Source organism: Pedobacter agri (assembly GCF_032678665.1).
Lineage (GTDB): Bacteria > Bacteroidota > Bacteroidia > Sphingobacteriales > Sphingobacteriaceae > Pedobacter > Pedobacter agri_A.
On sequence record NZ_JAVTSH010000002.1, the window covers coordinates 1 to 115,343 of the forward strand.

The window sequence follows — 115,343 nt, forward strand, 5'->3', positions numbered from 1 at the left end:
AATATTTACTGAACCATATAGGGAAATAGATATATAGTTGGTTTTGTTCCTATATGGTATTAGAAAACAACATATTTGTTGAACCATATAGGCACATAGTTATATAGTTTTGATTGGTTTAAGATCTAATATTTATCAGCTCGGTATTCGCTACCAATGGTGGCCACCTAAACCTGATGGTACGGAAATCCTTTTTGGGGGTAGAAACCTTCGGACATTAGCAAACCATCCCCAAAAAGATTGGAGGGACAGCAGGACTGAAACCGACATTGGAACACTGTATTTGCTTTACAAATACTTATTGTTATAAGAGAAGGGTGTTTTTAAATCAATTTTGAAACTGATTCTCTTCAAAAGTGTTAATAACATGAGGTTTGCCATAATATTTGGTTATCTTTGGCATAACAATATATAAATACAAATAATGAGTTTTTTCGCAGATAAAAGAAGGGAAGTAATGGTGCATATTGAAAAATATATGCTGGAGATGATGGATACCTATCTTAAACCGATTGATACTAACTGGCAACCATCGGATTTTTTGCCTGATTCTACAAGTGAAAACTTTTATCAAGATATTAGAATTTTAAGAGAAAATGCAAAAGATCTTTCTTATGATTTAGTTGCAGTTTTAATTGGTGATACGATTACTGAAGAGGCGCTTCCAACTTATGAATCGTGGTTAGCTATGGTTCAGGGACCAAGTATGAAAGAAGATGGTGGATGGATGAAATGGAACCGCCACTGGACGGCTGAAGAGAATCGTCATGGTGATTTATTGAACAAATATTTGTACTTATCTGGTCGTGTTGATATGCGCCAAATGGAGATTTCGACGCAGTATTTAATTGCGGACGGCTTCGACATTGGAACCGGACATGATCCTTACCGGAATTTTATTTATACATCTTTTCAAGAACTTGCTACAAATATTTCTCATAGAAGGGTAGCTTCTCTTGCTAAAAGAGATGGCGATACATTATTATCAAGAATGTGTGGAACGATTGCATCTGATGAAGCTAGGCATGCAAAAGCTTATAAAGATTTCATGAATCGCATTTTTGAAGTAGATCCAAACGAGGCTATGATTGCCTTCGAGGACATGATGCGCAAGAAAATTGTAATGCCAGCGCATTTCTTACGTGAAGTAGGATTAAAAATCGGGCAGACTTTTGGACATTTTACAGATGCGGCGCAACGTTTAGGTGTTTATACTGCGGTTGATTATGTAGAAATTATGCAATCGTTAATTGAGGATTGGAAAATTGAAGGGATGCGTGATTTGAATGAAGCTGGAGAAAAAGCCCGTGATTATATTATGGCTTTACCTGCTCGTTTGTTGCGTGTTGCTGAAAGAATGAAAAACCCAACAATGGATTATAAATTTACCTGGATTGCAGGATAGAATATAAAATTGCTTAAACAAAAAAGGGTTCTTTTCGACTTGAAAAGAACCTTTTTTTGTTTTGAACCGTCTAAGTAATTACATGTTTCTCCTGTATTGACCACCAACTTCGTAAAGCGCATTACTAATTTGCCCAAGTGAGCAAACTTTACAAACTTCCATCAACTGTTCGAAAATATTATCGCCTGCTATAGCCGACTTCTGCAGTTGTTTTAGTAAATCAGCAGATTTATCACTGTTTCTATCCTGAAACTTTTTTAAAGCAGAAATTTGATATTGTTTTTCCTCTTCAGTTGCCCTGATCACTTCTCCAGGAACAATTGTTGGAGAGCCATTTTTGTTTAAAAAAGTATTTACACCAACAATGGGATATTCGCCTGTATGTTTTAAAGTTTCATAGTACAGGCTTTCTTCCTGAATCTTTCCGCGTTGGTACATGGTTTCCATTGCGCCGAGTACGCCACCACGATCATTAATTCTTTTAAATTCTTGCAGCACTGCATCTTCAACCAGGTCTGTCAGTTCTTCGATAATAAAAGCACCTTGTAGCGGGTTTTCATTTTTCGCCAGGCCCAATTCCCGGTTGATGATCAATTGAATAGCCATTGCTCTCCTTACCGATTCTTCGGTAGGTGTAGTAATGGCCTCATCGTAAGCGTTGGTATGAAGGGAATTACAGTTGTCGTAGATTGCGTACAAAGCTTGTAGCGTGGTACGAATATCGTTAAAATCAATTTCCTGCGCATGCAATGATCTTCCTGAAGTTTGAATGTGGTACTTTAATTTTTGTGAACGATCATTGCCTTTGTATTTGTTTTTGATTGCTTTCGCCCAGATTCTCCTAGCAACCCGACCAATTACGGCATATTCAGGATCTATTCCATTAGAGAAGAAGAAGGAAAGGTTGGGTGCAAAGTCGTCAATATGCATGCCTCTACTCAAATAGTACTCTACAAAGGTAAATCCGTTACTTAGGGTAAATGCCAGTTGTGAAATTGGATTTGCCCCAGCCTCGGCAATGTGATAACCTGAAATAGATACAGAATAGAAATTCCGGACTTTTTCATCAATAAAATATTTTTGAATATCGCCCATCATTCTCAAAGCAAATTCGGTAGAAAAGATACAGGTATTTTGCGCCTGGTCTTCTTTTAAGATATCTGCCTGAACGGTACCTCTAACTGAGCTGATTGCTTTTGCTTTAATTTGAGCATAGATATCAGGTGGTAAAACTTCGTTGCCAGTAACCCCTAAAAGCATTAAGCCCAAACCATTATTTCCTTCAGGAAGATTTCCGTCATAAGATGGTCTTTCTATGTTTTTTGCTTTGTAGATGGATTCTATCTTTCTGTTTGTTTCATCTTCTAAACCATTCTCAATAATATATTTTTCACATTGCTGATCAATTGCAGCATTCATGAAAAAACCTAAAAGCATTGGAGCGGGGCCATTGATGGTCATGGAAACCGATGTTGAAGGCGCACATAAATCAAAACCTGAATAAAGTTTTTTTGCATCATCTAATGTTGCAATGCTTACACCAGAATTACCAATTTTACCATAAATATCAGGGCGGATGTGCGGATCTTCACCATAAAGTGTTACCGAATCGAAAGCTGTAGACAATCTGTGTGCCGGTTGTCCTAAAGATACATAGTGAAAACGTTTATTGGTTCTTTCTGGACCGCCCTCTCCGGCAAACATTCGTGTCGGATCTTCACCATCACGTTTAAGCGGAAAAACACCTGCGGCATATGGAAATTCTCCAGGCAGGTTTTCGGTAAGCAGCCACCGTAAAATATCTCCCCAGTCTTCGTAACGTGGCAGTGAAACTTTTGGAATATTCAATTTTGAGAGTGATTCGTAAAAAAGCGGCTGTTTAATTTCCTTATCTCGAACTTTGTAGATAAAAAATTCTTCTTTATATGCTTTTTTGGTATCAGGCCATTGACGAAGTAGGCGTTTGCATTCTCCATCTAATTGTTCTTCAAAAAATGTATAAGCTTCTACCAGTCCAGAACCGATTTCCAGATTTTTATTTTCGTTAGCCAAATCTATTACACCTTTCAACTGATACATTTTTCTTGCTGTTGAAGTTTGTTTATCAACCCATTCATTATAAGTTTGACTGGATTCAGCAATCTCTGCGAGGTAACGAATTCGATCTGGTGGAATGATGTAAATCTTCTCCGATTGATCGGAGGTCAATTCCATTTTAGCTTTAAAATCCGTTCCGGTTTTGGATTTTATTTGTTCCATCAAAGCCACAAATAAATTGTTCATTCCCGGATCATTAAATTGCGATGCCATTGTTCCGTAAACCGGAATTTCATCATCTTTGGCATCGAAAATATTGTGATTGCGCTTATATTGTTTTCTGACATCACGAAGCGCATCCAAAGCTCCTCTTTTATCAAATTTATTTATCGCTACCAGATCTGCAAAATCGAGCATGTCGATTTTTTCCAGTTGTGTAGCTGCACCAAATTCCGGAGTCATTACATAAAGCGAAACATCACAATGTTCTGTTATTTCAGTATCCGACTGACCAATTCCGGAAGTTTCGACAATAATCAAGTCGTAGCCAGCTGCCTTACAGATATCGATACTTTCCTGAACATTTTTTGACAAGGCCAAATTAGCCTGACGGGTAGCGAGCGAACGCATATATACCCTTGGATTGTTGATGGCGTTCATTCTAATCCTGTCGCCCAACAGCGCTCCTCCTGTTTTCCTTTTTGAAGGATCGACGGAAATGATGGCAAGTGTTTTATCTTTAACTTCTACCAAAAATCTGCGCACCAATTCATCAACCAGCGATGATTTTCCAGCTCCTCCAGTTCCTGTAATTCCTAAAATAGGTGCCTGATTGTTTTGCGATAATTTTTTCAATTCATTTACAAAAGCCTGAGCACCTTCAGGATCATTTTCTGCCACAGTTATTGCTCCAGCGATTGCTTTTACTTCTTTATTAGGGATGGTTTGTAATTCGTTGGTGATTTCGGTTTTGGTTACAAAATCTGTTTTAATTAACATATCGTTAATCATTCCTTGCAAACCCATCTTACGGCCGTCATCTGGAGAATAAATTTTGGAAATGCCATAAGCTTCCAATTCATCAATTTCCGTTGGAAGAATTACACCACCGCCGCCTGCGAAAATTTTAATGTGTCCGGAACCACGTTCCTGCAAAAGATCGAACATATATTTAAAATATTCGATGTGACCACCTTGATAGGAGGTCATGGCAATGCCCTGCACATCTTCTTGTATGGCACAATTTACCACCTCATCAACTGAGCGGTTATGGCCAAGGTGAATTACCTCTGCACCTGAAGATTGCAGAATGCGACGCATGATATTAATGGTTGCATCATGTCCATCAAACAACGCTGCCGCAGTGACAAAACGAATTTTATTTTTTGGCTTATATATTTCTACTTGTTGCATACTATAGGAGTTATGACCTTACAGAATGAAATTCTGTAAGGCTTGTTCCGAATATATTTGGTTCAACAAATGTAGCAAATACTTATAATTTGAGGGTTTTATTATGGTATTGATACTGTTTATAAACAAGAAAGCCACCTTTTTGAGGTGGCTTAATTTTATTTGTTAGTGATTTCAGTGATGGGCTCGCCAACAGTACCATTTGGCATTTGAATATGTAATAATGCAGCCAGGGTTGGCGCAATGTCGGTCATGTAATGTGTTTTATTTGTAGCGCCAGGTTTGATTCCCCAACCCATAAACACCAATGGAATATGTGCATCATATGGATTCCAGTTGCCGTGTGTTGTACCTGTACTGCTTCCATTAAACCAGTTTGGATTTAGAATATAGTACAAATCGCCGCTTCTACGGGCGTTGTAACCATTGGTGATCATCCTTTTTTGCACTTCAGGCAGGGTAGCTAAAGACACGCGAGAAACGTCAACTACATTTGCGAATCCATCTAGTCTTTTCAAAAACTCAATTGAAGCCGCTTTAATCACGTCGAAACTTACGTTCAAGTTATCAGTTTTATCATGATCAAAATGAATTTGGTTATTCATCGATTTTAGAACCACATTGTTAACCTTGAATTTTTCATTTAAAAAAGCATTCAATTTGAAAACTATATCTCTATCGCTTACAATACCAGCCGGAAGTTTATTTTCCTTCATAAAACCGGGAACATGGGCAACCGCATGATCTGCACTTAAAAATATTGTGTAATTCCCTTTACCTACCTTCTTATCCAAATAATTGAAGAAATCTTCGAAATCTTTGTCTAAACGCAAATAGGTATCTTCAAGTTCTACTGAATTTGGTCCGTAAGCATGGCCAACGTAATCTGTTGATGAACAACTTACGGCAAGAAAATCGGTGATGTTATCCTGTCCTAAATCTTCTGATAAAATTGCAAGTTTTGCTAAATCTAAGGTAAGGGTGTTACCATAAGGCGTGCTTCGGATGGCATCGAAATTTTTATCAATGTTTTGCGCTAAGAGGTGAGGGAAAGTACTGTTCTTACCTTCATAAGCTTTTTCATCAGCTGTGCTGCTGGTGTAGGTATTAATTGGATACAATGTTTCCCAATTCTTAGCATAGAACTTGTTTGCAAGCTTCATTTTATTGTAATCAGCAATCCACATTGGGACTTCATTCATATAATAGCTGCTCGTAATCCAGTTACCAGTGCTTCCCTGGTACCAATAGGCAGCATTTGCAGCATGGCCGGCAGGAAGGATAGAGCCTCTATCTTTTAACGAAATACCAATAACTTTTCCTTTAAAATTTGTCGCTAACCTTAATTCATCAGTAATGGTTGTGGTCAGCATGTTTTTTGGCGACATGTTACCTTCTGGAGATGGGCTGCTTCCAACGGTTACCACTGTAGAATCTTCTGTACAGTAAACATTTTTTTTAGTTTCTGAATCGTACCAATCATTACCGATAATGCCATGAACAGCAGGAACTGAACCTGTGTAAATGGTGGTATGGCCAACAGCAGTATAAGTTGGCGTGTATGGAATCAGCGTATTTTCTACAGAGAAGCCTTCGTTTATTAATCTTTTGAAGCCACCGTTGCCATAACGATTGTAAAAGCGGTAAAGGTAATCCCAACGCATCTGATCGACAACAAGACCCACCACCAATTTCGGGCGAGCTACTTCAGCTGGAAAGGCTTTTACCGGAGCCGTGGTTTTTTTAGTTTGGGCGTTTGCAAAAGAGATGGAAAATAAAGATAGGGAAAAGAGTAAATAAGGTATTTTCTTCATTCTGTTTTTAGTTAAAGGCCTAAAGTAACAATTTTTAAATGAAGATATTTTGAAGATTATGTAAAGATTTTATATCGCTTCTGCTACAACAAATGTGCTGCCACCAATGAAAATCAGGTCACTTGTGTTTGCTGATTTAATGGCAACTTCTTTCGCCTCAGCAACTGAAGCGTAAGATTTTCCCATCAACTGGAAAGTTTTAGCTTGTGCTTTTAAATCACGTGCATCAAGCGCTCTTTCTAAATCTGGTTTGCAAAAATAGTAGGTTGCATTTTTTGGCATCATGGAAAGGACCTTCGAGATATCTTTGTCCTTTACCATCCCAAATACAATGTGAAGTTTTTCGAATGGTGTTTGTGCAATGTTTTTAATCACTTCAGCAATGCCAGCTTCATTATGACCAGTATCACAAATTACTAAAGGGTTTTTGCTCAATGTTTGCCAGCGTCCCTGCAAGCCGGTTAATTTTTTCACCTGTTTCAGGCCTGTATAAATGCTATCTTCAGAGACATGAAATGTTGTTGTTTTATTTAATACTGCTATTGATTGCAATACCGTTAAAATATTTTTGTGTTGATACGTGCCGGTGAGATCGCAAATCAGATTTTCATATTTTATTTGATCATCCTGGTAAACTGCCAAAGAAAGCTTTGTATTTCTGATTTTAAAATCTTTCGCAGTTAGTATTGCATCAGCAAATAGGATAGGTGCATTCATATCTTTAGCTTTCGCGAGAAAAACAGGAGCCGATTTTTCCTGCGTTTCACCAATCACTACCGGAATGTTGTTTTTAATGATGCCTGCTTTTTCGCCCGCAATTTCTTCCAGGGTGTTGCCCAGCATATTGGTATGATCCATGCTGATATTTGTAATCACCGAAAGCTCCGGCTGAATGATATTTGTAGAATCCAGTCGGCCGCCTAAGCCAACCTCAATAATGGCAATGTCTACCTGATGTTTGGCAAAATGATCAAAAGCCAGTGCAACCGTAACTTCGAAAAATGAAGGCTCAACCTCGTTGATTAGTTTTTGTTGATTTTGAACGAATGAAACGACTTCCGTTTTACTGATCATTTTTCCATTAATGCGAATGCGTTCGCGAAAATCTTTTAAGTGTGGCGAAGTGTATAAACCTGTTTTGTAGCCTTGCGCTTGTAAAATAGCGGCAAGCATGTGTGATGTAGAACCTTTTCCATTTGTGCCAGCCACATGGATGCTCTTAAATTTTTGTTGAGGATTATCTAAGGCTTCACAAAATATGATCGTATTGGTTAAATCTTTTTTAAAAGCTGAAGCGCCAACCCTGGTAAACATGGGCAGTTTGCTGTATAAATAATCAAGCGTTTGCTGGTAGTTCATCATTATAAGCCAAATATAAGCTGAATTTGCGATTACGAAATGAACTTAGGGAAGATTTTAATCATGTTAAATGTTGTTGGTATTGATATTATATAGAAAACAAAAAAGCACAGGTGGTTAGCCTGTGCTTTAATTATACTTTTAAATACTTAAATTAATTTCTTCTAAAATTAAATACTACTACTCCAGTTTGACTATCATTTGCAACATCAGATTGATTTAAAGTTGAATTCATCACAGCTTCTATACATTTGTTGACTAATATCGTATTTGTTGTTGTTGAACCTTTTAGTTCTTGTTTAGCGCTTGTGATTTTTCCAGCCTTATTAAAAGAAATTCTGATTGCTACTCTACCTTCTTCCTGACCATCATCTTTTGGAACAACTAAATTGGAAAAGCGTCTCAAAGGAATCGGCTTGTTACCAAATCCAGAACCACCTTCACCGTAGTTGTTAGCCAAAGGATCTCCGTTAATTGAACCTTGATTTCCAGGCGTATTCCCTGTTCCATCACCCTGACCCTGACCAGTATTCTTTTTACCCTTGTAGAGTGCATTCTGATTGATCACCGGTTTTGAAGGTTTATCTTCGGTTGCAGGCGTAGGTGCAGTTGTAGTTGCCTTTGTTGGTTTTGTATTTACCGCAATAGCCTCTTCCGTGTTTTGCGTTAGCACTTCTTTATCACTGTTTTCACTCGTGGTAGTAGGCGTAACTTTTTCCTCCGGCGTTACCTTGTCGGGCGCTTTTCCATTTGCATTCGGATCAGCAGAAGGTTCTTCAATACTGGTATAATCATCACCCATCCCTTCGGCTGAGGTTCCATAGTTTACTACCATACCACCCATACCTACTTCTTCAGGTGGCTGGAAAGAACCAATTACAATAAAAAAGCTAATTAACAACAGAAAACCCATTATCCCTGTAGAAATAGCGATAGCCTTCGGATAATTGTTTTCTTCGTTATTTATATTTTGTGCTTTGTAGTTCATTATTTTTTAGGCTCAACGGCTACAACAAGTTTCAGTTTTAACTTATTTGCGATATCATTTACCACAAATCCATCCTGATAAGTTACATTACGTGATACATATAACAGGATAGTCATGTCTGGTGCTAGTTTCTGATAAGCCTCTAAAGTTGGCTGTAATTCTTCAATGGTCACCGGTTTTTTATCAACGGAATATTTTAAATTTTCGTCTATCGTAACGGTAACTGCTTTTTTTGCGGTAGATTGTTGTCCGCTAGATGATTGGGGCAATAAAAGCTTAACCACAGTAGGGTTAACTACTGCCGATGCCAATAGAAAAAATAGCATCAGGAAGAACATAATATCGTTCAACGCTGAAGTATGTACTTCTACTGACCCTTTTGTTCTTTTGCGTAAGTTCATTATTTACCTGGTTCCTCTAATAAATCAATAAAATCAATTGCATCTGTCTCCATTTTAAGGATGATTTTTTCTACCATGATATTTAGGATATGGTAAAGTACATATGCAATAATACCAATAATTAATCCTGTAGCTGATGTGATCATTTTGGTATATAAACCACCAGAAATGGTTCCGATTTCAATCGCACCTTTAATAGATACCTGGTGGAAGATCGTAATTACCCCAACAATTGTACCTACGAAACCCAGCATTGGCGCAATACCGGCAACAATTCCTAAAATACTAATGTTTTTCTCTAATTTAGAAACCTCCAGTTTACCAACATTTTCTATAGCGCCCTCAATCTCTTTAATCGGGCGGCCAATGCGTTTTAAACCTTTTTGCAACATGCGGCTCAACGGAGAATTGTTGTTTCTTAACTGAGACATTGCCCCATCTAAATTTCCCGATTGAATATACGATCTGATTTGCCCCATTAAGTTAGACTCATCTTTAGTGGCCTTTTTGATAGTTAGATAACGCTCAACGAAAATAATTAATGCTAAAAAGGCTAAGAAAGCCAACGGAATCATTACCCATCCGCCTTTAAAAAGTAAATCGATGAAATGCAGTTCCGGCTCTGGCTGAGTTAATGCTTGGTTAACCGCATTTGCTGTGTCTTGAAGTGCTTGTGTGGTGTCCTGAATTAATAAAGTTATCATTATGGTTGTGTGTTGTTTTTTATTTCTTTAACGTAAAATCCTTCGCCCTTCAATCTCTTTTGAAGGATATCTTTTTGTTTGGTGGCTTCATCTTTAGTAGGGAAGCTGGCAATACTTACTTTTTTTCTTTTGCCTTCCATTTTCGCAATGGTTGCATTAAGGCCAATCTTTTTCACCTTAGCAATGTATCGTTGTGCAGCAGCTTCTGTTTCATAAGAAACGGCGATAACGTGAAACATCGTTTTCTCTGGTGAAACCACAGGCGTTTGCTTAGTATTAACGCTGGTTTTGGCTTTTGCAGTATCTGTTTTCATTACACCAACCTGATTTGCCTTCAATATGCTATCAGTTTTGGCGATAGAATCCTGTTTTATTTTGGTGGTATCAATTTCATTTTTAGGTGAATCAACCACAGGAACCGGAACAGATGGGGTAGTTGCTGTTTGGCGACTGAACAAATCAGGCTTGATAAAATAGATGATTACACCAATCAGCAGCAGTGCGAAAATTGCAATAAGAATCTTCGGCCAAAGCGATTTCTCTTCCACTTGGTCAGTTTGGTTAATTATTGGGTCGTGACCAAAACGGTTAGGATGTTCTGCATGTTGCTCCTTAATAAAAGTTGGTGCTTCGATAACAGTTTCTTCTTTTGGCGTTTCTTCTTCGAGGTTGATATAAGTTTTAGGTACTTCTGATTCAGGCGTATGACCAAACCTTTCTGGATTTTCCTCATGTTGCTCAACCAATGCTTCAGGCACCGGAACGTGCTCATTCTGCAAAGCCTTTACAGCTTCTTCATCTTCCGGAGTGTGGCCAAAACGGTTAGGATGCGTAGCATGCTGTTCTTTTATAAATTCAGGAACATCATGTTCTTCAGCCGGCTTTTCTGTATGTTTTAGTGTATTTTTTAAATCATCGTTAACTTCATCCAATTCAATATTTTCAATAATGGGATGAATGTGAGCTGTTGCCTTTGGTTCAGTTGGTACTGAAGGTGCTTCGGCAATCTCCTCATAAATTTCATCATCATCATTTTTTGGCGCTGGTTCGCTTTCTTCAACAGATGCTTCAGCTAATGGAGGAAGACCATAAAATTCGGAACCATAATTGATGTTTTTAGCTGCTTCGAAACTTAAACCCTCATGTTCAGTAAAGAATAACCTGCCAAGATTTTCCAGATCAGCCTCGTGCTCTTCTTCAAGCTTTTGCTTTACTTCATCAACAAATTGTGAAATGTAGTAATCGGCACTTTCTACAGAAATGTTTCTCTGAGCTGAAATGTAATCTGCCAGTGATTGATCAGGCTTTACATCCGAAGAAAAGTTTAAGGTATAGCTCGGTGGCAAAAATGATTGTTTTTCCTTATCATAACGGCCAGGCGATTTCTTTTTATAGAAAGTCCCTAAGCCGGAAATACCAACTTCCTTACGTTGTTGCAAGAGTTCTAAAAGGTATGATAAGATGTTCATCCGGTAAAATTAAGCGTTTAAAGTTAAAAAAATATATTCTACCGTTAAATAGTGTTTAGAGCAGCAATTAAGCATTTCGGCTTTAAGGGGGATGTTATAATGAGATTTGGTTGTTTTTTTAATCATGCAAATTATATTGTTTGGAAAGATATTTTGCTCATCCTTTCAAAGATAACGGTTACAAAGATAGAAATGGTATGTTATGAAGCAAATGGCAATATTTTATGTTGACTGAATTGTAGGTAATCAGGCTTAGCATGGAAATAATATACAGTAAACCAATGGTTACCAATTTAAACCTTTTAATGCGAGCTCATAGTTTTCTTTATCGAATTTATACAGGTGTGGCGCTTTGTGCGCACCGCCTTTTCGTGGCTCATCAAGTTTAATTAGAATATTGTATCGCATTATTTTGCGGTAGAAATTACCACGATTTAATTTTTGGCCCAATATTGTTTCATATAATGATTGAAGTTCTGGCATCGTAAAATGTTCTGGCAGCAAGTTGTAGCCGATGGGTTTATAACTGATGTGTTCCCGCAGAGCAGTCAATGCCTTCATAATAATTGATTGATGATCCATTGCCATTTTTGGTAATTGATTTACAGAAACCCATTCACAGCTGTCAGAAAATATATCGATAACAGGCGTTACGTCACTTTGATTAACCAGGGCGTAATAGCCAATGGTAATGAACCGTTGTTTGTGCCACAAATGATCAGGATAATCTTTAAAATAATCTTCCGATCGGTTTAAATCACCAAAGACACCAAAGTTATTCAGGAAAATTTTATCAGCTCCGCTGCGTTCAAACAGGATCCTTTGCGCAGCATCGTCGATAGATTCATTCTTATTGATGTAGCCGCCGGGTAAAATCCAGTGTTCATCATTTTTTATTTTTAACAACAGTACATTTAAACTGGCATTTTTAAAACCAAATACAACACTATCTATTGACACATGTGGCAATGATAAGTTCCACAATTCGGCACTTGCATCTTGAATCTCTTGAATGATCATTGGCGCTTCGTAAGTTTTTGAGAATACTAAATTAACGATTTGTTTTACTTAGCTAAATTCTCGCTTTTCTATTTCAATTATCGAACAGTTTTAAATCAAAAAAAATGCCTTCGAATTTTGAAGGCATTTTGGTTTAAATATTATTTTGGTGGAGTTTGCCGTTTAAAACGAGTAAGTTAATCCTCCAAAAATGTTAAACCCATTAACCTGATAATATAAATATCTGCTGTAGTTCGAGTTTAAGATATTGTTTGCCTTTGCAAATACCGAAAATTTATTGTTGATTCTATAATCTGCACCAAGGCCTAAATCAACAAAACCTTTAACCGTAACGATAGATTCGATACCTGGATTTGGAATTAAATATTGCAATGGATTTACAGGTTGCTGAACATTTACCTTTGCTTTAACATCATCCTGAATGACAACGCCGGCGTTAAAACTCAATTTTTTATTGTAGGTATAGACGAAATTCGAATTCACTTTCAATCCAGGTTTAAACCAGGAGTATGTTTCAGATGCAGGTTTCCAGTCATCAATGTTTAGTTTACCTGTCCATTTTAATGCATCGCTCACCTGAATCGAAATTTCGCCTTCTAAACCTGTTAACTTTGTTTTACCGAAATCGTAAATTACATCGAACTTATTGAAATCATCGAAATTGTTAATGAACAAAGGCATATCATCAAACTGTTTCATATAAAAACGAGCTTTGTAACCAAAACCTGGTCCGCCGGTACCTTTAATACCTGCACTGATGCTTAGTTTTTCAACTGTATTTTTTACCAGTATGTTGCTGTTTAACCAAGGATTCTCATCCGTAAAACTCTTCATCGAGTTTCTGTTCACATCTCCCTTCACTTCTCCAAAAACCTGTAAATAATCAGGAACCAAAGTAAAATCTGCTGTTACCGATGGGAATAATTTTGAGCTGCTATAAGCGCCAAATTCCTGAACGAAGTTAATTCCTGCGGTAACTTTTGCACCTTTAACCTGTAAACGGATGTAAGGATTTAAACGTAATAAATTATTGCCCACACTGGTTAGCGCATCTTTCGTGTTGCCAAATTCAGTTGAGGCCGCCAACCCTAAATTAAATGAACTAATGCGTTTGTTTAAATAACCGTTTAAGCTTAAATAACTTTCTTTGGCGCTAAATTTATCGTTCCAAAGGTATCCGTTTGCTTTAACCGCATAACTCAATGCATCTTCATCTTCGGTAAAATTCTTAACCAGTTCTCCCTCAAGTTCGATAAGTGAAAATGCCTGTTTCTGAGGATCAGGGTTTAAAGCCGGATTAGCATTGTCAATTCCGTAAAAATAGGTTCCATTGCGTTCCAGATTGATGCGTCCGCTAACGGTGTTTTCTTCTAAAATACTTCTGCCAAAAACACTTAACTGTTGGTTGCTGCTGTTTTGTTTGTTCAGCTTTCCTTCCTGACTAAAGTGTTTAATGTAACCACCAAGCTGAAGACCTTCATCTTTTCCGGTGTTGAAATAAGCTTCGCCCAATAAAGTGGATAACGAACCAAATGCACCTTTTACATAATTATTAACTAAGATACTTGCTTTCTCTTCTGCTAAAGCCTGTGCCTGCAATTTCTGAATATCGCTGTTCAGCTCCAGTTTCCTATCGGTTATGCTATAATTTAATTTTGCTTTATAGGTTTTAACATCATCCAAATTCGGACTTCTTCTCAGTTTTACGGCTTCTGCTAAAATCGGTTTGTAAGGACGTACAACTTCAATTTCCTCGTTTACTACCGTTTTCTCTTCTGGCTTTTTATCCTGCGCCTGAGCAGTCATTAATCCAGCAGCTAAAAAAAACAGTGAACTATATATATATTTAATCGACTTCATAATTCTACTTCTTCTGGTTTAGTTTTTCTAGTTTCTCTTTGGCTGTCGGGATGATATCATCCTTGCCTTCGTAATTATCAATTATACTTAGAAGTGTACTTTTGGCCTGTAAATTATCTTTTAAGGCAACATAATTGTCTGATAAAAGAATAAACGCTTTTGCCACCCAGTAATCGTGAGAGGCCATATTGTTTACAATATCAAAGCATGTTTTGGTTGATGTTTTGAAATCACCCTTGTTGTACTCAACTAAAGCCAGATTGTATTTGGCCTCGGCAGCAGCAGCAGTTTTGGTTTTAGCCACAACATTTTTAAATTCCTTAACCGCTGTTGTCGTATCGCCTTTTAACAAGTAAGCTTTACCCGCAAATAAACCTGAACTGTTTTTTTCTTCTTCAGATGCTTTTTCTGATTCTTTAGTTAACTGCGCATATTTCAACATGTCGTCAGGCATGTTAAGCGCCGTATAAGCCTTTAATAAATTATTGATGGCGAAACTATAGTGCGATTTATAATCGGTAGTAGTTTCCAAACGCTTCAAATAAACAATTGCCTCGTTGTATTTTTTCTGGTTAAGGAATAACTGCGATATACTCACCAATGAACGTTCTGTGTAATCGCTTGTCCAGTCATTTAAAATGAACTCATAATCAGGAATGGCCTCATCAGGGCGACCAAGTTTTACCAATGATTCTGCTCTGATAAATTTCGCTTCTTTTTCATGGTTTGCTTTCGGGAATTTATCGAAGTAAGCATTTACAGCCTGAAAAGCGCCATTTGCATCACCTTTTAAATACAAATTGTTTGCAGCTGAGAAAACGATGTTATCTTGCTCACTACCTGAATAATTTCCAAGCGGCGTCGTATTAGCATAGGCGATAAAACCATTGGCATCACCTCTGTCTACATAAATATTTTTGATGGATTCCATCGCCTGTTTAGCTTCATCAGCCGTTGGATAATCGCGGATTACTTTTTTAAACGACTCCAAAGCCGCATCATCCTGATCCTGATTATATTGAACCAAACCAATGGTAACTAAAGCTTTCGGTACATAACTACTGCGTGGATATTTCGCAACCAAATCCACTAAATCGGATTTAGATTTATCGAAATCACCTTTGTTGAAGTAAGTGTAAGCCGTTTCGAAACCTGCATCATCCGCATAATTCGAGTTAGGGAATGCCTTAAGTAAACTTTGCATCGTCGCAATTTTTGCGTCGTATTGCGTTTCTAAACCCTGAATCATACCTTTCTGAAAAGTTGCATAGTCTTCAGAAGTGGTATGTCTGGCGATGATTTTGTTGTAATTGGCCATCGCATTTCCGTAAGTTTTATTTACGAAATACGAATCGGCTAAACGGATGGTGGCATCATCGATTGTTTTTTGATCTTTATCATTTCCGTTTAAAAACTTCTCGAAGTAATTTGCTGCCTTGCTGTATTTTTCATCCTCAAATGCCGCATAAGCTAAAGCGTAGTTGGCGAAATTATAAACGCCGGTTTTATCTGCGTCAGGCATTTTGAGGAATTTTTCGAAAGTAGCCACTGCTTCACCATATTTACGTAATTCATACATTGCTTCCCCTTTCCAGTAGGTGTTTAATGCATGTATCTCATTGTCTTCCGGGAATTTATCTGAGCGTAAAAACATCGATAAAGCATTTGGAAAGGCTCTTTCGTTGTAAAACTCAAGGCCACGGAAGTAAGTCACTTTCTGATAAGCTTCTCTTGCTTCTAATGTTTTATCAGGGATAGGCTCCAAAATATCAACTGCTGCCTGATAATTTTTGGTGGTCAAAAGTACTTCGCCCAGTAAAGTTTTAGCTTCATTAATTTTACGTGATTTTGGGAAAGCTTTCAAAAATCCTTGAGTAGCTTCTAAAGCCTGTTGGTGGAAATCCAATTCATAACTCAATTTAGCATAACTTAACCATGCTTCTTCCTGAATGGCTTTATCAAAATCTAAACGCGAAGCCCTAAAAAATGCACTCTGCGCTTTTTGTTTGTTACCTAATTGAATAAATGCTTTACCCAGGGTGTGCATACCGTTTTGCAGGTAAACATCATCATTGTTCAACTTTTCTAAAACGGTAACAGATTCTTTGTATTTTTTATTTTGAAACAAAGAGTAACCGTATTGATAAATAAATAAGTTGTTTTTGGTTTCACTTTTATCTTTTGCATAAAACTCAGCGAAATATTTTTCTGCGTTTTTAAATTCTGATTTTGCAAAGTAAGAAGCCGCAACTAAACTTAACATTTCCGGCTCAAACTGTTGTTTCGTTTTTTGTATGGATGCTAAAGCGTAGCTGATTACATCATCGTAACGTTCATCTAAATAATACATCGAAGTGATGTAGTATGGATAACTTGCCTCGTAGGTAGGAGAACCTTTTAATTTTTCAAAATTGGCAAGCGCTGTTTTGTATTCTTTATTCAGGTAGTTGATGTATGCAAAATAATAGGTTGCGCTTTCCTGAAAATCACCTTCTTCTTTTTTTACTTTTTCAAATAAAGGTTCTGCCTTTTCATAATCTTGCATTTCAAAGTAAGCATATCCCTGTTTAAATTGATACTCATTACGTTGTTTGCCAGAAAGGGTAGAAGGATCTGTTTTTTCAAACCACTCTAAGGCTTTTTTATAGTTTTTCTGATTGAAATACGTTTTTCCAACATAGAAATAAGCCAGTTTGGTATTCGGATTTAAAGGATAATCGCGGATGAATGCCTGAAACAAACTTTCTGCATCGCTATTGGTAAGTTCCAATGCACAAACAGCTGCATAAAATTTGGCATTCTCTTTTAATAGGGATAACTCTGCATTACTTTCAGTTTGTGTAGAAGGTTTGTAACGCAGTTGCTCAACAAGTTTGAATTGTTGTGCTGCCGCGGTATATTTTTCTTTATCTAATAATTCTAAACCCGTTTGATAGTTTTTATTGAGGTTTTGCACTGCACTAACTTGTGCATAAGTGCTAAAACTTCCTGCCAAAAGTAGCGGAATTAAAAAGTATTTTTTCTTCATTATGATATCTTTTTTCAATGGCAATGAAAGCCATCTTGTTCTAAACATTTTAAGTTTTAGAGCAATGATGGTTTGCATCGGTTTCAAATATGGTTGGTACTAAATTATAAATAGTATCAGGGTTTATCAACAGAAGTAATTAACATCTGTTAATAACACAAATAAACGAAGGGTTTATTAAATTGGTATTGGAGAAGTTAGAATGTGGAAAAAAACAGGTATGGGTGGTTTATTGGTTTACTAGTTCAATTATTCAGTAGTTCACTAGTTCATTTGTTCAGTAGTTCATTTGTTTATTAGCTCAATTGTTCAGTAGTTGAAAAGCAAAGGATTAGAATTGGCAGTTCTCAATTGGCAGTTTATAGTTACCAATGAACCAATCACCAATGAACCAAATGTCTATCCCTGGCTTGCTAGCAAATAAAGTACAGCCATTCTAACGGCTACGCCGTTTTCAACTTGTTCTAAAATGATCGATTGTTTACTGTCTGCTACATCGCTGGTAATCTCTACACCACGATTAATCGGGCCTGGATGCATCACGATGATTTCCTTATCAAGATTATCAAGGATTTGTTTATTTAGGCCATACATCATGGCGTATTCCCTTAAAGAAGGAAAGTATTTAATATCCTGACGCTCCAACTGGATTCGGAGCATGTTGGCTACGTCGCACCAGTTTAGGGCTTTAATTAGATTATGTTCTACTTTGACGCCCAATTGGTGGATGTGTTTCGGAATCAGGGTTGTGGGGCCACAAACCATCACTTCCGCACCTAAACGTTGTAAGCAAAGGATGTTTGAAATGGCTACCCTCGAGTGCAAAATATCACCTACGATCACTACTTTCTTTCCGGCTACATCGCCCAGTTTCTGACGAATCGAAAAAGCATCAAGCAAAGCCTGCGTTGGGTGTTCGTGTGCGCCATCGCCTGCATTTACGATTTGCGCTTTTACGTGTTTACCCAAAAACTGACCAGCACCTGCATACGGATGACGCATTACCACCATATCTACCTTCATAGATAAGATGTTGTTTACCGTATCAATTAAAGTTTCGCCTTTACTTACTGACGATGAAGATGCAGCAAAATTAACCACGTCGGCAGAAAGCCGTTTTTCTGCTAACTCAAAAGAAAGTTTGGTTCTGGTAGAGTTCTCGAAAAAGATATTGGCAATGGTAATATCCCGAAGTGAAGGAACCTTTTTTATCGGGCGGTTAATTACTTCTTTAAAATTATCTGCAGTTTCGAAAATCAATTCGATATCATTCCGGTTAATATCTTTAATGCCTAAAAGATGTCGGGTTGATAGTTTGTCTGCTGCCATTTTTATATTATAATTTTTCGGATAATAAAATCACTTTGTCTTCACTTCCTTCACTTGCCCAGGTAACTTTTACCTGTTGTGAATTTAAACTATCTACCTGATGACCAATATAATCGGGTTCAATTGGTAAATGTCTGCTAAATCTACGGTCAATTAATACCAACAACTCAACTTTCTCTGGTCGGCCATAAGCTAACAAGGCGTCAAGCGCTGCTCTGATGGTTCTTCCTGTCCAGAGTACATCGTCTATTAAGATTACTTTTTTGCCTTCGATGATGAAATCGATAGAATTGCTACTTGCGGTAACCAGGCCATCCTTGCGTCGAAAATCGTCCCTAAAAAAAGTAATATCAAGGTTTCCCTTTAAAATTTTCTTGTTTTTTAAGATGGTTTCGAGTTCCTGATGAATACGATCGGCCAGAAATATACCTCTTGGTTGGATGCCAATTAAAACGGTATTTGCGAAATCGTCGTGGTTTTCAATTAATTGATGGCAAAGCCTCTTAATTGTAATCTGAATTTTTTGTCCGTCAAGAAGTGTTTTCTTTTGCATTGAAGAAGGATTGGGCAAATATAGAAAAATGTTTTAAGCTAGGAAACCAGAATTTGAAATTAGATGCCTGTTAAAGCCAGATCTCATTTTCGGCAGTAAGAATCATTGGTTTATCTCCGGTTACCAAAATGGTGTGCTCATGTTGTGCTACGAAACCACCTTTGTTACCCGTTAAAGTCCAGCCATCGTTTTCAGTTTCTGCAATATTCGATGCTGTAGAAATAAAGGTTTCAATGGCTACTGTTGTGTTTTTTTTAAATCTGTCGTGATTCCATCGATCATGGTAATTGGCAATGTCGTGTGGCGCTTCATGTAAACTTCTTCCAACGCCATGTCCGGTTAGGTTTTTAATTACCCGAAAGCCCGATTTTCGTGCCTCGGTTTCGATGAGCCGGCCAATTTCTGAGATTCGAATGCCTCCTGTAATATTGTTTATGGCCTTCCTTAATATATTTTTCGATGCATTAACCAGCACATTGTGGTTGTACAAATCGTTTCCTAATACAAAAGAGCCGCCGTTATCAGACCAATAGCCATTTAACTCAGCAGAAACATCTATGTTAACTAAATCTCCTTCCGCTAAAATTTTCTTGGGGTGCGGAATGCCATGCGCAATTTCTTGATTTACGCTAATGCATGTCCAGCCAGGAAAGTTATACGTTAGGCGTGGCGCCGATTTAGCGCCGAAATCTTTTAAAATTTCCCCGCCAAAATCATCAAGCTGTTTCGTAGACATCCCAGGCTTAGCAAAATTTCGCATTTCCTTTAACGTGTATGCCACAGCTTTACTAATCCTCTGCATTCCTAATAACTCATCTTCCGTTGTAATAGACATAGATTTATTTTTTTACTAAAGTAGAGTTTTTGAATATCAAAGTAATAAATTCAATAGCTTTGTGACGATGACTGTAGAAAAACCAGTAATTTTCTTTGATGGTGTTTGTAATCTGTGCAATGCATCAGTTCAGTTTGCTATAAAACACGATAAAAACGATGTTTTTAAATTTACAGCTCTGCAAGGAAATTATGCAAAGACTATTTTACCGAAATTTGATATCAATCTGGAGCGGATTAATTCAATTATCCTGGTAGAGAATAATCAACTTTATACTAAATCTTCGGCTGCGTTAAGGATTGCAAGAAAATTAAACGGATTGTGGCCAATGCTTTATGCTTTCATGATTATCCCGAAATTTATTCGGGATTGGTTTTATGATATTATTGCCAAAAACCGCTATAAATGGTGGGGTAGGCAGGAGAGTTGCTGGGTGCCGACACCCGAGTTAAAGCAGAGATTTTACGATTAATTTTGCTCTTGCTGATTTTGGTTGTTCCTCGGTTTCCACAGCCAAAGTGTTAAGATGATTAAAGGGATAGCAATGCTTAACGCTATCACAATAAAAATACTGCGTTGCTTTACAATATCAGCTTCATCGGTAATGAAGATATTCACTGTTTCCTTTAATACAAACAGGGTGATGATGGTGCAAATAACTGCAAATATTTTACGCATGATTTAAATTTGAAACAAAGATTGGATAAATTTTTTAAATGAATTGAAAAAAGAGCTGATTGATTAAAAAGTGACTCCGCTGAAACGTCAATTTTCCAGATACCTTTTAGAATAAGTGAGTCCCATTAAATCATAACGTTTAAATTGTGTTTTCAATCGTTTTTGAAAATCAGGGTAGTTTCGCTTCTCTTTGGGGCTCCATAAAATTTCACTCAACGCATCTAATCTTGGAAAAAGCTGGTATTGAACTTTGGCGGGATTGGTAATGTACTCACTCCACAAGCAACCTTGTCCACCCCAAATGTATTTCGCCTGTTCGGTATTTAATTCAGCCGGGATTGGCTCGTACTTGTAAACATCAGCTAACAAGGAGGGTTTTCCTGCGGTTAAACTGTCTTCCTTTGCAAATTGGGCATGGTTGAAATAAACTTTATCTTCTGGCGTCATGATGGCTTTATGATTTTGTTTTGCCGCTTCAATTCCACCTTTTTCACCTTGCCAACTCATTACTACCGCATTTGGAGCCAGGCCGCCTTGCAAAATCTCATTCCAGCCGATGATGGTTTTACCTTTGCCATTTACAAATTTCTCGATTCTTCTGATGAAATAACTTTGTAGCTCGCTTTCTGTTTTCAAGCCGTTTGCTTTCATGATTTGTTGCGAAACGGCTGATTGTTTCCACCAAACTTTAGAAGCTTCGTCGCCGCCAATATGAATGTATTGGGATGGAAATAGCGCCATAACTTCGCTTAATACATTTTCCAGAAACTTGAATGTGGTATCTGAAGCTTGCAAAACATTATTGTATTTATTCATCATGCCCCAGGTTTCGGCAACAGCATATTTTTTATTGGGCTCTGTCCCTAATTCGGGATAGGCAGCAAGAACAGCCATGCTGTGGGCTGGCATTTCAATTTCAGGAATGATGGTAACATACCGTTTGGCAGCATATTCCACTACGTCTTTAATCTGTTCTTGGGTATAAAATCCGCCATGTTTAATGCCGTCTGTTTTAATTACAGCGTTTTTCGGAGTAATGTTAATCGCTGTTGGCAAAACCTGATATTTTATATTCTCATTGCCTTTTCCAGGCCACAAACCAATAATGCTGCCATTTCGCCAGGCGCCAATTTCTGTAAGTTTTGGGTATTTTTTAATTTCGATTCTCCATCCATGGTCATCTGTTAAGTGCCAATGAAAATAGTTCATTTTATGTAGTGCTAAGTAATCTATGTATTGCTTTACAAAGTCTACATCAAAAAAATGTCTGCTCACATCGAGGTGCATTCCGCGGTAATCGAAACGTGGATAATCTGTTATGGAAACTGATGGAAGACTAAGTTGATTGATATTTTGAGTTGGAATTAATTGTATAAGTGATTGAATACCATAAAACACCCCGGGTTCTGATGTTCCGGAAATAATAATTCCTTTATCTGAAGTGTTTAATATATAAGCATTGCTGAATTCGCTAATGCTAGTGTCTGATACTAAACTAATAAAGTTCTTATTTGGCGTAACATTAGTTATGTTAAGTTTTAGTTTATAATATTTTTGAAGATAACCGTTGAGGAAATCAGCAGAGCTTAATAATGAAGAATCGACAACTATGATTTGTGTTGCTGCATTTATTGTGAAGGTTTTTTTGGCGGATTCTACCTTTAAGTACGCAGGCTGCGGGATAATACTGACTTCCTGGGCTGAAAGCTTAAAGCTAAAAACTGCCAATAAGATTACAAATAGAAGATTTTTCATAGTTATTCAATTTCCTTTTCAAAAGTAGTCATTCTTAGCTGATGAAAGGAAAAGGTTTGGTAAAACGAAATACTGATGTTACCTAAACCCGATGGTAGGAAAATACTTTTTGGTTTGTAGCAACCCTAAATTATTTGTCATGCTGAGGCACGAAGCATCTGCAACCGATTACACAGATGCTTCGTGCGTCAGCATGACAGGAGTTAAAAAAAGATTGAACGAACAGCGGGGCAGGAGTAACCGATTATTGCTTGCTTGCGTTTTCAAAACCTCTCCCTATTAAAGAAAGTGGTTCAACGCGGTTACAATTCATCCCTCTCCTTGAAGAGAGGGAAATCAATGCTCAGTAAGAAAAACATAAATTTCAGGTTAAAAGTACTTCCTTTGTTCCCTCTCTTTAAGGAGAGGGACAGCAGTAAAGAACACATACTTCTAACTTTCAAAGGGTGAGGTAAAATGAGATTGCTTCCCCGAAGTGTCGGGGCAAGCTATCGGCTGAAAAATTCTGTTCGCACTGATGACCTTGCGAAGTTTCGTGTATGCTGTATCTCCGTGGCCAAAAAAAAATAGGCAAAAAAAAATCCCGATAACTTTCGCTATCGGGATTAATATGTTCAGTTAAAAAGAACTAGCCTTTTTTAGCTTTGCTTTCTTCGCCTTCTAATTGCGATTTCAATTGAGCCAATACGTCTAAATCTCCTAAAGTAGATTTCTCTACAGAATCTTTAACTTTTTTAACTGCAGTTACAGCAGCTTTAGCTTCTTTTTTCTTAGCATTTCTTTCTTCTGCTACAGCTTCAGCTTTAACTTCTTCCCAAATACGAGCGTGAGAAACAACGATGCGTTTAGCTTCTTTGTTAAACTCGATGATTTTGAAGTCGTTAGTTTCTTCAGCTTTAACCGAAGTACCATCTTCTTTAACCATGTGTTTAGTTGGCACGAAACCTTCTACACCGTATGGTAAAGCAATAACAGCACCTTTATCAGTTACTTTAACAACTGTACCTTGGTGAACTGAATCTAAAGTGAAGATCGTTTCGAAAGTATCCCAAGGGTTTTCTTCCAATTGTTTGTGACCTAAACTTAATTTACGGTTATCAACGTCTAATTCTAAAACAACTACGTCTAATACATCACCAACTTTAGTGAATTCGTTAGGGTGGTTTACTTTTTTAGACCAAGATAAATCAGAGATGTGGATTAAACCATCAATACCTTCTTCGATTTCAACAAAAACACCGAAGTTAGTCATGTTTTTAACAGTTGCTTTGTGCTTGCTTCCAACTGGGAATTTAGCAGCAACTTCTTGCCATGGATCGTTAGATAATTGTTTAATACCTAAGCTCATTTTGCGCTCGTCTCTATCTAAAGTTAAAACTTCAGCTTCGATCTCATCACCAACTTTTAAGAATTCTTGTGGATTTCTTAAGTTTTGTGACCAGCTCATTTCAGACACGTGGATTAAACCTTCAACACCTGGGATGATTTCTAAGAAAGCACCGTAATCTGCAACAGTTACGATTTTTCCTTTAACTTTAGAACCAACCTGAATGTCAGTGCTTAAGTTCTCCCAAGGGTGTGGAGTTAATTGTTTTAAGCCTAAAGCGATACGTTTTTTCTCATCATCGAAATCTAAAACAACCACGTTGATTTTTTCATCTAATGATAATACTTCTTTCGGATGCTCTATGCGGCCCCAAGAAATATCAGTAATATGAAGTAAACCATCAACACCGCCTAAATCGATGAACACACCGAAATCAGTAATATTTTTAACAGTACCTTCTAATACCTGTCCTTTTTCTAATTTAGAAACGATTTCTACTTTTTGTGATTCTAAATCGTCTTCAATTAACACTTTATGAGAAACTACAACGTTTTTAAACTCATGGTTAATTTTAACAACTTTGAATTCCATTGTTTTACCAACGTAAACATCGTAGTCACGGATAGGTTTAATATCAATTTGAGAACCTGGTAAGAAAGCCTCAACGCCCATGATATCAACAATTAAACCACCTTTAGTACGGCTCTTAACGAAACCATTGATGATTCTATCATTTTCAAGCGCCTCGTTAATAGCTTCCCAAGATCTTTGAGTTTTTGCTCTTTTGCGAGAAAGGATCAATTGACCGTTAGCATCTTCTGGTGCTTCAACGAATACGTCAACTGAATCGCCGATTTTTAAATCTGGTGTATCACGGAATTCTGAAGTAGAAACTAAACCGTCTGATTTAAAACCAACGTTCAATACTACATCTTTGTTGTTGATTGAAACAACGATACCGCTAATGATTTCACCTTTAGTGATTTGATTGAATGTTCCAGCATACATATCTTCAAACTTTTTGCGGTCTGCGTCATTGTAATTACCGAAAACTTTTTCATCCGCATCCCAATCGAAATCTTCCGTTGGTGTTGCTAATGATGATTTGATCGATTCGATCGAAACTGAATCAGCTTCTGATTCAATAGTTTCTTTTTCAGTTAGGCGTCCGCCTTCTCCCTGAAGCTCAGCTGTTTTTGCTGCTAATTCTTTTTCTGCTACTTGTTTTTTAGCCATTAATTAATTATCTCCTTTTTTCCCTATTTAGGGACTGCAAAGGTAAAAATATTTTAATTAATAGAAAAGATTTTTTTAATAAATGTTGCTGATTTTAAGGTTATTAGAATTCTGTCAATCGTCATGCTGAATTTATTTCAGCATCTAAATCGTAAAATCAAATAATATTTAAATGAATTTTGCTATTAATTTGAAAATCAACGTACAGTAATTCTTCGTTTACAGCAGCCCCGTTATCGCTTATAGTCCTCGCGTCGTTGCACTTCGCTCCGGGCTATTCCGCTCTACCGGGTTTAGATTGAAAGAATCAGCAAAAAAACCAGTAGTTTTTCCTATGGTCTGAAGAATAGTAAGTTTATTCCTTAACTTCGCTTAAAAGTTCAATAAGCTCTTTGTTGGTTATATTATCCTTTTCAGATTTATCATAGATAGACAGTAAATAAACAGTTGAATCGGTAATGATGAAATGGGTGATGATTCTGGCTCCTCCAGATTTTCCCTTGCCTTTCGAAGAAATAGCTATTCGAATTTTATAACAACTTTTGCCTATTGGGTTCCGATCTCTGGATCGATTTTTATTTTTTGAACCAATGTTAAAAGTTCTCCCTTCAGCGAAGGATATCTTTTGAAGAGCCTTTTTGTTTGCTTTTCAAAAGATGATATGGTTTTTACCTTATAGACCATTTAGAAAGGCTTCAGCGTCGTTACCCTTTAACTTTCCCTGTTTTATTAAATTTAATTCTTCTACGGCTTCTTTTATCTCAGCCTTTAATTGCTCCTTAGGTTCAATAATTTTCTTTGTCTTCACGTAGGGAATACTGTTTAATACATCCATTAGTGAAGAAGCCTTATTATCAGGTATTTCAAGTAATACTTTCATAAGATCAAATATACAGATTATAGCTTATTTCTTCGTAAATATCCCTCTGGTAAATCCTTCTCCAACCAAGGTGTTTTCATCCCTGATCAACAATAAAATCATGTTCTGTTGATCATACAATTTAATCATGTCGCCTTCAATTACATATTTCGCTGTGAAGGTAGAATCAGTGTAAGTATCCTTTACAATTACCGAATCATTGGTGTTAAAATCAAAGGTTTTATATTGCGTTTCACTATCGCTTACAAAAGTTCCTGAAACGGTCTTCGCCTGAATGAATGTAACAAAGCAAAAGTAAATTACCACAAGAACGATAATAGCAGATATGCCGATTAAAATTTTATTTTGATTAGAGTATTTAAAGATAAAATAAAGAATGGTACCCATTACCAAGGCCACTACAGCGAAAAAGATAATATTCGAATAATCATTGTCAATTGATGGAACCTCGACAGATATAGCTGGTTTTTGTACGGCTTTAACCGGCGATACCCGGACTAGAAATTCTTTACTTACCCAACCTTCGCCATTGGTTACTTTAATTTTAAAATAACTGGCATCGGCAGAATCAATAACGGCAACGTTTTCATTTTCTGGAAGATACCCAATCACCTTGCTTTTAGGATCGGCCTTTTGCCTAACCCTTAAATTATCAGTAGTTACGCGGTAAATTACATCAGTAGCAGGAGCCGCTGTTGTAGCACTTTGTGTTGCAGGATTAGTTTGGGCTGTATTGGGTTGTGGGGTAGGAGCTGATATCTTCTGAACGAAATCTTTACTCACCCAACCTTCGCCATTTTTAAGTTTAATTTTATAAAATTTATCGTTGCTGGCATCTAAAACCGTTAACTTTTCATTTTGCGAAATATTAGCTATCACCTTACTTTTAGGATCACTACTTGCTCTCACCCGTAACTGATCAGCAGTTACTTTGTAGGTATCTTGGGCATGAATGCCGCTTGAGAAGATTGAAAGAGCAATTAATAGGAATAAAATTCTAGTCATAGTTTTAAGATTGCTGCAAAGCAGTTTGATAAAATTAGCAACGACGCAAAGAGCAAACATCGTGCTATAAGTGCCAAAATTAGGAAATACTTTTAATTACCGCAGAAATGATTCTGTTAATTAAATTTCTACCAACTGCCACCGGTGCCGCCGCCGCTGCTTCTTCCGCCGCCCCAACTGCTCGATGAAGAAGATGAACTACTTCTCGAAGAAGATGAACCGGAAGAAGATTTAGATTCAACCAACATGGCCAATGTAATCCATTTAATAAATTCGACGTTTTTGCAACAACTACATTCGTTTATTAGTTTTGCCTGGCCTTCACGACTATAAGTTGCTGCAGTAACGGTAACTTGTTTGTTCAGCTTATAGGTTCTGAAACTGCATTTCGGACATTCAGTGTAGCTGTTGTATTCTTCAGCAGGCCACTGTTTAATTATGTGTTCTTTATGGTCAGCGCTTTCCCAAATATCATAATCGTAGGTTTTCGCAACTTCTTCAGCTCTTTGGCCACCACTTAAAAATGGTTTGCCTTCAACGTTAACATCCCGGTCTAAACGAATCATTTCCTGATTTTTACTATCAAGAATAGGCTTAAATCGATCAATATTCTTGCCTCTCTTGAAAAGGTAATTAATCAGGGTAATTAATATCAGCGGAGAAAAGATGATCAGCCAGAAATTTTTCTTATTAAAATCCGTAACAGCGTTGAAGAAATTTTTATCGTCGTTATGTGTTTTTCGTAACGTGGAAATATGGAATAAATAACGAAAGAATAGGCCAGTCCCTAAAATCCCATATACAATGAAAGGGGTATGCACAAGTTTTACTCTATCAAATAAACCAAACCCGTTAAAAAATACCATGGCAAAAATACTAACGAAAATGAACATGAGTAATCCGGCACAGCCGCTGATAATCGTTTTCTCATAATCAGTATTGCCCTTAGCTTTTAGGTTTACTGTTTTTTTTGCTTGTTTATTTACGATTTTGAAAATCCCGAAGAAAGCTAAAGCAATTACAAAAACAGGTATCCAAACCCTTTCCAAATCGCTATTGTCATTTTGTTGCGTAAAAAACTGATTGAGCTCCGATTTATTTTCCGGATTTAAGATAATTACTCCAATGGCATTAATCGTATTTATAATGCCAGTTCCGAAATCATTTTGTCTAAAGGCCGGTAAAAGATTTTGCTCGGCAATATGTTTGAGTTTCACGTCAGGTAAAATGCCTTCGGTGCCTGTTCCGGTAATGAAACGATATTTTCTCCGATCTTTGGCAATAAAAAGCAGTAAGCCGTTATTGCTCGTTTTTTGCCCAATTCCCCAGGTATTAAAAAGTTCGTAGGCAAAATCGAAATCTTCCTTGTCCTGATCGAAATTGTTCACAATAACTACTGCCACCTGAACATTGGTTTTGCTTTCAAAATCCGAAATGGTGCTGTTAATCTGCGAAACATCATCTGCACCTAAAATTCCATCGGGGTTACTTACCCAGCCGCCTCCATTTTTTTTTGGATCAGGGATTTCGGAGATGGTATAGGCTTTCTGTGCCAATGCCAGGTTAGAAACCAGTAGAAAGATAACAAAAAAGAAAATCTTGATTGAATGAGTTTTGAGCATCGGATAATTTAATTTGATTGGAAATCGCGTTTACATCATTCTTAACAATAGGAAAGTGTTGTTGTTTACTCCTTTAAAATCCTGGCTATAACCTTATTTAGTTTAGTTTCATCTTTTTCGTATGGCGCAAGGTCAAAAAGCTTAACCGTCTTAAATTCTATAGGGTGGCTTTCGCTCTGAAGTGAAATATAACCCGATTTTAAAGGTGTACCATCAATCTTTATCTTAGGATCATAATTGGTTACACTACCTCCGCCAATTTGTGGTTTTGTGTATTCTAAAACAACTTCGCCGGCAATAATGTGTTTAATAACGGAATCGCCAAGTACCAAAAATTCTGCAGTAACCCATTGGTCGCCATGATAAGTTTTCGATTTAGAATCTAAACAATGTGTGGTAAATAGTTCTCCTTTATAATTGATTAATGTTCCTGGTGTACAAACATTGCTGGTATGACGAACGTGTTCTCCATCGCCACCAAGAATTTGTGCTTCCACGGAGATTGGAAAATCCTGGTCTTTCAACATCGTTGCAGGATCCTGGCCATGTAACATGGCGCCACTGTTTCGAGTTGCCCAACCTTCACCGCCTTTAGCTTGCTCGCCTACAAAACGATAGGTAACCTTTAATAAATAATAGGAAAACGGTTTTTTGTAAAAGAGGTGGCCATACTGTTTGTCGAACGCTGTATAACCATCGTAACTCACTTTCATTACACCATTTTCTACCCTGAAAGTATTGGCATAATTATCTTTATAATCGTGTTTGGAAATTTTAACATTCCAATCTTTCAAATCTTTCCCGTTGAAAAGATTGATCCAGCCTTTTTGTGCCTGGGCTGTAAAAGAAAATAGTAAGAGAAATAAAATAGGTGCTGATTTCAATTTCATAGTAGCATAATGGTTATCAGCTAAAAATAGGAAATTAAACCAACCCGATAAAATTAAAATTATTTAGCTAGAAATGGTTCCGCTCTTTCTAAAGCAAAAGCCAATTGTTCTTCGGGTGTTAAATTGGTATTGTCTAACACAATCGCATCAGCAGCTCTCACCAGTGGACTTTCTTTTCGGGTGGTATCAGCATAATCGCGGTGTGCCAAATTTTCGAAAACTTCTTCTAGTGTGGTGGTATTATTGCCTTTACTTTCCAATTCTCTAAATCTTCTTTCTGCTCTAATTTTCGGATCGGCAGTCATAAATAATTTCAGTGGTGCATCTGGAAAAACCGTAGTGCCAATATCACGACCATCCATTACTATGTTTTTTGATTTTCCCATGCGTTGTTGCTGCTTTACCATTTCGTGGCGTACAATTTTATGGGCAGAAACTTCACTTACATTTTCTGAAACGGGCATTAAACGGATTTCATCAGAAACCTCTTCGCCATTTAAAGTGATGTGTGATTCGTAATCACGTGAATGAAAGTTTAGTTCGATGTGTTGAAGTGCATCAGCAACTTTCTCATCATCAGAAATATCAATATTATTTCTTAAAAAATATAGGGTTACAGCACGATACATCGCCCCGCTATCTACATAAATAAAACCTAATTTTTTAGCTAATGCTTTCGCTAAAGTACTTTTTCCGCAAGATGAATAGCCATCAATAGCTATAACTAAATTCTTCTTCATTCTGCGACAAAGGTAGAAAAACGTATGGATTTACCCGCTTTTTTTACCTGACTATTCTTCATACTTTTGCATCATGTTACCCGCAAAAGAAGATATTTTAAAGTTTGCAACCTTCAAAACCTCCAGAAGCGGAGGAAAGGGCGGACAGAATGTAAATAAGGTTTCGAGTAAAGTAGAGTTGATTTTTGATTTAGAGAATGCCTCATTCTTTAATACAGAGGAAAAAGCCCTGTTAAAATTAAGACTCGAAAATCGTTTGGATACAGATGGGTTATTGCATATTGTTTCGCAAGAGGATAGGAGCCAACTTTTAAATAAAGAAAAAGCAATTGCTAAGTTGATTGATTTGCTGAAACGGTCGCTTCAGGTAAAAAAAGTAAGAAAACCTACAAAAATGCCGAAAGCTGTTATTCAAAATAGATTGAAAAACAAAGCTGTAAACGCCGATAAAAAAGCATCCAGGAAAAAGCCAAGTTTAGATTAACTAAATTTTTCCAAGCCGGTAATATAAACTTAGGCCACCATAATTTTGTGCTTTGGCTATACTTTTTACTTCTTTGGTTTTGAATATAATGTTAAAATCTGCGGTGAATCTTCTTGAACTGTAGTTTACGCCAAATTGCTGTTCAAAAACAATTGGTTTTACGCCGAAGGTCAGCGGGCTATCGTCATTAAACAAACTTCCCTGAATCGTTGCATCATAAGCTACTACGTTTAGCTGCGGTTTGGCATAAAAGAAGAATTCAGATTTATTTAAACTTGATGTTTTGGAATTCCCGATCACAGCATTATGGTATGCACTGTTGAATAGCTGGTTCAATCTCCCTGCTCTAAATAACACAGATGCCCCCAAGCCAGAAAAAGTTGTTCCTAAATTCGCATAACCCTGTCCGCTTAAATCAACTACCTGATCATTGGAACGAATAAGCAATTTGCTGTATTGGGCAGCCAAATTTATTGCTAGCTCGTTTTTAATCTGATAATCCCATCCGGCAGGTGTGTAAAAACCAACAGTTTTGTGCAGAAACTTTTGTGCATCCTGCGCCAGGGAATTTGGTCCGACAGTGCCAATTTCTACGCTTGTTTTTAGAACGCTTTCATTTTTATAGAATATTGAATAAGCACCGCCAGCATAAAGATATCCCGCAAAGGGCCTATCCTGGTCTTCCTTTTTTGCTACCTGACCCCAGTAAGGCGTGTACATTTTTTGCCCAACTGAAATTTCGTAAGTTTTCTTTTCTATTTTATCTGAAAATTGAGCAGAATCAATCGCTCTGCGGAAGTAGATAAATAAACCATTGGTATAATACCGATCGTTCAACGTCGCCAAATAAGCATCGTTTTCAGTTTTAAACCCAAATTCGTTTTTAAAAGATTGGGCAAATCCAGCGAAAGTAGAAAGAAATAGTATCGTGGTGAATAAAAATGATCTCATAAAAAATAGCTCCGATTTTTAATCGGAGCTATAAAAGTATTTATTGTTATCGGATTTTTAACTGCTAACCTAAAAGATTACAATTTAGTTGACAATTGGCGCAAGTTTGATTGTTAAATCCAAAGGTTTTTTAACCTTATTTTTTGTTAATGCCAATTCGATCACCTCACTCATTTCAGTAACATAATGGAAAGTAAGATCCTTGATGTAACTTTCTTTAATCTCTAAAATATCTTTTCGGTTGCTTTTGCAAAGGATAATTTCTTTAATGTTTGCTCTTTTAGCAGCAAGAATTTTTTCCTTAATTCCACCAACCGGAAGTACCTTTCCACGCAAGGTAATTTCGCCAGTCATGGCTAAATGTTGTTTTACTTTACGTTGTGTAAATGCCGAAGTTAATGCGGTAAGCATGGTTACTCCGGCTGATGGGCCGTCTTTTGGAGTTGCGCCTGCAGGAACGTGAACGTGAACATCCCAGTTGTCGAATAGGGTGTAGTCAATGCCGAATTCTGCAGCATGTGCTCTTAAATAAGCTAAAGCAATTACGGCAGATTCTTTCATCACATCGCCTAAATTACCTGTTAGCGTCAGCTTTCCTTTTCCCGGGCTCAAGCTCGATTCGATAAACAAAATATCTCCACCTACACTTGTCCATGCTAATCCGGTTACCACTCCCGCAACTTCATTTCCTTCGTAAAGGTCTTTATCATAAATTGGCGCACCTAAAATGCGTTCGATATCTTCGTTATCCAATGTTACGTTATATTCCTCTTTCATGGCAAGTTTAGTGGCCACACCACGCACCAGTGAACCAATTTTCTTTTCCAAACCACGCACACCCGATTCACGTGTGTAATCTTCAATCACTTTTTCGATTAGCGCAGGTTTAAGATTGATATCTTTATTCTGTAAGCCGTGATTTTCTTTTTGTTTTGGCAGAAGATATTTCTTCGCAATTTCGATTTTCTCTTCGATGGTATAGCCATTTACTTCGATAATCTCCATCCGATCAAGCAAGGCCGGCTGAATGGTGCTTAACGAATTTGCAGTTGCGATGAACAAAATATTAGATAGGTCGTAGTCTACTTCTACATAGTGATCATAGAAAGCGTTATTTTGTTCCGGATCCAGCACTTCCAGCAAAGCTGATGAAGGGTCGCCACGATGATCGGTACCAACTTTATCAATCTCATCCAAAACGAAAACAGGATTATCTGCTCCAGCTTTTTTAATTGATGAAATAATTCGGCCTGGCATTGCGCCAATATAGGTTTTACGGTGACCACGAATTTCGGCCTCATCGCGAATGCCACCTAAAGCCATCCGTACATATTTACGTCCCAAAGCTTTGGCGATAGACTTTCCTAAAGATGTTTTACCAACTCCCGGAGGACCTACCAAACACAAGATGGGCGCTTTCATATCGCGTTTTAACTTTAAAACAGCAAGATATTCTACAATACGCTGCTTAACTTTTTCTAAGCCAAAATGGTCTTTATCAAGAATACGTTGGGCACGTTTTAAATCAAAATTATCTTTTGTAAACTCGCTCCAGGGTAAATCAAGAAGCAATTCAAGGTAATTTAGCTGAACAGAATAATCTGGCGCCGCCGGGTTCATTCTACCTAACTTATCTAATTCTTTATCAAAATGATCGGCAACAGCTTGTGACCATTTTTTCTTTTTTGCTTTTTCCTGAAGGGCATCAAATTCTAAATCGGCCGAATTTCCACCCAGTTCTTCCTGAATGGTTTTAAGTTGCTGATTTAAGAAATAATCACGTTGCTGCTTATCAAGGTCGGTACGTACTTTAGATTGAATTTGATTCCTCAACTCCAGCATCTGCAATTCAACCATCAAAAGCTCCATCACCTTTTGTGCTCTTTCCTGCAATTTACCCATTTCGAGGATTTTCTGCTTATCGGCCATTTCGGCATTCATGTTCGACGAAATAAAATTGATCAAAAATGAATTGCTTTCGATGTTTTTTAATGCAATACTCGCTTCACTTGGAATGTTTGGCGACAATTGAATAATTTGCGCCGACATTTCGCGAATAGAAGCGATAAGTGTTTTAAACTCCTTATCTGCTTTATGTTTCTGTTCTTCAAATTTCTTCACAACAGCCTTGATGTAAGGCTCATTTTGTACTTCCTCAATCAGGCTAAAACGTTGTTTGCCCTGAATAATAACCGTGGTATTTCCATCAGGCATTTGCAACAACTTAATGATGTTTGCAACCGTACCAACCGTATTTAACTGCTCAAATGTAGGGTCTTCAATGGAAACATCTTTTTGAGATACTACCCCAATAATTTTATTTCCTTTGTAAGCTTCTTTAATCAGTTTAATTGATTTATCTCTGCCAACGGTAATTGGAATTACCACTCCAGGAAATAAAACGGTGTTTCGCAACGGCAAAATCGCCAATGTTTCAGGCGTTTCCTCATTGTTCATTTCCTCTTCGTCTTGTTGCGACATTAAAGGGAAAAATTCGGTATCCTCGTTAATTATTGGCATAGCAGAATGGAAATCAAATATATCTTGTTTACTCATTATCACATTTTCCTCTCACGACAAACTGGCAGTTGATCGTATTCACTTCGTTTATTTATGTTGTTAAGGTAGCAATTTCAACTCTTGTGCCAAAGTGAAAATAATATTAATCTTATGTTAAAAAGGCAGAGCAACTTTTAATATTCCGCCATTATCATATAAATTGTTTTTTAGCGTTAAGCTAATGTTTGGGGTATTTAACGCTTATTCACAAAAATTAAAAACTTTTAAATTATCAGAATAGGATTATATTGCAACAAATTTCGTCTTTTTAGACGGTAGATTTACGAAAAAAACATATTATTCATTACATGAACTATTTTAAGCAAGTTATTTTAGGTTTAATTATTTTATCATCAACCAGCAGTTTTGCACAAAACAACTACGAAAGAAGCATGCAGGCAATGATTAAGGGTGATTATAAAACCGCTGTTACGCAACTGGAAAAAGCGGATACAAAAACGCCTGATAACGCTAAAATTCTACAAATGCTGGGTTATTCTTACTTTCAAAATGGACAATATGAGAAATGTATCGAAACTTATAGTCGCCTCATTACTGTTAAACCAACAGAAGTATCTGCGTATTACTATCGTGGCAAAGCGAGACTAAATATTGCAAACGATCCTAAAGAATCATTAAATAGTATGCGGGAAAATTTTTACACCGCCTCAATTAAAGATTTTACTAAGGCAATTGAAATAAATGGGGAGGAAGATACCCAAATGTTTCAAAACCGTGGATTAGCTTACAAAGATTACGCAATTTTTAGATCATACAAGGCAAAGAAGAAGGATGAGAAAACAGCTTGTGTGGCATTGTTTAATAATTCCATTTCTGATTTCCAAAAAGTATTAACCATGCAGCCATTGCGTAAAGATATTATTGATTGGGTTGCTTACGATAAAGCACAGATTGCAAGTTTAAAGTAAGATCTGAATCTAAATAGAAAACGGGCTGTTGAATTTTCAAAGCCCGTTTTTTTGTTATTTAAACTTTCCGGAGATGGTATATTTTTTCTCCTTTAGCAATCGTATTTTTTGCTGTTTTTTTATGAGGTATAAACTATCAGGATAGTAACTCAGTGTATCATTTGATTGAAACAGGATATTTTTATTGGCAATGATAATTTCTATCTTCTGAATTTCAGAACCTCTCTTGGCAACATAAACCCATTTCACAGGGATTTTTTTACTGTCAGAGCTGTATACATCAGCTAAACCAACTTTTTTATTTGTGAAGCTACCCTGCCATGAGGCTTTATTAATATCTGCATTGGCAAAAATAGCAAGTTCTTTTTTCCAATCCGCTACCTTAACGTTGTTACTTTCGTTGATGCCATTCACACTAACCGTTTTGCTTACTGTTGGATTCAGTCTTTGTAGTCGGGCTATCTCTTTTTCGAAATAGCCCTGTAAGTCAAAGTAGGCATTTCCGCTATCTATTTTTGAATCTTTTCCCTGATTACAGGAAATCAATGTTAAAACAAAAAGTAGGATATAGGTATTTTTGGTCATTATACTAAAACGTTTCCTGTCATTTCTGCCGGAATGGCTACTCTTAGTATTTTTAAAACGGTTGGTGCAATGTCGCCTAATTTTCCATCGGCTAAAGTTTTGTAATCCTTATCAATTAAAATACAAGGGACAAGATTGGTAGTGTGTGCTGTATTTACAGATCCATCGCCGTTTACCATATATTCAGAATTGCCATGATCGGCTAATAGAATAAAAGAGTAACCATTTTCTAAACCTTTATTAACTACAATTTCTGCACATTTATCTGCAGTTTCTACGGCTTTTACCACTGCATCGAAAACGCCTGTATGTCCAACCATATCCGGATTGGCAAAGTTTAAACAAATAAAGTCGGCCCAACCGGTTTCCATTTCTGCAGTAATGGCCGCGGTAATTCCAGCCGCACTCATTTCTGGTTGCAAATCATAGGTGGCCACTTTAGGTGAAGGAATTAAGATTCTTTTTTCGTTTGGAAACTCTGATTCTCTACCACCAGAGAAGAAGAAGGTAACGTGTGGATATTTTTCTGTCTCGGCAATACGAATTTGATTTTTATTATTTTCTGCTAAAACTTCTCCAATCGTTTTTGTTAGATCATCTTTCGTGAAAATAACATTTACTTTCTCAAAGCTTTCGTCATAAGATGTCATTGTAACATAATACAACGGCAGTTTATGCATTTGTTGTTCCGGAAAATCTTTTTGCGTTAGCGCCGTAGTAATTTCTCTTCCGCGGTCTGTACGGAAATTGAAGCAGATTACTACATCGTCATTCTGGATGGTTGCAACGGGCAAACCATTATCTTGCGTTAACACAACCGGCTTTAAAAACTCATCTGTAATACCTTCTTCATAAGATCTTCTGATCACAGCAAGTGCATCTTGAGTTTTCTCTCCAATGCCATTCACCATTACATCGTAAGCTTGCTTTACGCGTTCCCAACGGTTATCGCGATCCATTGCGTAGTAACGCCCCACCATTGTAGCCAACTTAGCCGAAGTGTTTTCAATGTGGTTTTGAAGGTCGGTAATAAAACCTAATCCTGAATTTGGATCAGTGTCGCGGCCATCTAAGAAAGCATGGACAAATGTTCTTTCAACATTGGCCTGGTTTGCTGCATCACATAATGCTTTTAAATGCTCAATGTGGGCATGAACGCCGCCGTTTGAAACCAGCCCAATGAAATGAACGGCCTTGTTATTTTGTTTGGCATAATCAAAAGCAGCAAGCAAAACCGGATGAACATGTAATTCTCTATCCGCGATTGATTTGTTAATTCTACCAAGTTCTTGATAAACTACGCGACCTGCACCTAAGTTCATATGCCCAACTTCCGAATTTCCCATCTGTCCGGCTGGTAAACCAACGGCTTCTCCAGAAGCTTCAAGTTTCGAGTTTGGGTAGTTTTTTAATAATGAATCGAAAAAAGGAGTATTTGCAGCATAAGCGGCATCAGAATTATCTTGTCTTCCGTAGCCCCAACCATCTAAAATTATAAGTGCGAGTTTTTTATCGTTTATCATCTTATTTTATAAAAAATTAATTGAACACGTTTAAAACATTTTCTCATGAAACATGTTTTATTGTTTTCTTATGGAGCAAATATAAGTTTATTGAAGCTTATCCAAATGAAGAAATCCGTTTTTTGATAAGCTAATGGCATAATTTTAGCTACAAGGTCATTATAAAATACAGAAATGATCCGGAGCTTGTTTTTACTAATTATTAGTTTGTCATCACTAAATGGTTCAAAAGCCTTTCAGGCTGATATTATTGATGATTTATCCTCGTATTTTAAAACCAGCAATGCCAGTCAGATTGCGAAAAATTTTGCTTCAACAATTGAGTTAATTCTGATTGATGAGGAAGATGTATACTCAAAAGCACAAGGTGAGCAGATCTTAAGGGATTTTTTTATCAAACATCCTCCGATAAAAACAAGTATTTTTCATAAAATTAATACAAATCCTAACTATCGTTTTGGCGTAATTATTCTGAGCACTTCGAAAGAAACGTTTAGGGTATCGGTAACCATGAAAAAATTCAACAATAACTTTTTAATTACCGAATTGCGCATTGAACCCGCTAAAGATTAACACCAATCTTTTCCAATTTTATGATCTGACGAGAATATTTACGTATGGGAATTGACGCTTTAATTTTGTCAGCAGATTGTCTGCTCGTAAATAATTCCTATTTTTGCAGCATAAAATCTCAACTTTGGATATTCAACTGATACAACAATTCATAAAAAATGCACTTGCCGAAGATGTTGGCGATGGCGATCACACTTCATTATCAACCATTCCTGCGGGAACACAAGGGAAAGCAAAATTAATTATAAAAGAAGATGGCATTTTAGCTGGAATGGAGCTAGCTGTTGAAATTTTTGCAACCGTTGATGCAAGCTTAAAAGTAGATGTGCTTTTGCAAGATGGAGCTACCGTGAAGGTTGGTGATATCGGTTTAACAGTTTCGGGGAGTACCCATTCTATTTTAATCGCAGAGCGATTGGTTCTAAATTGCATGCAGCGTATGAGTGGCATTGCAACCAAAACACATCGCATTGTTTCGATGTTGAAAGATACCAAAACGAAAATTTTAGATACCCGGAAAACCACACCTGGATTACGCTATTTAGAAAAATGGGCGGTTCGTATTGGCGGCGGTGTAAACCATCGCATCGGCTTATACGATATGATTTTAATAAAAGATAATCATGTAGATTATGCCGGAGGAATATCTAACGCCATTAATGCTGCAAGAAAGTATTTGGCTGATCAGCAAAAATCGCTACAAATTGAAATAGAAGTGAGGAATATTGAGGAATTATCTCAGGTGTTAGCCGTTGGAGGTGTTGACCGAATTATGCTGGATAATTTCAGTTTTGAGAATCTAAGAGCAGCAGTGAAGCTGATTGATGGTAAATTCATTACCGAAGCTTCAGGCGGGATAACCGAAGATAACGTAGTTGAATACGCAGCTTGCGGTGTCGATTTCATTTCTATGGGTGCACTCACGCATTCAGTTAAAAGCTTAGACATTAGCTTAAAAGCATATTAAAGGTGATTTGCTATAAAATGGAAAGCTTATTTTTTGTATCATTGTAGGCTATGGTTACGGTTTATTCTCTCAGCGCATTATTAGTTGCCTATCTTTTTGGATCAATCCCTACCGCTGTCTGGCTCGGTCAGGCTTTTTATGGGGTCGATGTAAGAGAGTACGGCAGTGGCAATGCAGGGGCAACCAATACCTTTCGTGTTTTAGGTAAAAAAGCTGGTATTGCCGTAATGATCATCGATATTGCGAAAGGCTATACCGCAACCAATCTTGCTTATCTTATCGGCATGTCTGTTACCGGACCACAAAATTCCGTCATCTTTGTGAATTATCAGCTAGCACTCGGCGTAACTGCTGTAATGGGGCACTTGTTTCCCGTTTTTGCTGGTTTTAGGGGTGGAAAAGGGGTGGCAACCCTTTTTGGAATGATTTTGGCAGTTAACTTCGAAGCATCTATGCTTTGTGTTCTGGTTTTCGTGGTGGTGTTACTATTAACTAAATACGTTTCATTAAGTTCCATTTGTGCAGGATTTACGTTTCCGCTAAGTGTAGTCTTTTTGTTCCAGGTTTCCATAAAATCTGAAGTGCTGTACGGCATGGTGGTTTGTATATTGATTTTAGTTACGCACCAAAAAAATCTCGAAAGATTGCTAAAAGGCAAAGAATCTAAAGTGTATTTGTTTAAGAAAAAAACTAACAATTAACAAAAACACATTCACTAAAACTTATTTGTAGGCTTACTGTTTATTATTTCGGTTTGTAAAACGAATATTACTAATCATTTAAAATTGCGTTATGAAAAAATTATTTTTAACAGCAAGTGTTGCTGGGGTTATACTATTTAATTCATGTTCTACTGTTCCCTTAACCGGAAGAAGTAGGCTAAGCCTGGTTGATGATAGTTCTTTGCAACAGCAAGCAGCAATTGGATACCAACAATTGTTAAGTGATCCACAAACTAAGGTAGTTTCATCAAACAATGCAAATTCGGCGATGGTAAAACGCGTTGGCCAAAAAATAGCTGCTGCAGTAACTCAATATATGAACCAGAATGGTTTTGGTGAACAAATCAAAAATTATAAGTGGGAATATAATCTGATTGAAAGTAAAGAAATTAATGCGTGGTGTATGCCCGGTGGTAAAATTGCTGTTTATACCGGTATTTTACCAGTGACAAAAGATGAAGCTGGTTTAGCAACTGTAATGGGACATGAAGTGGCTCATGCTATTGCACAGCATTCTGCAGAGCGGGCTTCTCAAATGCAGGCTGCGCAGGTTGGTGGAGCACTGGTAGGAGCTGCTTCATCGAATTCAAAATATGCTGAATATATTAACCAGGCCTATGGTATTGGCGGACAGTTAACAATATTGAAATATGGCAGAAATCAAGAATTAGAGGCCGATAAGATGGGCTTGTCATTCATGGCAATGGCTGGTTATAATCCGTCCAGTGCTATAGGTTTCTGGCAGAGAATGGCTCAGGCAAGTGCCGGCTCACAAAAGCCACCCGCTTTTTTAAGTACGCACCCTACCGACCAGTCTCGTATTGCACAAATACAAAGAGATTTACCAGAGGCAATGAAATACTATAAAAAATAACGGAAGCTTTAAAAGTTGAAGGTTAAAGGTTGAAAGTGAGAAACTTTCAACCTTTTTTTATGCCTTTTTGTTGATAAATTGCAACAGCTAGTTTAGGTGTTTGTTTTTACTAATGACTAATGACTAATGACTAATGACTAATGACTAATGACTAATGACTAATGAACCCCTAGTACCTTCAAAATAGCACTGGCTTTGAGCAAACATTCCTCATATTCTTTCTCTGGATCGCTTTGATAAGTGATGGCGCCTCCAACCTGAAATGATAAGTATTGGTTGGTAGAATTATAAATAATACTGCGGATAATTACATTGAAATCAAAATTTCCATCGGGGCTAATGCATCCAAACGAGCCGGAATAAACACCTCTTTTTGTTTCTTCATAGTGCTCAATCAATTCCATGGCCTTTACCTTTGGCGCACCGGTCATTGATCCCATTGGGAAAGCATCTTTAATGGCATCAACAAAATGGATAGTTGGATCAAGTTCGCAGGTGATGGTAGAAATCATTTGATGTACCTGTGGAAAGCTGTAAATGCCAAATAATTCTTCAACTTTTACTGAGCCTTTCACCGCCGATTTCGTTAAGTCATGACGAACTAAATCAACGATCATCACATTTTCTGATTGCTCCTTAACATCGTTTCTAAGCTGAGTTTTGATTTGCTTATCTTCTTTCGAATCAGCGCTTCTTCTTGCAGTTCCCTTGATGGGTTGTGATATTAGCTTTGAGCCACGTTTAGCTAAAAAACGTTCTGGCGTTGCCGATAAAATATAATGTTCGTAAACCTTTAAAAAACCAGCAAATGGCGTAGGGGAAATATCATTCAACAAGCCGAATGTTTCAACTGGGTTAATTTTTGCGTTTTCGGCAAAAAACTCCTGGCAAAAATTCACTTCATAAATATCGCCACGGATGATGTGTTCTTTCAACTTTTCTACCTTGTTAAGATATGCTGTTTTTGAAAGCCTTCGCCCAATGCTGAGTTGACCAGTAGATTCACTTTTTTCAGGCTTGAACGCATTTATTTCATTTAGAATAGCATCATCACCAATTAAAACTTCAGCCTTTCCGTTTTTAACAGCAATTAGGTATTTTGGAACAAAAAAATATAACTCCGGAAAATGTAGATGATCGGTATTTTTTGAAACCAAATCTTCGATTTCGTTTTTAAGATCATAGCTGAAAAAACCAAAAAGCCATTGCTTGTTAACTTCCTGGAATGCTTTTAGTTGTTCAAATGCTTTGCCGGAGTTGCATTTAAGTTCTGCCTGAACGTCAGCTGCCAAGATAAAATCATAAGCCGAGTAAAAATCTGGATATTGGTTGGAATCTAATAAACAACAAACATCGAACTGGTTAGCCCAGTGTAATGCCTTTTGTTTAAATTCGGTTATGTTTTGCGTGGTTTTCAAGCTGCGGCAAAGGTAACTAAACCCGACATAAGTGGAAAGCTCCCGCTGCAGATTCTTTGAATTTGCTCAGCCGTAAAAATCGGGACTTGAAACATTGGCGGGACCAACGTTAATAGTAGTAGTTGCAGTGCTTTCCAAAAAAAAAAAAAGCAACCCATTTAAAGGATTGCTTTTTATTAAGATCTCAGGTTTCGCTTGCGACAAAGATCTCTCCGTTTCGCTGCGCTTCAGTCGAGATGACGAAACTATTAACGTAACGCTAAAGTTTGCGCTCTATCTGGTCCTACAGATAAAAATTTAATTGGCACTTCTAATTCTTTTTCCAGGAACGCGATATAATCTGTTAGTTTCGCTGGGATTTCATCAACTGATGTGATTTTAGTAACGTCAGTTGCCCAACCATCAATAGCTTTCAAAACTGGTTTTGGTTCGATTGAAATAATGTCGTAAGGCATGTAATCAATGGTTTCGCCATTATATTCGTAGTGCGTACAAGCATAAATGGTATCGAAAGTATCTAACACGTCAGCTTTCATCATGATCAGTTCGGTAACACCGTTTAACATGATGGCATACTTTAGTGCAGGAAGATCGATCCAGCCACAACGACGGGCACGACCAGTAGTAGCACCAAACTCATGACCTAAAGCACGTAAATTTTCACCAACTTCATTGTCTAACTCAGTTGGAAACGGACCGCCGCCAACTCGGGTGCAGTAAGCTTTAAAAATACCGTAAACGGCACCAACTTTATTTGGCGCAATGCCTAAACCTGTACAAGCACCTGCAGTTGTTGTGTTGCTCGAGGTTACGAAAGGGTATGAACCGAAGTCAACATCCAGTAATGTTCCTTGTGCACCTTCAGCTAGAACAGCTTTTCCTTCTTTTAGGTAGCCGTTAACAAAATGCTCGCTATCTACGTGAGGAATGCTTTTTAAGAATTCAATGGCCTCAAAGAATGATGCTTCTTTTTCAGCCAATTCATATTCGAAACCTTCATAATGAGAAAGGATTTCGGTATGTTTTTCTACTAATTTATTATAACGTTCTTTAAAATCCGGAAGGGTAGTATCGCCAACACGTAAACCATTACGGCCAGTTTTGTCCATATAAGTTGGGCCAATACCTTTTAATGTTGAACCGATTTTGTTTTTACCCATGCGAGCTTCGTTTGCTGCATCTAATAATTGGTGGGTTGGTAAAATCAGGTGCGCTTTACGGGCAATAACCAATTTGCCTTCTGCTACAGGATCATGACCAGCTTTTTTTAAATTATCTAGCTCTCTTTTTAAAATGATAGGATCGATCACTACACCATTACCAATAAGGTTCATGGTTTTTTCGTTAAAAATTCCTGATGGGATGGTGTTTAATACGAATTTTTTACCATCGAACTCTAAAGTATGTCCGGCGTTTGGGCCACCCTGAAAACGGGCAATAAGATCATATTTCGGACTGAGTACATCAACGATTTTTCCCTTTCCTTCATCGCCCCATTGCAGGCCGAGAAGTACATCTACTTGCGTCATTATTAAAAATTTAAGCTGGTTTTATTTTGTGGATTGATTTAATTTGCTTCAAGCTTCGCAGCCTCAGTTTCATTTACTTTTCTGGCCATACTGCAATCTGAGCAGAAGCCATAAAGGTTCAAAGAATGATGTTTAACATCGAACTTTAAAAGATCGCCAACCATGGTTTGAATTTGATGGATGCGAGGATCGCAGAATTCTACTACCTTACCGCACTCAATACAAATCACGTGATCGTGCTGACGGTAACCGTATGATTTCTCGAACTGCGCCATGTTTTTGCCAAACTGGTGTTTGGTAACCAAATCGCATGAAACCAATAATTCTAAAGTATTATAAACCGTAGCCCGGCTTACACGATACTTTTGGTTTTTCATGTGGATATAGAGGGTTTCAACATCAAAGTGATCGTTTCGTGAATATATTTCTTCCAGGATGGCGAAACGCTCTGGTGTTTTGCGTAGATTTTTGTTTTCTAAATAAGCCTCAAAAATCTTGCGAACGAGCTCATTTGTATTTTGTTCTGACATAGTTTTTAAACTCCGTTCAAAGGTAGGTAATTAGTTTGATTGTTTAATTGCTGGATTGTTGAAATGTTGTAATAACTCGGTTGCAGGTTATAAGTTACAGGTTATAAGCTACAAGTTGCAAGTTATACGTTACAAATGCTGTTCAGATCTAAAAAAATAAAACAGTTTTAAACCTTTCCTCAAACGACTTCTAAACCTATAACCTATAACCTATAACCTATAACCTATAACCATTTAAGCATCAAACCTTGTTACACCGGTAACGCCCCTAACTTTTAGTAAATTTCTGATTAAGTTTTCCAGATGCTCCGTATCATTTACAAAAATCATAATTGATCCATCAAAAATCCCTTCATTGGTATCAACCGTAATTGATCGCATGTTTACTTTAAAATCGGTAGAGATTACCCTGGTGATGTTATTGATCAAGCCCACATCGTCAATTCCAACAATGCGAAGCCCGGTTAAGAAAGTTAATTCTTGTTGTTTGTTCCATTTTGCTTTAACCACGCGATAGCCATAATTAGCCATCAGCTGTGCTGCATTAGGGCAGTTCGTTCTGTGGATTTTAATGCCTTCACTTACGGTAATGAATCCAAAAACATCATCTCCGGGAATTGGATTACAACAAGCTGCAAGCGTATAATCAATACGTTGCATGTCTTCGCCAATGAGCAAAATGTCTGAATCGCCTCCTTTAATTTTATTCTTAATCCCATCTACTGAAAGATTTTCAGGGCGCTCCGGGCCGCGGCTTTCTACTTCTTTTTCTGTGTTCAGGTATTCTTTAATGTCTTTGAGCTCTATTTTACCTAAAGCAACATTTACAAACAGCTCCTGAGTAGAAGGAAGTTTGAAGAAATAACTTATTTTTTGAATGTTATCAGTGTTATAAGTGATTTTTAGCGATTTCATTTTGCGCTCTAAAATCTCTTTCCCGTTATCTGCTATTTTCCGTTTTTCTTCTTTTAGCGATGACTTAATTTTAGATTTAGCCTTCGCTGTAACTACAATATTTAGCCAGTCTTCTTTAGGTGTTTGCTTGCTGGATGTAATAATTTCTACCTGATCTCCATTTTGAAGTTTATATGAAATCGGAACCAGTTTGTGATTCACCTTTGCGCCAATACAGGTTGCGCCAACACCGGTATGGATTTCGAAAGCAAAATCTAATGCAGTAGCACCTAAAGGCAGTTGAATTAGAGCGCCCTTTGGCGTGAAAATGAAAATTTCATCAGAGAAAAGATTCATCTTGAAGTCGTCAAGGAAATCCAGGGCATTTGCTTCAGGATTGCTCAGCATTTCTCTAACCTTCTGGATCCATTGATCCAAACCATTATCGTTGCTCGATTCTTTGTATTTCCAGTGTGCAGCGAAACCTTTTTCAGCAATTTCATTCATGCGTTGTGTACGGATTTGCACTTCAACCCACTGTCCGCGAGGGCCCATTACGGTCGTATGTAAACTTTCGTAACCATTTCCTTTTGGCGAAGAAACCCAGTCTCGCAAGCGATCGGGATTCGGCCGGTATAAATCCGTAACAATAGAATAGGCTTTCCAGCAATCAGCTTTTTCGTTTTCGTAGGCACTATCTAAAATAATACGAATGGCAAAAAGATCATAAACCTCCTCAAAAGGAATATTTTTCTTTTTCATTTTATTCCAGATGGAATGGATAGATTTTGGACGGCCATAAACATCGGCAACCAAACCCTGTTCATGAACAATTTCATCAATAGGCTCAACAAATTTCTTGATGAACAAAGCCCTTTCTGCCTTTTTCTCGTTAAGCTTTTTCGCAATAAATTTGTAGGTATCAGGATCGAGATATTTCATCGAAAGATCTTCCAATTCTGATTTAATGGCGTACAAACCTAAACGATGAGCAAGCGGTGCGTATAAATAAATTGTTTCTGATGCAATTTTAAGCTGCTTGTGGCGGGGCATAAAATCCATTGTACGCATATTGTGCAAACGATCGGCAAGTTTGATCAAAATTACCCGAACATCATCTGCTAGCGTGAGCAGCATTTTCCTGAAATTTTCTGCCTGCAGTGAACTGTTGGTGTCAAATACACCAGAAATTTTGGTTAAGCCATCAATAATCTTCGCTGTCTTCTTTCCAAATTCACGTTCAATATCTTCCAGCGTGATGTCGGTATCTTCCACCACATCATGTAACAAAGCGCAAACAATAGAAGTGGTACCTAAGCCAATTTCTTCTGCCGCAATTTGGGCTACCGCAATCGGATGATAAATATATGGTTCACCCGATTTTCGGCGCATATCTTTATGGCTTTCCAGGGCCATATCGAAAGCTTTTCTGATCTCTTTCTTATCGCCTCGCTGTAATGTAGATTTACTTGCCCGTAATAATGCCCTATATCTTTTTAGTATTTCTTGCTTTTCCGCCTCTAAATCAATCACTAACTCTGTTTTCATTTGTTTTTTTTGCGTAAAAATTTTCGTCTTATATATGAATAAAACTTATATTAGTTCTGTTAAACGACTAATATATGAAATAACACCTAACTTTGTGAAAGTATAAATTTATGAAATTTAAAGGGCTAATCATTCTGTTTATTGTCATCATTTTTAGTGTTAAACTAAAAGCGCAAGACCCATCGCAGCCAGTTTTTCCTAAACTGGGTAAGCAGGATACGCTACGTGTAGCCTCAACTAATGATAATGGAGTGATGATTCCCTGGATGCAATTGCAGGATGTTAGCATTTTTGCAAACAGAATCTGGAAATCTCCGGCAGAAAAGGCTGCGTATAATCGTTTGCGTTACAATGTATTAAAGGTAATGCCATATGCTATCTTTGCCAAACGCCGGTATGAGCAATTGGAACAAGATATTGCCCGCACCCCTGAAAAAAAGGAGCAAAAGAAATTGGTTAAACAATGTGATAAGGAAATTAAAGACATGTTTAACCGCGAAATAAAGGAACTAACCATTACGCAAGGGCAAATTTTAACCAAACTTATTGATAGAGAGGTTGGAAGAACAACATACGATATTGTAAAACAAACTAAAGGTGGTTTTGCTGCTTTCTCCTATCAAATTGTTGCCCGGGTTGTGGGACATAATTTAAAAAGTACTTATAATCCAAATGAGGATCGGGATATTGAATCCATCATTCGTACTTCAGGATTTTACCAATAAAAATAATGCAGGATCGCATTCCGAATATTTATTCTTTCAAGGTTAAAAAGATCAATGGCGATGAGCAGCCATTGTCAGCCTTTCGAAATAAGGTTTTACTTGTGGTTAATACTGCATCTGAATGTGGATTTACGCCACAATTGAAAGAACTTCAGCAATTAAAAGACGAGATCAACAATCCTGATTTTGAAATTTTAGGTTTTCCTACAAATGATTTCGGTAAGCAGGAACCGCTAAACGGTTCGGATATTGCTACCTTTTGCGAAATTAATCACGGTGTAAAGTTTCCGGTGTTTGATAAAATTATGGTTCGTGGAGAATCTATTCATCCACTTTATCAATTCTTAAGTGATAAAAAGCAAAATTCGAAACTAAGCTCAAAACCAAGGTGGAACTTTCATAAATACATAATAAACAGGAAAGGAGAACTGGTTGATTTTTATTATCCTTTCACCAAACCTTTAAGCTCAAAAATAAAAAAGAAAATTCAGCAACTGTTGAATGAAAATGCCAATAAATAAGATGAAGTTAGATATTTTAGTTATAGCCGTTCACCCCGATGATGCAGAACTTTGCTGCTCCGGAACTATATTAAAGCACATTGCACTAGGTAAAAAAGTTGGTATTGTAGAATTAACCAGAGGAGAGTTGGGCACCCGTGGTACGGCTGAAACCAGAGATGAAGAAGCGGCAGATTCTGCTAAAATTCTGGGTTTACACGCCCGTGAAAACCTACGCATGCGTGATGGTTTTTTCCAGAACGATGAATTTCATCGCCTGGAGGTTATTAAAGCAATTAGAAAATATCAACCAGAAATTATTTTGAGTAACGCCCTGGAAGATCGTCACCCGGACCATGGCAGGGCAGGCGATTTGGTGTACGACTCCGTTTTTCTGTCAGGTTTACCTAAAATTGAAACAACACTTGATGGCGAAAACCAAACTGCACATCGGCCAAGGTTACTGTTGCAGTATATTCAGGATAGGTATATCAAACCTGATATTATCGTAGATATTTCTGAGCATATGGATAAGAAAATTGAATCGATTAAGGCATTTAAAACTCAGTTTTACAATCCGGATGTTGATGGGTTACAAACTTATATTTCTTCTCCTGAGTTTTTTGAAACCATTACGGGCCGTTCCCGGGAATTTGGTAAAAGTATTGGCGCCACTTTTGGCGAGGGTTTTACTTCTAGAAAGTTGCTTGGTGTAGATAATTTATTCGATTTGAAGTAAATGATTAACCGCAAAGGAAAGAAGTATTTTGCAAAGGGCGCAAAGTTAGATGAGCTAACCTTGCGCCCTTATTTTTTTCGTTGCGTAAGGCTTAGCGTTCTTTGCGGTTAACCTCAACGTCCAACAAAATCATTACTCATTTGTTATTCTCAAAACGAATAATAATGGCGAATATATTTTCTTCACTCAAAAACGCATATAACCTTTTCAAGCATGTAGATTTTGGTAAGCTTGATGCGTTATCAAAAAAAGTTGATTTACCCAAAATGATCGAAACCATCTCAAATCTTGATGATAAACAAATATCAGGAATGATGAAAATGATGGGTGGATCAGGTAAAAAAAGGGAGTTGCCACCAATTGATGGGGATTTTTATCAGTTGGGCGACGAAGCCCTTAATGATGAGGACCGTGAATTACAATTAAAAGTAAGGGCGTTTTTAGAGAAAGAGGTAAAGCCGATTGTAAACGATTATTGGAACAAAGCTGAATTTCCATTCGAAATTATTCCAAAACTTGCCGAGCTTAACATTTGTGGCTTAACTTATAAAGGTTATGGCTGCCCGGGAAAATCTAATTTAATGGAGGGAATTCTGGCGATGGAAATGGCAAGAATTGATACTTCGCTTTCTACCTTTTTTGGGGTGCAAAGTGGTTTAGCCATGGGCTCCATTTATCTATGTGGATCTGAGGAACAAAAACAGCAGTGGCTTCCTTTAATGCAAAAGTTTCAGGTTATTGGTGCATTTGGCTTAACTGAACCTGAAGTAGGTTCTGCAGCCGCTGGTGGTTTAACTACCACATGCAAAAATGTTAACGGAAAATGGATATTAAACGGTCAGAAAAAATGGATTGGCAATGCCACGTTTGCTGATATTTTAATTATTTGGGCCCGTGATGAAGGCGATGGCGAAGTAAAAGGCTTCATTGTTAAAAAAGATAATCCAGGTTTTGCAGTAGAAAAAATGCAGGACAAAATGGCTTTGCGTATTGTTCAGAACGGAATTATCACGCTGACAAATTGCGAGGTTGAAGAGGCAGATCGCCTGCAGAATGCGAACTCATTCAAAGATACCGCCAAGGTTTTACAAATGACCAGGGCAGGAGTTGCCTGGCAGGCGGTGGGTTGCGCCAGGGGTGCCTATGAAAATGCGCTGGATTACACCAGGACCCGTAAACAATTTGGAAAACCAATCGCATCCTTCCAGTTGATACAAAATCATTTGGTGGAGATGCTATCCAATTTAACAGCGATGCAAACTTTATGCTTCCGGTTGTCGCAATTACAAGATCAGGGACTTTTGAAAGACGAACACGCATCTTTGGCGAAGGTTTTCTGTTCACTACGTACCAGAGATGTTGTAAGCAAAGCCAGGGAGGTAATGGGTGGAAACGGGATTTTGCTGGAATACAATGTTGCCCGTTTCGTGGCCGATGCAGAAGCAATTTATTCTTACGAAGGTACGAAGGAGATTAATACCTTAATTGTAGGTAGGGCAATTACCGGTTTCTCAGCATTTGTTTAAGTGATTTATTAGTTCATTAGCTCATTGGTTCATTAGTTCAATGGTTCATTTCTTGCGTAGTTTATTTGTTCAATAGTTTTTTATTGGGAAATGAATGAGTTTACGATTGTAGAGAAATGAATTATCATTCGCATTTGAATGCGATGAAATCGCATTTTCACTCATTTCCTTTAAAGGACGGTGTTGCTTAAATTATTAGGCACTTAATATTTTGATACCCAAACTTTGTTAATAAACCCGATTGAATGAAAAGCCACAATTTTTCATTGTGCTTGAAGGGAAAGCGGGGCTGATGGAGCCAAATGTGCCGAGCCATTCGTTTCCAAAAAAAGATTCTAAAACGGATGCTTGTTAAATGCAGCCTGGCTCATCGCACTTTTTTCATATAATGCAATGCATGATGGATTAAATTGGGGATCAAAGTTTACCTCTCCAGGTTGCAGTGTTTTGGGCACATCTGCATTTTGCATGAAGAAGTAAACTTTGGTATTCCCGTATTTAGTATGCGGCATTAAGTTGCCGTAATCTTCCATCTCTTTCCAAACAGAATCTTTAACGGTTACCACATAAATGCGTTGTACCGGACCGGTATTATTGGCATTTCGATATTTTGCAATTTCCGTAAAACCAGCTTTCATATCTTTTGTGCCAGGCTGGTTAAAGGTATCTTTTGCTATAAAAAATATCAGAATTAAAACGAAGGCTGATATGAAATAGATTAGGGATTTTCTGCTCATGCCTACAATAAAGGCAATATTTTTTCCATCACCGTCAAACCTTCGTCAATATGTGTTTGCTCTATACAAAGTGCCGGACGGAAGCGGATGGTTTTCTCCCCACAACCTAAAAACATCACATTGTTTTCCATGCCTTTGCTGATGAAAGCATTGCGCATTTCCTTGCTCGGGAAATCGAATGAGCATAACAAGCCACGTCCTCTTACATTCGTCATTTTGTCGAACTTATTTGCGAAGTCTAACAGTTGCGATTGAAGATAGGAGCCAATTTTTTCTGCATTTTCGCACAACTTATCCTCCTCAACAATTTGCAAAATTTGCGTAGAGCGAACCATATCTACCAGATTTCCACCCCAGGTGGAGTTGATGCGGCTTGGCACCTTAAAAACATTGGTATCTATTTCATTAACCTTATTGCCGACTAAAATTCCGCATACCTGCATTTTTTTACCAAATGCAACAATATCGGGTCTGGCTTTTTCGCTAAAATGCTGATGGCACCAAAACTTGCCTGTTAAACCTACGCCGGTTTGTACTTCATCATAAATCAAAAACGCCTCGTTTTCATCAGCAATTGATTTTAACTGGATCAAAAATTCTTCTCTTAAGTGATTGTCGCCACCTTCTGATTGGATAGGTTCCACAATAATGGCACAGATATCATCTTTATTTTCGGCAAAGGCTTTTTTGATCTGAGCAATTGATGCTTCTTCGGTTTGAATGGCGTGTTGCAAATGATCTCCAGAGAGTGGAAATTTTACCTCAGGAACCGAAACTCTTGGCCAATCGAATTTGGCGAACCATTTTGTTTTATCGGGCAAGGTGTTGGTTAAGCTTAAAGTGTAACCTGATCTTCCGTGGAAGGCTCTTTCAAAATGCAATACTTTAAAGCCTTTTTCTGTGGTATATCCCTTGGCGAAGTTCTTTTGCACTTTCCAATCCATGGCTACTTTAATGGCATTTTCAACTGCGAGTGCACCTCCGGCAATAAAAAAAGCATGAGGTAAGTAATCAGGAATGCCAACTTTTGAAAATGTTTCTATAAACTGCGCATATTGTTGGGTGTAAACATCAGAATTTGATGGATTTGCCATTGCCGCAAGCAACAAATTTTTCTTGAAGTTTTCATCATTCACCATTTTAGGGTGATTATATCCTAAAGGAACGGATGCGAAACAGGTAAAAAAATCGAGCAGTGTTCTGTTGTATTTCGAATCGTAAATATAAGCCCCATGACTTTTTTCCATATCATAGGTTAGGTCGAAACCATCGGCTAAAATATGCTTGCTCAAAGTTTCGTTAACGCGATCGGCAGGTACTGTTAATTGGTACATAAACTTGGATTTGGTATAATTCAAATTTAATGAAATGTGCCTAAAATCAAAATTTAAGCACTTTTTGTACCGAATGCTAAAAAAATAGGTTTAAACAGTTTAAAGTATGATTATAGACGAAAATTGATTTTAGACTTCACGAGTGTGGAAAACTTTTTTGATTCAATCGACTCAAAAATTAATTTGACTGTGGAATTTTTGCGTGAACTTAAGGTTAAAATTTGTCTTTCATTCCAAAAATACCCAATAAGCCACCCGTATGGATGGCTAATATTTTATCCTTCCCAGTAATTACGTTTTTTTGATGAAGATCGACAATGGCATAGAACATTTTTGCCGTATAAACAGGATCTATAAGCATGCCCGTTTTCTCCGTAAACGTTTTAATAAAATGCATCAATTCTGGAGTGGTTTTAGCATAACCACCAAAGTGAAATCTGGTATGTAAGATGAGGTGATCAGAGATGGATGTATATTTAGAAATCTCATCTTTAATAAACTCGCCACCTTTTAAAACAGGAATTACATGAAGTTTGGTATGTAAATGTTTGTCTTGTATAGCCTTCAATACACCTGCGGCAGTAGTTCCTGTTCCTGCTGCAATGAAAATATGATCGTAAGTTTCGGTTAATTCTGCTATGATTTCCATACAGCCTTTTACCGCTTCTTCAGATGCGCCACCTTCATCAATAAAATACGCATTTGAGTCACCTCCAAAATAATTTTGAAAGAGCAATGTTTTGTTTTTGTAGCTTTGCCTGTCTACAAAAATTAACTTCATTCCAAAAAGAGAACAAAGCAGCAGCATCTCATTTTGCACTTCCTCTCCTCTAACAAATGCTGTTGATTTAAAACCAAACCTTGCAGCAGCAGCAGCGGTTGCTACCAGATGGTTTGAATAGGCTCCACCGAAAGTGATCAGGTGTTTTTTATTTTCATTTGAAGCCTTTGCTAAAATGTGTTTTAGCTTCCTCCACTTATTTCCAGAAACATAAGGGTCAATCAGATCATCACGCTTAACAAAAAAATTATCAAACAGATCTATTTCTATTTTCTGTACAGGACTGTATATTTCTTGAAACACATGTAAAAATAAAAAACACCTGCACAATGCAAGTGTCTTTTGGGCGTTTTCTTTAGATTTTTTCTACTTGAAATAGATTTTCCTCATTAGATAAGGAAAAAAATTAAGTACAATCTTAACGTTTTGAGTAAAATTTTTCATAATTGTTATCGATTAGATCTAGGTGTTAACAAAAAATAAGCCAATATTGTTTTAAGTTATAAGGAAAATAATTTCTTAACAATAAGTTAATGTGTTAATAGCCTGTTTCTTGAGCGTGATAAAAAAAAACACTTTAAATCATTTATCAAGATTAAACAATACAGGTTGATTTTTTTGTTGGATACTTTTTGCTAAAACTTAAGTCATTCGAAAAATCTTGGTCTTAAAAGTTTATTTTTGCACCATGGAAAATGTGGTCGAGTTACCAGAATCAGAAGAACAGGAGTTATACGAACATTTAAAAATTGTGGTAGATAAGGGGCAATCCTTATTGCGTATTGATAAATTTTTAATGGTTCGTGTAGAGAATGCTTCGCGTAACCGAATTCAGAATGCCATTGATGCCGGCAATGTTTTGGTTAATCAAAAGCAAATAAAGGCCAGTTATAAGGTTAAACCATTCGATGAAATTTCCATTGTTCTTCCGCATCCGCCACGTGATACAGAAGTTTATCCTGAAGATATTCCATTGGATATTATTTACGAAGACAGTGATTTGCTGGTGGTAAATAAGGTTGCGGGCATGGTGGTTCATCCGGGTTTTAATAATTACACCGGCACTTTGGTAAATGCTTTGGCTTTCCATTTTGAACAGTTGCCGCAATTACCTGGAAATGATGGCCGGCCTGGGTTGGTTCACCGAATTGATAAAGATACTTCCGGACTTTTATTGATCAGTAAAAATGAAAAATCAATAACCCATTTGGCCCGTCAGTTTTTTGATCACAGCATTACCAGAAAATATATTGCACTGGTTTGGGGCGATATTGAAAATGATGGGACGGTAACGGGTTTTATTGGCCGAAGCGTAAAAGATCGCCGGGTGATGGATATTTATGATGATGAAGAAAAGGGTAAATGGTCAGTAACGCATTACAAAGTTTTAAAACGTTTAGGTTATGTAACCTTAATTAGTTGCGAACTCGAAACGGGCCGTACACATCAAATTAGGGCCCACATGCAACATATTGGACATCCCTTATTTAGCGATGCGATGTATGGTGGCGATAAGATTCTAAAAGGAACTACGTTTAATAAATATAAACAGTTTATAGATAATTGCTTTGAGTTACTGCCAAGGCAGGCATTACACGCACAAAGTTTGGGTTTTATTCATCCCACAACAAAAGAATACATGCATTTTGAGTCGCCACTTCCGGCTGATTTTAAAGCTGCATTAAACAAATGGGAAAATTACATCGCCGCATCTTAATATATGTCTCAAAAGTATCTTTTATTTAATGATGAATTTCATGCGGTTGATGCTCCGATTTTAACGGCTTCGAACAGAAGTTTTAAGTTTGGTGATGGGCTTTTTGAAAGCATGCGCATGATTGATCATAAACTTCAGTTTGCAGATTTTCATGCCGATCGTTTGGTTGGCGGAATGAAAGCGCTTAAAATGGATGGTCATGCTTTGATGGATGATTATTTTTTGCGCCAAAAGACTGCTGATTTAGTGAAGAAAAACAAATGGAATGGTAATGTTCGTTTTCGTTTATCGGTTTACCGTGAGGGTGCCGGAGTTTACACGCCTGAAATTAATAAAGCTGGTTACGTTTTGGAGGGGATGCCACTCACAAGCAATCAGTATGAGCTAAATAGTAAAGGTTTAATTATTGATGTTTACGATGAAATAGCCAAGCCGATTAACAAGTTATCGAATTATAAAACATCAAACGCTTTACCTTATGTAATGGCCGGGATTTTTAAAAGTCAGAATCGTTTAGATGAGGCGATGATTTTAAATCAAAATGGTTTTTTGTGTGAGAGTATCAGTGCCAACGTTTTTGTTGTATATAACGATCAGATTTATACACCGGCTTTAACAGAAGGCTGTGTGGGCGGAGTGATGCGAAGTGCAGTGATGCAGCTTTGTAAAATGAATGATCTGGCACTGGTTGAAGCGCAAATTAACCCTGAAATTTTAAAAGAAGCTGAAGAGGTTTTCATCACCAATGCCACACAAGGCATTCAATGGGTAATGGGTTACGGTAGAAAAAGATACTTTAATGAGGTTTCGAAGTTTCTGATTGATAAGCTAAATGCGCTCTAGTTTTCGCTGGTGAAAATGTAAATTAGCCTAAACCAATTTACAGCCTCATTCCACGAAGAAAATCTTCGATAAGCATGCGTTTTTTTCCTTCGTATTGAATATCTAAAAGTTTAATAAAGCCATCTTTTGTGGCAAATTTCAAATAAGTTTTTCCATCGGTTAGAAAACCACCGGCTACTATTGCAGGTTCCTTATCTTCTAGTTCGGCTTTAAAAATTTTGAGGGTTTTATCATTCAATAAGGTAAATGCTGTTGGATAGGGACTTAATCCGCGGATCAGGTTATAGATCTGCTGTGATGAGTTGTTCCAATTGATTTTGCAGTCATCTTTAAAAATCTTTGGAGCGTGTTTTAAAACATCATTTTGCGGTTGTGGCTGTTCGGTATAATCTCCTTTTTCAATTGCCGTAACAGTTTGCACCAATAAACCGGCGCCGATGTGCATCAGCTTGTCGTGAAGGTCTCCGGCGGTTTCTTCATCTGAGATAGGGGTTGATGCACTTTGAATAATGGCACCCGTATCAATTTCATGCGTCAGGAAAAATGTTGTAACGCCGCTTTCTTTCTCTCCGTTAATGATGGCATGATTAATCGGCGCTGCCCCGCGATATTGTGGCAACAGCGATCCATGAAGATTAATTGTACCTTTCGGCGGCATATTCCAAACCACTTCTGGTAACATCCTAAATGCTACAACTACTTGTAAATCGGCCTGATAAGATTTAAGCTGTTCCAAAAATTCCGGATTTTTTAGTTTTTCTGGCTGTAACACCGGGATGTTCTTTTCTACAGCGTACTTTTTTACAGCACTTTCATTCATTTTTTGACCACGACCTGCCGGTTTATCTGGAGCAGTAATTACTGCAACAACATTAAAGTTGGCTTGCACCAAAGCATCTAAAGAAGCAACGGCAAAATCGGGCGTACCCATAAAAACTATTTTCATACGAAAGGTGTTGTGTTTTAAATTAACGAGAATGTGCGCATTAAGTTTTTACAAAATAACTAAAAATAAATCATCCTTATAGGTTAAAATGGTACAAGGCAAAGATGTTGTTAAAGCAAACGGATTGGTTTATGTAACCGATTCAATGCCCGGGATTTATCGAAAAGGAAAGCCTGGTAAATTCCATTATGAGGATAAAGATGGTCATAAAATAAGTGAAGAAAAGCATTTAGACCGCATAAAATCGCTGGTGATTCCACCAGCCTGGCAACAGGTTTGGATTGCCAATAAACCAAATGCCTACCTGCAGGTTACCGGCATTGATGCTGCCGGAAGAAAACAATACAAATACCACCCAAAATGGACGAGTCGACGTTCTGAGGATAAATATTTCCGTTTGTTTGAATTTGGGAAGGCTTTACCTGAGGCCAGAAAAAAACTAGCAAAAGATTTAAAAAGAAAAGAACTGGATGAACGTAAAGTGTTAGCCATTTCTGTTGATGTACTTCAGAAAACACTAATCCGCGTTGGTAACGAAAGTTATGCCCAGCTTTATGGTTCTTTTGGTTTAACCACTTTGAAAGATAAACATGTTAAAATCAGCGGCAGTAAAATCAACATCAATTTTATCGGCAAAAAGGGTGTAAAGCAGAATGTAGAGCTTAATGACCGTTCGCTGGCCAAATTGGTAAAGAAATGCCGTGATATTCCTGGTCAAGATTTGTTCCAGTTTTACACAAATAGTGAAGAACATAAAGGAATTGACTCAGGAAAAATAAATAACTATATCAAAGAAATAACCGGTAGCGATTTTACGGCTAAAGATTTTCGTACCTGGGGAGGCACGTTGGAAGCATTACGCCAGTTTTCTAAATGTGCTGCGGATAAGGATTGGGAACTCAACACAAAAAAAACCGTGGTGAGTGTGTTGGATTGTGTGGCAAAAAAACTTGGGAACACCCGGGCGGTTTGCAAAAGCTCTTACGTTTATCCAATTTTAATTACCGCTTATGAAAATAACGAATTGGAGAAATATCTAAAAAAAATGAATAACCATAAGGCCATCGGAAAGCTTGGCCTCGAACATGATGAGAAAGTGCTGTTATCATTTCTAAAAGCCAATGGAAGTAAGTAAAACAAATTATATTTGTTCAGTTTTATGCAAATAGATTTACAAGATAAAGTTTCTTTATTTAATATACTTATTGAAGAATCGGAGATGCCTATTGGCCTATATGTGGGCGAGGATTTCAGAATTGAAGTGGCTAATAAAGCCATACTTAGAGCTTGGGGAAGGGATGCTTCTGTGATTGGAATGACATTAATAGAGGCATTGCCTGAGCTGGATGGCCAGCCCTTTCTAAGAATTTTACAAGAAGTTTTTCAAACTGGGATACCCTATGAGGCGAAAGAGGATAAAGCAGAAATAATAAAAGATGGCGTAGCACAAACATTTTATTTCGATCTTGTCTACAAGCCACTAAAGGATGGAAATGGCAAGGTATGGGCCGTGTTAAATAACGCGACAGACGTAACCGAACTTGTAGATGCCAAAATTAAAGGCAAAGAAAGCGAAGAGCTTTTCAGGCAGATGATTTACGATGCGCCGGTTGCCATTGGTATTCTGCGTGGTCCAGATTTTGTGATCGAAGATGCAAATGATGACTTACTTCACATCTGGCGCAAAGATAAAAGTGTACTGGGCCTTAAACTATTGGAGGGCTTACCAGAAATCCATAACCAGCCTTTTCCAGAATTGCTGATGCAGGTTTATCAAACCGGGATACCGCATTATGGATATGAAACCCTTGCAAAGTTAGAGCACAATGGCATACTAACCGATTACTATTTTAATTTCGTATATGATCCTGTTCGCGATAAAAACAATAATGTAACAGGAGTGATGGTGGTTGCCAATGATATTACCGCTCAGGTAAAATCGCGTAACGCATTTATGGAAAGCGAAGAGCGGTTCCGCAATTTGGTGCTCGATAACCCAATGCCTACGGCGCTTTACGAAACCGAAAACATTGTAATTAAAATTGCCAATAATGAAATGCTTAAACTTTGGGATAAAGACGCAAGTGTAATTGGTAAAACCATGGAAGTTGCCATTCCGGAATTGGAAGGACAGCCCTTTATTGGGATTTTGAAAGATGTGTTTCGCACTGGAATAGCGTACCATGCCGATCAGCAAGCTGCAGAACTCTTGGTGAACGGTACCCTGCAAAAATTTTGGTTCAACTTTACCTACAAACCGTTAAAAGATGCTGAAGGTAAAGTGTATGCCATTTTACATGCAGCTATTGATGTAACCAAACAGGTTCAGCTGCAAAAACAAAAAGATGAGTTTTTAGGCATTGCCAGCCATGAATTAAAAACACCAGTTACCAGCATAAAAGCTTATGCACAGGTTTTAGAACGGATGATCCGGACTGAAGGCGATGAGAAAAAAGCCAATATGGTGCATAAAATGGATGTACAATTAAACCGTTTAACCGGGTTAATTGGCGATCTTTTGGATGTAACAAAGATACAGGCTGGTAAAATGACATTCAATCCTGTACATTTTGATTTTGATTCATTGGTTCAGGAGATGGTTGATGAAATGCAGCACACTACTTCGCAGCATTTGATTAACATCAGTTTAAATAGCCATTCTACTGTTTTTGTAGACAAAGAAAGAACTGGGCAAGTCATCACCAATTTCCTTTCAAATGCGATTAAATATTCAACTGATGCAAACAGCATTGATGTAACCAGTTATGCAAGCGATGGGGAAGTAATTTTAAGTGTTCGCGATTACGGCATTGGTATTTCTACCGAACTTCAACATCTGGTCTTTGATCAGTTTTATCGTGTGGGCGGCAATTTTCAGCACACGTATCCTGGTTTAGGTTTAGGATTGTATATATCTTCAGAAATTGTAAAAAATGAAGGCGGAAGAATTTGGGTGGAGAGTGAAGAGGGCAAGGGTTCTACCTTTTATTTTGCGTTGAAGATCTGATTACGCCTTCATCAACGCAATCAGATCTATTTCAAACTTTATTCTTTAGGTGCTTTTTTTATAGGATCAACAGGCTGTTCCTCATTTTCCCGTTGTTTAGCCGGGTTTTCAGTTTTTGGTGGCTTGTTAGGTATGCTGTCATTTGGCTTCCTAACTGTTTTATGATCTTCAGGCGCTCTTCCTTTCGGAACTTCTTCCTCATAATTGCTGCCTGGATTGTCATTCGTTTTTTTTGGTCCGCTCATGATGTGAATGATTGAATTTGCTACAGAATGACAAAAGGCCATTCCTGATGGTAATAACAAAGTTTTTTATAGGATTGTTTGAACCTTCCTGTCATTGACTCACTCACACAGTCATTATTTATAAAGCAGATACTTCAGGCGCATCTTTTTATACGCACTTAAACCTGGTTCCCAACTCGCCCTAATTTCTTTCTCGCTTTTTCCGGCAATAACTTGTTGCCTGAAATCGCCAACACCAACCAATCGCTCAATGGTTCCCATTTCCTTGCTTAATTTGCTGTTAAAGAAATCTTCTTTTTTCGGCGATGCATTGTATAATTCAATTAACCAGGAAATGTTCACTTGTTTTGATTCACGAAGTTTTTTTGTATCGTAGTTTCTTAAATCTAAACCATAACAAAGCTGGTCTTGAAACAGCGGCGTCTCTGACATTCCTTTTATGCTTTTAGGCGTAAAACTGAAATCGAATTTTCCTTTCAGGTAGGGTGCACCTACAATTGTAAAAGGAAACATGGTACCGCGGCCATGGTTTAGATAGGTACCTTCAAACAAACAAGTTGATGGGTACAAAAGAATTGATTGTGCTGTATTCAGGTTTGGAGATGGTTTAACAGGTAAAACATACTCCATATCGTGATTGTAATTTGCATTTTTAATTACGGTTATTTTGCATTTCACTTTATCCTTCAACCAACCTTCGCCGTTTAGCATTTGGGCATATTCGCCAACCGTTAAGCCATGTGCGATAGGAATTGGCTGAATGCCTATGCCAGATTTGAATTGAGGATCGAGAATCGGGCCATCAATCAAATAACCGTTAGGGTTCGGACGGTCAAGAATCAGAAGTTCTTTTTTATTAACAGCACAAGCTTCCATAACATGCTGCAAAGTATTGATGTAAGTGTAAAAACGAACACCTACATCCTGGATGTCGAAAATCATGATATCGATATCTGCAAGGTCTTCAGCAGTTGGTGTACTGTGTTTACCATAAAGCGAAACCGCTTTAATGCCAGTTTTGGTGTCAATAGCATCATCAATTTTAACGCCCGCACTGGCATCGCCTCTAAAACCATGCTCCGGACCAAATATTTTCTGAATTTTCACGCCACGTTTTAACAAGCTATCAACAGAGGTTTGATTGCCAATAACCGATGTCGGGTTTACAACCATTCCAACGCGTTTGCCCTTTAACAACGGAAGATATTTCTCTGTTTGTTCTGCTCCGGTTTTAATCGTTGTAGCTGCAGGATCGTTTTTTTCTTTTAAAGGAGTTTCCTTAATTAGGGAATTTTTTCCTCCATCTTCCTCAGTAATTTTCGGGCCCTGGCCACAGGCTAAAAAGGCAATGAGCGATGTTAAAGCGAAGCTGATGTATTTTTTCATTGTATAGGAATTTTAAATCGGTTATCGTTAGTCAGTCAAGCTTAAAACAATTTACCAATTTATTTGATTATTGTATTTAAACAGGATTCTTTTTTCATGACCATTATATTCCAAATATATACCATTTTTAAAAAGGATTTAAGCATTTTTGCTGTTACAAAATAATCAAGTTGAATTTCGAATATTTCATAGCCGGGCGTATTGCCATAAAATCAGAGCGTACTTTTTCAAAGCTTATCGTTCGTATTGCCATTGTTGGTGTGATGCTGAGTCTGGCGGTAATGATCCTGTCTATCGCCATTATTAAAGGCTTTAAAACGGAGATCCAGGATAAAGTTCGCGGGTATTTAGGTGATGTTCAGATTACCCGCTACGATCTGAATAATTCTTTCGAACATTCGCCTTTTGTATTGGATAGCGAAACCGCGAAGAAACTTAAAGAAAATCCAGATGTAGAATACTTTTATCCTTTCGCTACCAAACCCGCTATATTATCGGCTAATGAAGAAATAGAAGGAATTAATTTTAAAGGGGTTGATAAAAGCTACAATTGGGATTACATCAAACAACACATCATTAGCGGAACCATTATTGATTTTGCTGATAGTACGGCGGCCATGCAGGAACTATTGGTTTCAAATTATACCGCAAACCGTTTGAAACTGAAAACCGGTGATGATTTCATCATGTATTTTGTGCAAAACCAGTTACGGCCACGGAAATTCAAAATTGTAGGGATTTATGATATTGGGGTAGAAGATATCGACAAAAGTTTTGTGCTTGGAAACCTGAATATCATTAAGCGCTTAAATAATTGGAACGCCAATCAAATCGGTGGCGTTGAAATCCGTATAAAAAACTTTAAAGATCTAAATAGGGTATCATCAGCGATTTTTGAAAGTTTGCCTCAAAATCTGCGTTCATTTTCCATTGTAGAAAACTTTCCGAACATTTTTAACTGGATGAGTTTACTTGATGTAAATACGAACGTGTTACTGATATTAATGCTTATTGTTGGCGTAATTAACATGGTTACCGCACTGCTGATTATGATTCTGGAAAAAACCAATATGATTGGAATGCTAAAATCGTTCGGTGCAAGCAATTGGAGTATCATGAAGATATTCCTCTACAATGCGGCCTACTTAATTGGTATCGGTTTGTTGCTGGGCAATATTCTTGGTTTAGGCCTGGGCTTTTTCCAGCAGGCAACGCACATTTTTAAACTCAATCAATCGTCGTACTTTTTAGCTTATGCGCCCATTGAAATTCATTTTATCGATGTACTGGGGCTGAATGTATTAACTGTAGTGGTTTGTTTAATTGTATTGATTATTCCTTCGCTGTTAATTAGCAAAGTTTCTCCGCTAAAAGCGATCAGGTTTAAATAAATAAGCTTCTCCCCATCCAGGGAGAAGACCTATTGTTTTTAACTAACCATTCCAAAACTGGAACAGAACTAAGAATTAAGATTTTTATAAGATGTAATATGAGCCTACCTGAGCCAATTCCGTTTGCGGTTTGTCTTCGAGGATTTTATTATCATCTATCATTTGGCAAAGATCACGTTCAATGGTTCTACAAATGGTTGTAGTTGGCGTATCTGTAGGTTTATTTTCAAAAGGATCTTGCAGGTGGACCGCCATTTTTTCTACCAAAAGGAAGAATGCAGCAATAGCAACCACTAACGGAACTTCCATGTAACCGAAATACTCAATCAACCCAAATGGCAAAAGCACAATAAACAAATGGATTGACATGTTGATGTATTTGCTGTATGTTACTGGGAAAACCGTATTCTTAATGCGCTCGCAGCCACCCATGTGGTTACATAATGCAGTGAGTGTTTTATCAATTTCAATTTGCTGATATTTGTTAATCCATCCTTCATTTAAAGCTTTTTTCAAATCCATAGCATGCAATTCCAAAATCGATGTGGTTACATTTTTACGTTTTTTGAGGAATGCTATCTCATCAGCAACTAAAAATTCTTCCAGCCCTTTTCTGGGATTAAAACCTCGTAATGATTGACTCAATGCGTAAGTCCAGGCAATTTGTCGTTTGATAAAGCGCTCTTTAAAAGCTTCAACCTCATGCAAGCCGTAAGGATTTTCTACAAACGATAAAATCTGACGTGAAACAGATCTCGAATCGTTTACGATGGCACCCCACAGAATACGTGCTTCCCACCATCTATCATAAGCCTGGTTCGATCTGAAAGCCAGCAATAATGAGATAATTGTTCCCAGCAATGCTGGTACCGTAATTGGGATTGAAATTCTGGTAACGTGAAAGTTCTGATAAAGAACTACAATTCCTATTGAATAAGCAATTACAAAAAGCAGCTCTTTTTTGATCTTTCCGAATATATAAGTAAGCGGAATATTATTTCGTAACAGCATATTATTAAATTTATTTCGTGAGTAACTAAGCGTTTGCAGCTTTTAATTCATGCTCCTGAATTTTAGTTTCAATCAGGTTTTCCTGGTTATGAAGCGTCATGATGTTTAATTCCAATACTTCGCAACCACAACGGGCTGTTAATACTTTTGGATCGATACTGTATTTATTGATCGCTTTAAAGCTGTAGTCTTTCGGGTAGGCGATGGCATCTACATCAAAAGCTTCGATAAAATTTTTGAATGCTGCAACTGTGCTTCCATAAAAATACTCTATACCAATGTTATCAATCTGATTGGCATATTTCGTTTTATAATTATTCAGCGTTTGATAAAACTCATCACTAATGTTTTCGTAATCTTTGCTTCTGCGGCTCAACATTAACATATCCGTAATCGAATCTGATAGTTTGAAAGCATGGACAAATATGATATTGAAAGTTTCGTTGGGTTGATGCTGCGTTAAACCATCGATAATTTTGGTACTCGCTAAATTAAAATCTGTTGGTACTAATACTGTTTTCATGGCTTATCTTGTTAAATGAATAAATATTTATACAAGTTTAGCGCAATGAGATTACAGCGAATTAAGAAAGAGATTAGAGCGAGATTAGAATTTAGAAACTTTAGCGTTTCAGGTTGTAAAAAATGGGTTTTTACCTATTTAGATGGGCGAAAATATAAATTTTCATTTAAATGGTGAAGAATCGTTTAATAAAATTAATAGATGCTGGTTAATGGCAGTAGCACTTTGATTTCTGTTCCAATCCCTTCCTGCGATTTGATGGCAATGCTTCCCCGATGTAACCTGATAATGTTTAGCGAAAGGGGTAAGCCGATTCCATAACCTTTAAATGAGTTTGTATTCGATGCCCGGTAAAATGGTTCAAAAATGTGCTGAATATCCGTTTGAGGAATGCCAATACCCTGATCGGTTACCGCAATTGACAGTGAATTAGCGCTCGATTCAATGGCGATGTTTACTAACTTATCATTCGAATACTTGCATGCGTTACTCACAATGTTTGTTAGGGCAAGTTTAATGAGGTTTTTATTGATCTTCAAACTCAACAATTCATCATCATCAGGAAGTTTGGAGAAATCGATTTCAATTTTACTTTCTGGATGAACCTGATTTACTGAGGCCTTGATTTCCCAAAGTAACTCATCCATTCTAACCAGTTCCCAGGGTTGGTTTTTGCCATTAAAGCCCGACTGAGCCAATCCCAATAAACTCGTTAATATATGTTCCAATCGTTCGGCCTCATCTTTAATTTTGGCTAAGGCCAGATGTTGCTTTTGTGCATCGCCATTTTTTAAAGCCAGTTCTACCTCGCCGCTAATAATGGTTAGTGGTGTTCTTAATTCATGCGAAGCATTGCTGATAAAGTTGTTTTGTGTTTCAAATGCCGTTTCCAGTCGGTTTAACATGTTGTTAAAGGTTTGTGCCAGTTGCGACATTTCATCGGTACCTTTTTTTACATCTAAACGCATGTGGAGGTTTTCTGCCTTTATTTTTTTTACGCTTTTTATCACGTTTCGCAGCGGCATCAGCATGTAATTGGAGAATCGCCAGCCGACAACAAAAGATAGAAAAACAGAGAGGAAAAAGCCAATGATCAATATTTTTTGAAGATCCTTTAACTCCCGGAAACCAACGGGATCATTGGCAGAAACAATTACGATATATTCTTTTGTCCCGTTTTTAAAGAACTTACCTGCGTAAAAATGATTTTCAACGCGATACCTGGCTGTAGAACCAGAATTTATCCTGTCGTAAAAACTTTTTGGAAGCTCACGGTCAACTTTATTCTCTGTTTGATTGGCATCAAGAATAAATTCTCGTTCAGAAGGCAAACGTTCCAGGTATTGGTTGCGCATTTGGGCAACCACACTGTTGTTATCGTCTTCGTAGAGCTTTATCTGGGCGGCGATGTTTACCCTTGCCTCTAATCGTTTATAAAAATCTTCAAAGGCAAACTCATTAGAAAAATACCAAACAAAACCACTTAATAATGAAATAATTACTGCAGAAAGTATTGCAAACAGAAGTGTGATTTTTTTGGCAATATCCATCTGTTATCCTTTTAAAACATAACCCAAGCCTACAGCGGTGTGTATCAGTTTCTGATCTGAGTTTTTATCAATTTTTTTGCGGAGATAATTTACATAAACATCAACTACGTTGGTGCCAAGGTTAAAATCAATATCCCAAACACTCTCTAAAATATCAATCCGGGAGAGGATTTTCGATTTATTTTTAGCCATGTACTCCAGCAAACGGTATTCAGTAGCGGTAAGCACCACCTCGGTATTGTTCCGTTTTACGCTCTTGGCACTTAAATTTATCTGCAAGTCAGCCACGTTAATTACCTGATCGAGGTTTGCGGATCCTGTATACCGCCTCAATAACATTCTGATGCGGGCAAAAAGTTCTGCAAATTTAAATGGCTTAATCAAATAATCATCGGCACCATTATCTAAGCCATTTACTACATTTTCTGTTGTGCCTAAAGCCGTAAGCATAATGATGGGCACATTTGGTTTTTCGGCCTTGATGATTTTGCACAGTTCCAGGCCATTTATCCCGGGAAGCATAATATCCAGTATAATTAAATCAAACTCATTTTCTAAAGCAAGCTGTTTGCCAATGAGGCCGTCGGGCGCTACACTTACCGTAAAACCTTCTTCAGTTAAGCCTCTCGAAATAACAGAAACTACATTTGGCTCATCTTCTATTAGTAATAAATTCATGCCGGGCAAATAATCTAAAAATAAGGATATAACAAAATCTAATGATGATAGATTTTTGAAATTAAAGCTTTTTAACGCAATAACGACATAAATGTTTATTTATTAAAAGTTCAAATGAAAATAAAGAGGCTGTATCATAAATTAGTTTACGCCTGAACTTTGTTAATTGAACCTTTTAAAAACGCCTTTTAAAGCGATTTCTGCAAGTCAGTAAACAGGCTCAGGATAACATTTTGATTTATGATACAGCCTTAATAATGAGGCTAAAATTGACTACTTTTCTTTTTCTGATTTTTCTTTCAGGCTCGCTAGTCCGCTTTCAAAATCTTTTCCAATCATGCCGTCCATACCGCCCATAAATACGCACATCCATTTGCTGATCATGTTATTGTCGCCGCTCATGGTCCAGGTTACTTTTTGGTTGCTGCCTTCCGGGCTAATTTCAAATTTGGTATCCGCTACACTTTCGAAAGGTTCAATGAATTTTAATTCTATATCTACCTTTTTATTAGGATCGAGCGATTCTATTTTCATATAACCTGAGCCGGTTTCTTTACCCACCCAGTTGTATTGATGCCCCGGTGTTACAGGAGTGCCTGAAAATGTAGTTTTGGCAGAGGGCTCCATTTTCGACCATGGATTCCAGGTGTAAAATCTGTTAAAATCGGCAATGTTTCTGTAGATTACACTATCAGGTGCGTTGATTACTGTAGACCTTGAAACAGAATAAGTTTTTGGAAGGAAGAAACTTCCGACAACGAAGATGATTGCCAATACGACAATGACTCCGATAATAATTCTTAAAGCTTTCATATTTGATTTGTTTGGTTAATTAAAATTAAAAAGAAACCAGATAAATCAAAAAAACATTAAACAATGTTGATATTGGGTTTTGGAGCGTTTATTTTGAAATCCATTAAATCGGCAATTGATTGCGCTTTTTGTTTAATGGTTTCTGCATTTTCGCCGGCAAAAAGCTCGTCGACAGTTTCCATGAAGATGCTTTTCCAGGTGTTAAATTCTTCAGCCTTTAAAGCTATTTTATCATTTACCGCAAAGTGGGTTAACATCGGGTTGCCTTTGTAGGTTGCTGTACCAAACAAAACACTTTCCCAAAAATCATACATTTTCGGCAAATGGTGCGACCAATCTACCTTTGCAACATCAGTAAAGATCGGCCCGATTTTGGAGTTGAGCTGCACTTTCGTGTAGAAAGTATCAACCAGAAGGATCAGGTCATTTCTATCAATAATGTCGTTTTTCATGAGATGAAATATCTGCTACAAAGATCTGTAAAAATGATTGTTATGATTAAAATGCCACGTTTATTTATAGAGCCGCAGGATTAGCTTTTCATAGTTAATTACCGCTTTATACTGCATTAAAATATCGCCACCGATAATTCCTATAATTGGTGGGTGACCGAATCGTTGGTATGTCTCTGTAACGGATTGAAGATCAAAAGCAACGGTTTCATAGTTTTTTAACTTCAGCGGCCCAATTTTAACTTCAGGAATGGTGGCTTGTATGGTAGTAGTGGTGGTAAACAGGGTAGCGGCATTAATTTCTTCTGATACATGGAGTGTCTCTGCAAAATGCCTTTCGATTAATAATTTGTCAAATACACTTCTCGATGCGCCCGTATCTAAAACAGCGAAATGTTTTTCTTTAAAAACAACAACTTCCACCAAAAGGTGGAAGCCGTCATCCTGTAAGTTCAGTAATTTTAATGGGATTGAAATTGATCTCATTTATACCAGTTTCATGTCGGCCAAAACACTGTTCATACTTCTAACTGCATCGGCACTTTTGTTAAATGCAGCCTGTTCTGTATCATTTAGCTTAAAATCGATGATTTTTTCCCAGCCCGATCTACCAATAATTACGGGTACCCCTAAGCAAATATCTTCCTGGCCGTATTCACCTTCTAATGATACGCAGCAGGTAAACAGTTTTTTCTCATCGCGAAGAATGGCTTCAACTAAAGCTGCGCCGGCTGCTCCAGGTGCGTACCAAGCCGAAGTTCCAAGTAAACCTGTTAGTGTTGCGCCACCAACCATTGTGTCAGCTGCAACTTTATCTAAGGTAGCCTGATCTAACAAGTTGCTTACCGGCAAGCTTTGATAAGTTGCCAGGCGGGTTAATGGAATCATTGTCGTATCGCCATGGCCACCTATTACAAAACCCTGCAAATCGCCTGGGTTACAACCTAAAGCCTGAGATAAGTAGAATTTGAAACGGCTGCTATCTAAAGTTCCGCCCATACCGATAATGCGGTTTTTAGGAAGTCCTAAAGATTTTAACGCCAGGTAAGTCATGGTATCCATTGGATTACTAATCACGATAATGATTGCCTCTGGAGAAAATTTTAATATATTTTCAGCAACACCTTTAACAATTCCAGCATTAATGCCAATCAATTCTTCGCGGGTCATTCCAGGTTTGCGTGGCAAGCCTGAAGTAATCACCACCACATCAGAACCAGCCGTTTTGCTATAATCGCCGGTTACACCAGTAATTTTTGTATCAAAGCCCAAAAGGGTAGCCGTTTGCATCATGTCAATCGCTTTACCTTCGGCAAAACCTTCTTTGATATCTAACAAAACAAGTTCGTTTGCTAATTCTTTTCGGGCAATATTATCTGCACAGGTAGCGCCAACAGCGCCAGCACCTACAACCGTTACTTTCATATACTTTTATTTAATGGTTTGCTCATTTAAATATTAATCGAAGGTAGAAATAAATATAGGGTTAAAAAATCCTTTTCAAAACTTTATAATGGTAGCCATGCAGTCGCGAGTTCAAGCATCGCAGCTGCTCATTCAATCAGCGCAGTCGCAAGTTTAAGCATCGCAGCTGCTCATTCACTCAGCGCAGTCGCAAGTTTAAGCATCGCAGCTGCTCATTCAATCAACGCAGTCGCGAGTTCAAGCATCGCAGGTGCTCATTCAATCAACGCAGTCGCGAGTTCAAGCAACGCAGCGGCTCATTCAATCAGCGCAGTCGCGAGTTTAAGTATCGCAGCTGCTCATTCAATCAACGCAGTCGCGAGTTGAAGATTTTACAGGCGGGTGTGGAGGAATGTTTATTCTTTTAGGGAATAGATTTTCTAAAAAAAAACCTTATCAGCCTGAAATTGGTTATTAATTAAAATGATAAGCAATGGAAAATAAGCCCCTTACCCACATCGATTATAAAGCTTTTGAAGGCAAATGGTATTCTTTATATTCTATCCCAACTTTGATGGATAAAAATTGGAAACAAACCACTGAAACCTATACATTAAAGGATGATGATCATTTCGACGTGCTCACTACCTATCATAAAGAGGGTAATCCGGAAGAAAAGACAATCACATCGAAATTGTTTTTTGATGAGGAAAAGCCTGATGGCGATATGAAAGCGCAGTTTTTATGGCCCTTTAAAATCGGTTATTGGATTATTGAGATCGCAGCCGATTACAGCTATGTGGTTGTTGGTCATCCAGATGAAAAGTATTTATTTATTATGGCCAGAGAACCAAAAATGGAAGCCGCATTACTGGTAGATATTATTGAGAGATGCCGGGAAAAAGGGTATGATGTGAGTGAACTGGTGAGCCAGGAGCATTTTTAATATTGTGCTGTCATGTTAGTCGGGATTTGCAATCCCGACTTTTGATTGTGGATTTTAAATCCACAGTATGTATGGACGAGATTACAAATCTCGACGAGCTTAAGTTTGTGCTGTCATCATGTTAGTCGGGATTTGCAATCCCGAGTTTTGATTTGTGGATTTAAAATCCACAGTATGTATGGACGAGATTACAAATCTCGACGAGCTTAAGTTTGTGCTGTCATCATGTTAGTCGGGATTTGCAATCCCGAGTTTTGATTTGTGGATTTTAAATCCACAGTACGTATGGAGGAGATTATAAATCTCGACCAACCTTAGCGCTCGTCATTGCGAAGCCGATTTTTCATCAGCTGTGGCAATCTCATTTTCGAATTGTGGATTTAAAATCCACAGTACGTATGGACGAGATTACAAATCTCGACCAGCTTAAGTTTGTGCTGTAATCATGTTAGTTGGGATTTGCAATTCTAGCTTTTGACTTGTGGATTTTAAGTCCACAATACGTATGGCCGAGATTATAAATCTCGACCAGCTTAAGAATTTAACTCAGCGATTTTAGCCACGCTTCTAATTCTTGATCATTCATATCTGATTGTTCGGACTTATCATAAATGGATAATAGAAAAATTCGATTTTCAATTATTTGTAGGTGCGTGATTATTCTTGCTCCGCCCGATTTTCCTTTGCCTTTCGATGCAATCGAAATTCTAATTTTATAGCAATTCTTACCTATAGCCTTACCTTGTTCTGGACTTTTTTTAAGTGATTCTATCAATTGTATGAACTCCGTTTTCAAGGATGGAAACTTCTTAACCAAACGTTTAAGCTGCTTCTCAAAGAAATGAGTGAGTTCTATATTATAGCTCATTAATCAGGTCTTCTACCGTTTTTAACTTTAATTTTCCTTGTTTTGCCATTTCTACTTCCTCAACAGATAATTTCAGTTCTTTAAAAAATTGAGCTTTTTTTACACTAATCGCTTCTGCTTTCACAAATGATAGATTATTTAATAATTCCATTACAAAATCTGCTTTGCTGTCCTTGATATCTAATAAAACTTTCATCTTAAATTTTTAATAAAGATAAGGAAATTGGATTGAAGTTAATCCATTGTAATCGGAATTTGTCATCATGTTGGTCGGGATTTGCAACCCCGACTTTTGATTTGTGGATTTAAAATCAACAGTCCGTATGGACGAGATTACAAATCTCGACCAGCTTAAGTTTGTGCTGTCATCATGTTGGTCGGGATTTGCAATCCCGACTTTTGACTTGTGGATTTTAAATGAACAGTACATATGATCGAGATTACAAATCTCGACCAACCTCAATAAATCTCAAACTCTCAAAGGTTAAAATCACCAACAACAAAAACCATCAAGGCTTTATTCTTTTGTTGATAAAATACTGACAACATCAACTTGCAAATTCCTTATTTTTGAGGAACCGTTATTCTTCTGCAACGGCTAATTCTTTTAAAATACAATATGTACTTAATTTTTGATACTGAAACTACGGGTTTGCCACGTAATTACAATGCACCAATTACCGATACCGATAATTGGCCACGTTGTATTCAAATTGCATGGCAATTGCACGATGAGATGGGAAGGATGGTTGAACATCAGGATTATCTGGTTAGGCCAGAAGGATTTAACATTCCTTACGATGCAGAAAGGATTCACGGGATTTCGACCGATTTGGCTTCAGCGCAAGGAATTTCGTTCGACGAAATGCTGGCTAAATTTAATGAGGTTTTAGCTAAAGCAAAGTTCATCGTTGGCCAGAATGTTGGCTTTGATGTGAACATCATGGGTTGCGAATTTCATAGGTTTGGTGTTGCAAATCGCCTGGCTGAACTGCCGGTGCTCGATACCTGTACCGAAGTGACTGCACAGCTTTTGCAATTGCCAGGCGGTAGGGGTGGTAAATTTAAACTGCCAACTTTAACAGAATTACACTCGTATTTATTTGGTGTTCCTTTCAATGAAGCGCACAATGCTACTGCCGATGTGGAAGCTACTACACGTTGTTTTTTGGAATTGGTAAAACGCGAAGTCTTTAAAAAAGAAGAACTTCTTGTTGATGCAGAATATTTTCCTCGTTTCAGAGAGATAAATCCAGCTTTAATTGAAGGTGTTGGTTTAAAACACATCAACCTAAAGGCTGCCTCTGATGAAATTCGCAAACGGCTGCAAAAAACAGAGGGCGGTGGTGTTTCAAAACAAGAACTTGCAGAAAACAAGCAAGAACTTGCTGCGGCAACTTTTGTGCATTTACACAACCACACCCAGTTTTCTGTTTTACAAAGTACAATCAGCATTCCTGCTTTGGTAAAAGCGGCTGCAGCACAAAAAATGCCGGCAGTGGCCATGACCGATCATGCCAATATGATGGGCGCATTCCACTTTGTAAATGCAGTGCTCAATCATAACAAAGCCGCAGAAGCGAAAAACGCAGAAGCCATTGAAGCTGGGCAGCGGCCAACTGAGGTGGTGATGACGCCGATTGTGGGGGTAGAATTCTTTGTTTGTGATGATCACCTGAACAGAACAGCGAAAGACAATGGTTACCAGATGGTATTATTGGCGAAGAATAAAAATGGCTATCACAACTTAGCCAAAATGTCTTCTATTGCCTATACAAAAGGATTTTATTACGTTCCCCGCATTGACAGAAATGTAATTGAGCAGTACAAAGACGATATTATCGTTCTATCAGGAAACCTCTCCGGAGAGATTTCGAACAAGCTTTTAAACATGGGTGAAAACCAGGCTGAGGAAGCTTTGGTTTGGTGGAAAGAAAAGTTTGGTGATGATTTTTATGTGGAAGTGATGCGCCACAACCAGGAAGATGAAGATCGGGTAAATACATCTTTAATTTCTTTGGCCAAAAAGCACGATGTAAAGTTAGTTGCCACTAATAATACCTATTACATCAACAAAAAAGACGCAAATGCGCATGATATTTTGCTTTGTGTAAAAGATGGCGAAAAACAGGCCACCCCAATCGGACGTGGACGCGGTTACCGCTATGGTTTACCTAATCAAGAATATTATTTCAAATCGGGTGATGAAATGAAGGCACTTTTCGCCGATTTGCCTGAGGCGATTTTAAATATACAGGAGATTGTAGATAAAATTGAAACCTACAAACTCGCCCGTGAAGTACTTTTACCAAAGTTCGATATTCCAGAACAATTTCTGGTTGCTGAAGATGAAGCCGACGGCGGTAAACGTGGAGAGAATAAATTTTTGAGGCACTTAACATATGAAGGTGCCAAAATCAGATACGGCGAATTGACGCCACCGGTTATCGAGCGTTTAGACTTCGAGTTAGCCACCATTGAAAAAACCGGTTATCCGGGTTACTTTCTGATTGTTCAGGATTTTATTGCCGAAGCCCGTCGCAGAGATGTATCTGTTGGTCCTGGTCGAGGTTCAGCTGCGGGTTCAGTGGTTGCGTATTGCCTTTGGATTACCAATATTGATCCAATTAAGTACGACCTCCTTTTTGAGCGTTTCTTAAATCCCGATCGTGTTTCCATGCCCGATATTGATATCGATTTCGATGATGAGGGCCGTGGCCGCGTAATGGAATATGTAATCAATAAATATGGTTCCAGCCAGGTAGCACAGATCATCACTTATGGAACCATGGCAGCGAAGTCATCCATCCGTGATACGGCAAGGGTTTTAGATTTGCCATTATTTGAGGCCGATAAAATCGCAAAGCTGATTCCGAACATGAAGCTTGCTAAAATCTTCAATCTTGATGAAAAAGCGTTGAAAGATGCTTTGCGTCCGGATGAATATGAGCGAGTTGTCGAACTTAAAAATTTAGGTAGTTTAAAAGATCTGAGTGCCGAAACCATTCAACAGGCGCAGGTTTTAGAAGGATCGTTAAGAAATACAGGTATTCACGCCTGTGGTGTAATTATTACGCCAAGTGATATTACGAATTTTGTTCCGGTTGCTACGGCAAAGGATTCTGATTTGTATGTTACCCAATTTGATAACTCGGTAGTGGAGAGTGCCGGATTACTGAAAATGGACTTCCTGGGCTTGAAAACCCTTACCTTGATCAAAGACACTGTTAAATTGGTGAAGAAAAGGCATCACATCAACCTCGATCCGGATACTTTTCCAATTGATGATGTGATGACTTATGAGCTTTTCCAACGTGGGGAAACCATTGGTATTTTTCAGTATGAGAGCCCGGGTATGCAGAAATACATGAAGGAATTAAAGCCTACGGTTTTCGACGATTTAATTGCCATGAATGCTTTGTATCGTCCAGGACCAATGGAATATATTCCGAGTTTCGTACGCAGAAAAAACGGTGAAGAAGAGATTCAATATGATTTAGATGCCTGCGAAGAATATCTTAAGGAAACCTACGGGATTACGGTTTATCAGGAGCAGGTAATGCTTTTATCGCAAAAGTTAGCTGGTTTTACCAAAGGTGAGGCCGACGTTTTGCGGAAGGCGATGGGTAAAAAACAGAAAGATGTTCTGGATAAAATGAAGCCTAAATTTGTGAAGCAAGCGGCTGAGAAAGGCCACGATGCCGCAACTTTAGAGAAAATCTGGAAAGATTGGGAAGCCTTTGCATCCTATGCGTTCAACAAATCACACTCTACCTGTTACGCCTGGATTGCTTATCAAACGGCTTATTTAAAGGCGCATTATCCGGCTGAGTATATGGCTGCGGTACTTTCCAATAACATGAGCGATATTAAACAGGTAGCGTTCTTTATGGAGGAATGTCGCCAGATGGGCGTTACGGTATTGGGCCCCGATGTAAACGAATCTGATCTAAAATTTTCGGTAAACGTGAGGGGAGAAGTGCGCTTCGGCATGTCGGCGGTTAAAGGGGTAGGCGAGAAAGCGGTAGAAAGCATTATCGAAGAAAGATTGTTAAATGGACCATATGCCTCGGTTTATGATTTTGCTAAGCGATCAAATACCCGTATCGTAAATAAAAAAGCTTACGAGAGTTTTGTTTACAGCGGCGCATTTGATGCCTTTGGTGGCCACAGGGCACAGTTTTTTTACATCGGTCCACATGATAAAATGAACGGAATCGAAAAAATAATCAAGTTTGCCAACGATTTTCAGAATAATGAAAGTACTTCACAGGCTTCATTGTTTGGCGGTTCAAAAGCTGATTTAATTTTGGAACCAACTTTACCGGTTTCTCCTGAATGGGCTTTGATGGATCGACTGAAATATGAAAAAGATGCCATCGGAATTTTCCTGTCCGGGCACCCATTGGATAACTATAAACTGGAGCTTGATAAGTTTTGTACACATGGCGTACGGCAGCTGAGTATCATCAATAAAGTTAGAATGGGCGATACCAATGAGGAAGTTTTAGCTGAATTTGCCAAGCTTCAAAACCGTGAACTTTGCGTGGGTGGTTTAGTTGTTGCGGCATCGCAAAGGATTACTAAAACGGGTAAACCATTCGGCACATTTGTTTTTGAAGATTATGATGATGCCTGTGAAATGGCGTTGTTTGGTGAAGACTTTTTAAAGTTTAAGTCGTTTTTAACTGAAGGTTACTTCTTACAGATTAGAGGCAGGGTTGGAGAACGTTTCGGTAAAGCCGGCGATTGGGAATTTAAAATTACAGCAATTAACCTGATGTCTGAATTGCGGGATAAACTGGCAAAAAGTTTAACCATACAGGTGCCCATTGAAAGGGTAAATGAAGAGTTGATGCGAGAGATCGAAGCCATATTAGCAGACAATAAGGCAAACTCCGAGCAGCAAAACTGCCAACTTAACTTTGCTGTTTTTGATAGCGAGAAACAGATCATGTTGGATTTACCTTCCAAAAATTTGAAAATTAATCCCAACAATAAGTTCCTAGAACAATTGGTAGGATTGAATGTTGTAAATTACAAGTTGAATTAGGTTTTTAGTTGTTTAGTTGTTTTGTTATTTCGTATTTGTAATTGTGCCTAAAAACTAAACAACTAAAAAACCAATCAGCTAACAAACCACAATAGTGTCAAATTGACATTACACTGTAGTTGGCATTACAATTGAATACATATATTTGAACATAAAAAAAATAATTATGGCATTAGAAATCACAGATGCAAACTTTGAAGAGCTTGTATTAAAATCAGATAAACCCGTATTAGTAGATTTTTGGGCAGAATGGTGTGGCCCTTGTCGCATGGTAGGTCCGGTAGTAGAAGAAATCGCAAAAGAATATGATGGAAAAGCGGTAGTTGGAAAAGTGAATGTTGATAACAACCCTCAAATTTCTATGCAATTCGGTATTCGTAACATTCCAGCTTTATTATATTTCAAAGATGGTCAAGTTGTTGACAAACAAGTTGGTGCGGTTCCAAAATCAGTATTGGCTGATAAATTAAACAAGCAGTTGGCTTAAAAGTATAAAAGATTAAAGCAAAAAGCTGCAAGGCTTGTAACATATTTAAAACCCGGGTTCATTTAATGAATTCGGGTTTTTTAATGAGCAAATATTTTTGTTCCTTTAGTATTAAATCTCATTATTCCTATGAAACTCATTACTAACAAAACACTGGGTATTTTAATTACAGGATTTACCTTGAACTGCGTAAATGTTGCCTGCGTTTCAGGCCAAAGTCCTGTTGAAACGGAAAAACCCACCGCTGATTATAAACCTGCTTTCGAGGGCCAAACCCGTGTTGCGGGTGTTAAAACTTCCACTCCGCTAGATATCTCAGTCATCAACGGAAAACTGGAAAACCCGTGGGCCATTGCTGTGCTTCCAAATGGAGGTTTTCTAATTACCCAAAAGCAGGGAACCATGGTTATTCTGGATGCCAGCGGAAAACTCACTAAAAAAATTGAAGGTTTGCCAAAGGTTGATGCTTCTGGTCAGGGCGGACTGCTGGACGTAACCTTAGATCCTGATTTCGCTAAAAACAGAATGGTTTATTGGGCTTATGCCGAGCCGCAGGCCAAAGGTTCGCTTTTAGCCATTGCGAAAGGTAAGTTATCGGCTAGTGAAACTAAAATTGAAAATCAAACCATCATTTATCGTGCTACACCGGCACATACTGGCAAGTTGCAGTATGGTTCAAGAATCGTATTTGATAAAAATGGAAATCTGTTTGTGAGTACTGGAGAACGATCAGATCGCGAAGTTAGAATTCAGGCACAGCAGTTAAATTCATCGTTGGGTAAAATTCTTCATTTAACTAAAGACGGCAAAGCAGTTCCGAGTGGGCCGTTTGCTGGCAAAGCAGATGCTAAACCAGAAATTTATGCTTACGGCCTTCGTAATCCTGACGGGTTGGCAATTAACCCGCAAACGGGCGATTTATGGGAAGCTGAGTTTGGTCCGAGGGGAGGCGATGAAGTGAACCTGATAAAACCAGGTAAAAATTATGGATGGCCGATTATTACTTATGGTATCGAATACAGTGGAAAAGCTGTAGGAGAGGGCATTCAGCAAAAAGAAGGTATGGAACAACCTGTTTATTACTGGAACCCTGTGCTATCTCCTGGTTCAATTGCTTTCTACAACAGTAGCGTTATTCCGGAGTGGAAAGGTAATTTGTTTGTTGGCGGATTAAGCGGATCGCACATTAGCCGCTTGGTAATCAAAGACAACAAGGTAGTTGGCGAAGAACGACTACTTGCTGGAAAAGGAGAACGTTTCCGTGATTTAGTGGAGAAAGATGGTGCTTTTTATACGGTTACGGATAATGGTAATTTGTATAAAATAGCGAAGAAATAATATGTTTCGGCCGGTGAGGACACCAGCGGATAGATGTAACGCTTTTTGATAGATCGTCATTTCGACCGAAGTGGAGAAATCTTTTAACTAATGCTTTTACCTTAGTGGTTGGTGTCTCACCAACCATTTTTTTATGCATCATTCGGTCGGAAGCTCAGGCTATAATCACTAAGACTTCTTGATCAATCGTCATTTCGACTGAAGTGGAGAAATCTTTTGCTGATGTTTTCCGGCAGGTGAGGACACCAGATGTAAAGTGAAAAGATTTCTATTTTCCGCTACCGATATAAAATCGGTACAAGTTATGCTCCAATTGAAATGACGACGCTATATTGGCAACAGCATTATATATTATAACTAATGGCTAGTGTCTTACTCACCTCAACGCTCTATTGGTTGAAAAGTTAAAACACTAGCCATTATAAAAATTAATACTTGCCAAATTTGTAAGTCAAGCCAACACCCAAAGTTTCCTTAAGCTGTAGTTTGCCAATTTGGTTGTCATCATAAAATAAATCTGCTGTAATTTGAGTAGAAATGAAGCGATTCACTTTCATGTCTAAAATGGCCGAATAGGCCATTACCAGGTTTTGTGGTTTTTTCAAATAATTGCTAAACACACCAAAACGATTATCCAGTAAAATATTATCCATCAATTTGGTTTTGTACCTGCCGCCAACATAGGCGCCTAATTGATATACTAAATGTTTTCCCGGCGTAACGCCAAAAGCTTCTGTTAAAATGCCATTGTTGTCTGGATCAAAAACAGCATCATCCGTTACAAAGGTGAAACGTGAAGTAAGTGGATGAATGCTGAGCTGAAAGTTATCATTTGGTATATAATCTACACCAAAACCTGCCGTAATGTAACCTGGCGATAGAAAATTAGAAAGATAACCTTGAGTGGGTTTGCTGTAATCGTAGCCTTTGCTAAACTGGGTTTTGAAATTTAAAGCAGCTGCTGCAAACCAGTTGCTATTGTTAATCTGATAACCGTATTTCGAAGTCAGGTCTATTACATCCTCAACTTTGGTGGTTTGTTGTTTCTGTTCAGAGCGTAAACCATAACCCAGTAAAATTCGGTTTTCCCAAAGGTTTTTACCCTTTTTTAAATTGAATTCATAATCGGTACGGGCAGTTAATGCCACCGAATTTATTCCACCAGCTACCCAATTGGAAAAGGCTGCCTGGTTTAATAATAAAATGTTCGTTCCTCGAATCGTCCAGCCTTCTTGTTTCTTTGCTGTATCGAGCTTGCTTAAAATTTTTGTACTTTCTGTGTCTACTTTTCCTCCTTTAACGGTTTGACCAAAACTATAAATACTAATCAGGGATGATAGAATTAATAGTGTGTTTTTCTTCATTATTATTTTTTAAATCATGGCGCAAAAGTAATATAATTGTGTAATTGTAGAAATATGGCTAAACATTTTGTTTTATTTTCTGCAATTGAGGGCAGTTGCGGATAGCAGAAAAATGCTGTCATTCTGAGGCACGAAGAATCTATTTCATTAGTTGCAGATGATTGCTCGAAAGCCGGGAGCGGCAATAACTACCATTGGCGTTTTTATTTTCTGTCTTTGCGATTCCGATGCGCTACCGATTGCAATAAACTCGTTCCTGATAGGTGCACTGTGGCTGCCACCTAAACCCGATAAAGTGGAAAACCCGGATCCCGATTTTTCATCGGGAGAGGATTTGAAACGATAGCGGGAGCAAGCTGTAATAAAGTTGACAGCCCTTGCTTTCCAAAAACAAAATACAAGGTGATTTATAAACAATTAATTCGTAAATCTTTTTAGCTTTACCTTATGCAGACGGTGAACTACGAAAATGAATCGGGCTTCGGGAATTTAGAACTATTGGCGCAACAAGTTGTTGAGGGTTTTATTACAGGTTTGCATAAAAGTCCGTTCCATGGCTTTTCTGTGGAGTTTGCCGAACACCGCCAATACAATAACGGCGACAATGTGAAAAATATCGATTGGAAACTTTACGCCAAAACCGATAAACTGTACAGTAAACGTTTTGAGGAAGAAACCAATTTGCGCTGTCAGTTTGTGATCGATGTTTCTTCATCAATGTATTTTCCTGAACCTAAAAACAATAAGCTTACTTTCGCCATTCAGGCCACTGCTTCACTCATGTATTTGCTAAAAAAACAACGTGATGCTTTTGGATTAAGCTTATTTACTGATGAGGTTTTACTGAATTCTCCTGCAAAATCTACCACTGTGCATCAAAAATACTTGTTTACACAGCTGGAAGATTTGTTGCAAAAACCAAAGGTGAATGCGCAAACTAATTTAAGCGAAGCCTTACACCAAGTGGCAGACCAGATTCATAAGCGTTCACTGGTGATTATTTTTAGTGATTTATTTAATACGCAAACCAGCGCCGCGAAAACGGATGAGTTTTTTGATGCACTGCAACACCTAAAATTTAACAAACATGAGGTAGTAGTTTTTAATGTGGTTGATCAATCGAAAGAAGTAAATTTCGAATTTGAAAACCGTCCGTACCAGTTTATCGATATGGAAACCGGCAACACCATTAAAGTGCATACCAACCAGGTTAAAGACAATTATAAAGACGCCGTATCTGTTTACCGGGCACAAATTGCGTTAAAATGTGCGCAGTATAAAATTGATTTAATTGATGCAGATATCAATAAAGGGTTTTATCCTATTCTTCAATCTTATCTTATTAAAAGACAAAAATTGGGTTAGCGCCGAATTTATCATCGCAAACAACTGGCATCTTGAGATGTTAACTAGGAAAGATTTTCAAACTAAACTGTATAAACATGTTAGAAAAAGGTACGAAAGCACCAGATTTTGAGTTGAATGCTACTCCTGATCAAAAGATAAAACTGAAAGATTTTCTTGGTAAAAATGTAATCCTGGCTTTTTATCCGGCAGATTGGAGTCCAGTTTGCAGCGATCAAATGGCGCTTTACAATGAAATGCTAAAGTATTTTTCAAAGCATGATGCACAGATTTTTGGAATATCGGTTGATAGCGTGTGGTGCCACCTGGCTTTTGAGAAAGATAGAAAATTACACTTTCCACTATTGGCAGATTTTGAACCCAAAGGAGCAGTATCAAAAGCCTATGGGGTTTATGATGATGAAGTTGGAGAAAGCAAAAGGGCATTGTTTGTGATTGATAAGGAAGGCATGATCGCCTGGAGTTACTTATCGCCAACGGCGGTAAACCCTGGTGCCGATGGTATTTTAGATGCGTTAGAGGAATTGGATAAAAAATAATATGAGCAATTTAAAACCTGAAGTAAACAATAGCGATCACGTGCAAGGCACTGACACAGCAGCCATTACCATTGTGGAATTTGGCGATTACCAATGCCCGTTTTGTGGCGATGCTCATCCCATCATAAAAGAAATTGAAGATACATTTGGCGATCAGATTAAATTCGTATTCCGGAATTTCCCTTTACAGGAGTCTCATCAGTTTGCTTTTTCGGCCGCCGCTGCTGCAGAAGCTGCAGCGTTGCAAAATAAATTTTGGGAAATGCATGATGCATTGTACGAGAACCAATATCGTTTAGATGAAAATCTTTTTGAAGAATTGGCCGAAAACCTGGAGCTGGATATGGAAAAATTCCATGGAGATTTTACTTCAGATGCTGTAAAGCAAAAAGTGGAAGATGATTTTGAAAGCGGGGTGAGGAGTGGCGTTAACGGAACGCCTTCATTCTATGTAAACGGAACCAAATTTGATGGTGATGCCGCCGCTTTACACCAGATGCTAAAAGAAAGCACAGAATAAATAAAAAACCTCATGTATTTTGCAATACATGAGGTATCAGATAAGGGTAACCGGAAAACTAAAAAACTAATTATGAGTTTTTAGAATTTAACAAAATAGAAATCGCTTCGTATTTTGTTGATGTAAAGGTGCGTTTCAATTATGAAGTTTTAGTGAAGAAACGAGCGCATTTAATTTATTTCGAAAATTGGTCTGCTCCAAGTCAGATTAGGGTCCTTTCCTTCCAAAATATAAAACAATATTTCTGATTCAGGTATTTATAAGATGTTAACATCACGATGATGTTGATCAATTAAAAATACGTTCATGGGTAAAAATGTTGCAGAGCAACTGGTAGAAATGCTGGTTGAAGTTGGTGTTAAAAGAGTGTATGCCGTTACCGGCGATAGTTTGAATTATTTTAACGATGCGGTAAAACGTAACGGAAAAATAAAATGGATTCATGTTCGGAATGAAGAAGTTGGTGCTTTTGCAGCTGCAGCTGAAGCTGAACTCGATGGAATTGCTTGTTGTGCAGGGAGCTGCGGACCCGGCCATGTGCATTTGATTAACGGACTGTATGATGCACACCGCTCTCACGTGCCGGTTATCGCTATTGCTTCCACCATCCCGACAGGAGAATTTGGAACTGACTTTTTCCAGGAAACCAATACCATTAAGTTATTTGATGATTGTAGCTATTATAACCAGGTAGCCACCACTGCAGAACAGGCACCGAGAATGTTGCAAACGGCTATTCAACATGCCATTCATAAAAAAGGTGTTGCTGTATTTGGTTTACCGGGTGATGTTTCAGAAATGGATGCCGTAGAAAGCGTTACATCCATGCAATTGTTTAATAATAAACCGGTAATTCGTCCTTCTGATCAGGAATTGAATGCCTTGTCAACAATATTGAACGAAGAAAAGAAAGTGATGATTTATTGTGGCATCGGTGCTGCCGAAGCTCACGATGAAGTTGTAGCATTAGCTTCAAGATTGAAAGCACCTGTAGGGTTTTCATTCCGTGGGAAAATGGGCATTCAATACAATAATCCATACGAAGTAGGGATGACCGGGCTTCTAGGGCAGCCTTCAGGTTACCATGCCATGCATGAAGCTGATCTGGTTTTACTCCTGGGAACTGATTTTCCTTACGTGAATTTCATGCCGGTTAAAAATAAAATTATTCAGATTGATGAGCGACCTGAACGTTTAGGTAGAAGAGCTAAATTAACAATGGGTTTATGCGGCAATATTGGCGACTCAATTAAAGCGCTGCTACCATTATTGGAAGAAAAAACGGACGACAAATTTTTGAAATCGCAACTTGAATTTTACGAAAAAGTAAAAGAGAACCAACAGGTTTATGTGAAAGATCAGGGTGAAGAAAATAAAATTCAGCCAGAGTTTGTAGCCGAAACCATAAACCGATTAGCTGCGAGAGACGCTATTTTTACGGTAGATACCGGAATGTGTTGTGTTTGGGGTGCCCGTTTTATTGATGGCACTGGAGAACGAAAAATGCTGGGCTCATTTAATCATGGTTCAATGGCAAATGCAATGCCGATGGCCATTGGTGCTGCTTTGGTTCATCCAGAAAAACAAGTGATCGCGTTATGCGGCGATGGTGGATTATCGATGCTTTTGGGCGATCTGGCTACCATTAAACAATATAACTTACCAATTAAACTTATCGTCTTTAACAACCGATCTTTAGGTATGGTTAAACTGGAGATGGAAGTAGATGGTTTGCCAGATAACGAAACCGACATGATTAACCCCGATTTTGCTTTGGTAGCCCAGGCAATGGGTTTCAAAGGGATAACGGTTTCTAAACCCGAAGAGGTAGAAAATGCTATTAGCCATGCCTTAATGGAAAGTAGTCCCATATTACTCAACATCATGACTAACCCAAACGCCTTGGCAATGCCACCAAAAATTGAATGGGCTCAGATTAAGGGTATGACAGAATCTATGGCTAAATTAATGCTAGGCGGAAAAATGACTGAGGTTTTTGATACGATAAAATCTAACTACAAGCACCTGGGCGAAGTACTTTAGAAAAACATAAAATCGATCGTCATTGAAAGGCACGAAGCAATCTCATACTAACATAGATTGCTTCGTATCTCTCAATGACGATATTAACTAAAGTTCCTATAAATTCCCCCTCAACTCTTGTTCTCTTTCCAAAGATTCAAACAAGGCTTTGAAGTTACCTGCACCAAAACTTTGTGCACCTTTACGCTGAATAATTTCAAAGAAAAGAGTTGGACGATCTTCTACTGGTTTAGTAAAAATTTGCAATAGATAACCTTCCTCGTCACAATCAACCAAAATACCCAGACTTTCCAGTAAAGAAATTTCTTCATCAATTTTGCCCACACGTTGCGGCATCATATCATAATAGGCTTCTGGTGGTGCACTTAAGAATTCAACCCCACGAGATTTTAGTTCCTTTACCGTTTTCACAATATCTTTTGTGGCTACGGCAATATGTTGTACGCCTTCGCCTTCATAATATTCCAAATATTCTTCAATCTGTGATTTTTTCTTGCCTTCAGCTGGCTCATTGATCGGGAATTTAGAAAAACCATTCCCATTGCTCATCACTTTACTCATCAAAGCAGAATATTCTGTGTTGATTTGCTTGTCGTCAAACGAAAGGATATTAACGAAACCCATCACATCTTCGTACCATTGTACTGCTTCATTCATTCGATTCCAGCCTACATTACCTACACAATGATCGATGTATAAAAGTCCTGCATCTGCAGGTTGATAATCGCTTTCCCAAACCCGATAACCAGGCATAAAAGTGCCGGTATAATTCTTTCGTTCGATAAACATGTGCACGGTTTCGCCATAAGTGTAAATGCCACTCATTTTTACTTCGCCATGTTCATCGGTTAAGGTTTTAGGCTCCATATACGGTTTTGCACCACGTTTGGTAGTTTCTTCAAAAGCGCTATAGGCATCATCAACCCATAAAGCCAATACTTTAACGCCATCGCCATGTTTTTTCACATGCTCCGATATCGGATGTTCCGATTTTAAAGCAGTGGTTAAAATCAATCTGATTTTTCCCTGCTGCAAAACGTAAGAGGCCCGATCACGAACCCCGGTTTCAGGGCCAGCATAAGCTAAGCTTTGAAAGCCGAACGCCGTTTTGTAGTAATGGGCTGCCTGCTTTGCATTACCCACATAAAATTCTATATAATCAGTTCCATTAATAGGCAGAAAATCCTGTGCTTTAGATATTTTTTCTGCAAATGTTAGTGTTTCCATATTTTTAAAATAGTCCGGAGTCCGAAGTTGGATGTCCGGTGATTAAAGTTTTTAATAATTCCAAAGTCGAGTTTCCGAAATCAGAAGGTTTTGTTTTTAAGATAGTGTGGAGACAATTTTTATTGACATATTACCCAATTGCTGATGATCGGACTTCGGTCTCCCAAGCTCCGACTAATTTATTCCACATTTATCTGCCAGCTTTTGTGATAGTTTTCATCTTCGATGTCAATCGCCTCTTGCGTGAGCATCAATGGTTTAAAAGGATCAATCATTACAGCAAGTTCATCTGTTTTTTCTTTTCCTATTGATTTTTCAACCGTTCCGGGATGTGGGCCATGAGGAATGCCTCCTGGATGCAAAGTAATCTGTCCTTTTACCACACTTTTCCTGCTCATAAAATCGCCGTCAACATAATAAAGCACTTCATCACTATCTACATTGCTGTGGTTGTATGGTGCCGGAATGGAGTCAGGATGGTAATCATATTTGCGGGGAACAAAAGAACAAACTACAAAATTGTGCCCTTCAAAAGTTTGGTGAACGGGTGGTGGCTGGTGCAAACGACCGGTAATGGGTTCAAAATCATGAATAGAGAAAGCGTATGGATAATGATAACCATCCCATCCCACATAATCAAAAGGATGCGTACCATAAGTGTAAGGATAAATTAATCCTTGCTTTTTAATGAGGACTTTAAAGTCACCATACTCATCATGTGTCTGCAAGTTCTCTGGCAAACGTAAATCACGCTCACAATAGGGAGCATGTTCCATCAACTGTCCGTACTGGTTCAGGTATCTTTTTGGCGGTCTCAGCGGACTAAAACTTTCTACGATGAACAATCTGTTTTGTTCGTTGTCAAATTCCATCTGGTAAATCGTTCCCCGTGGAATAATCAGGTAATCGCCATAAGCAAATTTAATTTCCCCAAAGCCCGTTTTCAATTTTCCCGATCCCTCATGTACAAAAATCATCTCATCTGCCTGGCTGTTTTTGTAGAAATAATCCGTCATTGATTTTCGTGGAGCTGCCAATACAATATGCAAGTCGCTGTTTACTAAAACAGGTTTACGGCTTTTCAAAAAGTCGTCTTCTGGTTTGATATTAAAGCCAATCAAGCTCGTATGTTTGAGATGCTTTTCTCTGGCAATTTTAGGTTCAACACTATAAGGTTCTCCTAAGTGTTTAACAATGGTAGGCGGGTGGCAATGATAAACGAGCGAGTATAAACTTGAGAAACCTTCTGTTGAAACGAGTTCTTCAGCATAAAGCTTTCCATCAGGTTTACGAAAAATCGTATGACGTTTTGCAGGTATTTGCCCCAATTTATGATAAACAGGCATAATGTATATTTTAGGTTAGAAATAAAATCTAAAAGAATAAACAATCAAAACGCGAAGGCGTTTCAATTAATAGGAAGAATACTCAGAATTACAGAGAATATTGAGCCATGATCAATTTAGATAGCATTTTATAGCGACGTGCTGCGATGGCATCGTTCACTAAATTGATATGTAATGCTTTTAAAATCATGGTTTTGATGGTGCTAAAATAGTGAATTTATTTTGAACAAGAAATTCTTTATCTTTAATTCTAACCAAAATCAACATGAAGATATTCTTAACGCTCTTATTTTGTATAACCATTTGTTTTACTGCTTCAGCGCAAAAGAAATGGAAGTATAAGATTAAAATTTTTGAGCATAGCGGTAAAAGGCATCGAGGTTTTTTTTATGCGGCTGAAGACACGCAACTCATTTTAGTAAAAAGCAACGGAGATACCAGCAGGTTGAGCGCCGAAAAAATTAGCAGGCTATATATTCACAGGAGAGGGATTGTAGCACCATTTGCAATTGCGGGCGCCTTGGCATTTTTTGTTTTGGCTGTCGAAACTCCCAATGCTTTAGAGTCTGCCGTTTTGATTTTGGTAGGCATTCCAATAGGCGTTTCGTTGGGCTTGGTCACTGGTGAATTATTTGCAAATAAGCGGTTTTATAAAAAATTAGAGGCGAAGGACTTTCCGTTAATCAAAACTGATCTGCAGAAGTACACCGAACTGAAATAAGTTGATCGTGTTTTATTTCCTGCCCTAAATCACTAGCTTTACCCCGTATTTTAACCAAATTTATATGAAACTTGTAAGTTACAAAACTGAAGACCGAGAGCATTTAGGGCTGTTCATTGATGGCCACATTTACAATTTAAACAGTTGTGATAAATTGCTGCCAGACAATATGAATGAATTTTTGCAAGGCGGAGAGGTGCTGATGGAAAGGGCAAAAAAAGTTGATTTACAGATTAAAGACGAAAGCTTATCTGCTAAGGAAGAGATTTTTTATGAAATTTTAGCTCCTGTTCCGCATCCAACCAGTTGCAGAGACGGTTATGCTTTCAGGCAACATGTAGCGGCAGCCCGCCGGAATCGCAAGGTAGATATGATTCCACAGTTTGATGAATACCCGATCTTTTATTTTACCAACCACAATGCCATACAAGGAACTGGCGAAATCGAGTGTATGCCCGATCATTTTGAAAAACTTGATTTTGAGCTGGAACTGGCCATTGTAATCGGTAAAAAAGGAAGAAATATAAAAGCTGCAGAAGCTGATGAGTACATTGCCGGTTATATGGTGATGAATGATATGAGCGCCCGAACCTTACAAATGGAAGAGATGTTGTTGAATCTCGGTCCTGCGAAAGGCAAAGATTTCTCAACTGTTATTGGGCCCTGGCTGGTTACGCCTGATGAGCTGGAACAATATAAAGTAGCGGCAAAAGAAGGCCATGTTGGCAATGCTTACAATCTGAAAATGACTTGTCGTGTCAATGGCATCGAAGTTTCAAGAGGCAATGCAGCCGATATGGATTGGACATTTGCAGAGATTATTGAACGTTGTGCTTATGGTGTCGACATTCTTCCTGGCGATGTTATCGGATCAGGAACGGTGGGCACAGGTTGTTTTCTGGAGCTTAACGGAACGGGTTTATTAAACGATCCAAACTACAAAACACAATGGCTGCAACCCGGCGATGTAGTGGAAATGGAGATCACAGGCTTAGGTGCTTTAACAAATACCATCACCAAAGCTGAAACTGATTTTTCGATACTGGCTTTGAAAAAATAAAATTGGTTTGTTATTCAAAATTGGAATGTTTCAATGTTGAAATGTTCACGTTGCAAATGACAATGCTTATAAACTGAGTATTTGAAATTTAGCTATTGCAATTGTTTTTTGTTAAAAATTGAAATGTTTGAAAGTTGAAATGTCAAGTGTGCAAAATGACAGTGCTTATAAACTAAGTATTTAAAGGTTTGGTTATGGCAAAAATTGAAAAGTTTGAGGATTTGGAAATCTGGCAATTGGCAAAACAAGTAGGGGTAGAGGCTTATCGAATTTCTGATTCTGAACCAATGAAATCTGACTTTGGCTTGAAAGATCAGTTTCGACGAGCAGCCATGTCAATGTCTGATAATGTTGCCGAAGGTTTTGAGTATAATAACAACCCAGATTTTGTTCGATTTTTAACATATGCCAAAGGTTCTTCCGGTGAGTTTAGAAATAAGATAATAATACTACAGGCAGCTAACAAACTTTCGCAAAATGATTTCAATTTTTTGTATGATAAGTGTGTTGAATTTTCAGCAAAAACTAAACGGTTTATTGATTATCTGACAGATTTTGAATTAAAAAAAAAGAACTTAAAGGGCAAAAGGTAGAATCTTAAACTCGTTTTATTTAGAATTAATTGCTATAACATGAAACATTACAACTTTTCCAATATCAAGTATTGCATCCTTAAAACTTTCCAACATTAAAACATCTAACCTTCCAACATTAGAACATTAAATCATTCAGCGTTCCAACATTAAAACATTTAACCTTAAAACCTTTACCGTGCTAACCCTAAAAACTGAAGATCTATCTGCCGTTCAATTACAGGATTATCTGCAATACGCCATCGCTCCGCGGCCAATTTGTTTTGCATCAACTATTGATGCTGAAGGAAACATTAACCTGAGTCCGTTTAGTTTTTTCAATATGTTTAGCACAAAGCCGCCGATTTGTGTTTTTTCGCCGGCCAGGCGTGTACGTGATAACACCACGAAACACACTTTGGAAAACGTTTTGGAGGTGAAAGAATGTGTCATCAACATTGTCAATTACGATATGGTTCAGCAAATGAGCCTTGCCAGTACGGAGTATGCAAAAGGTGTAAACGAATTTGAAAAAGCAGGTTTTACGATGTTACAATCTGAACTGGTTACCCCGCCAAGAGTTGCAGAAGCACCTGTTCAGTTCGAGTGCGTGATAAATCAGGTGATTCCCTTGGGAGATAGTCACGGTGCCGGAAACTTAATCCTTGCAGAAATCAAGCTGATTCACATCAATGAAAACATACTTGATGAAAATGGTAAAATTGATCAGCAAAAAATAGATTTAGTTGCCCGTTTGGGTGGCGATTGGTATTGCAGGGTTACGGAGCGCAATTTGTTCAAAGTAGCTAAGCCTTTGGCTAAACTCGGTATCGGTGTTGATGCTTTGCCAAAATCTGTCCGGTTATCAAAGGTGCTTACCGGAAACGATTTGGGTATGCTGGGTAATATCGAGCATTTACCAAACGAAGATGAAATTGATCTGGTTTCAAATCATCCGGAGGTAAAGGAAGTTTTGGATGCTACGATAGGAGATGTGACTAATAGAGAACGTGAACTTCATGAACTGGCGAGAAATTTTCTTAAAAATGGAAATGTAGATCTTGCATTAAAAGTTGTTTTACTTTAAATTTAATTTCTAAAACCAAACAACATGCATACCATCGTTCAGGTCGATCAATATATTATCAATTCAGCTGAATTTGCGATTCCAATTCTGGATCATCTAAGAAGTCTAATTCATAAAGCAGATGCCAGAATAGAAGAAAAAATGAAATGGAGTATGCCTTTCTTCGATTTAAAAGGCTCCGTTTGCCATTTTGCCTCGTTTAAAAATCACTGTGCTTTTGGCTTCTGGAAAGGCTCCTTAATGAAAGATGAGTACAACCTTTTTAAAGACAGTAACAATGCAATGGGCTCCTTGGGTAAAATTACATCCGTTAATGATCTTCCCGCCGACGAAATTCTTATCGCCTATATTTTAGAAGCCATTCAGCTCAATGAGGCTGGGATTAAACTTCCACCAAAGCCAAAAACTACAGAAAAACCAGCGCTTGTAGTGCCGCAATACTTTATCGATGCGCTACAAGAAGATCCATCCGCTTTAAGTATTTTTCAAAATTTTAGCGAATCGAACAAACGCGAATATGTGAACTGGCTGGAAGAGGCAAAAACCGAAGCGACCAAACTAAAAAGATTGGATACAGCCGTTGAATGGATTGCTGAAGGAAAACCCAGGATGTGGAAATATCTGAAAAAATAAGTTTAGATAATACTTACAATTTTCATGAAACGCGTTTTGTAATGCCCGTTTAATGGTGTAATCGTTACTCCCTTGGCTTTTCCTGAGGAAGCGTGAATGAATTTAATACCATCGGCATCAACCGAATAAACAATTCCCACATGCCCGACTCTTCTAACGCTGGAGTTGCTGCCAGTAAAAATCAATACATCGCCCACCTTTGCATTTTCTAAGTTGGTTTCTTTGCCGGCACCACTGAATTCTCTTGATGAACGCGGTACTTTGAAACCAAAATTGCTGAAAACGTAACTAACGAAGCCCGAACAATCAAATCCTAATTTCGGATTGCTCGTTGCGTATCGGTAACGAATACCCAACATGCTTTTTGCAAAATCAATTAATGTTTCTGATTTGGTTTCCTTTTGATTATTGGTTGATTTTGCGTCTTTTGGAAGATTGGCAACCAACTTTTTTACCATTTCCTGGTATTGTGCGGGTATTATGGTTTGGGCTTTTACTGCAGTAGCAGACAAAATGAAAAACAGAATTGGAATTATTTTCTTCATATGTTGGTGCCAAAGATATAAAAATATTTTAAGGCACATTAAAATGTTGAAAACCAGTTGAAACAAAAAGCTCAGGTATGCACTGCCCCCAAAAAGTTAGACGCTATTTAGGGGAAGTCCAGTATCACCTGAGCTTTATTTAAGTATCATTTGCAATAATTAAATGCCTGGAAATAAGGTTTGAGCTTTTTCGCCGATAAATGGAATGGGCTTTTTTTCTCCCTGGACAGCGCCTATTAATCCGATAACCCAAAGTACAAAAAATCCTAATTGGATAATTCTTAGCAGGTAAACACCGCCAAGTACGCCTGTAGAAAAGATAAGTGGAATTAACAATATTCCTAGAACCCAGCTCACCACTGTGCTACAAAGATGAAATAATAGTGTTTGTCTTAGTTGATAACGACTCAAATCGGTCTCGTTATTTTTATACATTGCAAAGTAAGCAATAAGCCATCCGATAAACCAAAAGTAGCTTACAATGGATGCATTTTTTCCATTATCTGTTGTTTTAAAAGGCTGATAGTTTTCCATATTTAGATTTTAGATGAGTCCTAAATTACTAAAAATTAAGCATTTTACGGCGTAGTTACCGCTACCGGTAAGATTTTTCCGTTAAAAAATTTTTGTCCAGTTTTAGCAAAATCGGCTACATATTTTCCCATTTCAAAAGCCATTACCGGGCTTTGATAACCTGGAAATGCTGCCTCTAACATTTCAGTTTGCGCAGAACCTAAAGCCAGGCAATTTACCTTTATCCCGGTTTCGGCCAATTCAAATGCCAAACATTCTGTTAAAGTGTGTAATGCCGCTTTGCTGGCCGAGTAAGCCGATAAGCCAGGAAATTTTACGCTTCCTTGAAAACCACCCATACTACCGATGTTTACAATATGGCTGCCGCTTTTCATCAATGGCAAAGTGTTTTGTATCATTCGGAAATGAGAAATTACGTTGCTTTGCAGCATTTCACCCAAATCCATCTCTGTGGTTTCTAAAAAAGGTTTGTTAATTAGCGAACCTGCATTGTTTATCAAAATATCAATATGACCCAATCTTTCTTTCAAAAAGGGAAGTAAGGCCGCGTAATCATCATTAACAATGTCAAATTCAACGGGTAATAGCGTGCAGTCAGGGTTAATACCTTTGGCAATTTCTAACAGTTTGCGCAATTTTTCTGCGGTACGGGCAATGGCAACAATTTTATTTTCTTTGTGTAAGCTAAATTCTAAAGCAGTTTCAAAACCAATTCCACTGCTTGCTCCTGTAATTATAATATTCATTTAATATTGATATGCTTGAATGCTTGAAGGTTATGTTTTAGAAGCTAACTTATCCTAGCTCCATTAAATTTTAAGTAGAGGTTTTTTAATCTCTAAATTAAAATAAGTTCGATGTCGGGTATTGATTTAAAACCTTTATCAGATGTTACTAGTGGAAGTTGTAAAAACTTTGAAGTTGCAGCGATTATGGCGTCAGGGGTTTTTACTTTAAATTGCTGTCGAAGTGAGATTGCTATAGTTTTAATCTCATTGTTTAATTCAATAATTACGCAATCATCCAAAAGCAATTCAAGACTTCGCTTATCATCTTCTTTAAGTAAATGCCACCCTAATAATTCGATTTCGGAAATGACAGAAACTATTGCGGTGCCATCCAAAAATGGCTCAGTTTTTTCTAAACCTTCGTGAACATTAATGAGGAAGTTTGTGTCTGCGACAAAACTAAATGAACTCATCTCTTATTTGTTGTTGATAATTAACACCATCCAAACCGCGTTTTAACTTGCCATAATGTTTACGTAGCGTCTTTTTTGTAGTTCTTTCTGATACCGTTTTAATTGCATCAAGAACTTTTTCTTTGGTAACCGGTTGCTGGATCTCAATTATCATAATCAAATTTAATTAAATTATATCAATTTTCACAGTTGTAATGTTTAGGCGACATGCGTGAATAAACAATTTAAGGCCACAGTTATTCTTCAATTAATTGGCTTACCGGATTTTTAATCACATGTAATCCATCGTTAATTAATTTATGATGATCTGCTTCTCTGTTGGCTTTAAGTTCCAGGTAAATTTGAACTTCTTTTTCCAGCTGGTGGTATATTTTCTTATGATAAACAATTTCTAAAACTTCCAGAGCGCAAAGCCAATCATGCCTGAAGTTGTTTTTTAACTGGTTGAAAATTTCTGGCAACCGGTCTAAATGCTCATCGCTTTCCCTGATTTCGCGAACCGATTTGTATAATTGATGAAGTTTTACCGTTTTCTCATCGTAAAGAATGGCATGCGTTTTCTCCTGGCTAATCAAAGTAATTTCCTCAAAGGCATCTTTGTCGGCTGCACCATTAAATACTGAAACAATTTTTTCACCAACAGCCATGTCGTAATTTCCCCATTCTGGTTTGAATAGAATATTGCCATTGCTTTCTGTCACGGTACAATCTCTGAAAACAATTAAAATTACCTTTCCAGCTACCTTTACAATCTCCGCTACATTACCTGCCACAGTGATGCCGCTTTCAAAAACCAGTTTTGTTTTATTGCCGACGAAGCAACCTAAAGCAATCATTTCCGCTTCAGTATAATCTTCCAGAGGTTTAATGGCATCCTTTAATTTTCCTACGGGAGATGAAAAACCATCCTGATGATAATTTTTGCCATGCCCTTCTAGTTGTTTGCCATTAACAGCCAGTGCAGACGGGCCAGTTGTTTTAATAAAGGTTAAATCATCATTGGAAGCAATACCGATATCGGTAAACACCCCGCTCACCTGTAACCCTGAGCTATAAACAGCGGTTGCTACGTTTTTACAGGCAATGGCTTTCATTACACTTTCTGCGCCACCAACCCTAAAAGCCATGGTATTGGCAAATTGTTCCAAAACATCAATCAAATTTTGAAAAGTTTCGGTAACAAAAAGTTGTGGCTGTGGCTGCGTAATGTCGTAGGGATAATTAATAGTATCGATGTTATACCAAAGTTTTTCAACCTCCGGTTGCATACAAGTAGCACTTTCGCCAATTGATGATAACAAACCTGCGCCATAAATTTTTGGATTTTCTAAACTGCCAATTAAACCATATTCTACCGTCCACCAGTGCAAACGACCAAGTAACGCCATTTCAGAAGGCTCGCCCATGTTTTCGTTTATGTAACGAAGCTCTTTTTCCGCTTTGGCAATTTGCACATCATCCGCATCAGCAGCTTCCTTCAAAATAGAAAGTTTTCTAATGGCTTCATAAAGTTCAAAATCTTTAGCCGAAAACATTGCCTTCGCTCCAATTGAACCGAAATAACTGAGATAATTGTTATAATCCGTATCGGCAATAATGGGTGCATGGCCGGCACTTTCATGGATAATATCAGGGGCTGGAGTGTACTCGATATGATTGATTTGTCTGATGTCGGCGGCAATCACCAAAACCCTGTAAGCCTGATATTCCATAAACGCTGCCGGTGGAATAAAACCATCAACAGTCACAGCACCCCAGCCAATTTTGCCTAAATTATCGTTCATGGTTTGCAAATCGGGAATGTATTCGATGCTTAAACCCGCCCGTTGCAAACCCTTAATGTAGGGGTAATAGGCAACATTTTTTAAGTAGCTGTAGTTTTGCCGCATTACATAACGCCACACCGCCTGATCTATTGGGGTATACTTTTCGTAGTTCTGGGCTACAATAAATTGTTTTAAATGCCGGGGTAGTTTTGCTACTTGCGCATTATTAAAGTCATTAAAATGGCTCATAGGTTATGAAATAAGTTGGTCGGAAGCTAAGATATGCTGTTGCTTTTATGTTAGCAAATTAGCGACTGCCTAAATTAACAGCCTAACGTAATAAAGGTTTGATGTGCTAATTTCTAATTTTTAAACCATAGGATTTTTGATTAGGAAAGCTAAGCCTGTATTTCATTTTTAGCTTAAGCCGGGCTGTTCGCTAAATTCCCGATGAAAAATCGGGAGATATCGCTGCCATCCCGTTTATACACCCGGGCTGCTGCAAAAATTAAAAAGGCAGACCGGCCGGTAGCATGAAAACTCAAATCATATTACAACATTGGCCACTTAAACCCGACCAAAGTGAAAAGCCCGTAATCCCGATTTTTCATCGGGAGCGGACTTGAAACGGGGGCGGGGCGGCAGTAACCTAAACGCCACTATACCTGCTTTCCAAAATATTAATGCTTCCTGTCAGCGGTCTTATTGCCGATTTTTTTTACACTGAAAGTAAAATAATGTTGGTATAGATAGCTAAAGAGCGCCATCAATACTGAAACCAATATTCTCGAAAGCATGGATAAGGTAGGGTAATCTCTCAAGAGTTCCAGTAAAAATTTCAATAACACATAGTTTGCCAAAATGTTAATGAATTGAAGGTTAAGAAATCGAAAGAGTTGTACCCGACCTTTCAATTCGCTATGTGTAAAAATTATATACTTATTTAATAAAAAACTTGTGGGTATTGCAACACAATAATCTACTATTAATGAAGCAGTTTCTCTTTGCAATACGATAAAGCCAAAGTTGACGGCTTTGGTTTTAAAAATGAAAAAGTATGCAAAGTAATAGCTAAGTATTCCTAATAGCAGCGTCCCTCCGCCGGTAGCCAAATACCTGAAATTATGTAAGGAAATAAATTTTTTAAACGGGGGATAAAAAAAATCTATAAAAGCTAAAATCGCCTTGCGCATTTTTGAAATAATTTCGCCAAAAATATAAAGATTTGCCGCAATAGTTAAATATATTCCGAAATCATCAAATCTTACTGCTGGTTATTGGTATAATAAATGGGCTGTGATACAAAATCAATTACGGCACACCAGGTGTAAGTTGGGTGCCTTTGAATACCCACGCCAACGGTATTAAACTTGTTCTTTTGATCGAGAATGTTAAACCGATGCCCCAACGATGGTACGCCGCAGTCTAAAAGTAAATGGCAAACGATATCAAGGCTATTTGAATAGCCGAAGTCGATATTTTCACTCATGGTTTTGTTGGGGAAATACCTGGACAGGCGTTTTGCAAACTTAGTTCCATCGCTGCTTTCATGTGTATCAATGTTGTTTTTGTTTAAATCCTGCGCATGGTTTTTGCTCAATAAAGTTAATTTTTCATCAGGATAATACAAGGGCAGGTTTTTTACAGTTTGTAAATGTTTAAGCAGTGAAACGTAATAGGAGTTATTTCTGGCAATTTTAAGCTGATTATAATTGCGGTACTTTTTAACCTTGGCATTGTAGTTATTAATATAGTCTTCCAGGAATGTATAGTAAAATTTTTCACCGTCTATCCTGATCAAATTCATGTACATCACTATATTCTTTTCCTCGGTGCTTAAATACGGAGCATTGGCAGCCGTATTTGCGCTTCGAAATTCAGCATCGGTCCAGGTTTGTGCCGATACACCAGCGCTCAACATGGTGAAAAATAAAAACGGTAGTAGCAGTTTGGTCATCAGGGTAATTTCATCAATAACGCCTGTAAAACGTATTTATTTTCAGGCGAGAAACTTAATGCAAAAAGCATGGAAGTAAGTAATTAGTTACAGCCTGCAAGGTTCGGGCAATTGAAATATTACTAATTTTAAAATATGAAAAAACTGGGCATATTCACTTTGCTTTTAACTGTGGCAACTGCTTTAAAAGCACAGGTTGATACTACTGCAATTTACGCAATTGCAAATGCTGTAAAAAAGGAATTTGCTCCCGATAAACGATCTGTTTATTTCGGCTTCCACATTAAAGGTGATACCGTTTTTGTAGAAAGCAGCTCGGAAAAAGCTTTGGAAGCTTTTAATACAAAAACCAAAACGCTGACCAGCATAATTAAAGTGAGTAAAAGTCTTCCTTCGCAATTACTGAACGGAATGGAATACGGATTAGCCAATTTATCGGTTTGTAACAACAGGGCAGCGCCTCAAAATGCCGCAGAGATGATGACGCAAATGACGCTGGGAACACCTGTAGAAGTGCTTAAAAAACAAGGTGGTTACTATCTGGTGCGAACACCTGATGGTTATTTATCTTATACTGATGGTGCTGCGTTAAGTTTAATGAACAGGGAAACATTTGAAAAGTGGAAGAAGGCCAAACGAATAATTTACCTGGCAGATTATGGACATGCGTATACCGAAGCAGAGGAAACATCAATGCGTGTTTCTGACTTGGTAAAAGGAAATATTTTAGAAGTAAGCGCCGAAGATAAAAAGTTTTACAAAGTGATATTTCCAGATGGAAGAGTTGGCTTTGTGAAGAAAACTGACGCTACCTTATTTGCTGATTGGAGGAAACAGGTGAATCCTGGCGCCGAGGCCATATTGGCAACAGCCAAAACATTAATAGGTGTGCCTTACTTGTGGGGTGGAACATCAATAAAAGGCGTGGATTGCAGTGGATTTACGAAAACAAGCTACTTTCTAAACGGAATTGTGATACCCAGAGATGCGTCGCAACAAGCTTTGATTGGTGAAAATATCGATGTACTGGAAAATGATTCGACAAGCCTGGAGAAATGTTTAAAAAATTTGAAAGCTGGGGATTTACTTTTCTTTTCGGCGGCCAAACTTAGAGGAATAGCAGATGGCAAAATTACACATACGGCAATTTACATGGGTGCTGGAACTTTTATACAGTCTGCAGGCATGGTCCGCATCAATAGTCTTGATCCCAAAGCATCAAATTTCGATGAGCGGGAGTTTAAAACACTGGTGAGTGCCAGAAGAATTCTCAATCAGATTGGTCAGCCTGAAATCACCAGAGTTGATCATCATGACTGGTATGGAAAATAACTGGCAGAAAACCAAAAAGGCATCGGAATTATAAACCTGATGCCTTTTTGATTGAAACATATTTTACAAAAACATGCCGCCTGAAATTTCAATGCGTTGAGCGTTGATCCATCTTGCTTCTTCCGTACATAAAAACGCAACTACTCCGCCAATATCATCTGGTAAGCCCACGCGGCCCAAAGCGGTTTGTGAGGCAATCCCGGCATTCATTTGTTCGTTGTCGCGAACCACGCCTCCGCCAAAATCAGTTTCAATAGCGCCTGGTGCAACAATATTCGATCTGATTCCTCTTGAGCCTAACTCTTTTGCCTGATATTTTGTTAAGGTTTCCATTGCACCTTTCATTGATGCATAAGCGGCGTAACCTGGTAAGCTAAATCTGGCCAAACCAGTAGATACGTTAATGATTGCACCGCCGTCATTTAAATGAGAAAGTGCTTTCTGCGTTAAAAAGAATGGCCCTTTAAACTGGATATTTACCAGCGTGTCAAATTGTTCTTCGCTGGTTTCCGCAAAAGAAGCATGAATGCCTATTCCTGCATTGTTCACTAAAAAATCAAACTGATCTGCATTGAAAACAGATTTTAAGATAGATTTAACTTCAGTAAAGAAGGTATCAAATGATGCAGATTCCCCAACATTTAATTGCACTGCAGCGGCATTTACGCCCAACTGTTTAATTTCAGCAACAGTTTCTTCTGCTTCTTCTTTTTTCGAATGATAAGTTACAATTACATCAATTCCCTTTTCGGCAATTTTTAGCGCTGCATTTTTGCCCAAACCACGGCTTCCGCCAGTTACTAAAGCAATTTTATTTTGTGTTCCCATTTTTCTTTTTTATTTGATAAACAAAATTAAAAGTAAATGAGCTAAAAAAATGGTGATACGTTAAGGAAAAATGGTGAGCATTTAAGTTTTATATGGTGATAATTTCCTTTTTTTCGGCTAATGATTTGAAATAAGCTTCGCGGTACTGCTTAGGGGTTTGGCCTGAAAAATGTTTAAAAAATTTAGTGAAATTTGAGGGGTCGTAAGTTAAAATCCTTGCAATTTCGGCAATGGGCATACTTACATTCTGCAGCATTGATTTAGAAATTTCCATCAAACGATCTTCAAAGAAGTAACATGGAGAATGTCCGGTTGCTTCTTTAATGGTATTGCTTAAGTGTGTGGGGTGAACATGAATTAAACCGGCAAAATCCCGAACCTCGAACATTTCAGTCGCTCTGCCAGAAACAATATCATCTAAATGTTTATCCAGTTCTTTTAAATAGTCGGCGGCAATTTCATGGCGGCGGGCAAAGAATTTTTGTGGAATTTTCATTATCGATGATTTGATGTATACACAAATATAAACTTCAACCCATTCAACTTACTGGCAAATGTGAAGATTGCGTTTTTTTTACTTTGGAATTACCACTGCATGTTCAGGAGATTTGAAGTTGAAAATTTCTCGTGATGTTTCGTCACACTCATTTCCTGAACATAAAAAAGTCGCAGGCTTATCACCTGCGACTAAATATATTATTCATAAATGCCGAACAAAATCAGCATGATTTGATTATGCCAATAAATTTTTCCAGCTTACCGCATTACCTACAATGCTGGCTAAATCAGCAATGGCAACACGTTCCTGGTCCATGCTGTCGCGATGGCGAATGGTAACGGTGTTGTCTTCTAAACTTTGGTGGTCAACAGTGATACAGAATGGCGTACCAACCGCATCCTGGCGGCGATAGCGTTTACCAATTGCATCTTTCTCTTCATAAATACAGTTGAAATCGAATTTCAATGCATCCATAATTTCACGGGCTTTTTCTGGCAAACCATCTTTTTTAGTTAATGGGAAAACAGCAACTTTATAAGGTGCCAAAGCCGGATGTAAGCGCAATAAAGTACGGCTATCCTGTTTGTCATCGGTGCTTAAATCCTGCTCTTCAAAAGCATTAATCATCGTCAACAAAAACATACGGTCTAAACCGATTGAAGTTTCAATAACGTAAGGCACATAGTTTCCGTAAGGTTTACCATCCTCATTTAAATCGTTATCGAAATACTGCATTTTCTTCCCAGAATATTCCTGGTGCTGTGTTAAATCGAAATCAGTACGGCTGTGAATACCCTCCACTTCCTTAAATCCAAATGGGAATTCAAATTCAATATCAGTTGCAGCATTGGCATAATGCGCCAGCTTCACATGGTCATGGTAACGATATTTTTCAGAAGAAGTGCCTAAAGCTTTGTGCCATTTCAATCGGGCTTCTTTCCAGTACTCAAACCATTTTTTATCTTCACCCGGACGAACGAAAAATTGCATTTCCATTTGCTCAAATTCACGCATACGCATAATAAACTGGCGGGCAATTACTTCATTTCTAAAAGCTTTACCTATTTGTGCAATACCGAAAGGAATTTTCATTCTTCCCGATTTTTGAACGTTCAAAAAGTTTACAAAAATGCCTTGTGCCGTTTCCGGGCGAAGGTAAACTTCGTCGCTTCCTTCTGCCATAGCACCAAACTGCGTACTAAACATCAGGTTAAACTGGCGAACATCTGTCCAGTTTGATGTTTTAGAAATCGGGCAAATTACTTTATAATCAACAATTAAATCTTTCAGCTGTGCTAAGTTTTCTGATTTAAGTGCCAAATTCATCTCAACTTCAAGCGCCAGGCCTTTCTTTACAAATCTCCAGCTTGCTTCATCAACAAAAGGATACTTTGTGCTTTCCAAAATTCCCTCTTCATCTTTAAAGCTCGGAATCCAGCTAGCCTGACCTTCATCACTTAAACCTAAAATTTCTTGTTGAAATTCTTCGAATTTAGCTTTGTTCTCTGTACTGAAATTTGCTAACTCAGAATACAACTCATCAATTTTATTTTCCAATAACTGGTCGGCACGATAACGTTTTTTCGAATCCTTGTTGTCAATCATCGGGTCGTTGAAACCGTCAACGTGTCCGCTGGCTTTCCAAACTTTCGGGTGCATAAAAATTGCAGAATCAATTCCAACAATGTTTTCATGCATCTGTACCATGGCTTTCCACCAGTACGTTTTAATGTTATTCTTCAACTCGGCACCCAGCTGGCCGTAATCGTAAACGGCACTTAAGCCATCATATATTTCGCTGCTTTGGAACACGAAACCGTATTCTTTAGCGTGTGATATTACATTTTTAAATTGTTCGTCGTTATTCTTTTGAGCCATAATGGAGGCAAAGATAATAAAAAGGTGGAGGGTTTAAAGGTATAGGGTTTAAGGTTTTTGGCTGAAGTGTAAAGGGTTTTAAATTTAAGATTCTGGTTAGCGTAAAGCGGATGGTATTTTCTTTACAGTTTCAGGATTTTTTAGAAAAGCAGTTGCGGTGCTCATCGGTATATTCAGTCCCGCTTTCCGCTTCAATCTTTTTCAAACCTAAAAGGTTTTAAAAACCTTATAGGTTTAATCAAAAGTATTTCCGCTTCAATCTGGTTTAGCTTGGCCAAGCTTGTAAATCTATTCAGGGTTGATTGCAAAATGCCAACAATTCCATTTAACATATTACATCTTCCATTTTTTCCTATTTTTGAAACATGAAATTCCATCACTTACTTTTCCTGGCTTTAATAGCAGTTTTTGCATCATGCAAACAAGAGGACAAAGTTCACCATCATATCAAATTTGATAAAACCGAAGATTTATACAAGTTTTTAAAATGGTCGCCAGATAATCGTTTTCCGTTAATTAGTGCTCACCGTGGCGGCCCAATGCCAGGCTTTCCTGAAAATTGTATCGAAACATTTGAAAACGCCACCACTTATAACCCAATGGTGATTGAATTTGATATTGCTTACAGTAAAGATTCCGTAATGGTGATCATGCATGATGATCAGTTAGACCGAACTTCGACAGGGAAGGGAAACATTGGCAACTACACTTACGAGGAGTTAAAAGCTTTTAACTTAAAAGATGATGATGATCTGGAAACCAATTTCAAAATCCCAACTTTAGATAGTGTTTTAAGCTGGAGTAAAGGTAAAGTACTACTTACAATAGATTTAAAGAGAGGTGTTTCCTACGCGAAAGTGATTGAGAAAGTTCGACAATATCATGTAGAAAGCAATTCAATTATCATTACTTACACGGCAAACCAGGCCAAAGAAGTGCATCAGTTGGCGCCCGATTTGATGATTTCTGCATCAGTACAAAAGAAATCAGAACTAAAAAGGTTGAATAGTTTAGGCATTCCGAACAATAGGATTGTTGCTTTTGTTGGTGTTGCTGCTCCAGATAAAGAACTTTATCAATATCTGCATGATAAAGGTATTACAACGATACTGGGGACCATGGGCAATATTGATAAAAGTTCAATAGCCAATCCGGTAAAAAACGTATATTATCATTTGGTAAATAATGGCGCCGATATTTTATCATCAGATAATATTGCTCAGGCGGCAGAGCAATTAGATAAGTTTAGGTACAACAAAAAGTTGAGTTCATTGCATGTGAATTAGAATATTGTCATTGCTTCGTACCTCGCAATGACGACTAGCTTTTTTTTAAAACTTCGTGTACTTTGCGAATAACTTTGTGTTCTTTGCGGTTAGATATTTCATATGAGTATTTCAGTTAAAAACCTTTCTAAACATTACGACAAGCAAAAAGCTGTCGACGCCATTAGTTTTGAAGCTAAACCTGGGCGCATTTTAGGTTTTCTGGGGCCGAATGGTGCAGGGAAATCGACAACAATGCGTATGCTTACGGGTTATCTCGAGCCTACATCGGGTAGTGCCGAAATCTCAAATCAGAATATTTTAACGCAAGCCATTGAAGCGAAGAAAAACATTGGCTACTTGCCTGAAAATACACCGCTTTACACAGATATGTATGTAAAGGAGTTTCTCAACTTTGTTGGCCAAACCTATGAGTTGAAAAATTTAGTTAACCGCGTTGATGAAGTAATTAAACTTGTTGGATTAAGTCCTGAGCAGCATAAGAAAATTGGCATGTTATCAAAAGGCTATCGTCAGCGGGTAGGTTTGGCGCAAGCCATTATTCATAATCCTGAAGTTTTGATTTTGGATGAGCCTACTTCAGGTTTAGATCCAAATCAACTGGTAGACATCAGGGCTTTGATTAAAGAACTGGGCAAAAATAAAACCGTGGTGATTTCCACCCACATCATGCAAGAAGTTGAAGCCATTTGCGATGACATCATCATCATCAACAAGGGTAAAATTGTGGCAAATGATACGTTGGATGGAATTAAAAAAGCCAATAATCAAGATTCGTTAGAAGATATTTTTAGAAAACTCACTGCGTAATAATCATGTTTAAGCTCCGTTTCATTTTACTTTTACTTCTATTTTTTACTGTAGGAAATTTAAAAGCTCAAAATTCAACCAGTATTAGTGTTGGTGCCGAATTTGGACTTCCTTCAGGGAATTTTGTTAGTCTATCCAGCATCGGGTTAGGCGCATCTATCAAAGCAGAATTTCCAATATCTTCCGAATTTGCCTTAACCGCTAACGGTGGCATCATGAATTTTTTCGGAAAGCGAAACCAACTTATTAATGTACGCGATTTGGTCTATATCCCATTAAAAGCTGGCTTGAAATATCAATTGGGTGAGCATTTTTATGCCGAAGGTCAATTGGGCGCAGGTTTGCCTGCCAACAACGGACAAAAAACCGTTTTTGTGTGGTCACCCGGTATTGGCAACCAATTTAAACTGTCGGGAAAAAACAAACTTGATTTAGGTATTCGTTATGAAGGTTGGACAGGGAAAAATGAAACTAGAATAATTGGCATCAATAACACCAGTACTAAAGGTTTTGTAGGCATTCGATTTGCTTACGTGTTCGGGTTAGGATTAAAATCTAAGCAACCTTAAAATCTTTTTCCGTTAACTAAACATTAATTTTCTATCGTAACGGCTTAAAGTGTACAGGTTTTTGTAACTTTCAGCGTCTAAATAAACGATATGAAAAAAATATTTACCACAACACTGTTGTGTGCCATTTGCACTTTTACCTTTGCGCAAACTAGAATCGGTGTAAAAGCTGGCGTAACTTTGCCAACAATGTCGTCTTACAGTACGGCTCAAAGTTTTGATGGTCCATCAGAATATAACTTCAAATCCACTGTTTCCTTCTACATTGGTGGAACAATCGATTATCCAGTTTCCGAGAGGTTTGCCCTTCAACCGGGTTTAACATTAACTGGTAAAGGTGGAAAAACCGAGGTTTTCGAATCGAATTTTGAGCCGAACAACTTGTTTTCCTTTCAAGGCACCTATGAATTATCTACAATGTATCTTGAGGTTCCTGTTAATGCAATGTTCAATTTCAATTTAGGCGCTGGAAAAATATTTTTCGGAGCCGGTCCTTATTATGCATTTGCAATAAGTGGTACGGCAAAAAGAAATGGGATGGCAACCTCAAGTTCAATAACTACAATTTCATCAAAACAAGATGTAGACTTTGGAAGCAATAAAGATTACAAAAGCGGAGATTTCGGATTAAACTTTTTGGCCGGGTATCAACTGAAAAGTGGATTTAACATTCATACAGGTTATGGTTTAGGATTAACGAGTATCGATACCGATGGCTTCGATGAAACATCGTTAAAAAACCGTGTGTTTTCGGTAGGCTTAGGTTTTTCGTTTTAAATTCGATAGGCCTTCAGGGTTTTATTTAAACTCTAACCTCCTTTTATTCCATGTATTTGGGTAAATTAGCTTAAGCAAAAATATGTTCCAGTATATCTTTTTCCTGCTCATCTACCCAGCGTTACTTTTATTAAGTGTTTCTTTGGGTACGCGTTATGCTGCGCACCGAACAAAATTAAACAAGTCATGGACAAATATTGGTCTTGAATCGAGTTTAATGAGCATTTATGCACTGTTGCTTTCTTTTGCTTTGGCAGGTTCCAGCAATCACGCCAGCCAGCGAAATGAAGAGATTTATTCAGTTGCCGATAAGCTTTCATTGGTTATTAAGAAATCGAAATACTACGAAGACGAACTTAAACGTGGCGTTCAGAAATATCTTATAACCTTTTTTTCTATCCATCAGCACAACCTAAATCCGAATGCTAAAGAAAGCGAATATGTTGTAAAGCAAATTCTCCACAATGATCAGCAACTGGATTACTTTTTAATAGACTATCAGAAAAAGCATATTGAAAGCAGAGCGGAAATTTCGGAGATCACTACGAATTCCAGCGCTTTGCGATCTGCGTATATTCGCCTTACTCAAAACTATGGTAAAAACACACCCACATTAATTATCAGTATTTTAATATTGTATTCTTTTTTGATGGGATTTTTAATTGGGTACATGACTAAAATTCATAGTAACCAAACATTTATAGTCACTACCATCTTCATTGTAATCAGCGCCGTTATGATTGGTGCAATATGGGATCAGGATAATCCTGGCATAGGTTTCATCAGACCTAATTATGAAAGTATAAATGATGTAAGCGATTTATTCCGGGCATATTTACTTCGTGATCGTATTTAATTTGCTGGAATAAATGGCTAACTTCGGCATTTAAATTTTCTATGTACGCAGTATTTAAACGCGAGTTATTCAGTTTCTTAAGTTCGATGGTTGCTTATATCACCATCGGCGTTTTTTTATTGGTTTCGGGTCTTTTACTTTGGTTTTTTCCTGATACCTCTTTACTAGATTACGGATATGCAGATTTAGCTGGCTTTTTTAGTTTGGTGCCTTATTTGTTTATGTTTCTGATCCCAGCCATCACGATGCGCTCTTTTGCCGAAGAAAGGAGAGAAGGGACCTATGAGCTGCTCATCACCAGGCCTATTACGGTTTGGCAAATCGTTATCGCAAAATATTTGTCTAGTTTGGTATTGGTGTTGTTTTCACTAATTCCTACCATCATTTATTATTATTCCATGTCAAAACTTGGATTTCCGGAAGGCAATATCGATGCCGGAGCAGTAATTGGTTCTTACATTGGTTTATTCTTGTTGGGCGCTGCCTTTACATCAATTGGATTGTTTGCATCTGCTTTGACCAAAAATCAAGTAATTGCTTTTGTTATTTGCGCCGCTTTATGTGCCTTTGCTTTTCTGGGTTTTGATTATTCCAGTCAACTCATTTCACTGCAAAATATATCCGGTTTAATTTCTGGTTTGGGCATCAATCAACACTATAACTCCATTAGCCGAGGTGTTTTAGATACCCGTGATTTGATTTATTTCATCACCTTTTCGGTCTTATTTTTATTATTCACCAAGTTAGTAATAGGAGGGAAGCGATAATGGCAAAAAATAAATGGTTTGGTTTTATCATGGTCATTATCGCTTTGCTAGTATTTAACATTGTTGGTCATTATTTTTTCCATCGATTTGATTTTACTGCCGATAAGCGTTTCACCTTAAGTGAGAAAACGAAAGCGTTATTGAGCAACAACCAAAAGCCAGTTACCATCACCATTTTTTTAGATGGACAATTGCCGCCGGCTTTGAAGCGGTTGCAGGCAGGTGTAAAAGATCTGCTGGCTGACTATAAGGCCTATGCAAATGCCGAAATCAAGCTTAACTATGTTGATCCGCTTGCTGGATTAACTGCTGCTGAGCAGGATACAGTAATATACAATATGGCTCAGGATGGGATTGAGGCTACACGTACAGCGTTAAAGACGGAAAGTGGTACTACCGAAAAGATCATTGTCCCTGCCGCGGTGATAGAGGCCGATGGAAAGCAGATGCCAGTTAAACTGCTTCAAAACTTCAATGTGGCGGGCGGTTATGAAGAAAATATCAACAGATCCATCGAGAATTTAGAATACATATTTACATCAAGTTTAAAAAAGGTGTTAAATGGTTATAATCCCCGTATTGGCTTCACAGAATCAAATGGTGAATTGACGGATTTGCAGCTGGAAGATGCAAGAGTGACTTTGGCAAACAACTACATTGTGGGTCGGGTTGATTTAAATACAATTACCAAAGAAGGTTTGGGTAAATTAAATATGATGGTTATCGCCAAGCCTCAAAAGCCATTTTCAGAAACTGAAAAATATAAAATCAATTATTTTGTAATGAACGGCGGTCGTGTGCTCTGGAGTATCGATCAAAATAATGCAGCACTAGAAAACCTGCGAACGCAAAACGGGCAGTTGGCCACCGCAATGGATTTGAATCTGGACGACATGTTATTTATGTATGGCGCCAGGGTTAATTACAACATCATTGCCGATCCGGCAAACAACGCAGAAATTCCGGTTTCTACAGGTGCTGTTGGTGCGCAAAGCCAGATGCAACTCTATCCCTGGATTTACTATCCGATTTTACTTCCTGATACGGCACAAAGTGTAGTTAAAAAAATAGATGGCATTAAATCAGAATTTCCCAGCACTGTTGATACCATTGGTGTTAAAGGCGTTAGCAAATCCTATATTTTAGCAACTTCGCCATACAATAAAGTGTATAACTTGCCAAAACCCTTCAGTTTGCAGATGGTTGCAGCACAACTAGACCCAAGGGAATTCCAAAGCACTCCGCAGAATGTAGGTTTAATTTTGGAGGGAAGTTTTCCATCGGTATTTGCCGGTAGGCCATTGCCTCAAGGGATCAGCCAACCTTTTACAACCGTACTAAATAGCAAACCCACAAAAATGATTGTGATTGGTGATGGTGATATTTTTAAAAATCAGATCTCTGAAAAAGACGGCTCAGCGTTTCCTTTGGGTTTTGATCGTTTTTCGCAACGAACCTTTGGCAATAAAGCATTACTATTGAATATTGTTGATTATTTCACCGATGATGATAATCTGATTAGCTTAAGAAATAAGGAAGTGAAGATTAGGTTGCTGGATAAAGCCAAAATTAAACTGGAAAAAGGTAAATGGCAATTTATAAATGTGGCGGCGCCCTTGCTATTGTTAATATTCTTTGCAATTTTTCAACATTATTACCGCAAATACAAGTACGCTAAATAATTTTTATATTTTTGAAGAAGACTAATTGATATCATGAGATTTATTGTATCCACATCAACTTTATTAAAACATTTACAAACTGTGAATGGTGCCTCGAGCAGCAGTACAGTTTTACCTATACTTGAAAATTTTCTTTTCGAAATTAAAGACGGAAACTTAACGATCTCTGCTACCGATTTACAAACCAGTATGACTACTGCTTTGGCTGTAGAATCAAAGGAAGAAGGTAAAGTTGCCGTTCCATCTAAAATTTTACTAGATACGCTTAAAACTTTGCCCGATCAGCCGATTGCTTTCAATATTGATGATGCAACTTTTGCCATCGAAATTAGTGCTGGCGATGGAAAATATAAATTGAGTGGCGAAAATGGTGATGATTTCCCTAAAATTCCTGTCGTTGAAAATGCTTCTTCGGTAAATTTACCAGCTTCGGTGTTAACAGAAGCCATTACCAAAACTATTTTTGCGGTAAGTAATGATGAATTGCGCCCGGCAATGACTGGTGTTTTTTGTCAGCTTTCTCAACAACACATCACTTTTGTTGCTACCGATGCACACAAACTGGTTCGTTACCGCAGAATGGATAGCAAAGCTGATAAAGCAACCTCATTCATTTTGCCTAAAAAAGCCTTAACGTTATTAAAGGCAGCTTTGCCTTCTACAGATATCAATGTTTCTGTTGATTACAATGCCACAAGTGCTTTCTTTAAGTTTGAAAACATCAATTTAGTGTGTCGTTTAATAGACGAACGCTATCCTGATTACGAAGCAGTAATTCCTCAGAACAATCCAAATAAACTGGTTATTGATAGAGGCTTGTTTTTAAATACACTTCGTCGCGTAGTTATTTTTGCCAATAAAACAACACACCAGGTAAGGTTAAAAATTAACGGAAGCGAGTTGAATATTTCTTCGGAAGATTTGGATTTCGCTAACGAAGCTCATGAGCGTTTAAGTTGCCAGTATGATGGAGAAGACCTTGAAATTGGTTTCAACGCTCGTTTTTTAATAGAAATGCTTAGCAACTTAAGTGGCGATGAAGTAACATTAGAATTATCGACACCCAACAGGGCAGGACTATTGATCCCTCAAACCAATGATGAGAATGAAGATGTATTAATGTTGGTGATGCCGGTAATGCTTAACAATAGTTATTAGTCTACTAACGTTTTAGTCGAAGTATAAGAAAATGGCTTGGTTTTTGACCAAGCCATTTTTGTTTACCGACCAAATACATTCTCTATGAAAATCTTTACTAACCGCTCTATTTTTCTTCTCTTTCCACTATTTTTCATTGGTTTAACGTCCTGCAAAAAACATGATCCTGATGTTGTGGTTAATGGCGAAGCAAAGGTTAAAATGATTAACGCTACACAAACAGAAGCAGACCAGGATGTATATGTTGATGGGGGAAAACGTTCTATAACAGCATTGGCTTTTGCCCAAACAACAGATTATTTAAAAGTTGCCTCTGGCAGCAGAAGCATCCGTTTTATCGGTTCTGCTAATCTGCCAACCGAATCTGCAATTAATTTCACGCCTTCACTTACCTATTCTACATTTCTGGTGAGCGACAGAAATGGTGCCAGACAAATTGTAAGTTATGAGGATAACCTAAGCAATACCGAGAGTGGAAAAGCAAAGATTAAACTTATTAATTTAACGCCCTATTTTACCACAGGCATTAATGTGAGTGTACAGGCAGGTACACAATTTGTTAATGCTTTGCTTTTTAAGGAAGCATCGAGCTACTTTTCGGTAGATGCTGATCTGAATTTAAGATATAACGTAGTTGGTTCTGGAAGCATCAAAACCATTGATAATGCAAATTTTGCTGCGGGTAAAATTTACACCATTTGGTTTAGCGGTACAACAGCAGCAAATCTCGAAGCGCACATTATAACTGATAATTAAATGCATCGGTTTATATGCTTTCTCTTATCTTTACGTTTTATTAGAACAGTATAATTTTTATGAAAAAGCGTAATTTTTTGAATCCTAAAATACTTTTTATCCTTTTTGCAATTGTTCTGTTTAGCTCATGTATTAAAAACGATAATTTTATTGTAGGAGACTCAAAAGTTAGGATTTTCAATACGATCATTTCCGATACCTCTATAAATTTTTATTTCAACGAAGCTTTATTTAATAGTGTATCTGGCGTCACAGCGCTCGCTTCCAGCACTAATTCATCTTACTTTGTGGTAGAGGCTGATAAAGAATACAAAATAGATTCTCGTAATAGTGTTACTGGCGCCTCCAATAGTGAAATTAAAGAAAAGTTTACTTTAGGAAAAAATTATTCGATCTATTACACTAAAACAGATAGTTTGCCTGGAACGAAACCTAAATTGATTATCTACCAAGATACGGTTCGCCAAAATTTGGATATGGCTCAAATTATGTTCATTAACTATGGTTATACTTTGCGTTCAAAGGTGATAATTACTGATAGAAAGAAAACCTTTACTGAAACTATTGGTTATGGTGAGAAAACCGGTTACAGACAAATTCTTAATGTAGATAGCAGCAAATCAACAATTTTCTTAAGCCTTGTCGATTCTACTGCCGTTCGCGATTCTATTTCCTTTAGGAGTTTAGCCAAAGGAAAGGTTTACACCGTTATTATCGAAGGTGCAAAAAATGGTAAAATGAAACAACGTTTGGTACCAAACAATTAAATTTTCATACACTACTTATTTATCACTTCGATATTCATACTTTTGTCCAAAATATAAATTAACTACCCTTGGAATTTTTCGACTTACTTATACAATTACTTACTAATACAAAAGAAACATTAGAAGTAATTATGCAGGAATATAAAACCTGGACGTACCTTATTCTATTTCTTATCATTTTTGCTGAAACTGGTTTTGTAGTTACGCCTTTTTTACCTGGCGACTCGATGTTATTTGCTGTTGGTGCTTTAGTTGCGGGTGATGGAACAGGTTTAAATATCTGGTTTATGCTGTTGATCTTAATTGCTGCAGCTATTTTAGGTAATTCGGTGAATTATCAGTTGGGTAAGTATTTTGGAATTAAGGTTTTCAAAGAGAATAATAAGATCTTGAAGCTCAAATACTATCATCAATCACACGAATATTTTGAAAAGCATGGTGCAAAAGCCATCATTTTCAGTCGTTTTTTACCGATTATCAGAACCATTGCGCCTTTCGTAGCTGGAGCAGCGAGGATGTCTTTCGGGAAATTTACCTACTATAATGTTATTGGTGGTATCGCCTGGATCAGCAGTTTGTTGTTTGCTGGTTATTTATTAGGTAAAATTCCATTTGTAGAAAAAAACTTCGAAATATTAGTCTTAATTATCGCAGTAGGTACATTTGTACCGGTAATTTATGGTGCACTGAAATCCATCTTTTCAAAGAAAAAAGTGGAAGAGATTATTGAGGAAGAAATTAAAGAAGACTAAAGTTGAACAGCTTTCAAAATAAGCCGCACTATACAGGTTGTTCCTGTTATTGTGCGGCTTTTTTAATGTAATATATTTAAGAAGAATTTCTCTAATAGGCTAAAGTTCTCGACCAATCACAACACCGTTTTTATACTTCTTTTCTATATCTTCCTGTATCTTCTTTTCTTCGGCTGCTAAATCTACTTTAATTAAGTTTTTGAGTTCTGGTTGCCCTGCATCAACCCAGGCAGAATACCAAAATGAACCGATTTTTAGTATCGCCGACCGCATTTGTCGTTCCACCATTTTATTCATTTGATCATGATAGGCTTTCGAATACGCAAGAGAATATTGCTTTAAAACTGTATTGTTTCGTTCTGAAAAACTGAATTTTTTATCAGTAGGGAATGAAGCGGCGAGTTTGGCTTCTAAAGTTAAAACGGTATCAACCAAACTATGAGTGTGTTTTATGATTTTCCAGGCTTCTTTTAATGGATTTTCGATATAAATGGCTTTGCCGACAATGAAATTGTAGCGGGAAGAAAAAAGCTCAGGTAACCTGCTTTCCCAAAAGGCATGAATGCCCACTTGGTTGGTTAACTGGCCATTATGATTGGCGGTGGTATGCAATGGAACATGTGCATCGCCAATATAGTGACCTAAATCTGCAGAATATTTTAAAATTTTTATTGAATCGCGATTAGCGAATGCTTTTACTAGACTAAAGTAGGTGCGTTGAATTTGCCAGGGAACAATACCATTGGCATTTAAATGTTTTTGCCCGTATTTTGTTAGTGCATCATTCCACTTCTCAGGGATGCTATCTATGCTTTTTTCGTAATTTTCTACATCCAGATAATGCCGTGGAGCTTCCAGCGTATCAGCATATCTGCGTTTATCAGGGTCAACTGCATGTTCCGTAATATATTTGACATTCTTTTTGTAGAAACTAATCATACCATTTGGCAAGGTGAATATGGCTAGATTATTAATTCTTTGGTGGGCAAAGAAACCCCAGGAAGTACAAAAAAGAATAGGGATGATTAACGCGATTATTACCGTTAATCTTTTCATAATTAAAGATAATAAATCTTTGAGTGATTTTTAATCTTCTTTCTTGATTAGAATACCTTTATTTAAGCACCAAATTGGCTTAGGTGATGATCTAAATGTTTATAAAACATATTGTTCCATTCCGTTTTTGTTAGCTTTCCAAACGAATGAGATTCTTTTCCATCGAAATGTTTTTCGCCCAATTCCAAGGTTTTGTTTAAGTAATCAATCAATCGTTGTTTCTCAATTGCAAATTGCTTTTCGTCGGTAATTACAAATGATGGGGCTGTTTGACTATTTCTCTTATAAGGTTTTTCGCTTACCACAATGTTCTTTACAAAAGCTTTCATTACCAGTTTCATAAAAATATTTGGCTTTGGATGTTTACCATCGTAAACCAGTTCATAACTTACATTGCAATGCGCCAGCATTTGTGAAACATTCATTTTACCCCAAAGTTGGGGGCTAGATGGCGTAAGTTTGTTGATCCGTTCAATAACTTCGCTGGTTACAGCGGGCAGAAAAATATTTTTCATATGCATTTTTATTTGTTTGAAATTTAATTCCTCAACATTTTAAATGAAAACCAACCCAACAATGCAATAATCACTGCCATTAAAACCCATAGCCAGGCTTTATTTTCAAATAACGGCTTTTCAGTTACGATTGCGTAGGCAGGGTTATTTTCTTCTTTCCCTATCGTTAAAGCGGTTAAATTAGTTGGGATTTTGTTTTCAAATTTATCAATTTCATAACTTGGGGCATTAACCTGATCATTGCCATAGTACAATGCATAGTTTAATTTGGGGTCATCAAAACGGCCTACTAATTCAAAAATATTTCCTTTTAACTCAATGTTGTTTATACGTAGCGGTTTGTTGTCGTTGTTTTGAATGGTTATTTTTATTTGCGAGGTAATGGTGTTGGCAAAGTTATATTCTGATTTTTGCAGTGAGCTAATCGTTCCTTCGAACAGATCGGCATAATTATATTGGGTGCCTTTATCTGTTTTAAAACTATCAGTTGCATATTCAATTTTTATCGGGCGATAAAAATCGAAATCACTTTGCGCATTTAATTTTAAATAAGAAACAGGAAGCGGATTTTCTAATCCCAAAACCACGACGGTTTCCTTGTTAGCAACACTGTTTTTTAAATTTAGGGATTTATATTTAACGTTTTGATATGTGCCTTTTATCGTGTCGGTTTTATTAATCAAAGCCTCTAATAATCCAGGTTTGATGGAACTTTTTACCATCAGCCTATAGTACTTATACTTCGAATCGGGAAAACTAAGACTGGTAAACTGATAATCGGTATTACTGTTTTTTATCGATAAAATCCGATAATCCTTTAAAATAGTAAACCATTCGGTATTGGCATTGCTACCCTCCAGGGTTACCTTCCAATCGAAGTTGGTTTCCTTAAACGAAAGGTTTATCTGATTGATGATGCTGATATCATTTAATTCAAATGTAAAATAGTAGCCATCAGCGTTTGCACTCTCATTAACGGGTCTAAAATCGACCTCTTTCGAAATCACTTTGTCGGCCCGTTGTTTTAAAAGGTAGGGCACTTCAACGGTATCTTTCCCTGAAATTCCGAAAATTCTTAAATCGTCGAAACCCGAATTTGCGTTTTTGTACAATTGGTCTGGCAATTTTAAACTGTGCCATTTAGCAGTTATGCCGGTTAGGTTTCGTTTAAATTTAAAAGTATTGGTTTGTGCTTTTACCACAATTGCAGAGAGCACCAATAATAGAAATATATTAATTTTCATTCTTAGCATCATCGATAATTAAATGTTTGTACTTGTTATAAAGAAATGAAATGATAAGCAATAATACCCCCAGAGATACGAAAACGATTGTTTTTGATATGGTACTTAGTGAATAGATATCGTAAAAGAAAAGCTTAATTAATGTGATTCCAAAAAGAACCATTGCGCCAATTCGGAGGTGTTTTTTGTTCTTTGCCAAACCCATGCCAATTAAAAATAACGAATAACAGCCCCATAAAATGCTCAAACCGAGTTTATAACTGGCTTCTGAATGCGATAATTCAAGTATATTAATTAATTCACTACTTATTACCCATAGTATGGAAATATAAAGCAAGTAATCGAACATTATTTTGAAGTCTTTTTTTAATAAAGCTGATTTTTGCAATTGATAACATTGAACAATCAACAGTGCGAAAAAAGCAATTGAAATGTACCGGATGCCAATATTGAAGACACCAACGGTAAAATACTTGTTTTCACTAAACAGATAAGAATCTCTCAAATCACTCAAATTCAGCAAGCCGAGTGTTAAAAACACAGAGATAACAAGCAAATTGATGGATAAATTCGCAACAGCTAGTTCTTTGTTTCTAATTTTTCTGACATTTATCAGTGTTAAGGCAGATGCAAAAAACAGCGTATAGATATAAATCCAGGCACTTTTAAGGCTATAATAATTGTAATTATACTGAACATTGTAATCAACATATTTCCCCGCCTTTGTTGTAATCTTTGTAGTATCTAACAGATTACCGAAGTGTTTTTCAATCTCAATTCTAAACGTGAAATAGATTACAAAGAGTAATATTGATGGGATGGCGTAGTTTAAAATCTGGCGCATCCATACCCATTCTGCCGGTTTTTCGCTTTCCTTTTTATTTACCCTGAACATCCAGGTGAAACAAGCAATAAATATGGCAGCGGTTAGGAAACCTACATTTATAATGGGCTTGATCGACCCATTAGCAGTGGGCAGGTTGCTATAAGTAAACCAGTCTTGTAGTAAACTAATGAACGCTAAAAATATAATAGGGAATGATAGTTTCTCATAAATTAAGATCACTTTCACTCTACCCAGGTAAAATAATACTGCAGCTTCTACACTCCAGAAGATGGTTACCCAGCCGCCATCTAGTTGAACAGGAACGGCCATGGTAATAAATGTAATCACCATTGCCAATATCAGGTAGAATAAATTTCTATCGGCAAGTTCCTTTTTATAGATAATTAAGCTTACGATAAAATGAATTACTGCGTTGGCCAACGTAAACAAACCTAATAATTCAACACTGTTTTTATTTTGCGATAGGATGAGATAACCAATTCCATAATAAACAAATGAGTTTAAAAGTATAATCACCACATCACTAAAGCCAAAAATTTCTTTCTTGGTTAGCTTATAAGCCAGGTTCGTAATATAAAATATGACAAAGAATAGAGTTGAAAACAGCAATGATAAGGCGAAAAACTTATTGTCATTACCGAGGTCGAGCCTCCAGGCTAAAAAGATTATCCATGTTAAGCCAAAAGAGGCATAAAATAGCGGCTTCCAATATTTTTTGAAGCTTAGAATCAGAATTCCAACATTAATAATGGCCATGTAGGTGAACAACACGCCAACTTTACCAGATCCATCGCTTAATAAAAATGGAACGGCATATGCACCAACCAAACCGATATGCGCAATAACCTGTTTGTTGTATTTTATTGCTGCCACAACAGTGAAGGAAGTGAAGACCACCATCAACAAAAAGGCAAGAGCTTGTGGAATCAGTGCATAAAAATCATAAGCAGCATAAGTAATAAAATACATGATGGCTATTGCTCCACTCACTAAAACCGCCGAAAAGTTTTCATATTTTTCTTTCAGCCTAATGGCAAACGCCATTAAACC

The 115,343-nt window shown here is 37.6% G+C and carries 106 protein-coding genes (1 of these 106 running past the window's edge); 42 read left to right on the top strand and 64 right to left on the bottom strand.

What is annotated here, in order from left to right; translation table 11 throughout:
• The first annotated feature begins 424 nt into the window (after positions 1–424).
• The gene (locus R2Q70_RS03430; RefSeq protein WP_316806263.1) at positions 425–1,405 is read left to right on the top strand and encodes an acyl-ACP desaturase; all 981 of its coding nucleotides are present in this window, start codon (positions 425–427) and stop codon (positions 1,403–1,405) included.
• 78 nt (positions 1,406–1,483) lie between these two features.
• Here the strand turns inward: R2Q70_RS03430 and R2Q70_RS03435 are convergent, their stop codons facing one another.
• The 13 genes from R2Q70_RS03435 to map form a co-directional block, all read right to left on the bottom strand.
• Entirely contained in the window at positions 1,484–4,855 is a 3,372-nt protein-coding gene (locus R2Q70_RS03435) for a methylmalonyl-CoA mutase family protein (protein ID WP_316806264.1), read from the bottom strand.
• A 158-nt stretch (positions 4,856–5,013) separates the two neighbouring features.
• A complete protein-coding gene (gene pafA, locus R2Q70_RS03440) occupies positions 5,014–6,669 on the bottom strand; it encodes an alkaline phosphatase PafA (protein ID WP_316806265.1) in 1,656 nt (551 codons plus the stop codon).
• Between the two features lie 69 nt (positions 6,670–6,738).
• Positions 6,739–8,028, bottom strand: coding sequence for a folylpolyglutamate synthase/dihydrofolate synthase family protein (locus tag R2Q70_RS03445; RefSeq protein ID WP_316806808.1), 1,290 nt, complete (start codon positions 8,026–8,028; stop codon positions 6,739–6,741).
• A 154-nt stretch (positions 8,029–8,182) separates the two neighbouring features.
• Positions 8,183–9,016 (bottom strand): energy transducer TonB, encoded by an 834-nt coding sequence (locus tag R2Q70_RS03450; RefSeq protein WP_316806266.1) that lies wholly within the window; start codon positions 9,014–9,016, stop codon positions 8,183–8,185.
• A complete protein-coding gene (locus R2Q70_RS03455) occupies positions 9,016–9,417 on the bottom strand; it encodes a biopolymer transporter ExbD (RefSeq protein WP_316806267.1) in 402 nt (133 codons plus the stop codon). The genes R2Q70_RS03450 and R2Q70_RS03455 overlap by 1 nt, the downstream gene beginning before the upstream one ends.
• Complete coding sequence (locus R2Q70_RS03460; RefSeq protein WP_010602389.1) at positions 9,417–10,121, bottom strand: MotA/TolQ/ExbB proton channel family protein; 705 nt, start codon at positions 10,119–10,121, stop codon at positions 9,417–9,419. The genes R2Q70_RS03455 and R2Q70_RS03460 overlap by 1 nt, the downstream gene beginning before the upstream one ends.
• Positions 10,121–11,590, bottom strand: a complete 1,470-nt coding sequence (locus tag R2Q70_RS03465) for an SPOR domain-containing protein (RefSeq protein WP_316806268.1) — start codon at positions 11,588–11,590, stop codon at positions 10,121–10,123. Before R2Q70_RS03465 ends, R2Q70_RS03460 begins: the two co-directional genes overlap by 1 nt.
• A gap of 285 nt (positions 11,591–11,875) precedes the next feature.
• Positions 11,876–12,610 carry an NUDIX hydrolase gene (locus R2Q70_RS03470; protein WP_316806269.1) on the bottom strand — a complete coding sequence of 245 codons (735 nt, stop codon included), beginning with the start codon at positions 12,608–12,610 and terminating at the stop codon, positions 11,876–11,878.
• 162 nt (positions 12,611–12,772) lie between these two features.
• Complete coding sequence (locus R2Q70_RS03475) at positions 12,773–14,470, bottom strand: hypothetical protein (RefSeq protein WP_316806270.1); 1,698 nt, start codon at positions 14,468–14,470, stop codon at positions 12,773–12,775.
• Positions 14,471–14,474: 4 nt separating this feature from the next.
• Complete coding sequence (locus tag R2Q70_RS03480) at positions 14,475–17,498, bottom strand: tetratricopeptide repeat protein (RefSeq protein ID WP_316806271.1); 3,024 nt, start codon at positions 17,496–17,498, stop codon at positions 14,475–14,477.
• A 399-nt stretch (positions 17,499–17,897) separates the two neighbouring features.
• Positions 17,898–18,827: an aspartate carbamoyltransferase catalytic subunit gene (locus R2Q70_RS03485; RefSeq protein WP_316806272.1), complete on the bottom strand. Its 930-nt coding sequence runs from the start codon at positions 18,825–18,827 to the stop codon at positions 17,898–17,900.
• 7 nt (positions 18,828–18,834) lie between these two features.
• Positions 18,835–19,380 carry a bifunctional pyr operon transcriptional regulator/uracil phosphoribosyltransferase PyrR gene (gene pyrR, locus R2Q70_RS03490; RefSeq protein ID WP_010600216.1) on the bottom strand — a complete coding sequence of 182 codons (546 nt, stop codon included), beginning with the start codon at positions 19,378–19,380 and terminating at the stop codon, positions 18,835–18,837.
• Between the two features lie 70 nt (positions 19,381–19,450).
• Positions 19,451–20,215 (bottom strand): type I methionyl aminopeptidase, encoded by a 765-nt coding sequence (gene map, locus R2Q70_RS03495; RefSeq protein WP_316806273.1) that lies wholly within the window; start codon positions 20,213–20,215, stop codon positions 19,451–19,453.
• Positions 20,216–20,282: 67 nt separating this feature from the next.
• On the opposite strand from map, the gene R2Q70_RS03500 reads away from it, so the two are divergent.
• Positions 20,283–20,687: a thiol-disulfide oxidoreductase DCC family protein gene (locus R2Q70_RS03500; RefSeq protein WP_316806274.1), complete on the top strand. Its 405-nt coding sequence runs from the start codon at positions 20,283–20,285 to the stop codon at positions 20,685–20,687.
• Here R2Q70_RS03500 and R2Q70_RS03505 read toward each other — a convergent pair.
• The 9 genes from R2Q70_RS03505 to cmk all read right to left on the bottom strand — a co-directional run bounded on the left by R2Q70_RS03505 (position 20,684) and on the right by cmk (position 30,348).
• Positions 20,684–20,893: a hypothetical protein gene (locus R2Q70_RS03505; protein WP_316806275.1), complete on the bottom strand. Its 210-nt coding sequence runs from the start codon at positions 20,891–20,893 to the stop codon at positions 20,684–20,686. The two genes, R2Q70_RS03500 and R2Q70_RS03505, sit on opposite strands and share 4 nt — an antisense overlap.
• 87 nt (positions 20,894–20,980) lie before the next feature.
• Positions 20,981–22,648 carry a beta-N-acetylhexosaminidase gene (locus R2Q70_RS03510; RefSeq protein ID WP_316806276.1) on the bottom strand — a complete coding sequence of 556 codons (1,668 nt, stop codon included), beginning with the start codon at positions 22,646–22,648 and terminating at the stop codon, positions 20,981–20,983.
• A 628-nt stretch (positions 22,649–23,276) separates the two neighbouring features.
• Positions 23,277–25,211, bottom strand: coding sequence for a 30S ribosomal protein S1 (gene rpsA / locus R2Q70_RS03515; protein WP_010600211.1), 1,935 nt, complete (start codon positions 25,209–25,211; stop codon positions 23,277–23,279).
• Positions 25,212–25,566: 355 nt separating this feature from the next.
• On the bottom strand, positions 25,567–25,833 hold the full coding sequence (locus tag R2Q70_RS03520; RefSeq protein WP_316806809.1) for a type II toxin-antitoxin system RelE/ParE family toxin: 267 nt from the start codon (positions 25,831–25,833) through the stop codon (positions 25,567–25,569).
• Between the two features lie 51 nt (positions 25,834–25,884).
• Positions 25,885–26,091 (bottom strand): hypothetical protein, encoded by a 207-nt coding sequence (locus tag R2Q70_RS03525; protein ID WP_316806277.1) that lies wholly within the window; start codon positions 26,089–26,091, stop codon positions 25,885–25,887.
• Positions 26,092–26,115: 24 nt separating this feature from the next.
• Positions 26,116–27,096 (bottom strand): SH3 domain-containing protein, encoded by a 981-nt coding sequence (locus tag R2Q70_RS03530; protein WP_316806278.1) that lies wholly within the window; start codon positions 27,094–27,096, stop codon positions 26,116–26,118.
• A 128-nt stretch (positions 27,097–27,224) separates the two neighbouring features.
• On the bottom strand, positions 27,225–28,718 hold the full coding sequence (locus R2Q70_RS03535; protein ID WP_316806279.1) for a TPM domain-containing protein: 1,494 nt from the start codon (positions 28,716–28,718) through the stop codon (positions 27,225–27,227).
• A 65-nt stretch (positions 28,719–28,783) separates the two neighbouring features.
• Positions 28,784–29,608, bottom strand: a complete 825-nt coding sequence (locus R2Q70_RS03540) for a DUF1080 domain-containing protein (protein ID WP_316806280.1) — start codon at positions 29,606–29,608, stop codon at positions 28,784–28,786.
• A gap of 59 nt (positions 29,609–29,667) precedes the next feature.
• Positions 29,668–30,348: a (d)CMP kinase gene (cmk, locus tag R2Q70_RS03545; RefSeq protein WP_316806281.1), complete on the bottom strand. Its 681-nt coding sequence runs from the start codon at positions 30,346–30,348 to the stop codon at positions 29,668–29,670.
• Positions 30,349–30,421: 73 nt separating this feature from the next.
• Between cmk and arfB the strand changes: the two genes are divergently transcribed.
• Positions 30,422–30,832, top strand: a complete 411-nt coding sequence (arfB, locus tag R2Q70_RS03550; protein ID WP_316806282.1) for an alternative ribosome rescue aminoacyl-tRNA hydrolase ArfB — start codon at positions 30,422–30,424, stop codon at positions 30,830–30,832.
• On the opposite strand, the gene R2Q70_RS03555 is transcribed toward arfB, so the two are convergent.
• Complete coding sequence (locus R2Q70_RS03555) at positions 30,833–31,783, bottom strand: lipid A deacylase LpxR family protein (RefSeq protein WP_316806283.1); 951 nt, start codon at positions 31,781–31,783, stop codon at positions 30,833–30,835.
• Positions 31,784–31,867: 84 nt separating this feature from the next.
• The gene (gene lon / locus R2Q70_RS03560; protein WP_316806284.1) at positions 31,868–34,339 is read right to left on the bottom strand and encodes an endopeptidase La; all 2,472 of its coding nucleotides are present in this window, start codon (positions 34,337–34,339) and stop codon (positions 31,868–31,870) included.
• Between the two features lie 311 nt (positions 34,340–34,650).
• Between lon and R2Q70_RS03565 the strand changes: the two genes are divergently transcribed.
• On the top strand, positions 34,651–35,271 hold the full coding sequence (locus tag R2Q70_RS03565; RefSeq protein ID WP_316806285.1) for a tetratricopeptide repeat protein: 621 nt from the start codon (positions 34,651–34,653) through the stop codon (positions 35,269–35,271).
• 54 nt (positions 35,272–35,325) lie between these two features.
• Here the strand turns inward: R2Q70_RS03565 and R2Q70_RS03570 are convergent, their stop codons facing one another.
• Positions 35,326–35,856 carry a hypothetical protein gene (locus tag R2Q70_RS03570; protein ID WP_316806286.1) on the bottom strand — a complete coding sequence of 177 codons (531 nt, stop codon included), beginning with the start codon at positions 35,854–35,856 and terminating at the stop codon, positions 35,326–35,328.
• Positions 35,856–37,379 (bottom strand): 2,3-bisphosphoglycerate-independent phosphoglycerate mutase, encoded by a 1,524-nt coding sequence (gpmI, locus tag R2Q70_RS03575; protein ID WP_316806287.1) that lies wholly within the window; start codon positions 37,377–37,379, stop codon positions 35,856–35,858. Before gpmI ends, R2Q70_RS03570 begins: the two co-directional genes overlap by 1 nt.
• A 207-nt stretch (positions 37,380–37,586) precedes the next feature.
• Here gpmI and R2Q70_RS03580 point away from each other — a divergent pair, with 207 nt between their 5' ends.
• The 4 genes from R2Q70_RS03580 (at position 37,587) to R2Q70_RS03595 (ending at position 40,515) form a co-directional block, all read left to right on the top strand.
• Positions 37,587–37,952, top strand: coding sequence for a DUF4783 domain-containing protein (locus R2Q70_RS03580; protein WP_316806288.1), 366 nt, complete (start codon positions 37,587–37,589; stop codon positions 37,950–37,952).
• A gap of 124 nt (positions 37,953–38,076) precedes the next feature.
• A complete protein-coding gene (gene nadC / locus R2Q70_RS03585) occupies positions 38,077–38,919 on the top strand; it encodes a carboxylating nicotinate-nucleotide diphosphorylase (protein ID WP_316806289.1) in 843 nt (280 codons plus the stop codon).
• 50 nt (positions 38,920–38,969) lie between these two features.
• The gene (plsY, locus tag R2Q70_RS03590; RefSeq protein WP_316806290.1) at positions 38,970–39,620 is read left to right on the top strand and encodes a glycerol-3-phosphate 1-O-acyltransferase PlsY; all 651 of its coding nucleotides are present in this window, start codon (positions 38,970–38,972) and stop codon (positions 39,618–39,620) included.
• Positions 39,621–39,711: 91 nt separating this feature from the next.
• A complete protein-coding gene (locus tag R2Q70_RS03595) occupies positions 39,712–40,515 on the top strand; it encodes a M48 family metallopeptidase (protein WP_316806291.1) in 804 nt (267 codons plus the stop codon).
• A 158-nt stretch (positions 40,516–40,673) separates the two neighbouring features.
• Here R2Q70_RS03595 and R2Q70_RS03600 read toward each other — a convergent pair whose 3' ends face one another.
• From R2Q70_RS03600 to R2Q70_RS03615, 4 genes are all read right to left on the bottom strand, one after another.
• The gene (locus R2Q70_RS03600) at positions 40,674–41,933 is read right to left on the bottom strand and encodes an anthranilate synthase component I family protein (RefSeq protein ID WP_316806292.1); all 1,260 of its coding nucleotides are present in this window, start codon (positions 41,931–41,933) and stop codon (positions 40,674–40,676) included.
• 248 nt (positions 41,934–42,181) lie between these two features.
• Complete coding sequence (locus R2Q70_RS03605; protein WP_316806293.1) at positions 42,182–43,462, bottom strand: adenylosuccinate synthase; 1,281 nt, start codon at positions 43,460–43,462, stop codon at positions 42,182–42,184.
• Positions 43,463–43,500: 38 nt separating this feature from the next.
• Positions 43,501–43,992, bottom strand: a complete 492-nt coding sequence (locus R2Q70_RS03610) for a Fur family transcriptional regulator (RefSeq protein ID WP_010600195.1) — start codon at positions 43,990–43,992, stop codon at positions 43,501–43,503.
• Between the two features lie 234 nt (positions 43,993–44,226).
• Positions 44,227–46,434: a RelA/SpoT family protein gene (locus R2Q70_RS03615; RefSeq protein WP_010600194.1), complete on the bottom strand. Its 2,208-nt coding sequence runs from the start codon at positions 46,432–46,434 to the stop codon at positions 44,227–44,229.
• 110 nt (positions 46,435–46,544) lie between these two features.
• Here R2Q70_RS03615 and R2Q70_RS03620 point away from each other — a divergent pair, with 110 nt between their 5' ends.
• The 4 genes from R2Q70_RS03620 to R2Q70_RS03635 all read left to right on the top strand — a co-directional run bounded on the left by R2Q70_RS03620 (position 46,545) and on the right by R2Q70_RS03635 (position 49,924).
• Positions 46,545–47,159 carry a DUF4294 domain-containing protein gene (locus R2Q70_RS03620; RefSeq protein ID WP_316806294.1) on the top strand — a complete coding sequence of 205 codons (615 nt, stop codon included), beginning with the start codon at positions 46,545–46,547 and terminating at the stop codon, positions 47,157–47,159.
• Between the two features lie 5 nt (positions 47,160–47,164).
• The gene (locus R2Q70_RS03625; RefSeq protein WP_316806295.1) at positions 47,165–47,680 is read left to right on the top strand and encodes a glutathione peroxidase; all 516 of its coding nucleotides are present in this window, start codon (positions 47,165–47,167) and stop codon (positions 47,678–47,680) included.
• A gap of 1 nt (position 47,681) precedes the next feature.
• A complete protein-coding gene (gene bshB1, locus R2Q70_RS03630) occupies positions 47,682–48,398 on the top strand; it encodes a bacillithiol biosynthesis deacetylase BshB1 (protein WP_316806296.1) in 717 nt (238 codons plus the stop codon).
• A gap of 164 nt (positions 48,399–48,562) precedes the next feature.
• Complete coding sequence (locus R2Q70_RS03635) at positions 48,563–49,924, top strand: acyl-CoA dehydrogenase family protein (protein WP_316806297.1); 1,362 nt, start codon at positions 48,563–48,565, stop codon at positions 49,922–49,924.
• 335 nt (positions 49,925–50,259) lie between these two features.
• Here the strand turns inward: R2Q70_RS03635 and R2Q70_RS03640 are convergent, their stop codons facing one another.
• The 3 genes from R2Q70_RS03640 to R2Q70_RS03650 all read right to left on the bottom strand — a co-directional run bounded on the left by R2Q70_RS03640 (position 50,260) and on the right by R2Q70_RS03650 (position 53,079).
• The gene (locus tag R2Q70_RS03640; RefSeq protein ID WP_316806298.1) at positions 50,260–50,661 is read right to left on the bottom strand and encodes a hypothetical protein; all 402 of its coding nucleotides are present in this window, start codon (positions 50,659–50,661) and stop codon (positions 50,260–50,262) included.
• 2 nt (positions 50,662–50,663) lie between these two features.
• Positions 50,664–51,995 (bottom strand): L-lysine 6-transaminase, encoded by a 1,332-nt coding sequence (gene lat, locus R2Q70_RS03645; protein ID WP_316806299.1) that lies wholly within the window; start codon positions 51,993–51,995, stop codon positions 50,664–50,666.
• A 214-nt stretch (positions 51,996–52,209) separates the two neighbouring features.
• Positions 52,210–53,079 (bottom strand): 1-aminocyclopropane-1-carboxylate deaminase/D-cysteine desulfhydrase, encoded by an 870-nt coding sequence (locus R2Q70_RS03650; RefSeq protein ID WP_316806300.1) that lies wholly within the window; start codon positions 53,077–53,079, stop codon positions 52,210–52,212.
• Positions 53,080–53,464: 385 nt separating this feature from the next.
• Between R2Q70_RS03650 and R2Q70_RS03655 the strand changes: the two genes are divergently transcribed.
• Together R2Q70_RS03655 and R2Q70_RS03660 are read left to right on the top strand one after the other, a co-directional pair.
• On the top strand, positions 53,465–54,493 hold the full coding sequence (locus R2Q70_RS03655; RefSeq protein ID WP_316806301.1) for an RluA family pseudouridine synthase: 1,029 nt from the start codon (positions 53,465–53,467) through the stop codon (positions 54,491–54,493).
• A gap of 3 nt (positions 54,494–54,496) precedes the next feature.
• Entirely contained in the window at positions 54,497–55,336 is an 840-nt protein-coding gene (locus tag R2Q70_RS03660) for an aminotransferase class IV (protein ID WP_316806302.1), read from the top strand.
• A gap of 37 nt (positions 55,337–55,373) precedes the next feature.
• On the opposite strand, the gene fmt is transcribed toward R2Q70_RS03660, so the two are convergent.
• The gene (gene fmt, locus R2Q70_RS03665; RefSeq protein WP_316806303.1) at positions 55,374–56,282 is read right to left on the bottom strand and encodes a methionyl-tRNA formyltransferase; all 909 of its coding nucleotides are present in this window, start codon (positions 56,280–56,282) and stop codon (positions 55,374–55,376) included.
• Positions 56,283–56,370: 88 nt separating this feature from the next.
• On the opposite strand from fmt, the gene R2Q70_RS03670 reads away from it, so the two are divergent.
• Both R2Q70_RS03670 and R2Q70_RS03675 read left to right on the top strand, forming a co-directional pair.
• Positions 56,371–57,417 (top strand): DNA topoisomerase IB, encoded by a 1,047-nt coding sequence (locus tag R2Q70_RS03670; protein WP_316806304.1) that lies wholly within the window; start codon positions 56,371–56,373, stop codon positions 57,415–57,417.
• A 24-nt stretch (positions 57,418–57,441) separates the two neighbouring features.
• Positions 57,442–59,289: an ATP-binding protein gene (locus tag R2Q70_RS03675; RefSeq protein WP_316806305.1), complete on the top strand. Its 1,848-nt coding sequence runs from the start codon at positions 57,442–57,444 to the stop codon at positions 59,287–59,289.
• Positions 59,290–59,327: 38 nt separating this feature from the next.
• Here R2Q70_RS03675 and R2Q70_RS03680 read toward each other — a convergent pair whose 3' ends face one another.
• Together R2Q70_RS03680 and R2Q70_RS03685 are read right to left on the bottom strand one after the other, a co-directional pair.
• Positions 59,328–59,534, bottom strand: coding sequence for a hypothetical protein (locus R2Q70_RS03680; protein WP_316806306.1), 207 nt, complete (start codon positions 59,532–59,534; stop codon positions 59,328–59,330).
• A gap of 114 nt (positions 59,535–59,648) precedes the next feature.
• Positions 59,649–60,920, bottom strand: coding sequence for a DUF1343 domain-containing protein (locus tag R2Q70_RS03685; RefSeq protein WP_316806307.1), 1,272 nt, complete (start codon positions 60,918–60,920; stop codon positions 59,649–59,651).
• Between the two features lie 170 nt (positions 60,921–61,090).
• Here R2Q70_RS03685 and R2Q70_RS03690 point away from each other — a divergent pair, with 170 nt between their 5' ends.
• Positions 61,091–62,311, top strand: a complete 1,221-nt coding sequence (locus tag R2Q70_RS03690) for an ABC transporter permease (protein ID WP_316806308.1) — start codon at positions 61,091–61,093, stop codon at positions 62,309–62,311.
• Positions 62,312–62,395: 84 nt separating this feature from the next.
• Here the strand turns inward: R2Q70_RS03690 and R2Q70_RS03695 are convergent, their stop codons facing one another.
• The 8 genes from R2Q70_RS03695 to mdh form a co-directional block, all read right to left on the bottom strand.
• A complete protein-coding gene (locus R2Q70_RS03695) occupies positions 62,396–63,322 on the bottom strand; it encodes a bestrophin family protein (RefSeq protein ID WP_316806309.1) in 927 nt (308 codons plus the stop codon).
• Between the two features lie 25 nt (positions 63,323–63,347).
• A complete protein-coding gene (locus R2Q70_RS03700; RefSeq protein WP_316806310.1) occupies positions 63,348–63,845 on the bottom strand; it encodes a hypothetical protein in 498 nt (165 codons plus the stop codon).
• 194 nt (positions 63,846–64,039) lie between these two features.
• A complete protein-coding gene (locus R2Q70_RS03705) occupies positions 64,040–65,395 on the bottom strand; it encodes a HAMP domain-containing sensor histidine kinase (protein WP_316806311.1) in 1,356 nt (451 codons plus the stop codon).
• 3 nt (positions 65,396–65,398) lie between these two features.
• The gene (locus tag R2Q70_RS03710) at positions 65,399–66,073 is read right to left on the bottom strand and encodes a response regulator transcription factor (protein ID WP_316806312.1); all 675 of its coding nucleotides are present in this window, start codon (positions 66,071–66,073) and stop codon (positions 65,399–65,401) included.
• A gap of 273 nt (positions 66,074–66,346) precedes the next feature.
• Positions 66,347–66,886: an SRPBCC family protein gene (locus tag R2Q70_RS03715; RefSeq protein ID WP_316806313.1), complete on the bottom strand. Its 540-nt coding sequence runs from the start codon at positions 66,884–66,886 to the stop codon at positions 66,347–66,349.
• Between the two features lie 56 nt (positions 66,887–66,942).
• A complete protein-coding gene (locus tag R2Q70_RS03720) occupies positions 66,943–67,338 on the bottom strand; it encodes a group III truncated hemoglobin (protein ID WP_316806314.1) in 396 nt (131 codons plus the stop codon).
• A 60-nt stretch (positions 67,339–67,398) separates the two neighbouring features.
• Complete coding sequence (locus R2Q70_RS03725) at positions 67,399–67,824, bottom strand: retropepsin-like aspartic protease (protein WP_316806315.1); 426 nt, start codon at positions 67,822–67,824, stop codon at positions 67,399–67,401.
• Positions 67,825–68,763 (bottom strand): malate dehydrogenase, encoded by a 939-nt coding sequence (mdh, locus tag R2Q70_RS03730; protein WP_316806316.1) that lies wholly within the window; start codon positions 68,761–68,763, stop codon positions 67,825–67,827.
• A gap of 472 nt (positions 68,764–69,235) precedes the next feature.
• Between mdh and R2Q70_RS03735 the strand changes: the two genes are divergently transcribed.
• Complete coding sequence (locus R2Q70_RS03735; protein ID WP_316806317.1) at positions 69,236–69,688, top strand: lipocalin family protein; 453 nt, start codon at positions 69,236–69,238, stop codon at positions 69,686–69,688.
• Between the two features lie 541 nt (positions 69,689–70,229).
• Here the strand turns inward: R2Q70_RS03735 and R2Q70_RS03740 are convergent.
• Positions 70,230–70,556: a type II toxin-antitoxin system RelE/ParE family toxin gene (locus tag R2Q70_RS03740; protein WP_316806318.1), complete on the bottom strand. Its 327-nt coding sequence runs from the start codon at positions 70,554–70,556 to the stop codon at positions 70,230–70,232.
• The gene (locus R2Q70_RS03745) at positions 70,546–70,752 is read right to left on the bottom strand and encodes a hypothetical protein (protein WP_316806319.1); all 207 of its coding nucleotides are present in this window, start codon (positions 70,750–70,752) and stop codon (positions 70,546–70,548) included. The genes R2Q70_RS03740 and R2Q70_RS03745 overlap by 11 nt, the downstream gene beginning before the upstream one ends.
• A 423-nt stretch (positions 70,753–71,175) precedes the next feature.
• On the opposite strand from R2Q70_RS03745, the gene dnaE reads away from it, so the two are divergent.
• The 3 genes from dnaE to R2Q70_RS03760 all read left to right on the top strand — a co-directional run bounded on the left by dnaE (position 71,176) and on the right by R2Q70_RS03760 (position 77,434).
• Positions 71,176–75,609, top strand: a complete 4,434-nt coding sequence (gene dnaE, locus R2Q70_RS03750) for a DNA polymerase III subunit alpha (protein WP_316806320.1) — start codon at positions 71,176–71,178, stop codon at positions 75,607–75,609.
• 166 nt (positions 75,610–75,775) lie between these two features.
• Positions 75,776–76,096, top strand: coding sequence for a thioredoxin (gene trxA / locus R2Q70_RS03755; RefSeq protein ID WP_010602362.1), 321 nt, complete (start codon positions 75,776–75,778; stop codon positions 76,094–76,096).
• A gap of 129 nt (positions 76,097–76,225) precedes the next feature.
• Entirely contained in the window at positions 76,226–77,434 is a 1,209-nt protein-coding gene (locus tag R2Q70_RS03760) for a PQQ-dependent sugar dehydrogenase (protein WP_316806321.1), read from the top strand.
• Between the two features lie 428 nt (positions 77,435–77,862).
• Here the strand turns inward: R2Q70_RS03760 and R2Q70_RS03765 are convergent, their stop codons facing one another.
• On the bottom strand, positions 77,863–78,798 hold the full coding sequence (locus R2Q70_RS03765) for a DUF3078 domain-containing protein (protein WP_316806322.1): 936 nt from the start codon (positions 78,796–78,798) through the stop codon (positions 77,863–77,865).
• A gap of 447 nt (positions 78,799–79,245) precedes the next feature.
• On the opposite strand from R2Q70_RS03765, the gene R2Q70_RS03770 reads away from it, so the two are divergent.
• The 4 genes from R2Q70_RS03770 (at position 79,246) to R2Q70_RS03785 (ending at position 83,265) form a co-directional block, all read left to right on the top strand.
• Positions 79,246–80,163: a DUF58 domain-containing protein gene (locus R2Q70_RS03770; RefSeq protein WP_316806323.1), complete on the top strand. Its 918-nt coding sequence runs from the start codon at positions 79,246–79,248 to the stop codon at positions 80,161–80,163.
• A 77-nt stretch (positions 80,164–80,240) separates the two neighbouring features.
• The gene (locus R2Q70_RS03775; RefSeq protein WP_316806324.1) at positions 80,241–80,702 is read left to right on the top strand and encodes a redoxin domain-containing protein; all 462 of its coding nucleotides are present in this window, start codon (positions 80,241–80,243) and stop codon (positions 80,700–80,702) included.
• A 1-nt stretch (position 80,703) separates the two neighbouring features.
• A complete protein-coding gene (locus tag R2Q70_RS03780) occupies positions 80,704–81,222 on the top strand; it encodes a DsbA family protein (protein ID WP_316806325.1) in 519 nt (172 codons plus the stop codon).
• Between the two features lie 306 nt (positions 81,223–81,528).
• Positions 81,529–83,265: a thiamine pyrophosphate-dependent enzyme gene (locus R2Q70_RS03785; RefSeq protein WP_316806326.1), complete on the top strand. Its 1,737-nt coding sequence runs from the start codon at positions 81,529–81,531 to the stop codon at positions 83,263–83,265.
• A 96-nt stretch (positions 83,266–83,361) separates the two neighbouring features.
• On the opposite strand, the gene hppD is transcribed toward R2Q70_RS03785, so the two are convergent.
• Both hppD and R2Q70_RS03795 read right to left on the bottom strand, forming a co-directional pair.
• Positions 83,362–84,492 carry a 4-hydroxyphenylpyruvate dioxygenase gene (gene hppD, locus R2Q70_RS03790; RefSeq protein ID WP_316806327.1) on the bottom strand — a complete coding sequence of 377 codons (1,131 nt, stop codon included), beginning with the start codon at positions 84,490–84,492 and terminating at the stop codon, positions 83,362–83,364.
• Positions 84,493–84,671: 179 nt separating this feature from the next.
• Positions 84,672–85,838: a homogentisate 1,2-dioxygenase gene (locus tag R2Q70_RS03795; RefSeq protein WP_316806328.1), complete on the bottom strand. Its 1,167-nt coding sequence runs from the start codon at positions 85,836–85,838 to the stop codon at positions 84,672–84,674.
• A gap of 265 nt (positions 85,839–86,103) precedes the next feature.
• Here R2Q70_RS03795 and R2Q70_RS03800 point away from each other — a divergent pair, with 265 nt between their 5' ends.
• The 5 genes from R2Q70_RS03800 to R2Q70_RS03820 all read left to right on the top strand — a co-directional run bounded on the left by R2Q70_RS03800 (position 86,104) and on the right by R2Q70_RS03820 (position 89,911).
• Complete coding sequence (locus tag R2Q70_RS03800) at positions 86,104–86,559, top strand: hypothetical protein (RefSeq protein WP_316806329.1); 456 nt, start codon at positions 86,104–86,106, stop codon at positions 86,557–86,559.
• 64 nt (positions 86,560–86,623) lie between these two features.
• Entirely contained in the window at positions 86,624–87,619 is a 996-nt protein-coding gene (locus tag R2Q70_RS03805) for a fumarylacetoacetate hydrolase family protein (protein ID WP_316806330.1), read from the top strand.
• Positions 87,620–87,813: 194 nt separating this feature from the next.
• Entirely contained in the window at positions 87,814–88,212 is a 399-nt protein-coding gene (locus tag R2Q70_RS03810) for a four helix bundle protein (protein ID WP_316806331.1), read from the top strand.
• A 178-nt stretch (positions 88,213–88,390) separates the two neighbouring features.
• Positions 88,391–89,278, top strand: coding sequence for a flavin reductase family protein (locus R2Q70_RS03815; RefSeq protein WP_316806332.1), 888 nt, complete (start codon positions 88,391–88,393; stop codon positions 89,276–89,278).
• Between the two features lie 24 nt (positions 89,279–89,302).
• Positions 89,303–89,911 carry a YdeI/OmpD-associated family protein gene (locus R2Q70_RS03820; RefSeq protein ID WP_316806333.1) on the top strand — a complete coding sequence of 203 codons (609 nt, stop codon included), beginning with the start codon at positions 89,303–89,305 and terminating at the stop codon, positions 89,909–89,911.
• 2 nt (positions 89,912–89,913) lie between these two features.
• On the opposite strand, the gene R2Q70_RS03825 is transcribed toward R2Q70_RS03820, so the two are convergent.
• From R2Q70_RS03825 to R2Q70_RS03855, 8 genes are all read right to left on the bottom strand, one after another.
• Positions 89,914–90,456 carry a C40 family peptidase gene (locus R2Q70_RS03825; RefSeq protein ID WP_316806334.1) on the bottom strand — a complete coding sequence of 181 codons (543 nt, stop codon included), beginning with the start codon at positions 90,454–90,456 and terminating at the stop codon, positions 89,914–89,916.
• A gap of 159 nt (positions 90,457–90,615) precedes the next feature.
• Positions 90,616–90,990, bottom strand: a complete 375-nt coding sequence (locus R2Q70_RS03830; RefSeq protein WP_316806335.1) for a DUF4870 domain-containing protein — start codon at positions 90,988–90,990, stop codon at positions 90,616–90,618.
• A gap of 44 nt (positions 90,991–91,034) precedes the next feature.
• Positions 91,035–91,736 carry an SDR family oxidoreductase gene (locus R2Q70_RS03835; RefSeq protein ID WP_316806336.1) on the bottom strand — a complete coding sequence of 234 codons (702 nt, stop codon included), beginning with the start codon at positions 91,734–91,736 and terminating at the stop codon, positions 91,035–91,037.
• Positions 91,737–91,828: 92 nt separating this feature from the next.
• Positions 91,829–92,191: a type II toxin-antitoxin system VapC family toxin gene (locus R2Q70_RS03840; protein ID WP_316806337.1), complete on the bottom strand. Its 363-nt coding sequence runs from the start codon at positions 92,189–92,191 to the stop codon at positions 91,829–91,831.
• Positions 92,178–92,345 (bottom strand): hypothetical protein, encoded by a 168-nt coding sequence (locus tag R2Q70_RS03845; RefSeq protein WP_316806338.1) that lies wholly within the window; start codon positions 92,343–92,345, stop codon positions 92,178–92,180. The genes R2Q70_RS03840 and R2Q70_RS03845 overlap by 14 nt, the downstream gene beginning before the upstream one ends.
• Before the next feature lie 82 nt (positions 92,346–92,427).
• Positions 92,428–94,206, bottom strand: a complete 1,779-nt coding sequence (locus R2Q70_RS03850) for an aromatic amino acid hydroxylase (RefSeq protein WP_316806339.1) — start codon at positions 94,204–94,206, stop codon at positions 92,428–92,430.
• A gap of 431 nt (positions 94,207–94,637) precedes the next feature.
• The gene (locus R2Q70_RS21880) at positions 94,638–95,150 is read right to left on the bottom strand and encodes a GtrA family protein (RefSeq protein ID WP_410478354.1); all 513 of its coding nucleotides are present in this window, start codon (positions 95,148–95,150) and stop codon (positions 94,638–94,640) included.
• Positions 95,151–95,221: 71 nt separating this feature from the next.
• A complete protein-coding gene (locus R2Q70_RS03855; RefSeq protein ID WP_316806340.1) occupies positions 95,222–95,914 on the bottom strand; it encodes a CAP domain-containing protein in 693 nt (230 codons plus the stop codon).
• Positions 95,915–96,049: 135 nt separating this feature from the next.
• On the opposite strand from R2Q70_RS03855, the gene R2Q70_RS03860 reads away from it, so the two are divergent.
• Entirely contained in the window at positions 96,050–97,246 is a 1,197-nt protein-coding gene (locus tag R2Q70_RS03860; protein ID WP_316806341.1) for an SH3 domain-containing C40 family peptidase, read from the top strand.
• Positions 97,247–97,309: 63 nt separating this feature from the next.
• Here R2Q70_RS03860 and R2Q70_RS03865 read toward each other — a convergent pair whose 3' ends face one another.
• From R2Q70_RS03865 to R2Q70_RS03875, 3 genes are all read right to left on the bottom strand, one after another.
• Positions 97,310–98,074, bottom strand: a complete 765-nt coding sequence (locus R2Q70_RS03865; protein ID WP_316806342.1) for an SDR family oxidoreductase — start codon at positions 98,072–98,074, stop codon at positions 97,310–97,312.
• 88 nt (positions 98,075–98,162) lie between these two features.
• A complete protein-coding gene (locus R2Q70_RS03870) occupies positions 98,163–98,570 on the bottom strand; it encodes an AraC family transcriptional regulator (RefSeq protein ID WP_316806343.1) in 408 nt (135 codons plus the stop codon).
• A 237-nt stretch (positions 98,571–98,807) separates the two neighbouring features.
• Complete coding sequence (locus tag R2Q70_RS03875; protein ID WP_316806344.1) at positions 98,808–100,451, bottom strand: glycine--tRNA ligase; 1,644 nt, start codon at positions 100,449–100,451, stop codon at positions 98,808–98,810.
• 365 nt (positions 100,452–100,816) lie between these two features.
• Between R2Q70_RS03875 and R2Q70_RS03880 the strand changes: the two genes are divergently transcribed.
• The 11 genes from R2Q70_RS03880 (at position 100,817) to R2Q70_RS03930 (ending at position 110,631) form a co-directional block, all read left to right on the top strand.
• Positions 100,817–101,737: a glycerophosphodiester phosphodiesterase family protein gene (locus R2Q70_RS03880; RefSeq protein ID WP_316806345.1), complete on the top strand. Its 921-nt coding sequence runs from the start codon at positions 100,817–100,819 to the stop codon at positions 101,735–101,737.
• Between the two features lie 102 nt (positions 101,738–101,839).
• On the top strand, positions 101,840–102,547 hold the full coding sequence (locus R2Q70_RS03885) for an ATP-binding cassette domain-containing protein (RefSeq protein WP_316806346.1): 708 nt from the start codon (positions 101,840–101,842) through the stop codon (positions 102,545–102,547).
• 5 nt (positions 102,548–102,552) lie between these two features.
• Positions 102,553–103,116 (top strand): hypothetical protein, encoded by a 564-nt coding sequence (locus R2Q70_RS03890; protein ID WP_316806347.1) that lies wholly within the window; start codon positions 102,553–102,555, stop codon positions 103,114–103,116.
• 90 nt (positions 103,117–103,206) lie between these two features.
• On the top strand, positions 103,207–103,893 hold the full coding sequence (locus R2Q70_RS03895) for a porin family protein (RefSeq protein WP_316806348.1): 687 nt from the start codon (positions 103,207–103,209) through the stop codon (positions 103,891–103,893).
• Between the two features lie 82 nt (positions 103,894–103,975).
• Positions 103,976–104,749: a hypothetical protein gene (locus R2Q70_RS03900; protein WP_316806349.1), complete on the top strand. Its 774-nt coding sequence runs from the start codon at positions 103,976–103,978 to the stop codon at positions 104,747–104,749.
• Between the two features lie 41 nt (positions 104,750–104,790).
• Positions 104,791–105,516, top strand: a complete 726-nt coding sequence (gene gldF / locus R2Q70_RS03905; RefSeq protein ID WP_316806350.1) for a gliding motility-associated ABC transporter permease subunit GldF — start codon at positions 104,791–104,793, stop codon at positions 105,514–105,516.
• Positions 105,516–107,198: a gliding motility-associated ABC transporter substrate-binding protein GldG gene (gene gldG, locus R2Q70_RS03910; RefSeq protein WP_316806351.1), complete on the top strand. Its 1,683-nt coding sequence runs from the start codon at positions 105,516–105,518 to the stop codon at positions 107,196–107,198. Before gldF ends, gldG begins: the two co-directional genes overlap by 1 nt.
• A gap of 33 nt (positions 107,199–107,231) precedes the next feature.
• Positions 107,232–108,356, top strand: coding sequence for a DNA polymerase III subunit beta (dnaN, locus tag R2Q70_RS03915; RefSeq protein ID WP_116167472.1), 1,125 nt, complete (start codon positions 107,232–107,234; stop codon positions 108,354–108,356).
• An 84-nt stretch (positions 108,357–108,440) separates the two neighbouring features.
• Complete coding sequence (locus tag R2Q70_RS03920) at positions 108,441–109,112, top strand: DUF4397 domain-containing protein (protein WP_316806352.1); 672 nt, start codon at positions 108,441–108,443, stop codon at positions 109,110–109,112.
• Positions 109,113–109,171: 59 nt separating this feature from the next.
• Positions 109,172–109,879: a hypothetical protein gene (locus R2Q70_RS03925; RefSeq protein ID WP_316806353.1), complete on the top strand. Its 708-nt coding sequence runs from the start codon at positions 109,172–109,174 to the stop codon at positions 109,877–109,879.
• 68 nt (positions 109,880–109,947) lie between these two features.
• A complete protein-coding gene (locus tag R2Q70_RS03930) occupies positions 109,948–110,631 on the top strand; it encodes a VTT domain-containing protein (protein ID WP_410478355.1) in 684 nt (227 codons plus the stop codon).
• A 99-nt stretch (positions 110,632–110,730) separates the two neighbouring features.
• Here R2Q70_RS03930 and R2Q70_RS03935 read toward each other — a convergent pair whose 3' ends face one another.
• The 4 genes from R2Q70_RS03935 to R2Q70_RS03950 all read right to left on the bottom strand — a co-directional run.
• Complete coding sequence (locus R2Q70_RS03935) at positions 110,731–111,687, bottom strand: zinc dependent phospholipase C family protein (RefSeq protein ID WP_316806354.1); 957 nt, start codon at positions 111,685–111,687, stop codon at positions 110,731–110,733.
• Between the two features lie 62 nt (positions 111,688–111,749).
• A complete protein-coding gene (locus tag R2Q70_RS03940; protein WP_316806355.1) occupies positions 111,750–112,202 on the bottom strand; it encodes a DUF1569 domain-containing protein in 453 nt (150 codons plus the stop codon).
• Between the two features lie 23 nt (positions 112,203–112,225).
• Entirely contained in the window at positions 112,226–113,446 is a 1,221-nt protein-coding gene (locus tag R2Q70_RS03945; protein ID WP_316806356.1) for a hypothetical protein, read from the bottom strand.
• Positions 113,436–115,343 carry the 3' portion of a DUF2339 domain-containing protein gene (locus tag R2Q70_RS03950; RefSeq protein ID WP_316806357.1) on the bottom strand. The gene runs 465 nt beyond the window's last position, so 1,908 of the gene's 2,373 nt are visible here — the last part of the coding sequence; its start codon lies beyond the right edge, outside the window; it ends in the stop codon at positions 113,436–113,438. Before R2Q70_RS03950 ends, R2Q70_RS03945 begins: the two co-directional genes overlap by 11 nt.

Excerpts from the sequence above, each read along its gene's own strand:
- R2Q70_RS03430 (WP_316806263.1), top strand. The coding sequence starts at position 425 with ATGAGTTTTTTCGCAGATAAAAGAAGGGAAGTAATGGTGCATATTGAA.
- R2Q70_RS03435 (WP_316806264.1), bottom strand. The coding sequence starts at position 4,855 with ATGCAACAAGTAGAAATATATAAGCCAAAAAATAAAATTCGTTTTGTC.
- pafA (WP_316806265.1), bottom strand. The coding sequence starts at position 6,669 with ATGAAGAAAATACCTTATTTACTCTTTTCCCTATCTTTATTTTCCATC.
- R2Q70_RS03445 (WP_316806808.1), bottom strand. The coding sequence starts at position 8,028 with ATGAACTACCAGCAAACGCTTGATTATTTATACAGCAAACTGCCCATG.
- R2Q70_RS03450 (WP_316806266.1), bottom strand. The coding sequence starts at position 9,016 with ATGAACTACAAAGCACAAAATATAAATAACGAAGAAAACAATTATCCG.
- R2Q70_RS03455 (WP_316806267.1), bottom strand. The coding sequence starts at position 9,417 with ATGAACTTACGCAAAAGAACAAAAGGGTCAGTAGAAGTACATACTTCA.
- R2Q70_RS03460 (WP_010602389.1), bottom strand. The coding sequence starts at position 10,121 with ATGATAACTTTATTAATTCAGGACACCACACAAGCACTTCAAGACACA.
- R2Q70_RS03465 (WP_316806268.1), bottom strand. The coding sequence starts at position 11,590 with ATGAACATCTTATCATACCTTTTAGAACTCTTGCAACAACGTAAGGAA.
- R2Q70_RS03470 (WP_316806269.1), bottom strand. The coding sequence starts at position 12,610 with ATGATCATTCAAGAGATTCAAGATGCAAGTGCCGAATTGTGGAACTTA.
- R2Q70_RS03475 (WP_316806270.1), bottom strand. The coding sequence starts at position 14,470 with ATGAAGTCGATTAAATATATATATAGTTCACTGTTTTTTTTAGCTGCT.
- R2Q70_RS03480 (WP_316806271.1), bottom strand. The coding sequence starts at position 17,498 with ATGAAGAAAAAATACTTTTTAATTCCGCTACTTTTGGCAGGAAGTTTT.
- R2Q70_RS03485 (WP_316806272.1), bottom strand. The coding sequence starts at position 18,827 with ATGGCAGCAGACAAACTATCAACCCGACATCTTTTAGGCATTAAAGAT.
- pyrR (WP_010600216.1), bottom strand. The coding sequence starts at position 19,380 with ATGCAAAAGAAAACACTTCTTGACGGACAAAAAATTCAGATTACAATT.
- map (WP_316806273.1), bottom strand. The coding sequence starts at position 20,215 with ATGTCTATTACAACGGAAGATGAGTTATTAGGAATGCAGAGGATTAGT.
- R2Q70_RS03500 (WP_316806274.1), top strand. The coding sequence starts at position 20,283 with ATGACTGTAGAAAAACCAGTAATTTTCTTTGATGGTGTTTGTAATCTG.
- R2Q70_RS03505 (WP_316806275.1), bottom strand. The coding sequence starts at position 20,893 with ATGCGTAAAATATTTGCAGTTATTTGCACCATCATCACCCTGTTTGTA.
- R2Q70_RS03510 (WP_316806276.1), bottom strand. The coding sequence starts at position 22,648 with ATGAAAAATCTTCTATTTGTAATCTTATTGGCAGTTTTTAGCTTTAAG.
- rpsA (WP_010600211.1), bottom strand. The coding sequence starts at position 25,211 with ATGGCTAAAAAACAAGTAGCAGAAAAAGAATTAGCAGCAAAAACAGCT.
- R2Q70_RS03525 (WP_316806277.1), bottom strand. The coding sequence starts at position 26,091 with ATGAAAGTATTACTTGAAATACCTGATAATAAGGCTTCTTCACTAATG.
- R2Q70_RS03530 (WP_316806278.1), bottom strand. The coding sequence starts at position 27,096 with ATGACTAGAATTTTATTCCTATTAATTGCTCTTTCAATCTTCTCAAGC.
- R2Q70_RS03535 (WP_316806279.1), bottom strand. The coding sequence starts at position 28,718 with ATGCTCAAAACTCATTCAATCAAGATTTTCTTTTTTGTTATCTTTCTA.
- R2Q70_RS03540 (WP_316806280.1), bottom strand. The coding sequence starts at position 29,608 with ATGAAATTGAAATCAGCACCTATTTTATTTCTCTTACTATTTTCTTTT.
- cmk (WP_316806281.1), bottom strand. The coding sequence starts at position 30,348 with ATGAAGAAGAATTTAGTTATAGCTATTGATGGCTATTCATCTTGCGGA.
- arfB (WP_316806282.1), top strand. The coding sequence starts at position 30,422 with ATGTTACCCGCAAAAGAAGATATTTTAAAGTTTGCAACCTTCAAAACC.
- R2Q70_RS03555 (WP_316806283.1), bottom strand. The coding sequence starts at position 31,783 with ATGAGATCATTTTTATTCACCACGATACTATTTCTTTCTACTTTCGCT.
- lon (WP_316806284.1), bottom strand. The coding sequence starts at position 34,339 with ATGAGTAAACAAGATATATTTGATTTCCATTCTGCTATGCCAATAATT.
- R2Q70_RS03565 (WP_316806285.1), top strand. The coding sequence starts at position 34,651 with ATGAACTATTTTAAGCAAGTTATTTTAGGTTTAATTATTTTATCATCA.
- R2Q70_RS03570 (WP_316806286.1), bottom strand. The coding sequence starts at position 35,856 with ATGACCAAAAATACCTATATCCTACTTTTTGTTTTAACATTGATTTCC.
- gpmI (WP_316806287.1), bottom strand. The coding sequence starts at position 37,379 with ATGATAAACGATAAAAAACTCGCACTTATAATTTTAGATGGTTGGGGC.
- plsY (WP_316806290.1), top strand. The coding sequence starts at position 38,970 with ATGGTTACGGTTTATTCTCTCAGCGCATTATTAGTTGCCTATCTTTTT.
- R2Q70_RS03595 (WP_316806291.1), top strand. The coding sequence starts at position 39,712 with ATGAAAAAATTATTTTTAACAGCAAGTGTTGCTGGGGTTATACTATTT.
- R2Q70_RS03605 (WP_316806293.1), bottom strand. The coding sequence starts at position 43,462 with ATGACGCAAGTAGATGTACTTCTCGGCCTGCAATGGGGCGATGAAGGA.
- R2Q70_RS03610 (WP_010600195.1), bottom strand. The coding sequence starts at position 43,992 with ATGTCAGAACAAAATACAAATGAGCTCGTTCGCAAGATTTTTGAGGCT.
- R2Q70_RS03615 (WP_010600194.1), bottom strand. The coding sequence starts at position 46,434 with ATGAAAACAGAGTTAGTGATTGATTTAGAGGCGGAAAAGCAAGAAATA.
- R2Q70_RS03620 (WP_316806294.1), top strand. The coding sequence starts at position 46,545 with ATGAAATTTAAAGGGCTAATCATTCTGTTTATTGTCATCATTTTTAGT.
- R2Q70_RS03625 (WP_316806295.1), top strand. The coding sequence starts at position 47,165 with ATGCAGGATCGCATTCCGAATATTTATTCTTTCAAGGTTAAAAAGATC.
- bshB1 (WP_316806296.1), top strand. The coding sequence starts at position 47,682 with ATGAAGTTAGATATTTTAGTTATAGCCGTTCACCCCGATGATGCAGAA.
- R2Q70_RS03635 (WP_316806297.1), top strand. The coding sequence starts at position 48,563 with ATGGCGAATATATTTTCTTCACTCAAAAACGCATATAACCTTTTCAAG.
- R2Q70_RS03640 (WP_316806298.1), bottom strand. The coding sequence starts at position 50,661 with ATGAGCAGAAAATCCCTAATCTATTTCATATCAGCCTTCGTTTTAATT.
- lat (WP_316806299.1), bottom strand. The coding sequence starts at position 51,995 with ATGTACCAATTAACAGTACCTGCCGATCGCGTTAACGAAACTTTGAGC.
- R2Q70_RS03655 (WP_316806301.1), top strand. The coding sequence starts at position 53,465 with ATGGAAAATGTGGTCGAGTTACCAGAATCAGAAGAACAGGAGTTATAC.
- R2Q70_RS03660 (WP_316806302.1), top strand. The coding sequence starts at position 54,497 with ATGTCTCAAAAGTATCTTTTATTTAATGATGAATTTCATGCGGTTGAT.
- fmt (WP_316806303.1), bottom strand. The coding sequence starts at position 56,282 with ATGAAAATAGTTTTTATGGGTACGCCCGATTTTGCCGTTGCTTCTTTA.
- R2Q70_RS03670 (WP_316806304.1), top strand. The coding sequence starts at position 56,371 with ATGGTACAAGGCAAAGATGTTGTTAAAGCAAACGGATTGGTTTATGTA.
- R2Q70_RS03675 (WP_316806305.1), top strand. The coding sequence starts at position 57,442 with ATGCAAATAGATTTACAAGATAAAGTTTCTTTATTTAATATACTTATT.
- R2Q70_RS03680 (WP_316806306.1), bottom strand. The coding sequence starts at position 59,534 with ATGAGCGGACCAAAAAAAACGAATGACAATCCAGGCAGCAATTATGAG.
- R2Q70_RS03685 (WP_316806307.1), bottom strand. The coding sequence starts at position 60,920 with ATGAAAAAATACATCAGCTTCGCTTTAACATCGCTCATTGCCTTTTTA.
- R2Q70_RS03695 (WP_316806309.1), bottom strand. The coding sequence starts at position 63,322 with ATGCTGTTACGAAATAATATTCCGCTTACTTATATATTCGGAAAGATC.
- R2Q70_RS03700 (WP_316806310.1), bottom strand. The coding sequence starts at position 63,845 with ATGAAAACAGTATTAGTACCAACAGATTTTAATTTAGCGAGTACCAAA.
- R2Q70_RS03705 (WP_316806311.1), bottom strand. The coding sequence starts at position 65,395 with ATGGATATTGCCAAAAAAATCACACTTCTGTTTGCAATACTTTCTGCA.
- R2Q70_RS03710 (WP_316806312.1), bottom strand. The coding sequence starts at position 66,073 with ATGAATTTATTACTAATAGAAGATGAGCCAAATGTAGTTTCTGTTATT.
- R2Q70_RS03715 (WP_316806313.1), bottom strand. The coding sequence starts at position 66,886 with ATGAAAGCTTTAAGAATTATTATCGGAGTCATTGTCGTATTGGCAATC.
- R2Q70_RS03720 (WP_316806314.1), bottom strand. The coding sequence starts at position 67,338 with ATGAAAAACGACATTATTGATAGAAATGACCTGATCCTTCTGGTTGAT.
- R2Q70_RS03725 (WP_316806315.1), bottom strand. The coding sequence starts at position 67,824 with ATGAGATCAATTTCAATCCCATTAAAATTACTGAACTTACAGGATGAC.
- mdh (WP_316806316.1), bottom strand. The coding sequence starts at position 68,763 with ATGAAAGTAACGGTTGTAGGTGCTGGCGCTGTTGGCGCTACCTGTGCA.
- R2Q70_RS03735 (WP_316806317.1), top strand. The coding sequence starts at position 69,236 with ATGGAAAATAAGCCCCTTACCCACATCGATTATAAAGCTTTTGAAGGC.
- R2Q70_RS03740 (WP_316806318.1), bottom strand. The coding sequence starts at position 70,556 with ATGAGCTATAATATAGAACTCACTCATTTCTTTGAGAAGCAGCTTAAA.
- R2Q70_RS03745 (WP_316806319.1), bottom strand. The coding sequence starts at position 70,752 with ATGAAAGTTTTATTAGATATCAAGGACAGCAAAGCAGATTTTGTAATG.
- dnaE (WP_316806320.1), top strand. The coding sequence starts at position 71,176 with ATGTACTTAATTTTTGATACTGAAACTACGGGTTTGCCACGTAATTAC.
- trxA (WP_010602362.1), top strand. The coding sequence starts at position 75,776 with ATGGCATTAGAAATCACAGATGCAAACTTTGAAGAGCTTGTATTAAAA.
- R2Q70_RS03760 (WP_316806321.1), top strand. The coding sequence starts at position 76,226 with ATGAAACTCATTACTAACAAAACACTGGGTATTTTAATTACAGGATTT.
- R2Q70_RS03765 (WP_316806322.1), bottom strand. The coding sequence starts at position 78,798 with ATGAAGAAAAACACACTATTAATTCTATCATCCCTGATTAGTATTTAT.
- R2Q70_RS03770 (WP_316806323.1), top strand. The coding sequence starts at position 79,246 with ATGCAGACGGTGAACTACGAAAATGAATCGGGCTTCGGGAATTTAGAA.
- R2Q70_RS03775 (WP_316806324.1), top strand. The coding sequence starts at position 80,241 with ATGTTAGAAAAAGGTACGAAAGCACCAGATTTTGAGTTGAATGCTACT.
- R2Q70_RS03780 (WP_316806325.1), top strand. The coding sequence starts at position 80,704 with ATGAGCAATTTAAAACCTGAAGTAAACAATAGCGATCACGTGCAAGGC.
- R2Q70_RS03785 (WP_316806326.1), top strand. The coding sequence starts at position 81,529 with ATGGGTAAAAATGTTGCAGAGCAACTGGTAGAAATGCTGGTTGAAGTT.
- hppD (WP_316806327.1), bottom strand. The coding sequence starts at position 84,492 with ATGGAAACACTAACATTTGCAGAAAAAATATCTAAAGCACAGGATTTT.
- R2Q70_RS03795 (WP_316806328.1), bottom strand. The coding sequence starts at position 85,838 with ATGCCTGTTTATCATAAATTGGGGCAAATACCTGCAAAACGTCATACG.
- R2Q70_RS03800 (WP_316806329.1), top strand. The coding sequence starts at position 86,104 with ATGAAGATATTCTTAACGCTCTTATTTTGTATAACCATTTGTTTTACT.
- R2Q70_RS03805 (WP_316806330.1), top strand. The coding sequence starts at position 86,624 with ATGAAACTTGTAAGTTACAAAACTGAAGACCGAGAGCATTTAGGGCTG.
- R2Q70_RS03810 (WP_316806331.1), top strand. The coding sequence starts at position 87,814 with ATGGCAAAAATTGAAAAGTTTGAGGATTTGGAAATCTGGCAATTGGCA.
- R2Q70_RS03820 (WP_316806333.1), top strand. The coding sequence starts at position 89,303 with ATGCATACCATCGTTCAGGTCGATCAATATATTATCAATTCAGCTGAA.
- R2Q70_RS03825 (WP_316806334.1), bottom strand. The coding sequence starts at position 90,456 with ATGAAGAAAATAATTCCAATTCTGTTTTTCATTTTGTCTGCTACTGCA.
- R2Q70_RS03830 (WP_316806335.1), bottom strand. The coding sequence starts at position 90,990 with ATGGAAAACTATCAGCCTTTTAAAACAACAGATAATGGAAAAAATGCA.
- R2Q70_RS03835 (WP_316806336.1), bottom strand. The coding sequence starts at position 91,736 with ATGAATATTATAATTACAGGAGCAAGCAGTGGAATTGGTTTTGAAACT.
- R2Q70_RS03840 (WP_316806337.1), bottom strand. The coding sequence starts at position 92,191 with ATGAGTTCATTTAGTTTTGTCGCAGACACAAACTTCCTCATTAATGTT.
- R2Q70_RS03845 (WP_316806338.1), bottom strand. The coding sequence starts at position 92,345 with ATGATAATTGAGATCCAGCAACCGGTTACCAAAGAAAAAGTTCTTGAT.
- R2Q70_RS03850 (WP_316806339.1), bottom strand. The coding sequence starts at position 94,206 with ATGAGCCATTTTAATGACTTTAATAATGCGCAAGTAGCAAAACTACCC.
- R2Q70_RS21880 (WP_410478354.1), bottom strand. The coding sequence starts at position 95,150 with ATGCGCAAGGCGATTTTAGCTTTTATAGATTTTTTTTATCCCCCGTTT.
- R2Q70_RS03855 (WP_316806340.1), bottom strand. The coding sequence starts at position 95,914 with ATGACCAAACTGCTACTACCGTTTTTATTTTTCACCATGTTGAGCGCT.
- R2Q70_RS03860 (WP_316806341.1), top strand. The coding sequence starts at position 96,050 with ATGAAAAAACTGGGCATATTCACTTTGCTTTTAACTGTGGCAACTGCT.
- R2Q70_RS03865 (WP_316806342.1), bottom strand. The coding sequence starts at position 98,074 with ATGGGAACACAAAATAAAATTGCTTTAGTAACTGGCGGAAGCCGTGGT.
- R2Q70_RS03870 (WP_316806343.1), bottom strand. The coding sequence starts at position 98,570 with ATGAAAATTCCACAAAAATTCTTTGCCCGCCGCCATGAAATTGCCGCC.
- R2Q70_RS03875 (WP_316806344.1), bottom strand. The coding sequence starts at position 100,451 with ATGGCTCAAAAGAATAACGACGAACAATTTAAAAATGTAATATCACAC.
- R2Q70_RS03880 (WP_316806345.1), top strand. The coding sequence starts at position 100,817 with ATGAAATTCCATCACTTACTTTTCCTGGCTTTAATAGCAGTTTTTGCA.
- R2Q70_RS03885 (WP_316806346.1), top strand. The coding sequence starts at position 101,840 with ATGAGTATTTCAGTTAAAAACCTTTCTAAACATTACGACAAGCAAAAA.
- R2Q70_RS03890 (WP_316806347.1), top strand. The coding sequence starts at position 102,553 with ATGTTTAAGCTCCGTTTCATTTTACTTTTACTTCTATTTTTTACTGTA.
- R2Q70_RS03895 (WP_316806348.1), top strand. The coding sequence starts at position 103,207 with ATGAAAAAAATATTTACCACAACACTGTTGTGTGCCATTTGCACTTTT.
- R2Q70_RS03900 (WP_316806349.1), top strand. The coding sequence starts at position 103,976 with ATGTTCCAGTATATCTTTTTCCTGCTCATCTACCCAGCGTTACTTTTA.
- gldF (WP_316806350.1), top strand. The coding sequence starts at position 104,791 with ATGTACGCAGTATTTAAACGCGAGTTATTCAGTTTCTTAAGTTCGATG.
- gldG (WP_316806351.1), top strand. The coding sequence starts at position 105,516 with ATGGCAAAAAATAAATGGTTTGGTTTTATCATGGTCATTATCGCTTTG.
- dnaN (WP_116167472.1), top strand. The coding sequence starts at position 107,232 with ATGAGATTTATTGTATCCACATCAACTTTATTAAAACATTTACAAACT.
- R2Q70_RS03920 (WP_316806352.1), top strand. The coding sequence starts at position 108,441 with ATGAAAATCTTTACTAACCGCTCTATTTTTCTTCTCTTTCCACTATTT.
- R2Q70_RS03925 (WP_316806353.1), top strand. The coding sequence starts at position 109,172 with ATGAAAAAGCGTAATTTTTTGAATCCTAAAATACTTTTTATCCTTTTT.
- R2Q70_RS03935 (WP_316806354.1), bottom strand. The coding sequence starts at position 111,687 with ATGAAAAGATTAACGGTAATAATCGCGTTAATCATCCCTATTCTTTTT.
- R2Q70_RS03940 (WP_316806355.1), bottom strand. The coding sequence starts at position 112,202 with ATGAAAAATATTTTTCTGCCCGCTGTAACCAGCGAAGTTATTGAACGG.
- R2Q70_RS03945 (WP_316806356.1), bottom strand. The coding sequence starts at position 113,446 with ATGAAAATTAATATATTTCTATTATTGGTGCTCTCTGCAATTGTGGTA.